The following is a 115,343-nucleotide window of genomic DNA, read 5'->3' as shown; positions in this document are numbered from 1 at the left end:
TTACCGAGCAGCCCATCGCTTTGTGGAAGCAGGAGACTGGATCGTACAGCAACTGACGGGGAAGCTAGTGAGAAGCAACTGCAGTGCGGGCTACAAGGCTTTTTGGCACAAGCAGGATGGCTATCCGTCCTCTCATTTTTTCAAGCAGCTGGATGAAAGACTGGTGGATTTGACCGAAACGAAGCTAGCAGGCGATATCCTTCCATTGGGCACCCGAGCAGGTGAACTGACTGTAGAGGCTGCTGAGATGATGGGATTGTGTTCGGGAACGGCTGTAGCGGTAGCGATTATCGACGCGCATGCAGGTGTCCCGGGTAGTGGTGCTGTTCGTTCCGGTCAAATGGTCATGGCGATGGGTACGTCTCTCTGCCATCTTGTCCTCAGCCATAAAGAAGTGACGGTGGAGGGCGTGAGCGGTGTCGTGGAAGACGGCATGATTACCGGCTTGTATGGGTATGAGGCGGGACAACCGGCTGTCGGTGATCTGTTTGGCTGGTATTGTGAGCAAGCCGTCCCCAGTTACGTGCAGGAGTCTGCTTCACAGGTGGGCATAAGTGTCCACTCTTGGCTGGAACGTCGAGCTGCCGAGCTCAGACAGGGCCAACACGGACTCTTGGCATTGGACTGGTGGAACGGCAATCGTTCCGTGCTAGAGGATACGGATTTGTCCGGTCTTATCATCGGCCTGACGCTCGCGACCAAGCCAGCGGAGATTTACCGTGCTCTTTTAGAATCTACTGCCTTTGGTACACGCAAGATTATGGAGGCGTTTGAGGAAGCGGGGGTTCAAGTAGAGGAGATCTTTGCCTGCGGTGGCTTGCCCCAGCGGAATCGCTTGTTTATGCAAATTTACGCGGATGTGACAGGACGAGAAATCAAAATAGCCGCTACAACGGAAACGTCGGCCCTCGGCGCAGCGATCCATGGCGCAGTAGCAGCAGGCCCTGAGCGTGGCGGCTACCCGGATCTCGCAACTGCCGCTGTCCGTATGGCGAGGGTAAGAGAGGAAATCTTCCGTCCCATACCCGAACACAAAGCTGTTTACGATGACCTCTATCGCCAGTACATCCGGCTGCATGATGTGTTCGGGCGCGGAGGACTCGTCATGAAAGAGCTCAAGCGAATCAAGCAAAAGCAGAACGAGTAACCACGGAATGAAAATCAGGAGGTAGTAGGATGAATCTCTTTACCGAGAAGAGCAAGCAGCTATTACACACACTGGTCCATAGAAATCGAGTAGCAAAGCTTGTGACGGGTCTGGCGGTTGTAGGTTTACTTGTGTCTGCGGTACCAAACGTACATGCGGAAAAATCGCCGTTAAAGTCCAAAGTGTTTGATCTTTCCGAGCCCGCGACGCAGCTGGTTCGGAATACAGAATTGCACAATGGGACGGTCATGCAATCCTTTGCCGTCGATGACGTGAACAAGAAAATGTACGTGCTGCAATTGATGGCAGGAGGTCAGCAGCTACCGGGAGAAAACGGCCCCGTCACAGGAGCGCAGCGCGATAAAAACGGGGACATGACGTTAACTCAGCTGGATCTGGAAGGAAATAAGCTGGGCTACATGTTCTTGAAAGGATTCGGTCATGGCGTCCAAATGGGTGTAGAAGCAGTAGGGGATACGACCTATTTATGGATAGAGACCGATTCCGTCACCGAAGGCAGCAGCGGGTGGGGAACACAGCTCGCGAGATTTCCTTTTGAAAACGGAAAGATTTTGACACCTGACTCCGATGAACTGGAAAAGCATCAACTGATCGAGGGCGTGGATCGAACCACCGTGAATATCGATCAGGCAAACGGACTGCTGACGATGCGTTATCGCCAGGACGGTGCTTTTCACTTCGGTGTATTCGAGCTGGATAAGGTAAAGCGCAAGCAATATACTCCGATTGCGGATGTGCCACAGCCTAGTGTAGGGACTTTTCAAGGGTTTGCATCTTATGGCGGCTACTTGTACTTGCTGGAAGGTAGCGCTTACGGAACAAGTGGCTCTGTGGAACCGACGGGCAGCACGTACATCACGGCAGTCAACCTGAACACAGGTGAAGTGGTAGACAAACAACTGATTACAGCGGGAGATGACATGAGCTTCCGTGAGCCAGAGGGGATGGCGGTTCGCATTCCTGATCCTAAGCACCCACAAAAAGCGGAGCTCTGCTTCGGCTTTGCCTCCAGCTTTACTCCGTTGCGATTGGCGAACGTGTTTTCCATCGATCGGTTACTGCCAGAACAGGCGATCAAAAACAAGGAATAATCAATTGCAAGCAGGGCGCTAAGCTGTATGGCCGTTCTCTTATCCTGATCATTTTCGGAGGGAGGACGGCTTTTTATATATAGAAGAGAGATAGTTATTTCGGACGTGGATATGTCATGTAAGAAAAGCTGACGCAATTTTATACAGAATATTTATTATAGATTGACAATTTAGAGTTTTGTGCATAACATTAATTTAAGTTGAATTACAGACATATTAGAGAACAATTTTAATGTGTTTGATTGGAAATTTAGTCTTATTTACTGGGTTTTTTTACCTTTTCTCTAGTTTTTTACGAATAACAGACTAATTAAAGACAAGTAGAAGGTGATTTGTTGCATTTGTCATTCGCAGTCATTGGACCCAAGCTTTTAGTTGATGACATCTGTGAAGTATTGGAGGAATTTCCGTATATCGAACCGACCAAGCTCATCTACGATTCGGAGAAACATGTGCGAGATTTGTTCCAAGAAACCATGGAGGTATTCGACGTTTACTTTTTCAGCGGAGACGTACCGTTTCTGATCACACAAGACCTGATCCCCACTCACGCGTGCTCCGTGTTCATTCCTTTTGACGGAGCCGAGCTGTACAAAGTAATTTTGCAAATTTATCGCCATTATCATTTCTTTCCCATCATTAGCTTTGATGGTGTGCCAGTAAAGAATTTGCATGAAGCCTTTGATGAAATCGAAGCACCTAATGCCAACTGGTACTACAAGAACATGGACGGCTTCCAAAACTCTGAGGAGCTGTACGAGCATCATATGGCTTTGTGGCAAGAGGGAAAAGCCCAGGTCGTCGCGACCAGCATTCATTCCGTCTACCAGCGGCTGAAGGCCAATCACCTTCCTGTCTTCTTCATTAAGAGCACGAAGCAGCTCATCCGCGATACGATCGACAAGGCACTGTGGATGGTGAAGGAGCAAAAGAAACAGCTGGCGCAAGTGACGGTTCTGCAATTCAAGATTGAACCAGCGGTGGATGGTAAGCAGGGTCGGGAAAAAGAGAAAGGTACCCTCGAGCGATTTCAAAAGAAAATTACCGATTTCAGCAAGCGATTGTTCGCCTCCACGACAAGTGCAGACCCTGGCGAGTACACGCTGTACACCACTCGTGGGATCGTGGAGAAAGTGACCAAGGACTTCAAGAGCTTTCCGATCCTGAAAAATGGGAGCGGGGAGCTGGGAACGATCAACCTGGGCATCGGGATGGGGGAAACGGTAGAACGAGCTTTGTACAACGCCAACCGAGCCGTCGACTTTGCTATTCGTAATTCAGGCAACAGCGCGTATCTCATCGATGATCAAATGAAAGTGCTCGGTCCGCTCGGGACGCGAAATACGCTGGATTACTCCCTCATTGACGAGCAACGGGGGGATTTCGTCTCCACTTCCATGCGCAAGCTGTTTTCATGGCTGCAGCTCATACAAAAGAATGAAGTGACGACGCGGGAAATCAGTGTCGGCATGAATACGGGGGAGCGAAATGCAGCCCGAATGGTTCAAAAAATGAAGGAAAAGGGAATTGCTGAAGCCATCGGCAGCGAATCAATGAGCCAAAGAGGCAGACCGCGACCCATTTACCGAATTGATCTGCAACGGTTGGCTCAGGAAGTAAAAGTCAGGAACAATTCGTAAACGCGTAAAAGGAGGTTCGGTTCGAGATGGCTGGTTATATCGTCAAACGTTTCTTTGCGAGTATTCTTACGATGTTTGTCCTCGTCACTATCACCTTTTTCCTGATGCACGCTGTACCAGGCGGCCCTTTCAGTCCAGCTGAGGAGAGGAAAGTACCCAAGAGCGTCATGGAGAAGATGGAGGAAAAATTTGGTTTGAATGAACCGCTGAGTGTTCAGTACGTGAACTACTTGAAAAGTATTTTGCAAGGAGATCTCGGCTTCTCCTTCAAGCAATCGGACGTCACGGTTAATGAGCTGATCTCACGAGGGTTCCCCGTCTCCGCAAAAGTCGGGCTGATCGCCATCATCATCGCGCTCATTATCGGCATGCTGCTCGGCATCACTTCTGCTATTAAAAGAGGGAAGTGGGCGGATTGGGCTTCGATGATCGTAGCCACCATCGGTATTTCCATTCCGAACTTCGTCATGACCGTTCTCATGCTGTTTTTGTTCGCTGTCGTTCTCAAGCTGCTGCCTACATACGGGCTCTCCAGTTGGAAGCATTATATTCTTCCTGTCATTGGCCTCGCTTTTGGCCCGATCGCCTACATCGCCCGACTCATGAGGTCCAGCATGCTGGAAGTGATGCGCCAGGACTACATCCTGACGGCCAGAGCCAAAGGGGTTCCCGAATATCGTGTCATTTTCAAGCACGCACTCAAAAATGCCATCATACCGATCGTTACTTATTTGGGGCCTCTCGTGGCTGCGCTCTTGACCGGAAGCTTCATCGTGGAGAGGGTATTCTCCATTCCGGGCATCGGCAGGGATTTCGTGACGGGGATTAGCGATCGCGATTATTCCGTCATCCTGGGGCTGACCGTCTTTCTCGGGCTGTTCATCATCATAGCAAACTTTATCGTAGACATTCTTTACGCCATTATCGACCGGCGGGTAAAAATTGAAGAGTAGGTGAAGCCAGGATGAATTATGCAGCGAAAAGGAACGACGGGGCTGTTTCTTTATCCGACATGGACCCGGCATGGGCGAATCTCCCTGATGAGGACTTTGTCAGGCTGGAGGATTCCACGAGGCAGAGTGAAGCGATAGCCCGACCGAGCAAGTCGTATTGGCAGGATGCATGGAGCCGGTTTCGCAAAGATCCACTGGCGATGATCGGATTGTTCATCATCTTGGTCATTGCCATCGCCGCCATACTGGGGCCGATATTTTCGCAGTACACATACGATGGACAGGACATCGCCAACCAAAATCAGGGCCCTTCGGGAGAGCACTGGTTTGGTACAGACAAATTCGGGCGCGATATTTTCGTCCGCGCTATGTACGGGGCGAGGATCAGCTTGACGATCGGTGTCGCGGTAGCAGCCATCAATCTGGTGATCGGCGTCATTTACGGTGGAATATCCGGGTACTTCGGCGGCAAAGTAGACATGGTGATGATGCGTATAGTCGATATCATGATCGGCGTTCCAGAATTGCTCTACATTATCCTTTTAATGATGTTTTTGGGGAATACGATCGAAAGCATATTGATCGCCATGTCGTTGACCTACTGGATCGGAACCGCGCGAATGGTACGTTCGCAGGTCATTTCACTCAAACACCAGGAGTACGTGCTGGCGGCGAGAGCCACAGGGTCGTCCAACATGCGGATTTTGTTTAAGCATCTCATCCCGAATAGTATGGGTCCGATTATCGTGACGGTCACTTTCCTGGTTCCTTCGGCGATTTTCACGGAGGCGTTCCTCAGCTTTTTAGGAATTGGCATTCAGGTACCGATGGCGAGCTGGGGCACTCTCGTCAATGATGCGGTCCCTACCTTGTTTACCCAGCCCTATCAAATGCTGTTCCCGGCTATCGCGATAAGTGTCACGATGTTTGCGCTGAACTTCATCGGGGATGGACTGCGGGATGCCTTGGATCCGAGGTTAAAGAAATAAAGGCGGGTGTTAACGTGAAATTACTCGATGTGCAGAATCTGAAGACGACCTTTCATATAGAAGCTGGGCAGGTACAGGCGGTCCGAGGTATTTCCTTTCACGTGAACAAAGGAGAATCAATCGGGATCGTAGGAGAGTCTGGTTCAGGTAAAAGCGTGTCCATGCTCTCTCTTTTGAAGCTGCTCCCGCAAAATGCCAAGCTCGAAGCGGACAGTGTCATGTTCGATGGGACGGAGCTCGTAAACACAGATCAAAAAGCGATGAGAAAAATGCTGGGGAACGACATCGGCATGATTTTTCAGGATCCGATGACATCCCTGAATCCGCTCTTTACGGTGGGCGAGCAGATCATGGAGCCGCTCAGAATTCACCAAAAGCTATCCAAGGAAGAAGCGCGAAAGAAAGCGATTGAGATTTTGAAGATGGTTGAAATCCCGAGTCCGGAGAGAAGGCTGAAGCAGTATCCTCATGAGTTTTCCGGGGGAATGAGGCAACGGGTGATGATCGCGATCGCTCTGTCCTGTTCTCCCAAGCTGCTGATTGCGGATGAGCCGACTACAGCGCTGGATGTGACTATTCAGGCGCAGATTCTCGACCTCATGCGCGATCTTCGAAACAAACTGAATGTCTCCATCGTGATGATTACCCATGACCTCGGTGTGATCGCCAATATGTGCAACCGAATCGTTGTCATGTACGGTGGCACGATCGTCGAGCAGGGGACGACGCGTGAAATCTTTTATGAGCCCAAGCACCCGTACACTTGGGGATTGCTCCGGTCGATTCCGCAATTTTCGGAGGGAGAAAAGCAAAAGCTCATTTCCATCCCGGGCAGTCCTCCAGATTTGCTGAGACCCCCGGCAGGCTGTGCATTTACCGCGAGATGTCCTTATGCCATGAAAATCTGTGAGAAGCTTCCTCCTCAGCAGGTATCTTTGTCTGAAACTCATCTGGCAGCGTGCTGGCTCATGCATCCGAAAGCTGCGCCACATGCGAAAGAGGTGATCAGTTAATGGGGGAAGCCAAGCAAGGACTGGTAGAGGTACGGAATGTAAAGAAGTACTTTGAAGTGCACAAAAGCTTTTTGGGCCGAAATTCCACGATGTTAAAAGCAGTAGACGACGTCAGCTTTAGCATCATGAAAGGGGAAACCTTTGGTCTCGTTGGGGAGTCCGGTTGTGGCAAAACGACCATCGGGAGAACGCTGTTGAAGCTGTATGAACCAACATCCGGTGACATTTTGTACGACGGGCAGTCGATCAGTGGACTGAACCACAAAGAGATGCTGCCCTATCGCAAGAAAATGCAGATGATTTTTCAAGACCCTTACGCATCGTTGGACCCTCGGATGACGATAGCAGAGATCGTGGGTGATCCGCTGGTGGTACATAACATTTACCAGGGGAAGGATCGAAGGGATCGCGTCAAAGAACTGATCGAGCTGGTAGGCCTAAAAGCAGATCACCTCAACCGCTACCCGCATGAATTTTCCGGTGGCCAGCGCCAGCGGATCGGGATTGCTCGAGCCTTGGCCGTCGAGCCCGAATTCATCGTTTGTGATGAGCCGATTTCCGCGCTGGACGTGTCCATCCAGGCGCAAGTGGTCAATATGCTTGAGGAGCTTCAGGAGCGCTTTGGCCTAACCTACTTATTTGTATCCCACGACTTATCGATGGTCAGACATATCTCTCACAAAGTAGGCGTCATGTACCTGGGGAGTCTGGTGGAGTATGCAGAGGTCAATGAGCTTTATACGAACATGCAGCATCCCTATACTCGAGCTCTGCTGTCTGCCGTGCCTATTGCTGATCCGGATACAGCCGAGCGAAGCGAACGGATTCACTTGCAGGGCGATGTGCCGAGTCCGTTGAATCCGCCGAGCGGCTGTGCATTTCGGACGCGCTGCGCCTATGCGATGAGCAAGTGTGCGGAGGAGAAGCCCGGCTTGCGGGATATGGGGAATGGACACGTCGTGGCGTGCCATTTGATCGATTGACCGTAACGCTGCCATTCCCAAAGATATGAATGCTGTCTCATTCCTGACAGCTCATATAATATGCAAAAAAACGGGGGGACGAGTATGAAAAAGAGGATGGGCTTGGTGCTCGCAGCACTCTTGGCGATCACATCCGTGACTGCTGGATGTAGCAGTTCCACAACGGCACCACAAGGTCAGCCGAACCAGGGACAGACCGCTCCAAAAGCTGAAGGGGAAAAGCCGGCAGTGGAGCAAAAGATCGTGTATGCATTAAGCAAGGAACCGGAGGAAATGGATCCAACGTTAAACGTGTATGCACGTTCCTCCATTGTGCTGCAAAACTTGTTCAGAGGCCTTTATAAAATCGATGAATCTGGGAAAAAGCCTGTTCCGTCCTTAGCAGAAAGCTCTGAATTGGATGCGACAGGAACCAAGTACACCTTTAAAATCAACAAAAACGCCAAGTGGTCCGATGGAAAGCCAGTAACTGCTCAAGACTTTGAGTACTCCTGGAAGCGCGTGTTGAACCCTGAAGTTGCTTCAGGTGCAGCTTTCTATCTGTACTACCTCAAAAACGGAAAAGCTTACAACGAGAAAAAAGCAAAAGCAGAAGACGTAGGCGTAAAAGCTGTAGACGAAAGCACACTCGAAGTGACGCTGGAGAATCCAACGCCATACTTCCTGGAGCTGCTGTGCGTCACGGCGTATTATCCTGTACGAAAAGATGCCGTGGAAAAAGAAGGCTGGACCAAATCTCCTGAGACCTATCTGACGACCGGTCCATTCATGCTCAGTGAATTGAAGCCAAAAGAAAAATATGTCCTGAAGAAAAATCCTAACTATTTGGAAGCGGACAAAGTGAAACTGGATACGCTGGAAATCGTGTTCATCGAATCCAGTGAGGCAGAGCTGGCGGCTTACACCAACGATGAAATTCAAGTTTCCGATAACATGACCCCTGAGGGAATGAAGCGATACGAGAGTACGCCAGAGTTCTTCTCGATTCCGCGTATCGGGATGCAGTATTTTGATTTCAACGCATCCAAAAAACCTTTTGACGATGCCAAAGTACGTAAGGCATTTAGCATGGCGATCAACCGTGAACAAATCATCAAGAGCATTGTCCAATCCGTAGAAAAACCTGCGTTTGGTATGGTCCCATATGGTATTCCAGATGGTGTGCAAAAAGACAAGGACTATCGCGATGTAGTCGGCAACCTGTTTACGGAAAACGTCGATGAAGCGAAAAAACTGTTAGCCGAAGCAGGCTATCCGGATGGCAAAGGAATTCCAGAGGTCACGATGATCGTCATGGCAAGCCAATCGGATAAAGATATCGCGCAAGCCCTGCAAAGTATGTGGAAACAAAATCTGGGTGTAGATGTGAACATTGAAACGTTTGAATCGAAAGTCTATTGGGATGAGATCGAGAATGGAAACTTTAACATCGCATCCGATGGTTGGACAGGTGACTATCCAGACCCAATGACGAACCTCGATATTTTTGAGGGTGTCAACACCTCTGATGACATGCGTTGGAGTAGTAAAGAGTACGATAGCTTGCTAGAGGAGAACCGCAAAATCTCCGATCAGGCGAAGCGTATGGAGAACTTTGTGAAGGCTGAGAAAATCTTGGTGGATGAAATGCCATTGATGCCACTGCGCTTCTACGAGGATCAATTCCTGGCGAAGCCAAATGTCAAAGGTGTTCTGAAAAACTACATCGGCCATACCATCTTTGAATACGCGCACGTAGAATAATCCATTTGAATGGGGAAGGGTCGGGGAGCATTCGCTTTTCGGCCCTGCCTCGTGAAGGAGAAACAACGATGAAACCGATTATTGGAGTGACCACATTCCTGTCCGAGTCGTCCAAGTACAGCTCGGTGAGCAAAAATTATACGGATTCGATCTACGCGGCAGGAGGACTGCCCGTCAACATTCCCATCGTTGCCAATGAAACGAATTACGAAGATTACATAGACATGGTAGACGGGATTCTCTTTACAGGTGGGAACGATATCGCCCCTTATTTTTATGGCGAGAATCCGGTAAAGGAACTGCATTCGATGTCCTCGATCCGGGATGAGTATGAATTGTCTCTGTTTAAAAATGCGTATGAGAAAAACGTGCCCATTTTTGGCATTTGCCGCGGAATCCAATTGATCAACGTCGCGCTGGAGGGAAGTCTCTATCAGGACATTTACAGTCAAGTTCCTGGCACACTGGGACACTATCCGGAGCACACCGCATCTGACGAATTCTATCATTCCGTGCAGATCAAGAAAGACACTCAACTCTATGAGATTTTTGGCACAGAGCGGATCTTCACGAATTCCTTTCACCACCAATCAGTCAAAGCTCTCGGGAAAAATCTCGTAGCGACAGCGTATTCCGAGGATGGTATCGTAGAGGCAGTAGAGAGCACAGAAGATCGATTCTTGCTGGGGGTCCAATGGCACCCGGAGTGTATGACCAAGCGTCATCCGATGTTCCTGAAGCTGTTTCATCAATTTGTTCAGGCATCACTTGCGTACAAACAAAGGGAGGTATCTGTATGAAATTGTTTATCAGCGCCGACATCGAGGGCGTAACCGGTATCGTCAACTGGAACGAAGCCGACATCGAAAAGTCTTTCAGCAAATATTTCACCGAGCAAATGACCAAAGAAGTAAATGCGGCATGCGAAGCGGCACTCGCTGCTGGTGTGGAAGACATTTTAGTGAAGGACGCGCACAGCACCGCGAGAAACCTGGATCCATCGAAGCTGCCGGAGCAGGTGAAAATCTTGCGTGGCTGGACGAATAACCCTTACATCATGATGGCGGGGCTAGATTCCAGCTTTGATGGCGTATTCTTTATCGGCTACCACTCGGCTGGTGGAAAGAACGGAAATCCATTGGCCCATACCATGAACATGCGAAATGAATACGTGAAGATAAACGGAGAAATTGCCAGTGAATTGACCATCAATGCCTACACCGCTGCTTATACAGGCGTTCCTGTTCTGCTGGCAACGGGTGACAAGATGATCTGCGAGGATGCCCAAAAGCTCAATCCCAACATCAAGACTGTATCGGTGAGCGAGGGGATCGGCAACGCATCGATTTCGATCCATCCGAATCTGGCACTTCAAAAGATTCAGGAGCAGGTGCAGGCTGTCCTGGCAGATGACCTTTCCAAATACATGGTTCAACTACCTGAAACGTTCCATGTCGAAATCGCGTTCCGTGAGCACTACCATGCCTATAGCGGTTCCTTTTATCCAGGTGCGAAACAAACGGGCCACAAAACGGTCGCATTTGAAACGAACGATTATATGGAAGTACTGCGTTTCTTGTTCTTCGTTTTGTGATCAATGGGCTGTCTCTCAGTCGACTGCGGCTAGGGGGACAGCTCTTTTTGTACAGCTCCGCCAAAGGCTTGGCGTAGCCAAGTTTTCTAATTGGGTAATCCTTGTCTGAAACAACGAGATGTTCTACTATGGACAAAAACCAACAGAAAGGGAATCGGAATCGTTTCCCAGGGGGGCCAAATGGAATTGCGCCATTTGAGGACATTCCATGTTGTTGCGGAGTGTCTCAATCTCACGAAAGCCGCAGAAATGCTGCGCTATACACAACCGACGATCAGCTTACAAATTCAGGCTTTGGAAAAGGACATCGGTCACACTCTGTTAAACAGGGTAGGAAAGAGGACCTTTTTGACGCCGACGGGTAAGCTGTTGAAAAAGCATACAGACAAGCTGTTTCAAGATTTGGAGGAGCTGGAGCAGGACTTGCGAAGACTGGAGAAGCCTTACGGAAATTTGAGTATTGCGGCTCCCGAGTTTTATTGCAGTTATTATTTGTCGCAGCTGTTGAGTATTTATATCAAGCTTCATCCGCAGGTTCAGATGAAGCTCCTCTGTTACAACAGCAAGGAAACGGTCAAGCTGGTAGATTCCAACAAAGCAGATCTCGGTATTATTGCGGGGACGTGCAATCGGCCGGGGATTGAGGAGATCTTGATTGATCAGGAGGATCTGGTGCTAGTCGCACATCCGTTGATGGTCAAATCACGAGGGAGTGCAGCGGAGCTTTTTGAAGAGTATCCCTTTATTACCTATGACATCGATGGCGTCATCAAAGAATGCCTGGATGAGATCAAGTGCAAGCCCACCTCCACGATTGAATGCGGGAGTGAGGAGGCGATTAAGCGAGCAGTGATGTCTCAAACGGGGATCGCTTTGATCAGTGACGTGATTATTGATAAAGAAGTGAAGCAGGGGAACTTGCAGGTACTGCATCGGTTTCCCAATCGACTATTGACCCATTTGATCTACCCAAAGGATCAGCGGGATGACAGCACGGTCAGCAGCTTTATCGATGTGGTGTTGGATGTGTGGCCTACGTTTCGTGCGTAAAGATAGGTGATGATGGGCGATTTTCGGAAGCAAATCCTTCCGAAGTCGCCTTTTTTTATCGCGACGAACGCAAGAGGAAGATGCGGTTTTCACCAATGTGTGGATTTATTTATCGTTATCATTGAACAACCTCATTTTTCAAGAATACTCAGATGGACTACTATAAAAAAACAGAAAAGTGCAAAAGGGGGAAGTCAAAGTGCCTCAAAACAACCAGGATCAATCAGCAAGACGCAAGAGAGGAATTAATGTTTTTGTGCTTTTGTTTGGCGTATTGCTCGTAGCGACGATTCTCACACACGTCGTACCGGCGGGAGAGTATGCGCGCGTCGAAGTAGATGGAAGAAGTGTCGTCGATCCACAATCCTTTCAACAACGGGAAGCGTCACCCGTAACGTTCTTTCAATTGTTTAGCGCGATCCACACTGGACTAGTGGATGCAGGTGAAATCATTTTCTTCGTATTAATCATCGGTGGTACGTTTGGAGTGTTGACGGCAACAGGCGCAGTGGATGCGTTCATCCGGTCCTTGTCGCGCAAGCTCGGGAACAAGGAAAAATGGCTCATTCCCATCATGATGCTGTTCTTTGCTTTTGCAGGAGCATTTACTGGCATGGCGGAGGAAACATTGGCGTACATCCCGATCCTGGTGCCTTTGGCGGTCTCCCTCGGATTTGATGTGATCACCGGAACGGCCATTGTCCTCGTGGGAGCGTCGATCGGTTTTACGACAGCAATCATGAATCCGTTTACAGTAGGAATCGCCCAAGGGATAGCGCAACTGCCCATTTTTTCAGGAATTGGCTATCGGATCGGCTTGTTTGTCATCATGTACCTTGTCTCGGTAGGGTTCATCTATCGGTATGCGATGAAGGTCAAAAAGAATCGCTCGCTCGGATTTTACGGGGAAGGCGCGGCGACAATCGAGACAACAGATACGGCGAAAGCACAGCCGTTATCTCGCACGCACAAACTCGTGCTGATCTGCTTCCTTCTCAATTTTGTCGCCCTGATCTACGGGGTGCTTGAATTTAAGTGGTACATTACCGAGATTTCTGCCCTGTTTGTCATATTGGCCATCGTCATTACGCTCATCTCCCGGATGTCCCCTGATCAGCTGATCGAGTCCTTCATGAAAGGGGCAGCGGGAATGCTCACGGGTGCGCTCATCATTGGGCTGTCGAGGGCTACGCTTGTCGTGTTGGGCGAAGGTCACATTATTGATACGCTGCTCTACCATGCTTCAGGGCTTTTGGATGAGATCCCGCCTGTCCTCAGTGCAGCGGGGATGTACATTTTGCAATTTTTGATCCACTTCGTCGTGCCGTCTGGAAGTGGACAAGCCGCGCTCACGATGCCGATTATGGCACCGCTGGCGGACCTCGTCGGGGTGACGAGGCAAACAGCGGTCTTATCCTTCTCACTGGCAGATGGTATCGGCAATATCATTTTCCCGACTTCCGGTTATTTCATGGCTGGATTGGCGCTCGCAGGCATCCCGTGGATTCGCTGGGCGAAGTGGATCTTGCCCCTGATTTTGACCCAGTTCGGGATCGGACTCGTGGCTGTCATCCTTGCCAATCTCATGCATTACGGACCATTTTGATCGTAGATAGAATAACGGAGGGGTTCCTATGAAAATCATTTCGATTGAAGTATTCGCGGCACAGCTACCTTTACTGCGACCGTTCATCGTCGCTTACGACGTGTACCACGAGCTGCCGAGTATTATCGTAAAGATCACCACAGATACTGGAATCACAGGCTATGGGGAGGGAATGCCAGACTCCCATGTGACGGGAGAAACCTTTTCCAGCACGTACGAAATGCTCGTAAAAGACATCGGACCCTTGTTAATTGGGGAGAATCCCTTTGACATTGAAAAGATTCATCGCATCATGTCCAGTGCTGTCTATCACGCGCCGACAGCCAAGGCAGCCATCGATATCGCGTGCTACGACGCCATGGGAAAAGCGACAAGCCAGCCCGTCTACAATCTGTTAGGTGGCAAGTCTCATGAAACGCTGACCGTTCCTTATGTTGTAAGCATTCTCGCGCCGGAAGAAATGGCTCGCCAAGCCGCGCAAGCCGTACAAGACGGATATACGAGTATCAAGATCAAGGTAGGCGACAATCCACTGGTCGATGTGAAGCGGATCCAGGCTGTCCGTGAAGCGATTGGCGCTGACATCCAGCTGCGTGTGGACGCGAACCAAGGCTGGTGCGATGCTGCCACGGCTATGCGGGTGCTCAAGCAAGTCGAGGACTGTCAGATGGAATGGATCGAACAGCCGGTTCTGGCAGACGATCTGATTGGGTTGGCGCAGGTGCGGCAGAAGACGTTCATTCCCGTCATGGTAGATGAGGGACTGCACGGCGACAAGGAAATGCGCGAGATCATCGACAGACAGGCTGCCGACTTTATCAATATCAAGCTGATGAAATGTGGCGGTCTGTACCCTGCATGCAAACTGGTAGCTCAAGCAGAAATGGCAGGAATGCGCTGCCAGGTCGGCTCGATGGTAGAATCTTCTGTTGCGACCGCAGCGGGCGCACATCTTTCTATCGCAAAAGAGATGATTTTCTCGAATGAGATGGTGGGACCTCTGATGTTCTCCCAAGACTTCGGCAAGCTGAACTACCAGAAGAATGAACTGATCCTGAGTGACCGCCCGGGATTAGGGGTGGAGGTAGACGAGGAAGTCGTGCGTCGCTTCAGTGTTCACTCAGCGGTAATAGAATAGGGATGAGGGATTTCACATGCAACCGGGGAGGGACTTCTCTGGTTGTTTTTTTTATGGGATCACGCGACGAGAATGCTCGTCCATAATTTGGATGATTTTTTTACCGGCAGGAGAAAATAAATGGAAAAAAGGGGGATGCCGATGAAGGGGAATCGGAAACATTCATTTTTGCTCGTGCTAGGGCTAAGTTTGCTGATCGTTAGTTGCAAGGCAAACCACAGGGAAGAACTACATCTGCAAAGTACCGCCACCTCTTCCAAGCCTGTTATCATGATACTCATCGATTCATTAATGGACAAACCCTTGCGTGAAGCTATCCAAAAGGGCAGCGTACCCGCTTTGCAGTATTTAATGGCACACGGACATTATTACCCGCAGATGGTCAGTTCCTTTCCCACTATGTCCGTGACGATAGACAGTACCTTGCTAACCGGAACCTATGCAGACCAGCATCATGTGCCAGGACTTGTTTGGTATAGTGGCAAAGAAAACCGCATGATCTTCTATGGAAACGGGCCAAAGGAAACATTGAAAATCGATCAACCACAAGTTCTCGTCGATGCTGTCTATCAGTTAAACCATGTTCAACTGAACAAGCAGATCAAGACGATTCATGAAGAACTCGCGGAAAAGGGCAAACAGTCCGCTTCCATTAATGGACTTGTCTTCCGAGGAAAGACAGAGCATACTCTGAAAGTACCACCCTTGCTCGCAAATACGACGTCATTGCCACAACAATGGAAAGTAACAGGACCCGCAATGCTCTCCTATGCGGCATTTGCACAACTAGACCCTGCCAATAGTAAGAATGCTCAATTGTGGGATAAATATGGGATGAACAACTTATTTTCCGCGCACGATACCGCCTTTCTGATCACGCAAAAGAAATTGCCGAGCGTAACGATCGCCTACTTCCCAGAGAATGATATGGCTGTGCATAAAAAGGGAGTCTCTCAATTGAAAGGCATTGAAAAGGCGGATCAAGCGTTGCAAGTCGTACTGAATGCGTATGGTTCGTGGGATCAGGCCATCAAAAAAGCCGTATGGATCGTTATGGGAGATAGTGCCCAGAGCGCTGTGCTGGATGATCGGCAAGTGGCTACTGTCGATCTAAGGACGCTTTTAAACCGATACCGCATAGCGAGATTGAACCAGCCAGTAGGGACTAATGAGCAGATCGTGATTAGTGCCAATGAACGGATGGCATATATCTACGTTAATGATGACAAGGTACCTTTATCAGACGTCGTGAAACGGTTGCAAAATGAGGGGAAGCTCGATCTCATAGCGATAAATGACGGAAAAAATGTGCAGGTCACAGCGGGCAAAAACAACCGTACGTTGACGTATCGCCCTGGCGGAGAAGATAAAGATGAATATGGGCAAACGTGGACAATATCGGGAGACCCGAGTCTGGCAGATATAACGATCACGAATCATCGAATCAAGTATGGGAAATATCCGGATGTATTGGCGAGGTTGTATGGGGCTATGCATTCTCATGAAGGTCGATACGTCGTAGTCACAATCCAACCCGGATATGAGCTCGTCACGGAAAGCTCCCCGACGCATGTCGGAGGAGGGGCTCATGGTTCCCTTCATGAATTAGATTCTCTGGTTCCATTCCTGATCGTTGGTACGGATACTCGGCCAAAAACGATGCGGATTGTAGACGTCAAAGACTGGATCATGCAGGTAGTGAATGAATAAGAGGTAGGGCACTTCTGGATAAAAAAAGAAACCCACCGAAGACAGGGTTTCTCTACACTTGGACGCGGGATCATCTTCCTGCGTCATTTTTATTGATGTGCATCTGAAGAACGGTATTGCTAAAGGAATCGACTACCCAAATCGCTCCGGAAGTATCGACCGCAACATCGACAGGAAGCTGGAAGGGTACAGAGGGTGAAGCAACGGCATCGGTAGTGCTGATTGTTTCGGGCTTGGAATCCTGGAGGGTCCCGGTTAATGTCGAGACCTTTCCATCGTGCAAGTAGCGGACGACGTGATTCATGCTGTCCGCAATGACCAGACCGCCATCAGCGGTCATCGCTATGCCCCGAGGAAACTGGAATTGAGCCATGGCTGCGTCACCATCTGCGTAGCTCCCCTCCATGTAGAGGCTGTTTGAAGCATACTTCGAGCTGGTTTGCCCTGCTACAGTAGTAACTGTCTTTCGTTGCAAGTCAATATAACGGATGCGTTGGTTGCCCGTGTCACTGACGTACAGATTTCCTGTGGCATCTAGGCAAATTCCACTTGGTTCATTGAATTTGGCCGTTTCCAGCGGACCGTCTTGAAAATCTCCTGCTGGTTCTGCATCCCCCGGGGACAGCTCCACGACTCGCTTGGACGGACTGTTTAGTGTTGTCACGGTACCATCGACAGCGATCTTACGGATGACGTGGTTCAAGGTATCCGCAACATAGACTGTACCATCGGGAGCGATAGCGAGATCCGCTGGCGAATGGAAGCGGGCGTCCTTTCCGTTCTTGCCATCGCGGTTGCCCATGACGCCATCTCCGCCAATCGTGCTTACCCCTAGAGAGGTAATCTTTCGAATGGAGTGGTTACCGGTATCCGCTACGTACAGATTACCTTGTGAATCCAGAGAGAGTCCCTGTGGGTTTTGGAAAACAGAGAGATTCGCAGCTCCGTCATACAGTGTTCCGATCGGAAAGCCCTTGGAATCCTCGGAAAAGGTAAAGCCAGCAAAGGTCGAAATATTTCCTTGGAAAAGCTTGCGGATCAGGTGGCTCTTGGTGTCAGCAATATATACCGTACCGTCCGGTTGCAAGGCGATGCTCATCGGCGTGCGAAACGATGCGGACAGGGCCGCACCGTTATCATCACCGAATAGTCCGTTGCCAGCAACGGTAACGACTGAGGGGGCAGTTTGTGCAGGCTGCCCGACATTCTCCTCGGCCAGAGCTGGAGTGACCGCGGCGGTAGGGAGTGCCAACAGCCCGATCATGAGGGTCGCCATCCGGATCGTCTGTTTGAGTGGTTTCATATCCGTTGCTCCTTTATTATTGTATCTTGCGAGTAAGAAGGATAAGGATTATAACTCGGCATATGGATCGGGGCTAAGCGATCGTTCCCTCTGGGTTACTCGGCTCATCTGGGTTGCTAGGTTCATCAGGGCTACTTGGCTCATCTGGGTTCCTAGGTTCATCTGGGTTACTAGGTTCATCAGGGCTACTTGGCTCATCTGGGTTACTAGGTTCATCCGGGTTACTCGGTTCCCGTGGTGTGAATAAAAGGGAGCCTTCTGCAATCAAAATATCTGACTCGTCGTAAATCTTGACTCTGATTTCATATTCAATACTTGTCGTAAGGCCATACAAAGCGGTACGCGAGAATCCTTCATCGTCTTCAACTGATGAATTCGGCTGTTCTTCGTTGTTTAGTGCAATGATATACGTGGTGGCGTGGGGGACAGTTACCCAATGAAACCCTTGTTTCCCGTCAATAAAGTCATCGTCTATGATGATAGTGAGCTCCTCGACAGATGGTGGAGGAGAGTCTTCTGATAACGTACGTACTGTTTTCTGACCTTGGGCAGATGGGGAATCTCCAGTAATTTCCTTCACGAGAAGGGTGTACTCTGTATCAGGTGTAAGCCCAGTAAACGTGTACTCATAGGGGCCAGAATTAAACCAAATTTGGACTTCCGAGTCTTCATCATTATCGAGGTAAAAACGGTAGTTACGATTAGGATGGCCTGGATCCCATGTAATCTTAATCCAATCCGAACCTCTTTCGATAACTCTGATGTTTAATCCAGGAAGAGGCTCCGTACTAAACGGCAATGTACCTTCTGCGATGGTTTTTCCCTGAGAGTCTAGCGCCTGGACCTTGAGCATATAGTCTTTGCCGGGCTTGAGGTCGTTTAAGTAAAGGTAGCTTCTCGAAATATCGGAATTATGCTCAAGGTATGGATCTGGAATCCGCTCACTATTTAAGTAAATGCGATAATCAGTCGCGTCTTCTACACGATCCCAACTAAAATCCCCAGATTCATTGAAAATGCCATCTAACTGAACCTCAATATCTTCGATCGATGGAGTTGGCGGCACCTTCCCTAATTGAAACGAATTGCTCTGCGCCACATAGCGGGAACCTTCAAAAAATTGCACAGAATAAGACTGTAGCGGCATTTCCGCTGTGTCCGTTGCTAGCGTAATGGTCAACCCGCTGTTTCCGGTACGCTCCACGGATGCAATAGGCAGTCCCGGTATGTCGATGTCATAAGATGAAACATCTATCGGCTGTGAAAAGCTGACACTAATGTGTTGACTGTCAATCACGCTAGCCTGAGCTGTGCTGTATACGAGACGGACAGTGTTGCTGTCGCGCATGTTGCGCTTTGCGGCGTAGGCTTCGATCGTTTCTCCGTCTCCTGGTACCGTCAGTCTGTCGCCAGCTGTATATTCCTTAAAGCGATCTCCGCGCTTCACGTAGATCGTAGCTCCCGGCGTCTGGGTCGATAATGAAATAGAAGTTCCGTTATCGACAAGCCCTTCTACTGGTGCAGCTGTAACGTCAGCGACCTGTTGCGCCTGTAGCACCCCGTAAGCCGAGAAGTGGCTAACGGTTGCTGTCGCTATCCCAGCGGAAACAGAGGTAGGGACGTATTCCCAGTCATCGCTGCCGTTCCAGTGGAAGATACCGACTTGCCCCTGACTAGCTTTTGCATCAACAGGGAAAGAAATGGTTACAGGCTCCTTGATTTCGATCCCACTAAATTGGAAATCGATGATCGGTCCAGCAGTTGAAAGAGTACGATCTGCTGGCAGTGTAGGGGAGACAGTTTGCAATGTTGCAGTTGCCTTACTCGGTAAATTCATTGCCCCAAAGTCAAGTACGATTCCCTTTTCAAAGAGAAGGCGTTGTTGCAGGAGCGGGACAGGAGAACCGAGTGGAGCGACGACCTTGAGCGTTGCTTGAATTTTTGGCTCATAGCCTTTCACTGTTCCTTCGAATGTAAAGATTCCAGTCAGGTTCGTGTCGGCTTTTTTGTTCCAGCTAACGGGAACGGCAGTTTTCGTCCCGGTACTCATGACAGCCTGAACGGTAGCTGGGAGCGTATACGATTTCAAGAGATAGGTCTCTAGGGAGAGCGGTTGAATTCTCTCAATGGTAGCATCTTCTTTGTCATCGCCACCCGAGCCTGATCCCCCTGAACCAGACCCTCCAGAACCTCCAGATCCACCACCCGACCCTGAACCGCCTGAGGATCCGGGAGTAGAGCCCGCAGCGTTTGGATTGTCTTTCTCCAATTGTTCTTGAGCTTTCCTCTGCGCTTCTTTTTGTGCCTCTTCGTTTAGCTTGGCTAATCGTTCCCTTTCCGCCTGTAGCTTGGCTATAAGATCAGCGTTGGCGGCTTGTTGCTCTTGTTTCTTCTTTTGTTCTTGTTCTGCTTGTTGTTTGCGTTTTTCTTGTGCTTCCAATTGCTTTTTGCGTTCTGCTTTTTGCGCAGAAGGTAAGTCAAGCGTAGAAGGAGAATCCAAATCAATTTTTCTAATTAAGTCTTGATTTGCATTTGCCTGTTGGATTAGATCCGCAATCTGTTCTTTTGAGATTTTATTTTCTTCCAGCGCTTTTACGATCAGGGAGTTAACTAAGTTATACAAGTTCTGCTCATACTTGCTAAGATCATCCTGAGATAGCAGTTGAAGCGACTGGGAGATATCTGCAGGCAGTTTTTGGCGCAGCTGGTTGATAAAATGATCTTGTTCTTCATCCATTGTCTGCTTACTGCGAATGATTGCCTCGATAATAGCAGGGCTAAGGGAGTTGATCAGATCCTCAGGCTGAATAACGGAAGCCGTAGAATCTGGAAGGGAGGCATCTTCTCCTGGTCTTTGCTGAAAGTAGGTTCCCATCATCCCCGGATAAACGTAATGGCTATCACGTTTATCGAGGGAATTGGTAGCGACTGTACCAGACCCCACAAAGACAGATGAACTGCCGGTAAAGGGATCTATGCCAACCAAAAGCTGCGTTCCCCGCACACCCATGACAGCCGTAGGCGTGGAAATCGTAAAGCTGTCTTGCTTTTTCGTTAACGGCTTGACTTTAAAATAGACCGAGCCAGACCATGCTTTTAGGTCGGTCTTTTTACCAGTCACGGCTTCTTGCAATTCGGATAGATAGACGACCGTATTTTCACTAACGGTTACTTCGGCTGTTTCCGCCATATTCAAAACAATGCTGGATTTTACCCCGGTCGTGATGAGATCGCCTTGGTTCAGACTCATGCTTTTAAATGCCTTGTACTCTTTGGTGCCACCGGCTTTCTTGATCTGGACAGTACCGGTGACTGACTCCACTTTGGCCGCGCGTGAGGTTTCCGCCGCGGCGACCGTTTTGACACCTCCAACAAGCAAGCAGCCGATGATGACAAACAAAAAGAGGCTTCGCCATCCTGCCAAGAAGCTTGTTTCTCGCCTTTTCATAAACATGTTCACTGTCGGAATCCCTCCACTTTCGCGGTCTTGCGGACAAATTTACTTGTCCGGTGATTTCACAAATTCAGTCACTTCGTACAGCTTGACGCCTGTCGCTTTTCCTTTCATCCATTTCTCGCCGATGTATTGATAAGCGAAATAATCTCGGGTACGTTCGTACGTTGCTTCTGATACTAATGTTTGATTGGCCGTTGCATTCGACTCGATCCGTGCCGCCGTATTCACGTGATCGCCGATGGCCGTATAGTCCACACGCAGGTAAGATCCGATGTTACCAACAACGACCTCGCCTGTGTTGATCCCGATGCCGATGCTCACTTCTACCTGGTGCTTTTCCCAGATCTCTTTACGCACCTGTTCCATGCCTTGTTGAATGTCATAAGCCGTTTTCACAGCGTAGTATTCGTGATCCGGAACATCCAGCGGGGCGTTAAAGAGGACCATCGCCGCATCGCCGATAAATTTGTCGATGGTTCCGTGATTCTTGAGTACCTGAGTCGTGATCATGTCGAACATCATGTTCAAAAAGTCGACGATCTCTTCCGGACGCAGTTTTTCCGAGAGAGGAGTAAAGCCGCGAATATCCAGGAACAGGATGGAAAGCTCCTTGTTTACACCGCCGAGCTGAAGCTCCACTTCGCCTTTGGCAATTTGCCGCACGAGCTCCGGTGAAATGTATCGCCCGAATTGACGGGTAATAAATTGCTTTTGTCTCGTTTCGATATACGTTTTGGCAGCGATATTCACAAAGAAGGTTGAGAACAAGGTAACGAACGGAAGCACGACTGACAAATAGATGAGCTTTTTGTCAAAGAAGAGCCATTGTCCATACAAGAGGATGAACGAAACCACAATCACGAGTCCGATGCTGTACAATGGCTTCAACCGCCACGTAAACCAGATCGTAAACAGGAACACGACTAGCATCAAAGCCAGTATCAGCAGATCGTCGACCATCGTAATCTTCTCGTCATGGAGCAATTGATTGACAATATTGGCGTGAGCGTAGACCAAATACATATGATTATCGATCGGCGTAGGCTGAGCATCGCTTCCTGCAGCAGCCATACCGATCAGGACAATACGATCTTTGAAAGTCTCGGGCGGAACTTCCCCATTCAGCACCTGGTAAAATGGGATGTTCATAAAGTCTTTGGTGGTCCCGTCATATTTGATAGGCAATTCCGCTTGGGGGTGGTCTGTCAGATAATGCTTCACATCTGCCCCGTACATCTCAGCGATCCGATAGGCCAGAGAAGGAATGTTACCTTCGGGAGTGTCGAGCATGAGCCATGTGCGCCGAATCACGCCATCCTCATCGAGTGCCGCATTGATGTGAGCCGTCTTCGCAGCGGATGCAATCTCGGGAATGGATTTGATCAGCGATTGCCCTTTGATGAGTTGCCCTTTGATGACCGTTGTTTCTGTGCGGAAAAAGCTTTCCAGCTCCACGATAGAAGGAATGATGACGTTGTCGTGCATGGCGAGCTCGGCAGCGAATGCTTCGTCGATACTGGGATCTTCACTTTTGGTATTAAAGGTGATGTCAAACCCGACGACCTTAGCTTCTGATACGGCTTCTAGCAGTGGAATATATGTGTCGCGAGACCAGGGGAACGTTCCTATCAAATCAAGTGATTCCTGATCGATGTCGATGACGATAATGTCTTCGTGGGGAGCGTGACTCATGCTCTGTTTCATGTCGTAATCATAGACAGCGTAATTTAATTTGTATAAGGCATCACCGAAAAAGAGAGCAGCGCCTATCAGGACGACTAATAGATTTCCGAATAAAGAGAGCTTCCAAATCGTTTTTTTCATCTACGTTTCGACCAACCGTTCAAATTCTGCTAGATTGCAGATGTATATTTTCTTTTTCTTCACTTCAATAGCTTGCTGATTTTGAAGATCCAGCAATACTTTCGTCACCGTTTCACGAACCGTTCCTGTCATGTCAGCGATTTGCTGATGTGTCAGCTTCAAATCGATTAGTACTCCCGATTTTTGCGAGACACCATGCTTTTCGATCAGGCGGTGCATCATTTTGATGATGCGGGTCCGCGCATCGCGCATGGTCAAGTCTGTGATCATTTCGTTTGTCTTGCGCAGGCGATCGAGGGCTGTTTCCAATATCCGCAACGAGATCTTCGGAGTGTCGTGAACCAAGGAGACAAAATCTTTTCGCTTCAGGACGTACAAAACGGTCTTCTCCATCGTTTTGGCAGAGGCCGAGCGTACTTGCTCATTCCCCAACAAGGCCATTTCGCCGAAAAAATCGTCATCCCGGAAAATGGCGAGAATGATATCTCGTACCTCGTCATCGCGATAAATTTTGACGATACCCGAATGAATAATGTATAGCTCATCGCCGGCTTCGCCTTCTCGAAAAACGTCGGTGTCCTTTTCATAGGTGCGAGTCAAAAATAGCGGACTCAACTTGTCCAGATCTTCTTTTTCCAAATCCTGAAAAAACGGAAAATTACGAAGGAAATGCGCTTTTTTCATGAGAAAGGGGACAACTCCTTTTCTTTTTAGCTGATCGCCAGTGCCACCCCCAGAATGATGAGATGGAAGACTTGATCGCTGATGATCATCAGCCACTTGCTTCTGTCATCCGTGACTTGCATGACCTTTCGATACCAAAAATAAACGAAGCTGCGACGATCCAGCATGATATGCGAGACAAAGATAAGCAAGATCGCCCAAAAAGAGAGTCCACCCGGTACAAATAGAAAAGCTAGTAAAGTGACTGTGAAAGTATATACGAGACAGTGAGTCAATAAAGGAATCCATCGTTCTGCCTTATACTTAGCCATCCACTCTGTCTGCAGCAAAAAATCTCCAATCAAGTGGGCGATCAAAAGAATATCAAAAGCGCTAAAATGATTCACGACTTACTGGATTCCTCCCGAGTGGATAGAGGTCCCTTCAAAATAGGAGAAGGGTACGTCTCGCATCCCAAAGTAGCATGACGTTTCAAGTCTACACCTTTTTTTACGAAAAAAATGTGGTGCAATTCACAAAATTTCAAAGAAAACAAAACTCAGGAGATGAGACCAATCCATTTCCAGTATGGGACGCTAATCGTGATCGCGAGTACGATTGCCAGCGCATACGCAAGAGCGATCTTCTGTCCTTGGCGATGGGTGAATGCCTTGCCATCGGAGCTATAATAAGCTGTCAGGTATGTAGGCGACTGATAGGTAAAAAAGAAAGGATCTGTTGCTAGCAAGATAACGAATACAAAAATCCAGGGATGAATGCCTGCCTTTTCGGCAAGTGGTAGTAGTGCTGTCACGAGGAGGATAACCGCGGGATCATCCCGGATGACTAGCGTGACGAGAAACGAGACGAGAATCACTACGGTTAATAACAAGCCCGGACTCGACAAGAACATGGCTAGATGATTCCCCAAAAAAGAGGATAGTGCGTCCGCGATGCCCAGCACTTGCGTAGCCGCTGCAAAGCTGAATGCCACACCGAGAAAAAGCAAAAACGTCCAATCGATCCCGGTCGAAACGGTTTGGCGGTCAAGAGCGCCAGTGATGACCAGAACGGCAAAGCCGGCAAGCATGATCCAGGCACTGTCGATTCCATGCAGCGGCTGGAGGATCAAGAAAGCAATACTACCGAGAGTCGTCATGACCGCGATGCGCTCCGCTCTCGTCCACGGTCCAAGTAAGCGCAGCTGTTCATCCAGCACATCGTCAGAGATGGGGCGGACTTGGCGAACGTCGCGGAACATGATGTGTAGAAGGATCAGCATCACCACAGCAAAGACGACAAAAGCCGGGAGGGCATAGAAAAACCATTGGAGCCAATTGATCGGCTCGGCGATGGAAGCGAGTCCATAGGCCATCATGTTCGTGTAGGAGCCTGTCAGTACGAAAGGTGCAGTAAAGCCGTAAAAAATCATAGAAGTTAATCCCAGTCCTGCAGCACCACGGCTATTGCTGGCAAAGCCCATCGACTCGGACAGCGTGCGGGCGAGGGGGACGCCTAGTGAAACTTTGGCAGAGGAGGAAGGGATGAGTGGATTGAGCAGGATACCGCCTGCGACCACTCCCCATAGCTGCCCCCTGTAATGTCGGGGAAAACGTTTCAGCGCATTTAGGGAGACGCGATACAGGATGCCGGAGCGGGTAATCGCCGCGATGAATGCCATGATGAAGATCATGTAGAGCCATGTTGTTGAAGCAAATCCGGACAAGGCAACCTCAGGCGTCACCAATCCACCTAGCACCCACGCCATCACCATGCCGAGTGATACGATGTAATCAGGAATGAGATTGACGATCCAGAGAATGACAGCGGCGATGCCAACTCCGATGAAGTCCATAGCTGTCCGGGACAATCCGCCAAATGGTTCCATATAATGAAAGAACACCAAACTGACCAGTACGAGGAAAGTCGCGATCCACCCGCCCAGACGGCTACGCTGAAAAAGTCCACCTGCACTGCCGGCCAGCCTGCGAATTTGTCCTCTCGCCAGTTGCTGCTGGACCAAATGAGATCCTGGACCTTTGTCCAGTCCGATGATTCCTGTAATCGATTTTCTGGCTTCTGCCAGTGTCAAGTATTCCATCGATTGCTGATGTCTGCCTAATTGAGCCTGGATGTGCGCGGCACATTCGTAGGTAGCGATCCATTGTTCATTCGTATAGTGCTCACCATGCTCACTCCACGCATGATCCAGAAGCGCGAGTCCAGCTTCCGGTTCCACATGTGCGAGACAGTGTGACAAACGCTCAAAGCTGCTGACGATGTATTCTGGTGGACAGGCATGTAGCAGCTTGTACAAACGTTTTTGGCGGTCAATATCAATTAATGACCTGACGCGATCGACGACCTCGAGAACTTCCGACCAACGTCCGGTGTGACCCAACAACTCGACTGCAGCTTCCCATTCTTCCGTTGCTTCATAGAACGAGAGCATATCCGCCATCCGCTTGCGTTTTTCCTCATGTCCAAATCGCACTGTAGCGATCTCCGCCATCACTTGACGGGTATCAGATACGAGCGTATACCACCCAGGTGACTGGTCTACCTCTTCAATGAAGCGCTTCAGTGCTGGCATACTCTCGAGCGCTTCTTCAAGGGCGATTCCAAATTGATTGGTTAGCCATTTACCACTGATTCTCGGAAAAGGGGAGCAGCACAGTAACAGGTGTACGAGCTGAGGAGGAAAGGCATCTAGTTCCTTTGCGATTGCCTGGGAGGTCAACTCCTTGGTCGTCATCAATTGTTCGTTGGTCGTGGTCAGTCGACGTGATAGAAGGCGGATGAAATAGGTAGAGATGGAGGGCTGTTCTTCCACGAGTCCCTGAAATGTCTCACGGTCAATGATGTACAGCTCCGCGTCCGTTGCTGCGATCGCTGTGGCGGAGCGAGCCTCCCCGGTCAGCATCGCCATTTCCCCGAGCGTGTCTCCTTCGGCTAGGACAGAGATCATTTGCGGCGATCTACCAGTCGTTGCCTCGACGTATAGCTCCAGCTTTCCACTCTTGATGACATAGAGACGGTCGCCGGGATCGCCTTGGCGAAACAACACCGTTCCCGCTGTTACGGTATGCAGTTCCAATTTTCCGAGCAGTTTGGCTAGTTCTATATTGGATAATTGCTTGAACATTCCGATCTTTTGCAACGTCGTCATGATTTGCCTCCTGCCCGTTGCCCGCTAGCCCGCTAGGAGCAGAGCCTCTTTCACTGGGTACTATTATAATTCGATCAAAGGGCATTCAGCTATTACTTTTGAACTAGGAGAAAGATGAACAGCACCTCAGTAAAATAGCATAGTTTTCCGTTTTTGTAAGCTAACTAAAGTTAGTAATGTAGGTGGACGTTACGAAAAAGAATGAAAACTTCGTATAGATCAAATCATGCTTGTCAAAAATTATAGAGGTAAATACGAAGTCTAAAAGGAGTGTTTGCGATGGAAGCTACTTTTGGCGCGGATGAGGTCATTAACAGAATCAGATCGATTCAGAGCAATGGAGGATCGGTCAGCAAAAAGCAAGTGAAGCAAACGGATCCCGAATTAATGAGAAATGCGCTCTTTTACTTTCCGAGTTGGGAGCATGCATTAAAGAGCGCTGAAAATCTGTAGGACAAAAAAGCCGGGAAGCGAACAGGATGAAATTACCTGCCGTTTCTCGGCTTTTTTATAGGCAAAGAAAGGTTTATGAGGAGATCCGAGGGGGTATAGAATAAAAAATCATTTTCGAATGAACGCTCATTCCATCAAAGAGAGGTGGCATCTGAATGCATAACTCCTTAATACAGACTGTACCTCCTCACCATTGCGAGACTTGTGGGAATCAAAAGTTTCATAAAACCGAGAAAAAAATCCAGTACTATCAGGCTTTGAGTGACGGCGAAGTTGTCTTTGTGGAAGTGAAGCGCAGACGATATCGCTGCACGGGATGCGGGAATAAAAAATGGGATCAGGTATCGGGGGCGTGCTCGTACAAAAAGAAAACGGATGGGCTCGTGTTATGGGAAAAAAACACACGAAATAGACATTGAGCAAAAAGGAAAGAGAAGATTACGAAAATAGGAAAGAGACTTGGCGTATGTGCCCGAGTCTCTTTTATTGCTTTTTATCAGTGATTAGCGAGCCTCTACAGTCTGGTACATGGTTGTCCTGTTTCTTCCATTCTCCTTGGAGTGATACAGAGCTTGATCAGCACAGGCTACGAGTTCGACTGGTAGTACTTCATCACGTTCCCTGACGTTATCCCCACTTCATCCTTTCCATAACGTTATAGAAAAGTTTATCCGCAGGGAGAAGATGATGCCTTCTCCCTGCTTCCATATTGCCAATCCTTTTTAATTCTAGCTCTCCCCATATGTTTTTGTATTCAACCAGTACTTGATTTCCACAGATTATCAATTGATCTTGATTAAAAGTTGATATACCATAAGATATACATTTATATACAATGTTTTCTGTATTTTCGTTTGTAGCCGATCAAGAAGGCAAGCTGGTAAGGAGGTACTTATAATGAAAGTTAGACCATCTGTAAAACATATATGTGAAAAATGTAAAACGATTAGAAGAAATAGAACTGTCATGGTGATCTGTGAGAATACGAAACACAAGCAAAGACAAGGTTAATTGAACCTTCAAGGAACACTGTAGAAAATCCTCAGTGTTCCTTTTTATTGTCATGCCATCGTTTGATTTTCAGCCTCATGTTTTTTAATGGCCAAATAGTATAATGGAGTATCTCTATCCAGCATATTCATCATTATCTTCAATGCCATACACTGCTTCAATATTATCTTGTTCTTCTATTTCATCTTGCTCTTCTATCCTGTTTGCTACGCCTTCGCCCCCTCCTGTTTTTTCATTCAGTTCTTTTCCTAATTGAGGCTGTCTCTTCATAAACGGCTCCTTTCCTCTCTAGTTATCCTTATTATTTCCTCTTTACGGTATCGTATTATAAAAGGTCGAATACAATTATGTTACTCTCTTTCTTTTTTAGCTAACGGGTTCTATAGTTCAATAAAACAGCGGCAGTCTAGGACTTTATTTTCTGGTCCATGGCTACGCTGTTTTAATTGTCAGGGTCAGTCTAATACTTTATTTTCTTCGAACAGTAGCTACGCATAAAGCATGCTCGTCTAGTTCACATGGAGGATTCCACGATAGAGAGGAGTATACTATAGAGAGACTATTTGCTGGAAAAGAGGAGATATCATGAACCCAATCCGCTACGAGCGTAGACGCTACACAACTGGGCAGACACCCATCGAAAAACTGGAGCGACTCTCTCAAGCTCTGGGAGGGCCTACGATCTCTATCAAACGAGATGACCAGTTGGGCCTGACGGTAGGAGGGAACAAGACGCGAAAGCTGGAATACCTCGTGGCCGACGCGCTGAAACAAGGAGCGGATACACTCATCACGTGCGGAGCAGTCCAATCGAATCACTGTCGCTTGACGTTGGCTGCGGCTGTGCGTGATGGTCTGAAATGCCAGCTGGTGTTGACAGAGCCTGCAACGGGCTACGAACCGCAAGCAAGTGGCAATCACTTGCTGTTCCACCTCCTGGGAGCGGAAAAAATCGAAGTTATCCCAGCTGATGGCGATATGCAGCCCGTGATGGAAAAGCTGGCGCAAGAGTTGGCGAGTGAAGGAAGAAAAGCGTATTTGATCCCCGTCGGTGGTTCCAATGAAATCGGTACGCTTGGCTATATGGCCTGCGCGGAAGAAATCGAACAGCAAGCGTGGGAGACAGGAACGCCGTATGATTATGTAGTAACCGCATCGGGCAGCGCCGGGACACAAGCAGGTCTGGTAGCCGGATTTTTGGCTCGTCATTCGAGTACACAGGTGATCGGTGTCAATGTCAGCCGCGATCGTACCACCCAAGAGGCAAAGGTACTGGACCTGTTGCGCAGTACGGCTGAGATGATCGGTTTGCAAAGTGAGATTGGGGCAGAGCTGATTTCTTGTGAAGATCGCTACGTGGGTCCGGGCTACGCGATTCCAACGGAGGAAATGGTGGAAGCAGTCAAACTCGTAGCACAGACGGAGGGCATTTTGCTCGATCCTGTCTATACCGGAAAGGCCATGGCCGGTCTCATCGGGATGATCCGCGAAGGACGATTTGCCAAGGAAGACCACGTGTTATTCTTGCATACAGGAGGCTCGCCTGCCCTGTATACCGTGCCAGAGTTGTTTATACCAAAGGAATCCTAAGAAGATTGGCAAGCTGAAAGAGGGCCTTTTCGGGGCTCTTTTTTTGTGTCGGCATAGAGGTGGATTTATGTCAGAAGGAATTTATAAAATAGTAGGATAAATAGAATGCAGAGGGAAGACGATACGATGTTTAAAACTGGAGTGGTTGGACCAAAGCAAACGGTAGAGAGAATCCTATCGATCGCAAAAGACTTTGATCAGGAAATGAACGTCATTCCATCTCCCTATACAGAGACCAAAGAGACGGAAAGAATCGTCATGGAAAATGACCAGTACGTCGATCACTGGCTTTTTTCCGGACCTATCCCGTATCTCATTGCCAAAAATGCATTGGGTACCGACAAACGCATGGAGCATATCTCACCCACTGAATCCAGCATCTATCAGGGATTTCTGGAGATGGTTTACTCCCAGCGAAAGCTGTTGGATCGCGTGAGTATTGATATGCTGATATCGACAGAGTATATCGATAGTTCTATGCAAAGTATAAGCATTTCCGTCCAAGAGCTGTATACAAAGACGTTCGAGGCAACCATCGATCCGAAAGAACTGCTCGACTTTCACCTTGGCCTTTAGAATGAAAAAAAGGAATACGCCATTTCCTGACGGATGCGGAATCGGCGTTTACGGACCTGCAATAGACAAGTATGGGAATAGTGTAGCGGGAGTTGGGCTGTTGAAGCAAAAAGAAGGGTGCCACGTTCAAGCGGGCACTCTTCTTTTTTTAAATAGATGGCCTGATAAATCAAGAATATTGACCAGGAAATAATAATAAATTATCATATAAATAAATTATTATTACGAGGTGAAAGAATGAAATCCCAGCTTATTAACTATGTTCCGCTGGTTGAATTTTTAGGAAGTGTATTAGGAAGTCACTGCGAAATCGTTCTTCACGACGTAAGTAATATTGAAAAATCAATAGTGGCGATCAAAAACAGCCATGTAAGCAACAGGAAAGTCGGCGGTTCTTTGACGGATCTGGCGCTGCAAATATTAAAGGAAAAATCCTATTTGGAGAAAGACTTTCTGATTAACTATTCCGGTAAAACGAAAGACGGAAAGATCGTTCGCTCATCGACTTTTTTCATTAAGGACGACATGGGGAACGTTGCCGGCATGCTCTGTATCAACATGGACATCAGCGCAATGGTTGAGACCAGAAACCTCCTGGATGAAATGATTCAGGGTGTGTTTTCCGTATCGCCAAACGGATTGAATTTGGAAGGGAAGAATTTGGAGAGTGCAAGCAGTCCGATTGAGGATCTGCATACGTCGATCGAGGATCTCACCACATCGATCATCTTGAAAGCGCTTTCTGAAATGGAAATCCCTCCGGATAGAATGTCTCCTGAGGAAAAAATGAAAGTGATCCAAAGGTTGTCAGAAAAAGGGGTCTTCTTAATCAAAGGATCTGTTTCGGAAGTCGCTAAGCATTTGAAGACGTCAGAAGCCACAGTCTACAGGTACATTAGTAAAATCGAATCTTAACAAGTTTTTAGCGGAAGTAGTCGGCTGAAGAAGAGCGAAGTCTTTTCTTTAGCCGTTTACCCATTAAAAAGTCAGAAAATATTGACTAATTGATAATAATAAATTATCATATGAATAAATTATTATTAAGGGTGTGGAGAGCATGCCGACTTGCATCCACGATACTTCGTCGTTAGCAGCATTTTTTACGGACATTTTTGGAGGTCAGTATGGAGTCACATTAATAACCGTAGGAGGTGGTTTTGTCTTGATTTTACTTTCCTGGTTGCTTCTGTCCCTTCGAAAGCAAGCTGGATAAAAAAGGAGGAGGTAACGTTATGCGCTACGACTTTGATAAGGTAATCAATCGATTCCAAACGGCTTCTATTAAATGGGATGAATCGGAGAATTTGTTTGGGGAAAAAGACCTAATCCCCATGTGGGTGGCAGATATGGATTTTATGGCTCCCGCCCCTGTCATTGAAGCGATGAAAGAAAGAGTCGAACATGGAATATTTGGCTACACATTGAGACCGGAGTCCTATTACGAAGCCGTGATTGGCTGGATGAAGAGAAGGCATCAGTGGTCCGTACAAAAAGAGTGGATTTGTCATTGCCCTGGAGTGGTCCCGGCGCTGAATTATATCGTGCAAGCCTTTACCCAACCAGGAGATAAAGTGGTGATTCAACCGCCCGTATACTATCCATTCACTAATGTCGTCGAAGGAAACGGACGGCAAGTCGTCCACAATCCGCTTCGCTATGAAAATGGCAGCTATATGATGGATTTCGACGACTTGCAAAGGAAAATGGACCCTGACGTCAAGCTGCTGATCCTGTGCAATCCGCATAATCCAGGGGGGAGGGTCTGGACGCGAGAAGAGCTTACCGAACTGGGGAACATCTGCATCCGGAACAATGTTCATATCGTTTCTGATGAAATTCACGGTGACCTTGTATTGAAAGGCCACACGCATACTCCATTTGCCGCCATCTCGAAGGAATTTGCCGAGAACAGCATCGTCTGTACAGCTCCCAGCAAAACGTTTAACCTGGCAGGTCTGCAAGCATCTAACATCATCATTCCGAATGAAACATACAGAGAAATATTTCAGGCGACCATGAACACGCTGGCTATACGTTTGACAAATACCTTTGGCGTAGTGGCAACTGAAAGCGCATACAGATACGGCGACGAATGGCTGGACCAGCTTTTGGAATACCTGCAGCAAAATCTTGATTTTCTGACCGAATATGTCGAGAAGAGGATTAACGGCATCAAGGTGATCAAACCGGAAGCCACCTACCTCGTCTGGCTGGATTGCCGAGAGCTAGGCATGGATACGGAGACCCTTCAGGAGTTTATTCTGAAGCAGGCCAAGGTAGCTGTAAATCAGGGCTTTACCTTCGGGTTGGGTGGAGAAGGATTTATCCGGATGAATATTGCCTGTCCTCGGTCCGTGTTGGAAGAGGGTCTTAGCAGAATTGAAAAGGCGGTCAACAGTTGCAGAGGCGCAATTAAATAAAACTGAGTATTCAAATAATTAACTTGAGACGGAAAGGTGGGAAGCATATGGCTAGTCAAGAAGCGAAGCTGAAGAAAGTGTTGGGACTGGGAGATACATTGGGCATCGCCGTAGGTCAAATCATCGGAGCGGGGATTATGTCCCTCACCGGGGTCGCCATCGGCATGACTGGAACCGGCGTGGTAATGGCATTTGTTCTTTCATCGATCTTTACGCTGTTTAAGGTGATGCCCACTGCAGTTATGGGCGCAACCATTCCAACTACAGGGGGATTTTATCGCTACTCCAGCCGTCTCTTATCTCCAAAACTTGGTTTCTTCTGGTTGTTGCTGTTTTTGGTAACAAACTTGACTGTTGCCCTGTATGCGCTCTCGTTTGCTGATTACTTGCAAAGCCTGTTCCCCACGGTCCCGATTAAGCCTGTCGCGTTTATCATGTTGACGGTGTTCTACGTCACTAACCTAGTCGGAGTAAAAGTTGCTGCGATCGCGGAAAAAATCATGGTGGTCATCTTGGTACTTTCTCTTGGGTTGTTCATTGCCTGGGGAGTACCGGAAGTCAATTATTCCGTGTTTAACACGAGGGAAATGTTCCCAGGGGGAATCAGCGGATTTCTCTCAGCGGTTGCCTTGCTGTCCTTTGCTACCGGCGGTGCCCAATATGTAGCCGAACTCGGCGGGGAGATGAAAAACCCGGGCAGGGATATCCCGTTGACGATCATCACGACGACGATTGGGGTCGGCATCTTGTACGCATTAATGGCGGCTGTAGCCTCAAGTGTATTACCGGTTGCGGAAGTAGCAAATAAGCCGTTGACCGATGTGGCCAGAACGATCCTGCCCGGACCGCTCTTCATCTTCTTTATCATCGGCGGAGCGATGTTTGCGCTGGCCACTACGTTAAATGCTCAACTGTCTTGGGCAACCAAAGGGATCCTGATTGCCTGTGAAGACGGCTGGTTACCGAAAAAATTGGGCACGGTCAGCAGCAAATTCGGCACACCCTTCTGGATCTTGACACTGTTTTATCTGATCGGAATCATCCCAATTGTTACTGGACTGTCCCTGAAGTCAATCGCATCATTGGGGAGCGGAATTGGTTTCTTTGCCAATCTCATCCCTTTGGTCGCTGCCACCCAAATGCCGAAAAAATACCCGGAATTATACAACAAATCCAAATTCAAATTCAAGCCAAAGACGTTAAATCTGATTGTCGTCATTGCTGTGATTTTGTCCTTGGTTCAAGGGTACCTGCTGCTTAAAAACTTGACAGCTGGTCTGCTTGTCGGGGTGTTTATCTACATCGTCTGCGCGGCCATTTACGTGATGATTGCGGGGAAAAACCAAAAAATGAAAACAAAAGAGTCTCTCGGTTTTTCTGCAGAGCAGGAACAAGAACCACCTGCTAACGTAAAGGCCTTATAAAGAAACAAACATTTTTTCAGCGAATTGCCTGGAAGGGAGACTCACTTCCACATCATGAGGTGAGTCTTCCTTTTCATAAAAACAATTTACATGTAATGGAGGGTAAACCATGAGCAATGACAGTTTGTACAAAAAATCGTATAGCGTGAGACTTTCGGAATTGGGAAAGCTGGCACCTGCAACCTTTAGAGCGTTTGGCGCTTTTAACCAACAGGCTTTGTCCGCAGGGGCACTGTCGGCGAAATTAAAAGAGTTGATCGCCGTGGCGGTAGCCCACGTAACGGGTTGCCCGTATTGTATCGAGGCTCATGTCAAGAAAATAAAAGAACTAGAGGCATCAAAAGAAGAGATGACGGAAGCGATCATGGTAGCGACGGCGCTTAAAGCGGGGTCTGCGATGGCTCACGGGGCAAATGCGCTGCAGGCGTACGACGAAACAGGGGAAGACGACCTTTACACGCTGTCGAGCATGAAGAGACTGAAGGAGTTTCGGGAGGAAAACGCTGAATTGTTCCGTTCCTATCTGGCATTCAGCCACCAGGCGATGAAGCCCGGTCTGTTAAGCCAAAAAGAGAAGGAATGCATTGCCGTGGCGATAGCCCATGTCACCGGATGCGCCTATTGCATCGATGGCCATACGAAGATGGCGAAAAAGCTGGGAGTAACGATGGAAGAACTGACCGAAGCCATTTTTGTCGCCACTGCGTTAAAGGCTGGTTCAGCACTCGCACATAGTATCAATGCCCTTAATGCCTACGACGAATAGACCCTTAAAGGGGACAACGAAATGAAGATTCCAAAAACCTTCGCTTCACTGGGGTTTCGAAACTACCGCTTTCTATGGTTTAGTACGGCCCTGGCCAATTCCGGACAATACGCTTTTACGGTTGCGGCCAGCTGGCTCATTTTTTCCCTTTCCAATTCAACGGCCTTGGTGGGAGCAGCCGTTTTCGCCACGATGATCCCGGGAGTCCTTTTTGGGCCTATCATCGGCGTATTGGTGGACCGCTTTGATCGCCGTCGTTTGTTGTCGATCGCATTATTTTTCAACGCATGCAACACCGGTTGTTTGGCGCTGCTCGGCAGCATGGGGGCAGTTGCTCCTGGGGGCGTGATTGCGAGCGCGTTTTTCTTGGGGATTTCCTTTAACCTGCAAATGACTTGCACGAATGCAATCATGCCTGACCTGATCCCGAAGACTGCTCTATTCAATGCGACGGCGCTGCAGGGAAGCGTACAGCATGGAGCAGGATTTCTCGGATCAGCGTTGGCCAGTCCGCTGCTCGTTTTAGTCGGGCCATTCGCCGTATTCTCTCTATGCTTTTTGTTGTACGCGGCAGCAGGTATGCAATCGCTCAGGATTCAAACAAATCAAACGCCGCACGCTCAGTCAGGGACTCTGCGCATCAGCAGCCTGTTTCGTCCTGTCATAGAGGGGATTGTTTACATGAGGAAGACACCGATACTTGCCCTCTTGATGGTGATGGTGGGATTGCATTGTTTATTAACAATGGCATATACCTCTCTATTGCCACAGTTTATTCGGGATGACCTGACCGCCGACAGCGGGATTTACGGGACCCTCATGATGTTTATCGGATTGGGGGCGATCGTCGGGAATCTGAGTACTGCATCGATCTCCACACCACGAGGGCAGGGTATCCTGTATATCGTCATGGCGATAGCAAGCGGACTCTCCTTGGTTGCCTTAGGACTTACCCATACACCGTTGTTTGCCTTCATTGTTGGACTTACCGTAGGCGGATCTCAGGCAGTATTCATGGCGATTAACCTGTCATTTGTCTTGCAACGGGCAAGTGACGAGTATCGAGGACGTGTGGCTAGCGTGAATTTCATTACAGCTTCCGGAGCCATGGCTGTCGGGAACTTTTTATACGGATCGCTTAGCCAGACCATTCCGCCGAAAATCAACATGTTCATCACTGGTGGCAGTTTCGTCGTTGCGGTCATTGTCCTGTTGCTTATTTCTCCCACATTGCGGTCCTTTTATCAGAAATCCGTTCTGGCCAAGAAAAAACAGGTTTCCAGCGCTGTTTGAAAAATAATCAGAATTGGAAAAGGAGCCATTCACATGAAGAGAATTTCAACAATGGAAGCACCAAAAGCAGTAGGACCTTACGCGCAGGCAGTTCTGGCGGAAGGGACATTCTTGTACATATCCGGCCAACTCCCCATTGATCCTCTAACCGATGAAATGGTTTCCGATGATATTTACGAGCAGGCTGCCCAGTCCTTGAAAAATGTTGGAGCCATTCTGCAAGAAGCGCATCTAGGTTTTCGTGATCTGGTCAAAACAACCATTTATGTTACAGATCTCGCATGTTTCGAAGGGATTAACAAAATTTATGCCTCCTATTTTCAAGGCGATGAGATCCCGGCCAGAGCGGTTGTCGAAGTCTCGAGGCTTCCAAAAGGCGCCAAGATAGAAATCGAAGCAATCGCGACTAGAAGGGAGGCGTGAAAATGGAAGAACAAGAATACGATTGGAAAAAAATCACGGACAGCCTGAATCATTTCTTGCGCTTGAAAACCACACCAATCGGGATGAAGATGTTCACTAGCAAAGAAGAGATGGAAGCTGTGCCAAAGATTCGCAGACCGAAAGCCATCCATACCGCTGATCAAATCGTAGCACAGGCGGCCAGACTTGGGTGGACAGTGGGGATTACGGCAGCCGACCTCGTATCTGCGCAATGCGGAGTCGTATTAGGCCTGCATCCGCGCAATGACGAATGGCTGTCAGGGAAAGAGATGACAGGAGTATGGTTTGAAAGCCAAGAAGATGCCGCCGCCCATCAGCAAGCCATGTCGGTAATCCCCTATGGAAAGTATGAAGCAATGGCTGTGTCACCCTTGACCTCGCAGCGGTTTATTCCAGACATTTGTTTGATATATGGAACTCCAGGTCAAATGATCCTGTTCATCAATGGCTTGCAATGGTCAGGGTATAAAAAAATGGAGTGGAGCATTGTCGGCGAATCTTCCTGTGCTGATTCCTGGGGGAGGGCCCTTACCACAAGAGAACCGAGTCTCTCCATTCCTTGTTTCGCGGAAAGAAGGTATGGAGGTGTCTTGGATGAGGAACTGCTGATGGCATTGCCGCCGGAGTATCTCCTGAAGGCAATCGATGGGCTTGAAAAGTTGTCCCGAAACGGTCTGCGTTACCCCATTCCTCAATACGGAGTGCAAATGGATGCAAGAGCCGGCCTTTCGCATAGCTATGGATAAAGACGTGAAAACGATTATGAATCAGCAGAAAAAAGGAGAGAGTAGAGATGAAAATGTTATCTATGAGATTCAAATCCAACAAATCGGCAGAAGAATTGAGGCAATTGTCCGAGGCCGGATTCGAGAAATTCCGCTCATTGAATGGTCTCATCCAGAAATACTACGTTAAAAATGAAGAAACAGGTGAGGTTGGCGGCGTCTATTTATGGGAAAGCGAACAAGCCCTTTCGGAATACCTGAATGGCCCAATTATTAAGTCTTTACCTGAACGATTCGAATTAAAAGAACCACTTTCGATTGAAATTGTGGATGTACAATATACGCTTCGCACGTAGCACCGACTGAGCGGGCGCAACTTGCAGAGTAAACAGCCCCCCATTGACCTCCCGAGGAGCCGGCAGACATGCCACTCCCCGATTTAAGACCACATTTCAGAGAAAAACTCGCCAACCAAGGCGGGTTTTTTTCGGTTTGCCTCTGCTATACTGTTCTTATCATTCATTTGATTCGGAAAGTGGGTATCGCGCATGATTTTCCTGCAAGTCATTTTGCCGGTCTTGCTGATCTTTCTTTCGGGGTATATTCTCCAACGCATCTTCAAGCTCGACCTCAAGCCGATCTCGACGCTCGCCATTTACGTCCTGACGACTGCCCTTGTGTTCCGTACCTTTTACAAGACGGAGCTGGATCTCCAGCTCTTTTACATCGTCGCCATCTCCATGCTGCTGCTGGGCGCGTTGATTCTCCTCACATGGTTGTCCGCCAAGCTATTCAAGTACGACAAGCAGCAGGAGAGCGCGATGATGCTGTCGACCGCCTTTATGAACAGCGGGAACTACGGAACACCGATTATTTTGTTTGCGTTTGGTGACGCCGGGTTTACGTATGCCGTGCAAATCATGGTCTTCCACTCGATCATCATGGGTGTGTTTGGTGTGTACTTTGCTTCGCGCGGCAAAGGCGGAGTAGGGACCGCGATTAAAGCGGTTTTCAAGCAGCCCTCCAACTACGCGGTGATCGTGGCGATCTTGTTCCAGCAATTTCAGATCGTGATCCCAGAGAGCTACTATCAGGCGATCGATCTGGTCGCACAGGCGGCAATACCCGTTATTATGCTGATCCTCGGGATGCAGCTGGCCAATGTCTCTTCCTCGACCTTTGAGTGGCAGGAGCTCAGCGTAGCTAGTGTGATTCGTCTCATCGCATCTCCTCTTTTGGCTTATGTGATCTGTCTCTTCTTTCCGATCGACCCGCTGCTGCAAAACGTGCTGGTCATTTTAGCCGCCATGCCTTCTGCCGCGACGACGGCGATCTATGCGATTCAGTTCAATATGCGACCGCAGTTTGTGTCCAGTAGCGTGCTGGTGACGACGGTGATTAGTGTAGGGACGTTGACGTTTTTATTGAATGTGCTGCATTGAGGGTAGGAAAACCTTGACAACGATTTCGTTAAGAAGCTAAACTACATGCATGAATGATAACAATAACAACCCTTCACACACGAATGAAATGTCGACAGGTAGCCATGCCATTGGACGTCTAATCCTGCAGCTGAGAAGACTGGAGCGCCAGCCACGTACGTTTGGGGAAGGCGGAGCGTTGACGCCAAGCGAGATCCATACGATTGATGCGATCGGAAGCGAAGGAAGTATGCTCATGAGCGAGCTGGCAAAGCGATTGGGCGTAACGAAGGGCGCCGTCACACAAGTCATCGCGCGATTGCATGAAAAAGAGCTGGTCGATCGTGTCCACGATCCAGACGACTTTCGCGTCATCCTCGTCTCACTGTCGGAGAAAGGAAAAAGTTCATTCCAAGCCCATCGAGAATTGCACGAGAAGTTTTACCAAGATCTGTATGCTCAATTTGATCCAAAGGAAATCGAGATTTTCGAAGCATGCGTCGATAAACTGGTTGCATATTTGCAACCTTAATTTTTTGGTTAGATAGTTTAGTTACTATACTACATGCAATTTGTGCCTTGGAGCTGACTGATCGTAGCCTTGAGGCAGTGCAGAGGGAGCGCGCAGAAATGAGAAAAGACTTTTTGGTAGTGGGCGGATATGGACATGTCGGAAGCACCATTTGCCGCGAGCTTTCACTAACCTATCCAGGGAATGTGATAGCAGCAGGTAGAAGCCATGAAAAAGCAGAGCGCTTTTGCCAAACCATGGGCGGGAAGGTTCGTCCTCTCGCGTTGGATACAGCGGAGCCGATTCATCCATCGGCACTTCAGGACGTAAAGGTTGTCGTCATGTGTCTGGATCAGACCAACACGGAATTTGTCCAGAGGTGTCTGCAACAGGGGATTCATTATCTCGATATTTCGGCGAGCCATACATTCTTGTCCGAAGTGGAACACTTACATTCCGATGCAAAGGATGGACATGCAACAGCTGTGCTCAGCGTCGGCTTGGCTCCGGGATTGACCAATTTGCTCGCAGCACGAGCCAAACGTGAAATAGGTCCGCTTAGAACCCTAGACATTTCGGTGATGCTGGGGCTCGGGGATCAGCATGGAAAGGGAGCGATCGAGTGGACAATCGATCAGCTGCAAACCACTTTTTCCGTAATGAATGCAGGACAGATTGTGCCAGTAGCAAGCTTTACTGACCCTAGAAAAGCGGATTTTGGCAAAGGACTGGGCAAAAGAACATCGTATCGTTTCCCCTTTTCTGACCAGCAAGTGATTCCGCATACGTTGGGAGTATCGTGTGTTTCCACGCGCTTATGCTTTGATTCGTCCATCGTTACTTTGTTTTTGGCTATTTTGAAAAGGGTAGGTTTTTTCCATTTATTGAGAGTGGAGTGGCTACGAGAGAGTGTCGTTCGGTTGTTTGGTGCGATTAGATTGGGAAAAGAATTGTTTGCGATCAAAGTAGATGCCAACGGAGATGGAGGAGAGGTAGAGTATCTGATCGCTGGGAAAAAAGAGGCAGAGATCACAGCCAAAGTCGCGGCATGGACAGCGGACGCGATCTACCGCAAGGATCTGCCAAAAGGCGTGTATCATATGGAGCAATTGTTCGAATTGGAAGATGTCTGGGAATATATCCAAGCCGCCTATACCTTCGATCATCAGATTACTGTTAACAAATCATCTATACCATATAGAAATGTCCAATAATCAATATTTTCAGAAAAATGATAATGTATTCATAAATCATTTTTCACACAAGCAAGGGGGGCGAAGATATGGGCACGACCGTATCTATCAAGAAAATAGTGGCGATTACAGCGATGGTGTCACTGGCAGCTACGTTGATGGCGGGGTGTGGAAATTCCACCACGACCTCAACTTCAACGCCAGCACCGGGTGGATCAACAACGGCACCGTCAGGAGAGCAGCCAGCTGCCTCCAACCTGCAACCGAAAAAAGGCGGAACCATCACCATCGGATTAAAGGATGAGCCCGATCAATTGGACATCCAAAAAACAGGGATGGCGGTAGCGAACCAGATCGCGGGAAATCTCGGTGGCGGCTTGGTTACGCAAGACCCTGAAACGCTGGAATTCAAGCCTTATTTGGCAGAGAGCTGGACGGTATCAGACGATGGGAAGACGTGGAACTTTGTCATTCGATCCGGAGTGAAGTTTCAGGATGGAACGCCTCTGACGGCAAAATCGTTTGCTGAAACGTATCAGCGTGCCCTCAACCCGGAGACGGCGGCAAAAGTGGCGGGGAGCAACCTGTCTGAGGTAGCCTCCGTAGAAGCGCCGGATGACAAGACGCTCGTCTTAAAGCTCAAGCAACCATTCGCGCCACTCCTCCAATATTTGAGTGATCCAGGCTGGCTGCAGCCCCTTTCCATTGCCGCTATCCAAAAAGCGGGAGACAAATACGGACGTCAACCAGTAGGGGTCGGCCCGTGGAAGTTTGACAGCTGGGTGAATGGCCAATCCATTTCTTTCGTTCGCAACGAAGACTTTACGTGGGCTGATCCGATCGCCAAAAACCAGGGCCCCGCCTATCCGGATAAACTCGTGTATAAATTCATTAATGAAAATCAGACGATGCTCGCAGCGTTAGAAAGTGGCTCAATCGATATTGCCTCCAAAATCGATGCCAAAGACGTGAAGAAGTATAAGGATAATCCGAAGTACGAGGTAAAGGAAATGCTCCGCAATGGTCTCGGTCTGTTTATCATGATGAACACGAGAAAGCCTGTATTCCAACAGCTTGAGGTCAGACAAGCGTTGAACAAGGCGATCAACAAAGAAGCGATCATGAAGGCGGTCATACAAGGTGAGGGTGTCGCTGCTTACGGTCCACTGCCTCCTTCCCTGTTTGGTTACGATGAAGCGGTAAAAGATTACGGGTATGCCTATAAGGTCGATGAAGCAAAAGGATTGCTAGAAACAGCCGGTTACAAGAAAAATGCCCAAGGAATCTATGAAAAGGATGGCAAGCCTTTGACGCTGGAGATCCTGGCGCAAACCGGAACATGGGCTCAAGCAGCGCAACTGATCCAGGCGATGCTAAAAGATATCGGGGTAGATGTGAAGATCGTAACGCTCGAGTGGGGAGCTCTAGTAGACACCGCAACAAAAGGCAATTTTGACATGACACTGATGGGCTACACGCTGAATGACCCGGATGTCCTCTACTTGTTCCTGCACTCCAGCCAAATCGCCAATGGGTTGAACTTCAGTGCCGTCAAAGACGACAAGCTGGATAGCCTGCTGATTAAAGGAAGAACGACCGTGGACAGTCAGGCTCGCAAGGAAGTCTACAAGGAAATTCAGAAGTACGTCGTGGAACAAGCGTGGTGGGTACCGATCTATACAGAAAAGCAATTCAACGTCGTGCGTAAGCCGGTGGAAGGAGTGCGTATGCATCCCCTGCGAGGCTTGATGTACCAAGACAGCTGGGTGAATCAATAATGAAACAGTTTATTTTACAACGCCTCGGATCTGGATTGATTGTACTTTTGGGGATCTCGATCTTTTCCTTTGCCTTGATTCATCTGATTCCGGGTGATCCGATTCGAATCATGCTAGGAGAGAATGCGACAGCGGAACAAGTCAATGCTCTACGAGAACAGCTGGGTCTGAATCAACCGCTTGTGACGCAGTACTTTCACTATTTGTCGAATGTTTTCCAAGGGGATTTGGGGACGTCCTTTAAGACTGGACGCCCCGTCCTGACGGAAATTTTGGAGCGCTTTCCAGCTACCGTCAAGCTGGCTGGCAGTGGGATGCTAATCGCCATTCTGATCGGGATTACGATGGGCATTCTCGCCGCTAGATTCAAAGATACGCTGCTAGACTTTTCCGCCATGAGCCTGGCGACGCTCGGTGTGTCGATCCCGAGCTTTTGGTTGGGGATACTCCTGATCATGTTTTTTACAGTCAAGCTCGGGTGGTTTCCCATCGCTGGTGGAACCGGGTTGATGGACCTCGTTTTACCAGCCGTTACGTTGGGCGTTTTGGCTTCCACCGTCATTAGCAGATTGACGAGAGCCGGAATGGTAGAGGTGCTTTCATTTGATTACATTCGCACCGCACGGGCAAAAGGGCTGGGAGAAGTGGCCGTGTTGTTCATCCATGCGTTTCGCAACGCGATGATTCCCGTCGTGACCATTGTCGGACTGCAGATTGCTTCTCTCTTGGGAGGCACGGTCATTATCGAGCGGGTGTTTGACTGGCCGGGACTCGGGTCGCTAGCGATCAGTGCGATTGCCTCCCGTGACTTCCCTTTGGTCCAAGGAATCATTTTGTTCATCGGGGTCATTTTTGTCCTGATCAACATTTTGGTCGACGTTTTGTACAGTGTGATCGATCCACGCATTGAGGTCGGACAGCTCAAGGAGGGAACATGACTATGAATCAAGCAAGTCCAGTTCTGCCTGCCCCTCCGCCTGTTCCTTCGCAAAAAGAAGCGAGCAAGATGACGTGGATCCGGGAAGACAGCTTTCTGGAAAAGCTGTGGCGCAATCCAAAGGCAAGGTACAGCTTAGGAATCCTGCTGGTCGTCATCGTGGTGGGGATTGTTGGGCCGTGGCTCGCTCCACACGACCCGACGCAGCCGTTCTATGAGGCATTGCTATCTGAGCCCTCTGCTGATCATGTGCTGGGCACGGATTCCATCGGAAGAGATGTCTTGTCCAGACTGCTGCATGGAGCCAGGGTGACACTGATGGTCGCTGTCATGGCGGTATCCATCACCTTTATTACGGGTACCTTTATTGGTGTGACGAGTGGCTTTCTCGGTGGAGTCGTCGATACCGTCTTGATGAGAGTCATGGATATTTTACTGGCTATCCCCAATATCATCATGGCGATGGCGATCGTAGCCATTCTCGGTCCAAGCCTGACCAACGCGATGATTGCGGTAGGGATCGCCGGCATTCCCAAATACGCCAGATTGACCCGCGGAGCTACTTTATCTGTCAAATCATCGGGTTACGTGGAGGCGAGCCGGGCAGTAGGGACCTCACATGCGAGGATCTTGCTCTATCAAATCATGCCGAACATCATGAGTCCCCTGCTCGTCTACACTACACTGCAGATCGGGATCGCCATCCTCGATACGGCAGCTTTGAGCTTTATTGGATTAGGTGCCCAACCACCTACTCCCGAATGGGGAACGATGCTCAGTGAAGGTAAGGAATACATCCACGATGCTTGGTGGCTGGCGACCTTCCCTGGAATATCGATCACGATTGTGGTGTTTACCGTCAATATTTTAGGAGATGCGCTGCGAGACATCTTTGATCCGAAATCCACCTAAATGGTCTTGCTCATAAGTGTTTTCCTGTCCAAGGCTTTGACCGCATGGATGAAAAACTCGACCAGATCACGATTGCCATCCCGCAAACAGATGATGTCAATCTTTCGCGTGAGCTGAGCAGCGGGCTGGGGCGAAATATGAAAAAGAAGGTGGTTTGCCAGTTCTTCGGCAATACACAGTTCGGGCAAGAAGCTGATGCCGACGCCGCGCATGACCATCTTTTTTGCCGCTTCAAAATTATCGACTTCCATCATGATATGCGGATTGATTTGATTCCGATGGTAGTGGCGCTGAACCATGAACCATTCGATCGTACCGTGAGCGAGAACGATGTGCGGCTCTTTGCCGACCATGTCCCACGTCAATTTCGAGCGGGGAATATCGCGAAACGGATGCTGCGGCGGAACAACCAAATGGAGCGTATCGGTGTGCAGATGAAAGGATTCGATCAAGGGATGGGATACGGTACGTACCAGTCCAAAATCGGCTTCCTTCTTCAATACCTTGTCCATGATATAGGCAGAGGAGCCTACGAGTATCCGGATATTGACTCCTGGGTATTTCTTGCGATAAATCGGGAGGATTTCCGGAAGAATATGGGTCGACATCAATAAGGTACAACCGATCGTCAGGCTTTTTTCCGTCAAGGGTTGCTCTCGCAAAGTACTGGAGATTTCTTGGTAAGCGTGCAATATTTTTTGAGCGTATGGGAGGAATTGCTTGCCGCGTTCCGTCAGGGCGATTTGCTTGCCGTCCCGGTGAAACAGAGGGCCTTCTAGTTCACGCTCCAGCGACTGAATCCTGGCAGTGATAGACGGCTGAGTCAAATAGAGAGCTTCTGCAGCCTTGTTGAAGCTACCAAGCTGAAACGCGTACAGGAATGCCTCAATATTGTCCATATTCATCATAAGTTCACCCTTTCAGAATATTTACACTTTTAAATATGAGCAGAAGTATAACATACAAAACGGTCAAGACCGTTTTGTTGGACCACAAGCGGTCACATCCACGTTTATGAAAAACGTCGAGATGTTTTAATCCCCCGATGAGAGGGGACGTTTTTCACAGAAAAAAGCAAGGGAACTTGCGGATCGGAGGTACCAGATGAATCGCCAACCGCCCGTGCTAGAAGTAAGAGGATTGACCACGGAGTTCAAGGGGCGTAAAACAGCGGTGACGGTCGTGGACGAGATCGATTTTACAGTGCATAAAGGGGAGACGTTAGGAATTGTGGGGGAATCAGGCTGCGGGAAAAGCGTGACTTCCTTATCGATCATGCGGCTTTTGGGGAAGAACGGAAAAGTGGTTGCGGGCAGTGTCCTTTTCGAAGGCAAAGAAACCCTCAAGCTGGAAGAAAAAGAAATGCGATCGATTCGCGGCAATCGACTTGCGATGATCTTTCAAGAGCCGATGACCTCTCTCAACCCCGTGCTTACGATCGGCAGGCAGATCGGAGAAGTACTGCAGCTCCATACGTCTCTGGGGCAAGAGGAGCGGAAGCGTCGTGCCATTGAGCTGATCGCGCAGGTGGGAATTCCGCGTGCTCATGAGATCTATGGGGAATACCCGCATCGCCTTTCCGGTGGAATGAGACAGCGCGTGATGATCGCGATGGCAATGGCTTGCCGACCGCAGCTGCTCATCGCTGATGAACCCACGACTGCCCTGGATGTGACGATTCAGGCGCAAATGCTGGGACTGATACGAGAAATGAAACAGGAGACGGGCATGTCCGTGATGCTGATCACCCATGACTTGGGAGTGGTAGCAGAGATGTGCGATCGCGTGCTTGTCATGTACGCCGGCCAAGTGATTGAATCGGCGGATGTCCGCACCTTGCTGCGCAGTCCCAAGCATCCGTATACGAAGGGCTTAATTCGCTCCGTTCCCCATCATTCACGCGGTGAAAAGCGGCTGTACGCGATTGCGGGAAATGTCCCTTCACCCGGAGAATGGCCAGTGGGATGCCGTTTTGCACCGAGATGCACGGAGGCGATGCCCGTTTGTTACCAGCAGAGCCCTGAGCTCAAGAATATGCCGGATGGCTCTTTGTGCAGATGTTGGTTGCATGATGCAGAGGGGAGGGACATACCTTGAACAAAACTCTCCTGGAAGTAAAAGGATTGAAGAAGCATTTTGCCTCCAAAAAAGGCTGGTTTCAACAAGCGGAGTACGTCCAAGCTGTCAACGGGATCAATCTGACTGTCCGTGAAGGGGAAACATTGAGTATCGTCGGGGAGTCGGGCTGTGGGAAATCGACGACAGGGCGCTGCCTTCTGCGATTGTTGGAGCCGACATCAGGAGAAATCTGGTACCGAGGCAAAGATTTGACGAAATTGACGGGCAAAGAAATGCGTGCCATGCGCAGCCAGCTACAAATGGTGTTTCAAGATCCATTTGCTACGTTGAACCCAAAGCTGACGATCCGCCGAATTCTGGAGGAGCCCCTCGTCGCCCAACAGGTGCCGAAGGAAAAGCGGGCAGGTCTAATCGAAGAGACGATCCGCATAGTCGGGCTGACTCCGTCTCATCTGGATCGCTATCCCCATCAATTTTCTGGGGGGCAACGACAACGCATCGGAATTGCCAGAGCGCTCATGCTGCGCCCCAATCTGATTGTCGCAGATGAACCGGTATCAGCACTGGATGTTTCGATTCAATCACAAATATTGAATCTTCTCCAAGACCTCCAAGAGCAATTCGGGATGACGTACATTTTTATCTCCCATGACTTAGGCGTAGTTGAACACATCTCCGATCGGGTAGCCGTGATGTATTTAGGAGAAATCGTCGAGCTTTCTGACAAGGTAGAGCTGTTCCAAAATCCGCTTCATCCGTATACCCGAGCGCTGATTTCAGCCATTCCGGTTTCCGACCCGGATGAAAAAAAGGAGCGCATCATTTTACAAGGCGATCTGCCATCTCCAGCGAATCCCCCTACTGGGTGCCGCTTTCATCCCCGTTGTCAATCGTGCATGGATATTTGCAAGACAGATATACCTGAGGAAACAATGGTGAACGGGCAGATGGTCAAGTGTCATCTGTATTCATGAGAAAAGGGAGAGAGCTCACATGTATGCACAAATAAACGGAACACGCATTTTCTTTGATGTGGAAGGGATGGGGTGGGTACCAGATGGCCCTGTTCTCCGGCAAAAACCGACCTGCTTTGTTCTGCATGGCGGGCCAGGAGGGGATCACACAGGCTACAAGCCAGGGTTAACTCCACTCACAGAAGAGATGCAGCTCGTCTACATCGACAATAGGGGAAGCGGGCATTCGGACAAAGGACCTCAGGAATCGTATTCGCTGGAAAACAATCTGGAGGATATCGAGGCATTGCGGCGGCATTTGGGTCTGGAAAAGATCGTCCTGCACGGGCACTCGTATGGTGGGATGGTCGCCCAGGCGTACGCCTTACGCTACCCGGAGCATGTGGCAGGCATGCTGCTGCTGACGACCTCACCTAGCTATGAGTTTTTGGACAAAGCGAAAAAGGTCGTCGAAGAAAAAGGAACGCCAGAGATGAAGGCAATCGCGCAAGTCCTGTGGGACGGAGCCTTTTCGTCCAAGGAGCAGCTCTCCACATTTTACGAGCTGATGGCTCCGCTGTACTCGGTCACTCACAATGCCGAACCAAGTGATGAGGAGCGTAAAGCTGGGATGGATGCCCGGGAGCGGTCGAATCGTTGCTATGAAGCCTTGAATGAAGGATTTGGTGGATTCATGAAAACCTTTGATCTCCGTGAACAGCTGCCGACCATTTCAGCCCCGACACTCGTCATGGGCGCACGACATGACTGGATTACCCCCGTAGAAGATTCCGAGGAAATCGCCCGCCTCATTCCCGAATGTGAGCTGGTTATTTTCGAGAATAGCAGCCACAGTGTCATCAAAGATGAGCATGCTCATTACGTGTCTACGGTGTTGGATTTCGTCAAAAGAAGAATCGTGTAACCAGTGGATGTATTGTCCCACTTTTCTGTACCTTATGATCGTTTTATGATCTCATCTCTCATCTAGCTGTGAGGCGTGTTCTATGGTTCTTCTCTCCTCATTTGCGTATCATTACGGTATACAAAAGAGGAGAGGGTCATCATGGAAAAAGTAAACATCACGCAACATTTTTCTCAGTTTCAAGAATCGTGGGGTCCAAAAATCGTTGGCGAAATGAATGGATCTGCTATCAAACTGGAAAAGCTGCGAGGAGAATTTGCTTGGCAGCAGCACGACGACAAAGACGAGCTCTTGTTTGTGGTCAAAGGCAGACTGCTCATGATGTACCATGAACGTAATATATGGGTAGAAGCTGGAGAGTTTATCGTGATCCCAAAAGGAGTCGCGTATAAGCTGTATGTTCCAAATGGAGAATGTCATGTCATCGCGATCGATCCAAACGTACATCAAGCGGGGCTTCAATGCTGTTCATAGATGAACGAAGCTGTCAGTGTCTGGTCAAACCATTGGCTGGATAGGAGACAGCTTTTTTAATACTAAAGGAATTTATAAGCTTTTTTGTTGCACAAACATGCAGTGGTGGTGGGGAGAAGCAGGTTTCCGATCTGCGCTCCGGTCTTTAACCACCGAACACAAGCTAACGCTCGTGTTCGGCGGGGCCCCGTTTACACCCCGCAAAGGAGTATAGACTTTCCGCTCCACAACGATTCACAGGGAAGCGGTAAAGTAGTAGCCGCTCCGCAGGGATGAGGGTGCACTTCCTGCGTTTTTCTTATGAAAATGAAAACTCCCGTGATCGAAAGAGGATCGACGGGAGTTTCTCATTTCTCGATTGTTTTATTTACTGGAGATTCACGGCTTCCTGCATATTCGTCATCGCAGGCTGGCTAATCAAACCAAGTCTCCACAACGCAAAGCCCTTGAGATCGTGGCGTTTCGCGAGACCGATCTTTTGATTGACGGACTGCTCGTTTTCACTGCCCATAGAGATGCCCAAGATCAGCTTTTCCTTAGGGACTTGAGCCAGCGCCAGCTTAATGGCTTGATCGACTCGGTTCATCGGCTCGGGTCCTTTTTCGTTTTCGTAAGCGTAGGCCATGATGACGAGATCATCAGCCATGCTGCCCAATGTGGCATAATCATAGCCTTGGTAGGCACCATTTAGCGGATGGAGCACCAGTGTCAGCTTGACGCCGAGATTTTTCGTCTGGGAGGAGAGGAGCTGGACAAACTCATTGTAATCCTGCTTGATCTCTGTCGCTTGACCATTCATGCCCAGACCTTCAAAATCTAGGACAATACCTTCGAGTCCTTTTTCCTGTACAATTGCGAGGATATTGGCGATTGCCTTTTCCCGCAAGCTTCTGTCTTTTAGCAAGGTTGTCAATTCGTTGTTGGCATCCCCTGCAAAGACCATGAGATAAGGAGTCGTCCCAGCGGATTTGGCTTCATCGATGATCATTTCCGGTGTAGTAGAGCCTGCTGCTTTTGGCCAGTAGAAATCATTGCCTACAAGCGTCAGGTTGCCGTCTTTGTCGATCCTGCTCCAGCCAAATGCGACAGAGTCAAAACGCGAAATCAAGTCCTTTTGAGCATAGGAAGAAATCGCGTAGAAAGCCAGACTGTAGAGGTCGCGTGCAGGTGACGTAATCGAGACGGTCTTGGTCGAATCATTCCAGCTCACTTGTGCTCCGAACTGCTCGCTGAAAAATCGGAGTGGGATGAGGGTGCTTCCCTTTGTCTCATACGGGGCAACCGCTAGCGTAACCAGCTGATCATTGACCGAGATCTGCGGGTTTTTCAGGGTCATTTTGACCGTTTTGTGTTCTTGTCCACCCGTCTGAACCGCGGTAATCGTCTGGGTCGCTCCGTCCCACTGTACATCGACGCCCATCGCTTCGGAGATGGCTCGGAAGGGTACCATCGTCGTGCCTTTTACGATCACAGGAGGTGTCGGAAAGGCGAGCGGATAGCCATCTAATAGAATCGTAGTGGAAGTAGGAGCGGCGGATGCCGGAACGGAAAGACCGACCATGCCACTTACGCAAATAGAAAGAGATAGCCACAGCTTCCAAAATCGTGTTTTCATTCGAATTCCTCACTTTTTGGGAGTGATTTTACATACCACTTATATCAGTTTTACGTAAATCATTGCAAGAGTTGATTCATTCAAGGAATGAAAAATAGACAGAAACTAGTAAATGGATGGAGGAACTATGAAACAAGTTGCTACCCTTTTCGTTCTTATCCTCACTCTCATGAGTACGGGCTGCTCGGAACAAGCAGTAACCCCTACAGGAGAATCGAAAACGCCAACAGAAACAGATGCAAAATCTGGAGAGAAAGGTCATACACCTGGTGAGCAGCCAGCTCCTTTGGAAGAAGAAAAGAGTAAAGAGTGGATTGTTAACCGATTAGTAGAGATATCTCGCCACTATTTTAGTCAGATGGAGGAGACTACCCATCAGGAACTTCCTTTTGAAGTGTTCCGAGAAAACCTGCAGCGGTACATGACCGACCGCTTTATCGATCAAGAACAGCTGGAGGAATTCTACAAAGGCGGTGTTGGTCAGAACAGGTTGTTTCTGTTTCACTATGAACCTGGAACCCTAAAGGCGCGTACAACCATCCTCGAGCATACGGAGGATCGCATCGTAGTGAAGACGATGTGGTTCGCCAATGAATTGAACAGTGGGTATTACGAGATCAGTACGTTGCGCAAAAGCGGGGGAGACTGGCTGCTGGATGAAAAGCGGCGTGAGGAAACGCCAAAGGGAGGGTTTCAGCTCACCCCTCAGGAAGCAGAAATCTACCTGAAAAACTTCCCGTACGCGGAAAAGCCAATCCAATCAGTCAAATACGTAGGGAATAAAACGCTGGATGCTCACAAAGATTTTGGGCTTTTTTACCAATTTGACGGCGACGGGGAAACGTATTACATATCTCCGTTTGATGGGTATGTGTTGTCAGGTGATCTGGAGCATTACTAGATCGTGATAGAATAGACATGACCAAAGTTGTAGTGTACCATGGGACTATTCTTCGTTTTGTTTGATTCACCCAAATAGTTGGTCAGAAATCAAGCATTGTGAATGAGCAAAATGATATGTTTACATGTGAGAAGCTCCCACTCGATTTGAGGTGATGCACGTTGGACGACAGTGTCTATATATTGATTAAAAAAGGCGATCCGGATCAACTACACAAGAGAAAGTTTATGACCAAAGATTCGTATACGATTGGGCGAAAAGGGACTCAATTTCAACCAGATATCCCGTTTTCCAGCCTGTACGTATCCCGAAAGCATGCGGTTCTGCAAAAAATGGGTGATCAATTTGCGATCGCCGATTTGCATAGCAAGCACGGTACGGAAGTCAATGGAACAGCTATTCACGATACACCGCACTTACTGCGGCACGGTGACCATATCAGTCTGGCCAAAGGAGCAGTTGAGCTGATCTTTTTCGCAGAAGCGAACGAGCTGGATGCTACCCGAGAATTTTCGATTCCCATTTCCACTACGTCCCCTGAGCTGCCGGGTTTGGTCATCAACCTGGAAAGAAGAGAAATTCGCCTGGACGGCAAGCGACTTCATTTGACCGGCAAAGATATGGACCTCCTGATGCTTTTATACCAAAGGTCGAATCAGGCAGTCAGCTACGAAGAAATCATGGTACTCATCTGGCCGGAACGATTGCTCGGCACAGAAAAAATCATCCCCGATGTCGGCAGGGCAGAAATCAATGCGCTGGTATACCGACTCCGCAAGCGCCTGGGACGGTACGGAGAAAAAGTAACGACGATCCCGCGCTACGGCTACATGTGGGAAATGGAAGAAGGAGGCTAGCAAAAAGCCTCTTTTTTTGGGGGCAAAAGAGGCTCGCGATCTGCTAGATTAGTTGGTATTCTTTGTAGCTGTGATCAGTAAGGAGATGGGTTTTCCGGTAGTCGGGTTTATGGGTTCCTGGCAATGAAGAAGCTTGAGGTGTCCATCTGCTTGCACTTCGTTCAGCCATGATCCCATCGTACGATAATACCAGGGCATAGAGGATTTGTACCCTTCTCCCATTCCGTTAAAGGATTCTTCTCTCCATCCATCTTCATAGCGATCGTGCTGAGCTGCTGAAAAAGGATGCAGGGTTTGGATGAGAATAACTCCATTCGCGGAGAGTAAGGATGCTAGCGATTGTAGAATGGTCCGGATATCTTCGGAGAGAAGGGAGAAATTGCAGACAATGACGTCATAATCGCTACCCAGTCGTGATGGATCTTTCGTCAGATCCGAGTAGTTGAGGTGAATAAAATGCGCTCCTCCTGCCGAATGAGCGATCTGGATGAGCTCCAGGCTTCCGTCCATACCCACGACATCAATTCCTTGTTCACTAACCGCGCGGGCAAGCCAGCCCTCACCACAGCCGACGTCCAGGACTTTTCTTGGCTGGAAGCGAGTGATTTCATCTAATATCGCCTGATCCGTTGCTATTTTCCTGCTTTCAATCCGATTTTCTCTGACAGATTGTGTCCACGCTTCGGCATTAGTTATCCAGCTTTGCTCTAATAGACGTTCACGATCATTCATCGCCACAACTCACCTCGTCATTGGTTTAGCCTTGCTGTTTCCCCTTGTTCTTGGAGCTCGCCAGCCGTTCATTTCCCCTTTTGAAATTCCCGGTGACTTTGGCCAGGATCAGTTGCACTTCTTTTTCGTCGCCTTCTGCTGACTTGATCTTCTCTAAAAACCGTTCAGCCTCTTTCCCGTTCAGGATTTTTACTTGCTGGCCCTGGTAGTCGAGAAATACCGTGTTGTTCTTCGTGACGCGATAGCTAAAGGGCTTCCCATCGAGTCGGTTTCTTTTATCAATCGGTTCCATTTGGCTACCTCTCTAGTGCCCGTCATCTTTTAACTAGTAATACTACGATTCAGCTGAAAATCCCTGTTTGTTTCTGTTCTCCCAAGAACCAGAGCTTTTTTCTTCCATTTCCTAAATATTCTGCATCATATCACATTTTTCTGATCATCCTTTCACGGTTGCGTGAGGATTGCTCCATATATTTTCCATTACGCCTATATTATCTTGGGGAATGGAAGGGAGAAGATCCTTGTGAAGAAAACATGGGTTTGGTTTTGGACGGTTTTTGTTGTCGTCCTGATGGGATTCGGCTTTGTCTATTGGAACATGTGGCAAGACAGCCCCCAGAGAGAAGGAGAAAAAGCACAGACTGCATTTTCGTCGTACACAGCTCTTTGGCAAAACGGACGGTTTGCCGACATGTACGAGCAGCTCTCTGCAAAGACAAAACAGCAAATAACAAAAGAACAGTTTGTTCAACGTTATCAAAATATTTATGAAGGCATTGAAGCCAAAAATATCACGGTCGAACCCGTGTACAACGGTCCCGTCGAGCCAGGCGAAGATGGGAATATCAAGCTGCATTACCGATTTAGCATGGATACATTTGTCGATCCAATTACGTTTACGGGCAAGGCTACGATGGTCAAAGAGAAGCAGGCAGAAGGAGAGGGATGGTACATCTCCTGGAACCCGACATTCCTCCTCCCTGACATGCAGGATGGAGACAAGGTTCGCGCTTCCACAGTGCCTCCGAAACGCGGAGAGATCGTAGACCGGGCAGGACGCCGTCTGGCAACCTGTCGCGTCGTGGTGGACGTCGGGGTCAATCCGGGAGAGTGGGGGCAGCTGCCTCGCACCGAACAAAAACAAGTGAGTGACCTCTTACATATTTCATCCGATGAATTGGCAGCAAACGTGCAAGCGAATACAACGAAAAAGACGACTTTTATCCGGATTGCGACGTTGCCGGAGGACGATGAACGCATTTTTCAATTAACGGGTACCAAAGGGATCGTGCTGCAAAAGAAGCAAGTGAGGTACTACCCGTATCAAGAAGCGCTGGCGCATCTCGTCGGCTATACAGGCTCCATCAGTGCAGAGGAATTGAAAAAGAAACAGGCACAGGGCTATCGGTCCTCGGACAAGATCGGAAAAGCCGGACTGGAGCAGATGTACGAGGAACGGCTCCGAGGATCAGCCGGAGGACGCATCACCATCGTGAATGCGGAGGGAATGGAAAAGAAAATCGTGGGCGAAAGGTTTGCGAAAAATGGGGATACCTTGAAGCTAACGATCGATGCAGAGCTGCAAAAAGAGATCTACGAGCAAATCAAACAGGAAGCGGGCACAGCGGCGGCTATTCAGCCCAAGACTGGTGAAATCGTCGCTTTGGTCAGCACGCCTGCCTATGACCCCAATGACTTTGTGCTCGGTTTGTCGACCAAGGAGTGGAACCAGTTAAACGGAAACCCCAAAAAGCCAATGCTCAATCGATTTGCCCACGGCTATGCGCCGGGTTCTACTTTTAAACCGATCACCGCAGCGATAGGATTGGACACAGGTGCAATCACGCCAGCAGAGGAGAAAACGATCAACGGCCTGCATTGGCAAAAAGATGCGTCCTGGGGGAAATACGAAGTCACACGCGTCAGCGATCACCGAGTGCCGGTAAATCTGCAGAAAGCCCTCGTCTACTCGGACAATATTTACTTCGCGCAAGCTGCCCTCTCCATCGGGGAAGACAGTTTCTTGCAAAAAGCAAAGGAATTTGGCTTTCACGAGTCCATCCCCATCCCGTTTGCATTGGAAAAATCAACGCTCACCAATGGGGAAATGCGAAATGAGATTCAACTGGCGGATTCGGGCTACGGTCAAGGAGAAGTGACGATGACACCCCTGCACTTGGCACTCGCCTACAGCGCTTTTGTCAACGATGGTAACATGATTTATCCCTCCTTAATTTTGGGGGAAAAGCATGAGACGTATTGGAAAACCGATGTCATGTCCAAAGAAAGCGCGCAAATCATTCAAAACGACCTGCTGCAAGTCATGGAAGATCCAAAGGGAACAGGGCGAGGAGCGCGTGTCACGGGACACAGTATTGCAGGAAAGACGGGCACAGCAGAGCTTAAGCAGAAAAAAGGGGAGCTCGGACAGGAAAACGGCTGGTACGCCGCCTTTAATCTCGATGATCCCAAATTGCTGCTCGTCATGATGGTCGAGGATGTTCGAGGACGAGGCGGGAGTCATGTGCTCGATTCCAAGGTCAAACGAATTTTTACAGAGGCGCTTCAGTAGAAAAGAATCGTGTGTATTTGATTGCGCGAGAAAGAAAGAAAAGCTTCTCGTAAACAAAATGATCGTAGTGCAAAGGCTAGCCAGACTTGGTCGTCATGACAAGGAGTGGCTAGCTCTTTTTACGTGAAGGAATATATAAGCGCAACGCTTATGAATTCTAGAACGCATGGAAATTTTCCGCTAAAACGTGGTCGCTCTTCCTTGAGAAGGCCACGATAGAGGATTTCTTTATCAGGCAAAACTTTAGCCTTTTTTTAGAATTGATTTAGAACGGGTTTAGACCTCGTGGCTATCCTTGAACTTGTGAGCGTATGAACCAAGGCGCCAACTAAACTGAGGTGGTGGATTGCAATGAAGAAAAAATGGTGGGTAATGGGAATGAGCGTAGGACTTGGAGTCGTTTTGTTGTGGGGAGCAGCAGGATTGCCTGTTCGCGCAGACAACTCAGGACTGGCAGCATATGAGGCCGCGATGAAGCATACGAAGACGGAAACAAGCTTGACCGCGCACGTCAAACTGGACATAACCGACAATGGAAAGCCGTTGTTCAAAGGGGCCGGGGAAGCAAAGGTGGATCGCGACAAACAAGAAGCGAGCGTATCCGGGACGTTGGAGGATGTGACTCGTGCGACGACGCAGAGCTTCCAAGCATTTCGGGAGGACGGGAAAGTGATCGTGAAAAAAGGCGATAGCGATGTCTATCGAGTGATCGAGCCTCAGGAGAGGAGAACCAAACACTTCAAAGCTCCAGCTAATCCCCCAGTAATCGTAGAGCAGGTAAGCAACATCGCACTGGGAAACATTCGAGAACTCTCGACCGTTGAAAATCTACCCGATGGAAGCAAACAAGTAAGCTTGCTGTTAAAGGAGAGAGACGTGCCCGTATTTGTAAACAAAGCTGCGACCATGATCTTCTCTAAACTAGCGGAACAAAAGCAGGACGCTGCATCAGTCAAAGACTTTCCTGTGAGACTTCCTGAGCTGCAAGAGGACATTCAAGTGGAGCAAGTGTCCCTGAATGCCACCATTGATGAGAACAATCGGATCGAACGTCAATCAGCCGAAATCCACGTATCGGGGCGCGATGTAGCAGGACAAGAGCATGAGATCACCGTGAAGATCGACGTGACGCTCAGCGACTTTTCCCAGACGAATGTAGAACATATGGATCTGACAGGAAAACAAGTGGAGCACATCGAAGGATGGCACGGCCCTTCTCAGAAATAACACACAGCCTCATCTTGTGAGTCCTGCGTACGTGTATAGTATAATGCTGGTACAACATCACACGGAAAAAAGTGGAAGAAGTGGATGCACCTTTTGACAAGGAGGAGAATGCCAATGTCCATCAAGACAAGACTCTTGCTTTCCTATATCGCCATGATTATTGTGCCAGTCTTCCTGTTCGGATTGACAGCATCTACTCTGGCTTCTGTCTTTTTTGGAGATATGGCGAGAGGTGGCAATGAGGGTGGCAGGCCTCCTTTCTGGAATATGTTCAACGAGCGCAACGAGGTGCTTGCAGGCGTGAAGTTCATGGCGAACCACGATCCCGACCGATTGCTGGATCAAAGCGTACTGACGAGCGTAGATAGTCAGTTGAATCCGTTGAAAGCAGCTGTGGTCCTCGAGAAAAATGGAGCAGTTGTATTTGCTTCTCCGGCGTTGCGGGAAGCCGATTTGGATCAGCTGTTAAAAGGCGCCGAGGGAGTGGAAAAGATGCGCTGGCCAGTGAAGCAAGGGTACATCGTGGAACCATTCGATTTTACCTTTCACGATCAGAGCGCAGGTAGGGTCTATTTTCTATCCGATCCGAAGCAATTGTTTGTTATCGGCAGAAATTTCGTGCTTTCGTTGGTTTTGTCGTTACTGGTGATTATCGGCCTCACCAATGGGGTGCTGACATATCTGGTCTCTCGCAGTATCATCAAGCCTTTGCATACATTGAAGCGAGTCGCAGAGGACATAAAGGAAGGGAATCTGGAGCGCCCTGTCAGACTGAATCGGAAGGATGAACTGGGAGAGCTGGGAGATGCCTTTGAGGAAATGCGAGGAAGACTGCACGATTCTATCCGTCTCCAGCTCCAGTACGAGGAAAATCGGAAAGAATTGATCGCCAGCATCTCCCATGATCTGAAGACGCCGATCACCGGAATACAGGCGTGTGTGCAAGCCATGACGGACGGCATTGCAGATACGGAGCTGAAGCGGGAAAAATACTTGAAAATGATCGCAATTAAATCCCAGCAAATGAATCAATTGATTGACGAGCTGTTCTTGTTCTCCAGATTGGATCAAAAGAAGCTTCCTTTTCATTGGGAAGAGGTGGATATGACGTCCTTCATGACTGATCTTGTGGAGGAGCTGCAGCTCGATCCACGAATGGAAGACGTCCATGTCACTCTTTCCTGTCCAGATCGTCAGCGGCTTCTGGTCATGGCCGATCGAGAAAAGCTGGGAAGGGTGTTCATGAACGTCATCGACAACAGCTTGAAGTACTTGGATAAGCAGGAAAAGCGAATCCGCTTCGAACTGACTCATGAAAACGAGTACGTGAACATCAGTATGGAGGACAACGGATCGGGGATCGATCAAGAGGCGCTCCCGTACATTTTCGATCGCTTTTATCGGGTAGATCCCTCGCGAAATGCGGCCACTGGAGGAAGTGGACTGGGTCTTGCGATCGTGAAACAAATAGTGGAAGGTCACGGAGGCAGTGTGATGGCGACGAGTCAGCTGGGAGCAGGCACGAGTATTCGCGTTACATTGCCGCGACGAAACGAGCTAGGTGGTGAACTCTCATCCGACACATTTTAATCATAGAAGATGATCCGGTCATTGCTGAGGTGGAAAAGGATTATCTGGAAGCGAGCGGATATGCAGTAGAGGTGGCACAGACTGGGGACATCGGACTCCAAAAGGCGCTGAACGAGGAGGTTGACCTGATCATTCTCGACTTGATGCTGCCAGCTGTAGATGGCTTCGAAATCTGCAAACGGGTACGCGAAGTCAAAAACATCCCCATCCTGCTCGTCTCCGCCAAAAAGGAAGATGTCGATAAAATCCGTGGCCTTGGACTGGGTGCAGACGATCATATCAGCAAGCCGTTCAGTTTGGGTGAGCTGGTTGCCAGAGTGAAAGCTCATCTTTCACGCTATGATCGTCTGCTTGCTGACAACACGCGGAAGCTGCCGACAGATGAAATCAAAATACGCGGAATCCGCATCGACAAGCTGGCGAGAAAAGTATTCGTGAATGGAGTAGAGACAACGCTGACGAGCAAGGAGTACGATCTGCTGTTGTTTCTGGCGATGCATCCCAATTGGGTATTTAGCAAGAATGAACTATTTGAAAAGATCTGGGGCTTGGATGCCTACGGGGATAACGCTACAGTGACGGTACATGTCAGCAAGATACGGGAAAAGATCGAGAGTGATCCGTCCAATCCGCAATATATCGAAACAATCTGGGGTGCAGGCTATCGTTTTCGGCTATAGCCGGATATCGTTTTCAAATGTAAGCAGCCTGCCACCTGTTCTGGAGGTGAACGATGTAAATGAGTAAGATCAGTATGACCTCAAGAAAGTGGCTACTGCTGCTTCACTTGATCTTTTCTGCCATCATGCTGGGGGGAGCGGTCATTTTTCTGGTATTGAGTATCGTCGCAGCGACCACCACGGATCCGAATGTATTCCAAGCATGTTATACCGTGATGCACGTGCTTTCCGAATCCTCCGTACGTGCTTCGACGATCGGTACGTTGGTCACGGGAATCATGCTATCGGCTTTGACGCATTGGGGCTTTCTACGCTATCACTGGATTATTGCAAAAGAGGGGCTGTCTGTCGTCACGATAGCACTTGGCCCGATTGGTATGTATGTGTGGACGGCGGGTGCATTGTCCGGAGAGAACCCCCTGATGCTGTGGATCGGGATTGTTTTGCAAATTCTTTCGTTAGTGGCTATTTTTCTGCTTTCCGTGTTTAAGCCGTGGGGGAAGAGAGTACCTGGGTAGCTTTTTCTTTCATGCTTCGTCTCCCGTCGAAATATCCATCAGGTATGATAAGGGAACAAAGGGTTGGAAAAGATGGGAGAGGAAAGTATGAATCCAGTATTATTCGCCATTTTAGTCGTCGTGACGACGTCATTGATGGGGTCGTCTTTTGCAGTCGGGAAGATGGGGCTGGCTTATTTTTCGCCGCTGCTGTTAGTTGGCTTTCGTTTTACCATAGCGGGACTGCTCATGGCCATATGGGTGCGGAAAAAACCACTGCCGTCGTCTCTTGGCGACTGGGGGAAAGTAGGTCTTATCGGCTTTTTGCAGACCGCTGCTGTCATGGGCTGCATTTTTCTTAGCTTGCGTACGATTACTGCAGGAGAGTCTTCAATTTTGACCTTTATGAATCCTTTGCTGGTCGTGGTCTGGGGAACGATTTTTCTCGGGATGAAATATCGCTTCACTCAATGGACAGGAGTCCTGATCGGCATAGCGGGGGTATTTATTACACTCGGGTTTCACCTTCAATGGGAAACGGGCACTCTCTTTGGGATCGGCTCAGCGGTCTCTTGGTCCATCGCGACGATCCTGGTGAAAAAATGGGGCATCCATTTTAATGTCTGGGTGATGACGGCCTATCAAATGCTGTTCGGGGGGCTGGTACTGCTGGTGATGGGGGTCACGCTGGAGACTCCGAAAATGATCGTCACCCCCACATCCGTGTTCATCGTTCTTTGGCTGGCAATCATGGCCTCGATCGTCCAGTTTGCCACATGGTTCTACCTGTTGAATCAGGGAGATCCAGGACGGACCAGCGCCTTCCTGTTCCTGGCACCGTTTTTTGGAGTCCTGTCAGGCTGGCTGCTTCTAGATGAGGTCGTCAAATGGCATGTGTACGTGGGGGGACTGCTCATCTTTGCAGGGATTTTCCTCGTGAACTGGACCTTTGCGGCTAAAAGACAGTCGCAAGTGCCGGTGACGCACAACTGACTAACGAAAGGAGCTGTTCGTTTAATGAACAGCTCCTTTTGATTGAGGAACTTCCACGCCAAACTGCTCGGTTAATCCGGTGACCCCTGCTTGCGTGAGACGAACCGCACGGCAATCAGGTAAGCGTTCGATCCAGCCCAGTTCAAACAGCCGCTTGGTCAGAGAAGCGCCAAGTACACCTGCGAGGTGGTGCCGGCGTTCACTCCAATCTAGACACGGACGGGCAAAGCGACGGCGACTTTTGGGACTAAAATTTACATCGACACCAAGACCACTCAGCTTTTGCCTTCCCGCATCAGTCAGCACAAAATCTTGATCAGCTTCTTCGATCAACTGCAAGGCGAGCAATTGATCTGTCAGCGCGACACCGACTTCTCCGGCCAAATGGTCGTAGCAGGTCCGGGCATAGCGCATGGCCCGTACTTGATCAGATTCCCGCAATGAGCGTATCGGTTTGGGAGTAGCAATGGCGAGTAGAGACTCCAGAGCGTGGGCAACCTCCGCGTTCGCCAGTCGATAGTATCTGTGGCGTCCATACGACTCGTTGACCAAAAGACCGCCTTCGACCAGTTTGGATAAATGGGCACTGGCGGTTTGAGGCGTTATGCGAGCAGCGCGGGCAAGTTCACTGGCGGGCAACGATTTGCCCCCCAAAAGGCTCAACAGCATCGCAACACGAGACGGTTCCCCGATTAGTGACGCGACTTCTCCGATATTGGGAGTAGAATTCATGACTGGACCTCCTCTTTACAACCATAATTCGATCATAAACGAATAGTAATTGTTGATCAAGTCGTTCGTTCCTTTTCCAAGAAAAATGGCTGCCGATACCGAATCTGCACGAATCGGTAGGGCAGGAGAGAAGCGATCAGCAGGTGGACATGGTATGATGGAGGAAAGACTGTTTTTGAATGGAGGCTAGTCCGATGAAATTTATTGACAATCAAGGGATTACCGATCCCCAAATCAATCTCGCCATTGAAGAATACGCACTGAAACAGCTTCCTGACAGCGATGACTACTTGTTGTTCTATATTAATGAACCATCCATCATCATCGGTAAAAATCAAAATACAATCGAAGAAATTAACGCAGATTATGTGGCCGAGAATAACATTCATATCGTTCGTAGATTGTCTGGAGGCGGAGCCGTTTATCACGATCTGGGCAATCTGAACTTCAGCTTCATTACAAATGACGACGGTCAGTCCTTTCACAATTTCCGCAAGTTTACGGAACCAGTGGTACAAGCACTAAAAGAGCTGGGAGTAGAAGCAGAGCTGACTGGCCGCAACGACATCCAGGTCGGCGAGCGGAAAATTTCCGGCAATGCCCAGTATTCGACCAAAGGGCGCATGTACAGCCATGGCACTCTGCTGTTTGCCTCCGAGATGGAGCATGTGGTGTCTGCTCTAAAGGTCAATGCAGAAAAGATCAAGTCCAAGGGTATCAAATCGATCCGCAGCCGTGTCGCCAACATCACGGAGTTTTTGGACAAGGACATGACCATCGAGGAGTTTCGGTTGGCCATTTTGCATTCGATTTTTGGCGGTGGAGAGGTAGAGGAGTACGAGCTTACAAAAGAGGATTGGGCAAAAATCAACGAGCTGTCCCGCGAACGCTACCAGAAATGGGACTGGAACTATGGAAAGTCACCGAAAAGTAATTTCCGTGCCTCCAAACGCTTTGAGAGCATCGGAACGATCGAGGTACAGTTGGATATTGAAAAGGGACGGATCAAGGAAGCCAAGATTTACGGTGACTTCTTTGGGGTGAGAGATGTTTCCGAGCTGGAGACCAAGCTGCACGATCTTCCGTATGATCGCCAAGAAGTGACCAACGACTTGGCAGATGTGCACATGCAGGAGTTCTTTGGCAATTTGGATCGTGAGGCATTCGTGTCTCTACTGTTCGGATAAGCGAAAGCAAGGAAAGGGGGATATCATGACAGCCTTGCTGGAAGTAAAAGGAATTACAGGTGGGTACTCGTCGAGCCATGCGGTCATCGAAGACGTTTCTTTTCACATTCAAGAGCGAGAAATTGTCGCGCTGATCGGCTTGAACGGTGCAGGAAAGAGTACGACGATCAAGCACATTCTGGGTCTGTTGGAACCGCGCGCAGGTGAGATCAGCATAGCTGGAAAGACATTTGCAGATGATCCTGATACATATCGACACGCCTATGGCTACATTCCGGAATCGCCGATTTATTACGAGGAGTTGACCTTGTGGGAGCATCTGGAGCTTGCGGCGATGAGTCACGGCCTTGCAAAAGAGGTTTTTGTAGAACGAGCGTATCCGCTGCTCAAAGAGTTCCGCATGGAAGAGGCCAAGGATCGATTCCCTCAGCAGTTTTCCAAAGGGATGAGACAAAAGCTCATGATTATGATGGCGCTGATGGTGCAGCCATCTCTGTACATCGTGGACGAGCCGATTCTGGGACTGGACCCGCTGGGAATCCGCACCTTGCTGACCTGGCTTGAGCGCTGCAAGGAGCAGGGAGCAGGTATTCTGATGTCGACGCACATCTTGGCTACAGCGGAAAAATATTGTGATCGGTTTATCATTTTGCACAAAGGCAGGATCAAAGCACAAGGGACGTTGGAAGAGCTGCGCCGCATCACGGGTATGCCGCACCATTCGCTGGACGATATTTACTTGCAGTTGGTTGAAGAAGAATGAAGATGGATGTAGATGCGCTCTTTCGTGAACGATTGCAACGGTTTTCCGCGGAGCTCGTCCGCTACGGGCAGTACATGGCCAACGGGGGCGTGCTCATGGTCGCCGTCTTCCTATGCGGATTGCTGGCCTACTACTACCCGAGTCTCGTCCAGACGATCCCGGCGTGGTTTCCTGTTCCGTACGTACTTGCTTTTGTGCTCGCGTTCTTTGTCACCAGGAGTCCCCATCGGACCTTTTTGCTGGAGGCGGACCTGCTGTTCCTGACGCCAGCCGAGACCCAGATGGCTCGCTACTTTCAAAAGGCACAGATCTACAATTTCGTCGTTCAGAGCATGGGGGTATTCCTCGTTCTTCTGTTGTTTCTACCCCTGTATCAAGGGACGATAGGGATTGGGGGAGCTCAGGTGTGGCTGTATTGGGGAGTTCCTTTTGTCTTGAAGGGCTGGAATGTATACAGCAGCTGGATTGTCATGCGCTTGCCTGACAAAAAACAGGATGCTGCTTATACGTTGGCGCGTTTTGGCTTCACGTATTTCGTCCTCGCCTGGATGCTGAGTAAGGGGGGCTTTCTTGCGTACCAGCAAGTGCCGTACGGAGCTATTCTCTGGATGGCTTTGTTGATCTGGTTCCACTTTCGCATGCAGCAAATTCCGAAAAAGCATGCGTATCAATGGTACCGACTATTGGAGATGGAAAATGGATTGCGTGCGAGGTTTTATCAGATCGCCAATCAATTTCGAGATGTTCCGTCCTTGCAGCAGCGGGTAAAGCCGCGCAAATGGATCGTTTGGGCTGCCAATTTGATTCCGTACCGCACATCCAATGCCGGACGTATCCTTTTCCTGAAATCGTTTCTCCGTTCTAGTGATCTGGCAGGGATGTACATGCGACTGATCGTCATCAGTTCGTTCCTGATCGCGATCCTGCCAGGGCCACTTGCCAAAGCAGCAGTCATCCTGCTTTTCCTTTTTATGGCAGCGAGTCAGTTGAAAGGAATCGGGAGTCAAGCTCGTCACCGAAGTCGATCATCCCTTCTTCCGATCAACGAACAGCAGCAAAAGAGTGCGGCTATATGGGTGCGCCGGGTGCTATTGTTGTCGCAAGTGGTTGTCAATGTGCTGTTTGCGCTGCTGTAAGATGACGCCCTTTTTAGGTGGACAAGCTGCGAAATAACTGTAGAAGACGTTTCTGATCGAGTAAATCAGTCAGCGCGGTAAAGCATTCTCTAGTCGGTGGTGCACACAAAATCTCCTGGCGCGCCCATAATTCACTGGCTAGAGAAGGCTCCAACCATGCGTCTGCAGCAACCTCCGTAGGGGACGGCAGCATTTGAGTCTGGGCTGGGATGGCGGTTACGTAAAAGGTCGTGTTGAACCGAATGGGGCTAAAAGGCGGTGTCAGTCTTCTGCCTGCGTAGGTCCAATTTGATCCGTAAGGCTTTGATCATATCCACAAAGGTCATTTCCTGATCGAGAAGGGCCTTGCGATAGGATATCAAGCGTTGGGGATCAACGTAAGGGGAGACAGAGCTCGTGTGTTGACCAATCAAAGCGCCCGTTTCTTCAAACACTTCCCGAATTGCTGTGATGACGGACTAGATGGTTCTTGTCATTTATTATAGTTAGAATTAATTTTATGTTTAAATAATTAACGAATAGAAGCGAGTTGATAGGGAATGGGGAAGGAAATAAAAGTCTTGGCTATATCGGGGAGCCTTCGTGAAAAATCCTCCAATACCGCTTTAATGAACGCCATCATCGGGTTAGCTCCGAAACACATGAAGTGGACGATCTTCAAAGGCTTGGGCGATCTGCCTCATTTTAATCCAGACATCGATAACGATGAAGGACCCGTGCCAGTTCGAGAGTTGCGTTCACAAATTCAGGAAGTAGATGCCGTGTTGATCTGTACGCCGGAGTATGGCAATGGTGTGCCAGGTGTGTTGAAAAATGCTTTGGACTGGCTCGTATCTACCAGTGTGTTTATGAACAAACCAACAGCTGTGATCAGTGCATCCCCTACGCCAATGGGCGGAGACAAGGCGCACGCTTCCTTGCTGCTGACACTTGGCATGATCAATGCTGCAATCATTGAAGGAGGGAATTTGATTATCCCGCACATCACCTTGAAAATGAGTAAAGAAGGTGCGATAACAGATGAAGGACTACAGGCAGAGATAGAAAAGGTCCTTCAGGCACTGGAACAGGCATGCTCCTGATTGTAAAAAACGAAACACCCTCCGTCCAGAAACGTAAGGACGAAGGGTGTTTTCATTTTAGCGGGTTAGATGTTCAGCCCACGGATTTGTTGTTCGATTTTTTCAAACCCGCCCGAGACTTTGACGACCTCGTCTTTTTGTTCGGAGACGAGAACGAGCACGTCTTCCAGGTTTTCCTTGTTTTGGTCCGTAATATCTGCGTTGAGCTCGACTTTCGCTCCGACCTCTTGCATCATGCTGTGCACGTGAACGATAAACTCCTGGAGGAACTTGGTTTTCTCCGCGAAATCCTGCATGTAGTTGTCAACGTTGGAGAACATCTCTTGAACCTCAAGAATGCCTTCGCTATTTTTTTCAAAGGAAACCTGCGATTCGGATATCATATTCGAGACCCGCTTCATTTTTTCGCGAATCGTCATCAAGAGTGTCGCAATCGATTCCGAAGACACCTTGGAGGATTCCGCCAGCTTGCGCACTTCATCGGCTACGACGGCAAACCCTCGGCCGTGCTCTCCAGCACGAGACGCTTCGATCGTAGCATTGAGCGCGAGAAGATTGGTTTGAGCGGATATTTCGGAAATCGTCTGAATGATTTTTTCGATGGATTCGGTTTCTTTGTACAGCTCTTGAATCAGGCTGTTTGTTCCTTGTATATCGGAGATAAAGCGTTCAAAATCATTGCCGATATTCCCGATGCGTTTGCCACTCTCTTGTGTCGCTTCTTTGGTCGATTCCACATAATCGTACATTTCGGTAACGGAGCGTGTCATATCTTCTACCTGGACATTGGTAGAAGCCATTTCATTCCGCAGCTCGTTTGTGTTCTCAGTCTGCACGCCAAACGACTGAATAATTTCTTGCAGGGAGGTGACGGTCTCAACAGCCCGAACATTGACTCCATCGGTCACCTTGTTGAGATTCTCTTGGTATTCTTGTACAGAATTCAGGGACCGATTGACTTGATCCAATACGCGTTGCAGCGATTCTTTGGATTCGATCGCTTCCTGCTTTTGCAACTCACTTTCTTGCTGTAGCTTGTTATTGAAAACAGCGTGCATCATGCTGGTAACAGAAATGAAGCAGAAGGTAAGCAAGTAGTACATCAAAAAAATAGGGCTAGTAGTATGGAAAATCACATCGCCTTGTGTGAAGAAATAATAGGAAACGATTCCGAGAGTCGCAAGAATGGTAAGCACGTTGATGACTTTGTCTTGGTAGATACCCATTACCGCAACAAAGAACATAATGGTCATGATATTAATCATATGGGGATCCAGATGCACTACTACGAACATGAAGATCCCGATCACGACAAAATTGAAAAACTTCATGAAAGGTGCCATTTTCTCGCGGAAGTTCGGGCGGTTGGAGATGTAAGTAAATGGAGCCAGTACGACATACAAAATGCCCAGTACCGTCAGAACAAAGGTAAGCGGAATGCCTACCAAAAAATTGACGATTTGGACGACCGTAATAATGCTTGCAAAGACGATGACGACCCAGTTGTTCCTTCTTCGTAAAAGATCCATATCAACGCATGACCTCGACTTTTCTTGGTATGTACCATGAATATTTGGGATTATCCTTGTCCGAATAAACTTCTTTTAGATGAAAAAGCGTCGGAATGGCATCGGCGCCTTTATAAAAGATCTTTTCATTGATTTGTGTAGCAAGAATGTTGTATTTCACGTTCATTGATCGAAAAAAAGTAGGATCCGCAATGCCTACAGCGTGCGTATATCCATGCTTCTCGGCGTAATCGATCATCAGGCAAATTCCTTTTCGACCGAGCTGTCCTCGATAGAAGGGCAGCACAGCAAGGCTGTCTACCTCCATCACCTTCATATCATCCTTGATGACTTCTTCAAACAACGAATGGATAAACGTATTTGATTTTAGGTAAGGCGTAAACTCAAAAGTTCCTCCAGCTTCACCATCTTCTGCTAGCAGTAAGTAAAGATCAGAGCCTTCTTTGGCAAACTCCATTTCGAAACCCATCGAACTCCATACGACTTCCTTAATTTTATGGAACAATGCCAAAGTCTCTTTAGAATCAACCTGTTTGTACATTTTCCCACTCCACTATTTTTCTTTCTCTCTCTCTTTTTTTTGTTACATCTGTTCCCCAATACTTATGAAATTCTCTCTGTTCTCTCCTTTAGACGGCGTCCTCCTATCAGATGAGCTAAAAAAAAAAAGAGTCATCCCAGAAATGGAATAACCCAAGTCACCAACATCAACACATTCGCCTCCGATGTATGGCAACCCGGCTATCATAGTCTACGACTTTAGACCCGTGGTTTTGCGTCACCACCTTTAGATGGTTTTGCCTTTGTCATCTTGTTTCGAAAAATGTAAAGAAATGTCGGATTCTGTAAAATATTATATCACGACATTTTACTTGTCAAGTTTTGGCAGGTACAATTAACCAATTTTTTATATCCCTTAAAGTATCGGCTAATTCTTTTTCGCTGTTTACTAGAACAGGTTATTTTTTTTCAATCGCTTCTTTCAACGCCTGCTCAACAAATTTACTTTCCAAGGTGTTGCTCATCGCCAAAGGGGCATTTTTCCCGCTCTATGTGAATACATTCCTGGGGATACGAAATGTCGATGCCAAGCACTGCCTGGTTGGGACTGGTCGTCGCAGAGCTGATGGGATCCAGTGAAGGGGTCACTGCTGGCGAAATAGAAAAGGAGAGAACAAGACATGGCCAAAATCGTAATTTTATCAGGTAGTCCGTATAAAGGCTCCAGACTGGATAGTGTACTCGCTCACGCAGATCGTTTGCTTCAGGAAGCAGGACAGCAGTCAGACTGGATTCATGTACGCGACTTACCCGCCGAAGATTTACTACACGTTCGTTTCGACAGTCCCGCTATCGTTCAGGCAAACGAACGGATTGCACAAGCAGATGCGGTTGTGATCGCAACTCCCATCTACAAAGCAGCGCATTCCGGTGTATTGAAAGCGTATTTGGACCTATTGCCGCAAAAGGGGCTGGAAAACAAGCTCGTATTGCCCGTAGCCATCGGAGGCACGATCGCACATTTGCTCGCAATCGATTATGCCCTCAAGCCCGTCTTGTCTGCCCTAGGAGCGAGACATGTGCTGGCAGGCGCCTTTATTCTCGATTCACTAGTAAAAAAGAAAGAGGACGGAACGAGCGAGCTGGAAGAGGAAGCTGCATTACGGTTGCAGGATTCTGTGGGCCAGCTGGTACGAGAACTTATTTGGCAGGTAGAGCGCAGCAAGGTCGCAAACGCTGCGAACTAAAACAGGCTTCTCCCACTCAAGTACAGTTACAGGGAAGGAATCGAGTCTTGGATGTGTAATTATTCCCTGTTGCCAAAATAGGCACGAAAAGAGGAGGGAAAGCTCATGCCTAACGAAAAGCAAATCACCTTTATCAACCCGGAGACGATGCCAAAGTCATTCGGTTATTCACATGTAGTGGAAGCGATTGGTGGTAGAACCATCTATATTTCTGGTCAAGTTCCTTTGAACAAGGAAGGGCAAATCGTAGGAGAGGGAGACCTTGCGGCACAGACGAAGCAAGTCTTTGAAAATATAAAAGCCGCATTGGATGCAGTGGGAGCGAGCTTTCACGATGTGGTGAAGCTAACGTTTTTTGTCACGGACATCACTCAGATGCAGACGGTGCGGGATATTCGCGATGCCTATGTGAATACTGAGAAGCCACCTGCCAGCTCGGCGGTAGAAATACGAAAGCTGATCAACGAAGCGTTTCTCATCGAGATTGAAGCCATTGCGGTAGCGAATGCACGATAAGCAATTGGGAAAAACTACCGAAATGACCTAGCAAGAAATAAAGGAAGCAAAGAAAGCAGGGAATACGAAATGTCTGCCACGTACAAGAAAGTATTTTGGGCATCTGGTTTCGGCTGGATGTTCGATGCGATGGATGTAGCACTTTTATCTTTTATCATGGTAGCACTCAGACAGGATTGGGGATTGACGGGAGAGCAGGCAGGCTTGCTCGGGACCAGCAATACGATCGGGATGGCGCTTGGAGCATTCGCAGGCGGATATTTAGCAGACCGGATCGGTCGCAAACCCGTCTTTATGCTGACGCTGGTATTGTTCGGAGCAGCAAGTCTGGCCAGTGCGTTTGCCACAGGATTTGCGATCATGCTTCTGTTTCGCTTCCTCATTGGTCTGGGTCTCGGAGCTGAATTGCCCGTCGCTTCCACATTGGTCAACGAGTTCGCACCTCCGGAAAAGCGGGGGAGAACCGTGGTTCTGCTGGAGAGCTTCTGGGCGGTGGGGTGGATTCTGGCTGCAGTTATCTCGTACTTTATCATCCCGGTCTACGGCTGGCGGATAGCGGTGGTGATTGGAGCATTGCCGATGGTGTACGCCTGGTTTATCCGTCGAAACATCCCCGAGTCACCAAAGTTTCAACAGCGTGACGAGCGTGTTCCGTTAAAAGAGCTATTAACGTCTCATAAACGAGAGACCATCACGCTCTGGGTTGTCTGGTTTGCCATTACCTTCTCCTATTACGGCATGTTTCTCTGGATGCCGTCCGTGTTGGTCGACAAAGGCTTTACGATGATCAAGAGCTTTCAGTATGTCTTGATCATGACGCTCGCCCAACTTCCGGGCTACTTCGCCGCAGCCTATCTGGTGGAAAAATGGGGGAGAAAGCAGACACTGGCGACGTTTTTATTCATGACAGGTGTGATGGCGTTCGCGTTTGGCAGCAGTACCGAGACGGCTGGTCTCCTAGTGACCGGAGCTTTGCTTTCCTTCTTTAATCTCGGAGCTTGGGGAGCGTTGTACGCATACACGCCGGAAAATTATCCAACTCCTCTGCGTGCCACCGGATCTGGTTTTGCCTCTGGTGTCGGCAGGATCGGCAGTATCATTGCCCCTTATCTAGTCGGGCATTACTCTGCGCTGCATTACAGCTATACGTTTATTTTCAGCATGTTTACTGCTGTGCTGTTGGTAGGCACGATTGTTTTGCTCGCAGTCGGAAAAGAGACGCGGGAAACGGCCACAAACCTCGGCTAAGTCGTTCTTCTCCTATTCATCGGCCGCATGGTAAAGACGAAGGATGGCTTTTGCTTCGGCCATTACTTTTAAGCGCAGCTCCTGAGGCTGTATCACCTGCATCAGGGAACCGTAGCCGAGCACCATTTCACAAGCGGATTCCAGCGTATGAAACTGCACATGAGCCTCCACCCATTCGCTATCTACGGGATGGGTGGATTTTATTTGAAGGTATCTCTCTAGCTGGAGTCGAGCAAGCAAGGTTTCTCTTACATGAATGTGAGCGGGATAGCGTGGCAGGCTCGATTGAAAATCGGCTGTCGACTGCTCCCAGTAGCTGGCGAGATCAAAACTCTTCGGGCGGACAAAGGTATCTTCCAGCAGCCGCGCCTCCGTCAAACGTGAAATCCGGTAGGTACGCATGTCATTCTCTACCTGCGCGACGAAGTACCACGTGCTACGCTTTGCCACCAGTCCCAGTGGATGAACAATTCTTTCGACCACATCTTCCCCTCTTTGATAGCGGATAAAGAGGGAGCGTTCCTGCCAGACGGCTTCCTGAACGATAGACAGACATGGAAACGATTCTGTGGACTGATGCCAGCCTGCACCGTCAATATGGATGCGCTGCCGGACGTGCTCCGCATTTTGTCTGGTCGTTTCAGGAGAGGCGGCCAAAAGCTTTTGCCATGCCGCATCAAAGCTATCGCGCATCCCGAGGTCGCTCAATTGTATCGTCGGAGATACAAGGAGCAATGACTGTAGCTCACTTACCTTCAAACCCGTCAGGTCAGTGCGGTACCCTTCTGTCAGAGCCCAGCCACCGTTCGTCCCGCGCTCTGCAAAGACCGGTATTCCCGCCATGCTAAGGGCCTCCATGTCGCGGTGAATCGTCCGTTCAGATACTTCCAGTTTTTCCGCCAGATCCTTTGCTGTCATCCGTCCGTGGTTTTGCAGCAGCAATAATATCGAGACCAATCGATCTGCCCGCATGAAAACACCTCTCTTTCTTTATCCTTCTCCATTGTATCTTAGCGAACATGACAGTTGTTGTCATATTAGGAGCGGTACACTATGGAAGTAATGTACCTTTCAGATTCAAAAGGAGTGACGGAGTATGATGAAGCCTTTACAAGGAAAAGTGGCAGTGGTAGCCGGCGGTACTCGAGGAGCGGGTCGGGGGATCGCCGTCATGCTCGGGGAAGCGGGAGCGACCGTTTACGTGACAGGGCGCAGCGTGAGGGGAAATCAATCTGACTTGGGCAGGCGCGAGACGATCGATGAAACGGCTGAAATGGTCACGGCAGCAGGTGGAGAAGGAATCGCGGTGCGTGTGGATCATACAGTGAAAGAAGAGGTAAAGGCATTGTTCGCGCGGATAGGCGCTGAACAAAACGGACAGCTGGATCTTTTGGTCAACGATATATGGGGAGGAGAATCATTGACGGAGTGGGGAAAGCCGTTCTGGGAGCATTCTCTGGAGAAAGGACTGCTCATGCAAGAGCGGGCCATTCATACCCATCTGATTACGAGTCACTATGCAGCACCGATTATGGTCGAACAAAAAAGTGGGTTAATCATTGAGATCACAGACGGGATTGACTATCGATATCGTGGCAATCTATATTACAGCCTCGCGAAAATCTCTGTCATCCATCTGGCACAGGCGATGGCCGAGGATTTGCGTCCACATGGGATTACCGCAGTTGCTTTGACACCGGGCTTTTTGCGCTCCGAAGAGATGCTGGATCACTTTGGTGTGACGGAAGAGACATGGAAAGAGGCAGCCAAAAAAGAACCGCATTTTATCATGTCGGAGACTCCTACCTATATTGGCCGAGCTGTAGTCGCGCTAGCAACCGACCCACAGATTGCGCAAAAGTCAGGGAAGGCGTTCAGCACATGGGGATTGTCTGAGGAGTATCCTTTTACCGACCGTGATGGCAGCCGCCCACACTGGGGGAACTACGCGAAGGAAAAGGGTCTCTAAGAAGTCCAACTCATGAGCCTTTCAGAAAGGCTGGAAGGTTCTTTTTCTTTTTTGGCCGAAATGAAGGGGGGAGTAAAGATAGCGGATTCACTGGTTGAGCGGGAAATGGTGCATCAAAAAAATGGGGAGTACATCGTAACGGACACCCGCTGTTTTCTCCAGCAAGAATGGATGTCCAGGGAAGTTAAATAGAGCGGTACGGCTTACCCCGAAAGGAATGGAAGGGGTGCAAGAGTGATTTGGTATTGAATAGAAACGCTCGTCTCAGCGGCGCACATCGGATGTGCTCTGAGCTTTTATTGCGGATTTCGAAAGGAAGGTGGCATGCCTCTTTCTGTTACGATTTGTTTAAGTCGCTCGGTCGCATTCGACGATAAAGTGTAAGCTGTGTGCGTATCGGATTGCTCCATAAGCTTCGCTTGTTGAGTATCCTTTTTTACCCAAAGGAAAAGGATATTCTCAACTCTATCGTTTTTCAAGATGGTTACTTGATAATCATGCGGTCGCATATCTACGATCCCGTGGATTTTGTTGGCTTTTTTTAAAATCGTTAATAACTCCTGACTGGATTGAGAGTCTATGGCGGTTCGAGGAGGTTCTAGCAGCAGCATTTTAGCCGCATCTTTCTTTTGGATTAGAATATGTAGTTCCTGTTGAGGTTTGGATACTGTTGAGAAGGAAAGGTGATGCCAGTTGGCTTGAAACAGAAGGAAACTCGCAAAGAATACGAAGCTAATGAAACCTGTTTTTCGCATGATCATGGTCACCTCCAGAAACGCAAGAAATCTAGGACCGAATAAAGAGCTCTGCGATTACAGAGCTCTTTTACTGTAATGGTCGAGGTAGCTACAGCTAACTTCTACTCTGCCCTTATGAAGCTTGCTTCCTTTTCCCAGCGACCCACCTCCGCACATCCCCTGTAAGAATCGCATTGGTAATTACCCCTGCGACGAGACCCCAAAATGCCGCGCCTACTCCACCAATGGATATGCCAGAAATCGTGACGAGAAAGGTGATGAGTGCACTCTCCCTTTTTGCAGCATCACTCATCGCCGACGCCAGACTGGAGCTGAGCGAAGCAAACAACGCGAGTCCTGCAATGACAGCGATCAGTTCCTTAGGGAAAGCAGAAAACACCGAAACGATGGTAGCGCCAAACATGCTAAACACGAGGTAGAAGGCACCGCAAGCGATCCCGGCGATATAACGCTTGGAAGGATCGGGATGGGCCTCCTTTCCGGTACAGATCGCAGCCGTAATCGCGGCCAGATTGATCCCGTGTGCGCCAAAAGGGGCGAGTAAAAGCGACGCGACCCCTGTCGTCGTGATCAACGGACTTGCTGGCGTATCGTAGCCATCTGCTTGGAGCACGCCGATGCCTGGCGCATTTTGAGAGGCCATCGTCACGATACACAGCGGAATACCCAGCCCGATGATGGCATCGAGAGAAAAGGTAGGTATGGTAAAGATCGGTTCGACGAGCGCGACCTGGATGCCACCGAGATCAAAACGATTCAGGAAAAAGGCGGCGAGCAACCCGACTAGTAAAGAAAATACGACAGCGTATCGCGGCGACCAACGCTTCGCCAGCAAATAACAGATGATCATCGGCAGAACCAGTGCCGGTAGCTGCTGCATGGATACAAAGACCTGCACACCAAAAGAAAGAAGGATTCCAGCCAGCATCGCCGTCGTGATCGAGGGGGGCACGTACCTCATGATCGTAGAAAAAAGTCCGGAAACGCCGAGCAGCGTAATCACTACCGCAGAAAAGAGATAGGCTCCGATCGCATCACCGAAAGGGTATACGGACAGACTCGTGACCAAAAGGACTGCACCTGGAGTCGACCACGCCGTTATGATCGGTGTTCGATAACGGATGCTGAGAACGATAGCCGTCAGACCGCTGCCGATGGAAATGGCCCAGATCCAGGAAGAGAGCAGGGCTTCACTCAAATTCGCTGCTTTGGCTGCCTGAAATACGATTAAGAGTGGCCCTGCGTAAGAAACCATGGTGGCAATCAAGCCCACGATGAGAGCAGATACAGAAAAGTCGGCCGGTATGTTTTTCAATGACGAAACAGACCAGCGTTGATTAGTAGAACTCACGAGAAAATGCCTCCTGGTGAGGATCAGCTAAAGCCGCTGCCAGATCCCTTTTCATTTAAAATGTAACGAATGGTACGTTTGGTAATATTCAGCTTTTTGCTTAGCAGCTGGCGGTCGCCTTTCGTTTCGGTCAAGCCTTTTTCGATGATGGTCCGACCGACCTCACCCTCTAACTGTTTGATTCGCTTGATCATGTAATCAAAATCGAAGCCATCGATAGACGTGACGTTTCGGGTGATTGCTTCGACAAAGCGTTCGCATTCGCGATCGATCTGCTGGGTGAGTGCCAGCTGGCTCGCAGGGATCGACGAAGTGGCGTTCTGTATCGCTTTTTCACGCAAGAGCGGTGGCAGATGCTCAGCTCGGACTCTCTCGCATTCGTGCAGGGCAAGGGTCTGATTCAGGATGTTGATCAGCTGACGGACGTTGCCAGGCCAGTCGTAATGCTGTAGAAGCTCCATCGCGTCCGGATCGATTTCGCAGACCGTTCCGTTCCTTTTGGTGAGATATGCCTGGGCAATCGTCGGGATGTCATGGATGCGCTCGCGTAGAGGCGGAATGGACAGCTTGATCCCTTCGAGTCGGTAGAGCAGGTCTCTACGAAAGCGATTCATCTCTACTTCATGCTCCAGATCGCGGTTGGTAGCGGAAATAAAGCGAATGTTGCTCTGGCCGACCTGCTCGGCGCCGATCCGCATGAACTCTCCTGTTTCCAGTGTGCGCAGCAGCTTCACTTGGATGGAGGAAGGGGCTTCCCCGATTTCATCGAGAAACAGGGTGCCATTGTGGGCGAGCTCGAAAAAGCCTTTGCGTGCCTTTAGCGCTCCAGTAAATGCCCCTTTTTCATAGCCAAACAGCTCGCTTTCCAGTAGCGACTCAGGAACGGCTCCGCAGTTAAAGGCGACAAAGGGTTGCTGCGATCGTGAACTGGCTCCGTGCAGGAAGCGGGCCATCAGTTCTTTGCCTGTCCCGGTTTCCCCTTCGATCAGAATATGGATTGCTTTTTTCGCCAGCTTTTTGGCGATGGTAACGACTTTGGCCATCGGACTATCAGGTGCGTACATGATCCCGTATTGGGCAGCCTCACGAGACAGCTCGTCATCCTCTTGGGGAGACGATTCCAGGACCGCATCGATGACGCGCTCCAGACTGTCCAGATCGTCAAAAGGCTTTTCCAGATAGTCCTTTGCCCCCCATTGCATGGCCGTTACCGCCGATTTGATTGTGCTATATCCTGTCATAATCAAGACCTCGCAGGAGGGAAACACGGCTTTGATCCGTTTGAGCAGATCCAAGCCATTGGCATCTGGTAGCTTCAAATCGACCAAGGCGGCATGGAAGCCTTCCGATTGGGAGAGGAGCAGGCGTTCCACGTCTTTCCCGGTATTGGCCACGACCACATCACAGTTCTTTTGCCTGAGTAAATAGGTGAAAAAAGAAGTGACCTCAACTTCATCATCCACAATCAGTATCCGTTTCTTCTCCATCTTGGACCTCCTCTCGTAACAGCGGCAACAGCAGAGTGAATCTGCTGTACTGGTTTTCTTCACTTTGGGCGAGCAGCCTCCCACCGTGCGCTTCTGCAATCCCTAGACTGACAGACAAGCCGAGTCCTGTCCCTTTTGTCCGCTCCTTGGTGGAATAAAAGGGGTGAAAGATCTGCTGTAGCTGCTCCGCTGCGATCCCTTCTCCGTTGTCATGTACGGTGAGCCCTACGTAGCAATGACCCTTGTCTTCCTCCACCAAAAAAGAACGAATCTCGATGCGGGGATCCACTCGACCGACCAGTGCGTCTCTCGCATTGAGCAGCAGGTTGATCACGACTTGCTCGATTTGATGACGGCTTCCGTGAAAGAGCAGCGGGGGCTGCGCCAGCTCCTTGGTAATCGTCAAACCGGAAACGGAGAGCTGATAGCCGATCAGATCGAGAGAGTTCTCCACGACCTCATTGATCGAAATGGTAGAGAACAAGTACTCCTCCTGCCGCGAAAAGGTAAGCAGGTTTTGAATAATTTTTTTGCAGCGCACTCCGCATTGGTAGATGTCATTCATCAAAGGAGCGGTCGGACTGGCTTTCATTTCTCTCAGGAGTAATTGGGAATTGCCGAGAATAGCAGTGAGCGGGCTGTTCAGCTCATGGGCAATCCCGGCCGCCATTTCACCGATTGCTGCCATTTTAGCTGATTGGACCAACTGGGCTTCGATCTTGATTTTTTCGCTGACGTCCTGAAAAAGCAGGATGTTTTCGACCGAGACAGCGACATGGCTGGCAATCAGTGAAAACAAGTCAGCGTCCTCGCTATCTGCCCTTTGCTCGCTCCTCTGTAGCAGCGTGAGGAAGCCGAATGTCTGGTTGAACTGACTGCGCAAGGGAACGGACAGCGCGTGATGGTCAGGAAACATCTCACTAAAGGAATGATGCAGGACGTCCTTTTGTGAGAGGGTCGGTTGATCAGGTGTGACAGCGCCTGCGAGCGTATGACACTGCCATTGATCACCATCCTGTCTCGTGAGATAGGAGGAGAGGTTGCTTCCCTTGATGAGCGTGAGAACAAAATGACCAAACGGGAGGATCTGCGAAAGCTGGCTCGCGATGTAGATGCTGGTTTCCGGCCAGGAGGCATTGATCTGGAGTTGTGTCAGCTGGTTGATGACGGCCAGTTGCCTGTTTTTCTTTTTCATCTCCTCCACGAGGTAGATCAGCTCGGTGTAATAGCTTTTCCGGGAGGATTGGATGCCGGTCAGCTTTTCGAGAATTTCCTGTTTGTTTTGCATAAAACGACCTCCTACAAGGCTTGACGGAAAAGGGTAGCAACGTCATGTGCGCTCATGTCGCGCGGATTTGTAGTCATGCAGACGTCGAGCAAGGCGAGCTCACTTATCAGCTCGATCTGCTCGGGCACGAGTCCGATGGCAGACAGCGACTCGGGACAATCGAGATCACGGGCCAGCTCCTTTACGGCTTTCAAGGCGAGTCGGGAAGACTCCCGGGAGCTGAGTCCTGCAGTGTTTTCCCCCAAGCATTCCGCGATCTGCCTGTATTTTTCAGGTGACGCAATATTGTTGTATTCCAGAACATAAGGGAGCAGGATGGCATTTACTTCGCCATGAGGCGCGTCCAGAAAGCCCCCCAGCTGGTGGGACATGGCATGGACAGCACCGAGAATGGCGTTGGAAAAGGCAATACCTGCCTGGAGGCTCGCCATCGCCATCGCTTGCTTGGCTTCTGCGTTGTACTGACTGGCTGCGGACGGTCGCAAATGCTTGGCGATCAGCCGCATCGCCTGCAGCGAATGCACCTCGGTCAAAGGCGTGGCGGCGAGAGAAATATACGATTCGATGGCATGGGTCAGGACGTCCATGCCCGTATTGGCGGTTAATTGTTTGTCTTTGGTCATCAAGGTCTGCGGGTCAATGATCGCGATGTCGGGAATCAGCGATTTGGAGATGATCGCCATTTTCACCTTTCTGGCACTATCGACGATAATGGAAAATTGCGAAACCTCCGAGCCGGAGCCAGCTGTGGTTGGGACCATGACCATAGGGGGAAGGGGATGCAGAATTTTGTCTACCCCTTCGTATTCGACGATACTGCCTTCATTTGTGCCCAAAAGCGCGATGGCTTTCGCCGCATCGATCGCGCTGCCACCGCCGACACCAAGGATCGCATTGCATTCGTGTGAGCGATACTCCGCCACACCTGCATGGATTTCATAGTCTTTGGGATTGGCAGTGACGTTGGTCCACAAGTGGTATTCGAGTCTTTGCTGAGCGAGATATTCCATGATTCTCTCTACCCAGCCAGCGTTGACTACTCCAGGATCACTGACGAGAAAGACGCGTGTCGCCCCGAGTCTGCGCAGGCTTTCCCCAATCTGGGCTATGGACTGGTTGCCAAAAATGATTTCCGGTGTCATGAATTTGGAAATTTGCATGCCGTCGTCCCCCTTTTTCCACTACCTAGTAATACCGCAACCAAAGAGTAAATCCCTCTTCTTGCCAAAAGGTTGGCAGGAGGGCCGTTTTTTTGGCTGACAGGGCCGAAATGACGGCTCGAATCGGAGCGATAGCCAGCCAAACAGTTGGTAAATAAAGCGCTTTCAGATTGGCATGCTGCTTGCTATAGATAACAGCATCACACAAATCCATACGGCAAGAGCCGAAAAGTGGACTAAGGGAGGAAAAAGAGATGAAGGCAGCGGTAGTCAATGAGTTCCTGAAAAAGTTGGAGGTAAAGGAAGTAGCGGTACCAGAAGTAGGATATGGAGAGGTACTGGTCAAAATTAAAACGTGTGGCGTGTGCCATACAGACTTGCATGCTGCCCATGGGGACTGGCCCGTCAAGCCAAAGCTTCCGCTGATTCCTGGACATGAAGGGGTAGGCGTAGTCGAAAAGCTGGGCGAGGGTGTAACTTCCTTGAAGCTGGGCGATCGGGTAGGGATTCCTTGGTTGTTCTCCGCATGCGGAGAGTGTGACTACTGCCTGTCCGGTTGGGAAACGCTCTGCCAAAAGCAAGTGAACGGAGGCTACTCGGCAGATGGCGCTTACGCTGAATACTGCGTGGCACCGGCTGCTTACGTAGCGCGCATCCCTGCTGAGCTGAACGATGTGGATGCCGCGCCGATTTTGTGCGCAGGAGTAACGACGTACAAAGCACTGAAGGTTGCCAACGTAAAACCAGGGGAATGGGTAGCGATCTACGGCATCGGCGGTTTGGGTCACGTTGCACTTCAATACGCAAAAGCAATGGGCTACAACGTGGTAGCTGTAGACATTCACAATGAAAAGCTGGAGCTGGCAAAAGAACTGGGTGCTGATATTACAGTAAACGGCAGCGAGGTTGACCCTGTGGCGGCCATTCAGGAGCAGGTCGGTGGCGTACACGGCGCGATCAGTGTGGCAGTGACCAAAAAAGCGTTTGAGCAAGCGTACAAATCAGTAAGACGTGGAGGCTCCCTCGTCGTCGTGGGCCTGCCGAATGCAGAGCTGCCTATTCCGATTTTCGATACGGTTCTCAATGGGGTGACAGTAAAAGGCTCGATCGTCGGTACACGAAAAGATATGCAGGAGGCTCTCGACTTCGCAGCTCGTGGCAAAGTGCGGGCGATCATCGAGACGCAACCGCTCGACAAGATCAATGAGATATTTGAGCGGATGGAAAAAGGACAAATTAACGGTCGCGTTGTTTTGACGATGGAGTAGGAAGAACTAGGGGAAAAGCGAAGCTGCTACTGGTCGAGTCTTTCTTATGAAAGACGGCAGTGGCAGCTTTTTTTGAACGAACTAACATGCTGTGGTGGAGGGGAGAAGCAGGTTTCCGATCTATGCTCCAGCCTACACCCTACGTAGAAGATTAGACTGTCCGCTCCACAACGATTTACGGGGAAGCGGACAACTAGCTACCTGGTATGAAGAGATTCAAGGGCAAAAAACCCTAGGAAAGCCCCCAGAATAAGATACGTGGAAGAGCCAAAGCTGGAGCGTGTTCCCCTTTTTCCTCTCCTCCACTACAGTCTAACCGAGAGGAAAAAGGAAGTGGTTGTAATTCCCGCGATTTGTGTAAGGAAGATCTTTACAAATAACCTAGCACACAGCAATGATAAAGAGAAGGTGGGGTGAACAAACCCACAAAAGGAGTGAGACTTCGTGACGAGTATGATTCATGCTTTCTTCCTTCTTCTCGTATTTCTATCTGAGGTAGCGGCAATCATTGCCTATGGTTATTGGGGGTTTCAATTTCATTCTTCTACCGTAATCAAATGGACTCTGGGCATCGGTATTCCAGTAGTGGTCATCGTTGTCTGGGGCCTTTTCCTTGCGCCGAAGGCAAGCATAGAGATTCCAAACGTGCTGCGAATCATCATGAAGGTGATGGTTTTTGGCTTCGCAGCTGCTGCCCTATACTCGGCAGGGCGCCCCAAACTGGCCATTTTGTTTGGGGTGTGTGTCCTCCTGTCACATGGAATGGATTACGCGCTAGCTGAAAAGTAATGGAAACGAAACAACCGTCCGGGTAGCTCTCCCGGGCGGTTTTTCTGTCAGAGCACGGCAAACGCACACAATAGGCATTTGTGCCATAGGCTGTTGATAGCTTTTTGAACGAAACGGAAGAGGTGATGAAGTGGTACGCCAGTTTAATCTGCCGGATCTGATCGGGGCACTCCTCTGCATAGCTCTGGGTTTCATCGTTAGTCTGGAGGCTTATCGACTGGAGATGTATGCCAGCTCGGCGTATGTCGGTGACCACACGTTGCCGTTTATACTGGGGATCGTGTTTGCCGTGTTGGGCGTAGCTTTGCTGTTCCAATCTTTTCGTACCAAAAAGGGAGAGGAAAATGCGGCAATCGGAGAATCAGGCTCGACGGCTTCCGGTGAGAGAACGCGTTTGATTCTTTGTTTCCTCTCACTCTTCCTCTACGTATGGCTGCTGAATTGGCTAGGATACGTGATGGCTACTCTACTCGCTTCCTTCGTACTGTTTCGTTTGATTGGTTTCTATCGATGGCTGACTTCCCTCTTCTTTTCCATTCTTCTCACTGGGTGCTTGTACGGTGTGTTCGTCTACTGGCTGCAAATTACATTTCCAAGTGGATTTTTGTTCTAGGTGCAAAAGCTTGGCGTAGCCAAGTTTTCTAAGAGTGAAAGGAGGGGGGAACCTTGGACACCATTTCGCTATTGATGGATGGATTTGGTTCCGCTTTGTCTCTGGAGAATGTGCTCATGGCTGCGGTGGGTGCCTTGGTCGGTACCTTTGTCGGAGTGCTGCCGGGTCTCGGTCCAACTTCGGCGATCGCGATTCTGCTGCCATTGACAGGCGTTCTCGAACCAACTCAGGGTATCATCATGCTGGCTGGCATTTACTACGGGGCGATGTACGGAGGGTCTACCACAGCCATTCTGCTCAACATCCCGGGGGAGCTATCATCTGTGCCGACTTGTCTGGATGGCTACCCTCTGGCCAAAAAAGGAAAAGGTGGTCCCGCGTTGGGGATTTCCGCGATTGCCTCTTTTGGCGCAGGCGTGCTGGGGGTCATTGGGCTGGTCTTTTTTGCTCCGATTCTGGCAGATCAAGCGCTGAAGTTTGGTCCTCCCGAGTATTTTGCACTCATGCTTCTCGCCCTCACTCTCATGGTTAGCCTGTCTGGAGGTTCTTTAATCAAGTCGTTTTTGATGGGGGCATTCGGCTATGCGTTGGCATTGGTTGGCTTGGGTCCCTCGTCAGGCATGCCCCGATTTGATTACGGCGTCTCCCAGTTGATGGGTGGATTTGACATGATCAGTATCATTATTGGCCTTTTTGCTGTGACAGAGGTGCTAAAGGGGATCGAGGAACGGCGAGCATCTGCTATGATCACCAAGCCAGGGAGTGTTTACCCGGGAAAGGAAGACTTGAAGAAGAGTGCCGCCCCGATGCTGAGAGGCGGACTGGTTGGCTTTTTTCTCGGGTTGCTTCCAGGCTGCTCTGCCGCCATCACTGCCTTTCTCGCCTATGATCTGGAGAAAAAAGTATCTCGACACCCCGAAACATTTGGGAAAGGTGCGATGGAAGGTGTGGCGGCACCCGAAGCTGCTAACAATGCGACGAGCAGCGCAGGCTTTATCCCGTTATTCTCACTGGGTATCCCATCCTCACCACCGCTGGCCATTCTACTCGCAGGGTTAATGATTTACGGCCTGACACCGGGACCCGTACTATTCGAGCAGCATGCTCCCTTCGTCTGGACGGTCATTGCCTCCATGTTCGTAGGGAATGCAATGCTCTTGATCCTGAACTTGCCGATGGTATGGGTCTGGGTCAAGCTCACGCGGGTTCCCTACGGCATCATGGCTCCGATTATCCTGATGTTTTGCACGATCGGGGCATACAGCGTGCGAAACAGCATGTTTGACGTACTGATCGCTTTTCTCTTTGGTGGGCTCGGTTTTCTGTTTCACAAATACAAATGGCCAGTCGTTCCCCTCGTCCTGTGCTTTATTTTAGGTCCGTTGCTGGAGGAATCCTTTATCCAGACGATGGCCATGGGGGCAGGAGATCTATCCATCGTATGGAATCGGCCGATTTCGCTGGTTCTTCTCATAGCGGCAGCTGCCCTATTGGTCATTTCCATCCTGCTGAACAGGCGTACGAATCAGCGGGTGAAGGAAGCACGGGCGCGGGGCATGGATGTTGCGTAGCTCGTATGTACAGGAGGAATAAAGGTTGAAAGGTTATAAGCAATGGTCAACAGTCGTGATGTCTTTTTTGATGGCTGTCTCCGTCAGTGCTTGCGGAGCGGATTCACCCCAGGCGGAGCAGAGCGCTCCCAAACCCGCGCAGACTTCGCCAGCCGAAGCGGCGGCACCCACTCCTGACTATCCGACCAAACAGATCGAGTATATCGTGCCGTATTCAGCAGGAGGCGGCGTAGATCTCGTTGCACGGGCTACCGCTGACTATTTGAGTAAGGAATGGGGACAGCCAATCGTCGTGGTCAACAAAGCGGGTGGCGGTGGCGCAGTAGGCGCGGAATACGCTTTGAAGCAAGCCAAACCGGACGGCTATACAGCTCTGGCCGTAAATGTTTCGAATACGACGATGCTCACCGCGGGTATGCTGAATTCCCCCGTGAAAAATGAGGATCAGATCTATACGACGCGAATCGGAAAAGGAACGCTGGCTTTTGCCGTCAAGGCTGACGCTCCGTGGAAGGATTTTGCCGAGTTCTCCCAGTGGGTAAAAGTGAATCCAGAGCAATTGACTTGGACGTCGGTCGGACCGGCAGGATTTTCCGCCTTTGGTGTAGCTGAATGGCTCGATGCGATTGGTGCAGATTTCTCCAAGACGAGAATGATTGTGACAAAAGGTGCTTCCGATTCCGTGCCAAAAGTAGCTGGGGGCCATGCGATTCTAGCTGTTCATACGGTCGGTGAAATCATGCCGATGCTACAAGCGGGCAAAGTCAAGATTCTCGCGGTATCAGGCAAGGAGCGTAGCCCATTTCTCCCAGACGTACCAACAGCGGAAGAGTCGGGAATGAAAGGACTGACCGTTTTCTGGTGGACGGGTGTTTCCTTTGCCAAAGGTACGCCAGACTATGTAGTGACAAAATGGCAGGACGCGATCGCCAAAATGGAGAAAGATCCTGCGTTTGCGAAGAAGTTGACGGATATTCAGGTGGAGTCGGCCTACGCAAATCGGGAAGATTTTAATCAAGACGTTATCCGTGAAACGGAATACTACACGGAATTGGCAACGAAAAAGAATATGCGGAAATAAAGGGAACAACCACAGGGCTACTGTTCGAAAGAATGGCAGCGTTGTGGTCTCTTTTATTGTTTAGGACTCGTTTACGGTGCACTTGGGTTAAGAGGATTTTTCCTCATTTTACAGAAGTCCAATATGAGGATTTGACAAGAAGACGATGGATGGAGTGTCGCGAAATTAGTGGGGGGAGAAAATGGCGCTGCTGTGAGCGTACTTCTTCCAGTAGAAGGCGTGTGAATTATCGGACTTTTCTGTTATGATTCAAAAAAGCATGCATAACGCTTCATGAAAAAGTCACATTGGTAGAAGGAAGGTGAAGACGTCCATGTTGATACGAGTAGCCGTTATTACTCCTGAGGATTTTGCCCCGCGTATTACGGCGCACGCGGAACATTTTGACCATATGAAGTTTTCGACGTACATCTATCGTAACCCGATAGAGTGCGATGCATTGGTAGAGCAAATTCAAGGGTGCGACGTCCTGCTGTTTGCCGGTCCGCTGCCCTATTTCTTTGCCAACAAACGATTTACCGAGAAACGCTTGCCATCGGTGTACATTCCTTCCGATGAATATACGCTTACACTCAATCTGGGGCATATTCTGCTAAACCGAAGTGAGGGTCTGCAAGCCTTGTCCGTAGATACCCCCAAAAGATCCTATCTGGAACAGGCAGTAGCGGAGTGGGAGCTCGACAGATCGAAGTGGTGTGTGACCGATTACAGTCAGATCATCGATGGAGAAGGAACGGCGTTTGATCCGGAGCAAATCATCCATTTTCATCGGGAAAACTATCGGAGCGGCCGGTGTAATTTCATTTTGACCAGTGTGGATTATGTTTATGAGCAATTAAAAATGCTGGAAGTTCCATGCATGAATATGATCGTACCCGAAAAGAGCATTCGCGAGACGGTCGCCCGAGCAGCTCATTTCGGTCAACTGATGATTAGTGAAAATGCACAAATTGCCGTAGGCTTGGCTGCAATTGACCAGCTTCATGAGGATGGGGAAGGGACCAAGCCTGATGCGGGAATCATGCTGCAGCAGATGTTGTTGGAATTGGGAAAAGAGACGGACGCGTCGATCCAGCAGCTCGGGTTGGACCAGTTCATTTTGTATGGGACGAGAGGAAGCATAGAACAGATGACCCATCATTTTACGCGGATGCCTGTGATGGGGAACATGGAGCATTTATTTGGTGTGACCATCAGTATGGGATTTGGCTTTGGCATGACAGCCAAGGAAGCGGAAGCTCATGCACGTATTGGTTTGTTTCAAGCGCGGAAGCAATCGGGTAGCAGTGCTTTTTTAGTTACGCATGAGAAAGAAGTGATCGGACCGCTCAGCACAGACAATAAAGCGTTCCACTTGAAAAGCGAGGATCGGGAGCTTTTGCAAGTAGCGGAGTTGACGGGGTTGAGTATCGCTACCGTCAGCAAGCTGTCTGGCTTTATCAAACTGCGACGGGAGAACCGTTTTACGGCAACAGATCTTTCTGAATATTTACAGCTGAGCAGGAGGAGTGCGGAGCGCATACTGAAAAAAATGATGGCCCATCGGTTTGTTCAATCGGTTGGTGAAGAGCAGCCGTACAAGCAAGGAAGGCCGAGAGCTGTCTATCGAATCAATTTTTAGAAAATTCCTTGACGCTTGTATGAATATTCCCTTATATTAATTTTTATAAATTAACGACAAGATAGCGACGTTTGTCGGTAATCTTTGACAAGGGAGGGTTCAGACATGGTTTCAAGAGTGCCTCACGTATTTGTCATTTTGTTTTCCGTCATTTTGCTCGCGGCTATTGCTACCTACGTGGTTACTCCTGGGGAGTATGATCGTGCAGAGGATGCCAATGGGCGCATGATCGCTGTGGATGGCAGCTACCATTCGGTTGAAGCGGAAAGAGCCGGTTTCATGGATGTGTTTCAATCCATTTACACAGGGATGAACGAAGCATCTGATATCATTTTTTATATTTTTATTGTTGGTGGCTCTTTCGGAATTTTGCGCTCGACGAATGTCATAGAAGGTGCGGTGGGAAGCATTTCCCAGCGGATGGCGGGTCGAGAAAAACTGATCATTCCGGTCTTGATGGTCTTCTTTGCATTAGGAGGAGCGATGCTCGGACTTGCAGAAGAGACGATTCCGTATATCACGATTCTCGTTCCTCTCATGCTGAGGCTAGGCTTTGACTCGATGACGGGTGCTGCGATCGTTTTGCTCGGGACATCGGCTGGTTTTGCTTCTGCTTTTATGAACCCATTTACGGTGGGTGTCGCACAAGGGATTGCGCAGATTCCGGTCTTCTCCGGTTTGGGGCTGCGTCTGGTCATGTGGGTCGTATTTGTCGGAGTCAGTATCTGGTTTGTCATGCGCTACGCAGATAAAGTGAAAAAGGATCCGAAGAGCAGCATTACCTACGATTCGGATCTGACGATGAAAGAAAAGCAACCGCAGACGGAGCAGTTTACCGGTTTGACGGGAAGACAAAAGCTGGTTTTGACGATCTTGCTGGCTACTCTGGTAGTACTGGCGATCGGCGTATCAAAGCTGGGCTGGTATTTGACTGAAATCGCTGGACTGTTCTTGTTGATGGGCATTCTGATGGGAATCGTTTCAAAGCTCTCACTAAACAACATCGCAGAAGCATTTATCGAAGGTTGCCGCACGTTGGTGATGGGGGCGCTGGTCGTTGGTGTCGCTCGTGGTATTCTGGTGATTTTGCAAGATGGCAAGATCATGGATACGATCCTGTACGGACTGGCAAACGCTGTCGGATCCCTTCCATCCGGCCTGACTGCGATCGGGATGTACATCGTCCAATGTCTGATTAGTTACATCATTCCGTCTGGTAGTGGACAAGCCGCAGTTACGATGCCGATCATGGCACCACTGGGAGACTTAGTCGGTGTGACTCGCCAAACAGCCGTACTCGCTTTCCAATTAGGGGACGGTATCTCCAATATTTTCACTCCGACCTCTGGGTATTTCATGGCTGGTCTCGCACTGGCAGGGGTCTCGTGGGTGAAATGGGCCAAGTGGATTTTGCCACTGATCATCGGTCACTATTTACTGGGCGCTCTCTTTGTGACGATTGCGCATTTGATTGGCTATCAATAATCTCTTTAACGTAAAAATAGAAGGGCGGATCTGCCGTGAAAATCACATCGATTACCGTCTCTGGTATCAAGCTTCCTCTGATTCGACCGTTTATTGTCGCGTATGAAACGTACTACGATATGCCGACTCTCCTGGTTAAGGTGGAAACAGATGCAGGCATCACAGGGTTTGGCGAGGCTACGCCGGATCAGCATGTCACCGGGGAGACGTGGGAGAGCACGTACAGCATGCTCGTTCATCATCTGGCTCCGCTCGTGATCGGGGAGGACCCTTTTGCGATCGAACGCATCCACGAGCGCATGGCGGAGACAGTCTACGGTTCTCCGTCTGCCAAAGCTGCGATTGACCTGGCGTGCTATGACATTATGGGCAAAGCAACAGGGCAGCCTGTCTACAACCTCTTGGGTGGACGCTACCATGAAGTCATGCCTGTACCGTATGTCGTCAGCATCTTGGAGCCCAGCGTCATGGCCGAAGAGGCTGCACAGGCTCTCAAAGACGGGTACAGCACGATCAAAATCAAGGTGGGGACGAACCCATCCATGGATGTGGAGCGAATCCGTGCCGTACGAAAAGCGATCGGGGATGGGGTCCAGCTACGGGTCGATGCGAATCAGGGATGGAAGAACAGAGCGCTTAGCGTGTGGGTGCTGGAGCAAGTGAAAGATTGCAACATCGATTGGATCGAACAGCCGGTCGTTGCGGATGATATTACCGCTTTGGCTGAAATCCGCAGGCAGATCCACATTCCTGTCATGATCGACGAAGGCGTGCATGGTGACCGCGAGATGCGGGAGACGATCGTCAAGCAGGCGGCAGACAAGCTGAATATCAAGCTGATGAAAGCCGGAGGAATTTACCCGGCGTTGAAGCTGGTCGCCCAAGCCGAGATGGCTGGAATGGAATGTCAGGTCGGCTCGATGGTCGAATCAGCAGTAGCGACTGCAGCTGGAGCGCATTTATCTGCAGCTAAGAAGACGATCATCTCCAACGAGCTGGTCGGCCCATTAATGTTCGCCCGTGATGTAGCGGAGTTTCCGTACGAGAACAAAACGATCAAGCTGACCGATCGACCTGGGCTTGGACTCGAAGTAAATGAGCAGGCGATAGCGGAGCTGACTCAGATGTCGACGGTCATTAATGAGAAATAATCATATTTGAGTCAGGAAAAAAGAGCAAGGTGGCACGATGCCCCTCGCTCTTTTTTAAAAGGGAGAAGCTGGGTTCCGAAGTCGCTCCGCCTGGAAACCTGCTCCTCCTGCGAGCTTTTGCAGTTTCTCCTTTTTCCTCTCCTCCACCACAGGCTCACCGACCATATAGCCAGAGGACGCGGGCGCACTTCCCGCGTTTTTCTTGTTCGATGCAAGTGGAGTTTATAGATCCTTCTTCAGATAGTAATGCGTAAACCCGCCAGCATTTTGAATCTCGCCATATACCTCAAAGCCGAGCTTGCGATAAAAATCCAGCGCTTGAAAGCTTAACGTATCCAGCTTGATGAAATCACACTTCTTTTCTCGCGCGATTTTTTCAGCTTCAGCCATGAGCTTGGTGCCATAGCCAGATGTGCGGAGCTCTTCACTCACATACAAATAGTGCACCTCCAGCCAGTTCCAGCAAATTTCACTGAGGATGCCTCCAAATACATTGCCCTGGGCATCTTTTACAAATAGATTTACTTCTTGATATCTCCCTTTTAATTCTGCGGGGAAATGGGCGGAGTTAAATTCGTACATCTTGTTTCGGACATAAGCTTTATCCGTTTGATTCGCTTCCGCTGAGATGTGCAATTCCATCGGGTGTTTCCTCCTTTTGATCGTATAGTAATCATAAGATTCAAATTCTTTATGCTCGTCTCGGAGGGCGTGCAGGGAGTAAGCGAGTGTCATGCCCACTTTGTCTAAGATTCGTTTGGAGGGATGATTCTGCGGGTGGACAGTCGTTATGATTTCATCGAGCTCGAGCACCTCAAAGCCGTAGGCCAAAACGGCGGTTGCCGCTTCTGTCGCTAGGCCACGACCTGTATAGTGTTCAGAGATTCCGTAATAGATTTCGATTTTGTGAGGGTCCAAATCATAAGGACCGTATCCGTAAACAGATGAGTCATGGCAGAACGCCCTTTCATTAGCTAGATTTAGAGTGTGGAAACTTTTACCTGAACTCTCGTTGTAAGAGAGACGAGACAAATCAACTGAGCGTCACTTGCTTTCGCCTAGTGTTTGCTCGACTTCCTCCAGAAACAGGGAAACGGAACGATTCGCTGTCTGTTCCTTCCATGATGCGACGACGTCCACCTCGTAATCGTCCCCTTCCAAATCGACGAGGCGCAGAGTAGGAGTGGCATACATTTGTACATGCCTGGACTGGATGGTGATCCCGATGCCTGCGTCAACGATGAGCATGACAGCATCGATCCGCGAAGCATGGCTGACGATAGTAGGGGAAAAGCCCTTCTTTGCACACAACGCCAGGATGTGATCATAGCCTTGGGGGGATTGTGCGCGATCCAGCATGACAAAAGGTTCTTGGGCCAGCTGCTCGAGACGTAGCAAAGTGTTCGCCGCGAGGGGATGATCATGCGGCATGATGACACAGTAGGGCTGGGACCACAGCTTCTTGCACGCGATACCGGGCATGCTACCTAGTCCGTGTGAGAGAGTGAAGGCAAGATCGATTTCGTCGTTCTCCAGCTTTTGGTTGATCTGCCCGACGTTATAAAAGGCGAAATGAATGTTGATGTTTGGGTATTTTTTGCGGAACGATCTCACGACCAGAGGGAGGAAGGTGCGTACAGAAACACTCAAGAGACCGATGTTGATCGTACCTACCAAGCCTTCCTCAGCCTGGCGAACGGTCTCTATAGATGCATCCAGGCGTTGGACGATCTCGCGGGCATCTTTCAGAAAGACGGTCCCAGCATGTGTCAGTTCAACGGAATGCTTGCTGCGAATAAACAGTTGGACGCCGAGCTTCTTTTCCAGATAAGCGATCTGCTGACTCACAGCAGGCTGAGCTACATAGAGTGTCTTGGCCGCTTCTGTAAAATTCAACTGTTCGGCGACGGCAATAAAATAGCGGAGCTGACGAACGTCCATGACGGCCTCCTGATCCTAGGCTTGGTAGAACTAATGATAATCCTCTCTATCATAACATACAAGTAATGCCAATTGATCTTGTCATAAGGAAAGCTTATTACCGACATAACTTCCTAGTATTTCAGTTCGATCGACCTCTGGGTGTACCATGAGCGATAAGACCAGAAGTCAGGGAGGAAAAAGTGATGCAGAGCATTCAACCACTAACACAGGAAATAGCGATGGAGCTCATCCGGGAAATGCTGCCGACGATTCAATCCCGAGCTACGCTTACGGAAGAACTCCGCTGTCAGCCAAAAGACACGATTCTAGCCTTCAAGGACGCTGGACTGATCCGAGCACTTATGCCCAAGCGTTGGGGAGGATCGGAGCTGGGTATCGATACGATGTACAGGACGACGGCTGAGCTGGCAAAAGCAGATCCATCAACGGGCTGGTGCTTTGGTTTGCTGGTCTTGCATTCGTGGATGCTCGCCTATTATTCCGAAGAAGCTCAGCAAGAGGTGTGGGGAGAAAATGCAGATGCGTGTATTGCCTCTTCCTTTGGTGGGTCTCCTGCCAATCGGGTCACGCGTGTAGAAGAGGGATATCTAGTCGAAGGGGAGTGGGGGTTCTCATCCGGGATTGACCATAGCGACTGGGCAATGATATTTGCCCATGCAGTTTCAGAGGATGCCAATGAAGCTCCAAAGGCGATGATGATGCTCATCCCAAAAAGAGATTTTACGATTCTCCCAACGTGGAAAACCATCGCACAGAGAGGGACAGGGAGTAATAATCTGCGAGTGGAGCAGGTATTTATACCTGAGCATCGGACGATTGATATGGTGGCATGGTGCCAGAAAGGCGAAGGACCTGGCAGCAGCATGTCAACGAATCCCTTGTACAAGTATCCTTTGTATGCCGTAATTCCCGTGAGCCTCGCTTCTGCCCTGCTCGGCGCAAGTCTCGGGGCGTATGAGCTGTGGAGAGATGGGATAAAAGGAAAGTCCACGGTACGAAATGCGCGGGTAGTTGATTTTACCCATCAGCAAATCCGAGTAGCCGAAGTATCTGCTACTTTGGATGCGGCACAAGCGTTGTTTGAAAAATCATTGGCGAGATTGACAGCAGCGGAGCCAATCGACACGTATGAACGGTTGCGCTTGCGCCGAAATTACGGATATACTGCCAGGCTGTGTAATCAAGCGGTCAAAACCATGATGGAGTCCAGTGGTGCGGGCAGCATGTTTGAGGCGAACCCGTTGCAGCGCTACTGGAGAGACGTACAGGCATCGGCCATGCACATTACGTTTAACATGGACCATCTGGGGGAAATGTTCGGCAAGCTAGAACTGGGATTGCCTTTGAATCAAAAGGATTCGTTGCTTTCCTAATAATCAACTCAATCTGCATACCAAATAGTAGCGTGCCAGTGGGTAGAACAGGTACTGTCGGATTAAACGAGATCCTCACAAAGCAAAAAGAGCCCTTGTTCTCTCCTCTCGGCAAGAACAGGACCCACATGAATTACCTTGGTTCACTTTTTACTATGTGACTCATCTTCAAATACGTCTTTCGTTGATTTCTTAAATTCCCGTATCGTATCGCCGAATGCTCGACCAATTTGCGGAAGTTTACTTGGTCCAAACATAACAAGCGCAATGACAAGTATCAATATCAACCCCGGTATTCCAATGCTCGATAACATGCCTTTCCCCCCTTAAAACTTCACTAGGAAAGCTGTTGCGTACATGATGACGATACCCACAAACATACTTGTGACATTCAACCAAGATACAGAAGGCAACTTCGACTCGTGACTTTCCTTAAGCAAATGACGTGTGATGACGTAGATGACTTGAATAATAGCCCCCGCCCCGATACCCAAAAACAATGTGGCCAGGATGGGGGAAAAGGCAAACCCACCAATCCATGTTCCAATTATGGCTGGTGCTCCGGCTATCACAGCAAGGGACAGGAAAGTGGGCGCCTTAGGTCTCTCGTTCAAGAGAGGGGCAGCAATTCCGATTCCTTCCGTAATGTTATGGAGTGTGAAGCCGATCACTAAAAAGGTACCAAGGGCACCTTCTCCTAACGCAAAGGCTGATCCGATCGCCAAACCTTCACCAAGGTTATGAAGTCCAATCCCACTGGCGAGAAGATATGATGTACGTAAACCTGAATGATTGCCGCGTTGCTTTCTCGCGTTATATTGATCAAAAGCAATTAGACCCAAAAAGCTGAGCAATGCACCTAAAAACAGTACGCTGACCCCCTGATAAACAGAGGCAGCTTCACCTGCTATTTCCAACCCTTCTTGAAACGTATCCACCACTAGGAACATCAACAGTCCAATGGTGAGTGCCAGCATGGCATGAATGCCTCTACGGGAAAAATTCTTCATGAAAGGATACCATAGCAGACCCAATCCGACCGGAACAACTCCGACATATAAACCAATAATCGCGTACTTGGCAAACAATCCTGCAGATGGCACTGGGCTTAATTGCGCAACAGGCACTTCCGTTTCGAATGCAACGGAGTTAGCAGTCATCAGCTTGATACTGTGAGGTTCTCCATATACCCACGGATAAGGGATGTAGATCTTCCCAGATTCAAACCGTCCCAATGTATCGGATGGTTGAAAGTTAGCATTCCAAATCGCATCATTAACCATTACCATCGCAATCGTCACATCTTCAGGTCCTACATTCTCTACATCTAAAACGAAACCGTCACTCACTACATCTACCCGTTTTATAGACACATTTTCGATGGGTGCTGCCGGGTCTTGTTCCACCCCGATACCCAGAGTAAAAAACATAGAAAGTGCGATAACTAATAACCCAACCGGCAGGATAGCCGTCAAAAACCATTTGCTAGCTCTCTTTTCTTTTCCTCGCATGTCCTTTTGACTCATCGTCTACCCTCCTCATTACTTGGCTTCAAAAAATCCCATCCAGCCCAATTCAGAAAACTCGCTTTGATGAGCATGGAACATATAACGTCCGGGCTGAGGAAACACGATCTCAAGAATTCCTCGTTCACCCTGGATCTGAGAGATGGTATCTGTGAAAATACGAGGATTAGACTCGTGTCCGTTTGCTGTGTAATGGAAAAAGTTTGCGTGAAGGTGAAACGAATTCAACAAGTCAAATTCGGTCATATTGCTGAGATAGAGCCGGACCAGTTCTCCTGCTTTCACTTGGATAGGATGATTGTGAAAGGCGAAAGCGTATCCATTGACGGTATAAATATCGTTTTCCCCATCCAAATCCAGATCGAAGCCATTCATCACCATGTTGAGTTCTAGCGCCTTTTCCCTCGGCTTTATCGGATCAACGATGAAATTCCCGTACATTCCTTTATGGATGTGGCGAGTCAACGGCATTACGTGGCAGTGATAAACATGTAAGCCGTACGGTTTGCAATCAAATTCATACACAAAGGTTTCTCCCGGTGGCACTGGCTCTAATCCATCCATATTGGTCGGATGAATCCCGTGGAAGTGAATGTTATGCGGATGACTGGATAGATTCTTGAATGTTACACGAATCTTGTCACCCTCTGTACAACGGATCGTTGGTCCAGGAATCCGGCCATTATATACCCATCCAGGAAACATCATCCCTTTGGCTACTTCAACCGTTTGTTCCGTGGAGGTGATTTCAAACTCCCTTAACGTCTGGCCGCTGGGTAGAACACTCACCTTGCCATAGTCAAAATCAGTGAGTACTTTCTGTGCCATCTTCAATCCTTCCGTAACCTCGTTACCCGGATCGTATCCGTGTCCCATTCGGACATGATCCATCTTTGTACTCGGCGTTGTGCTCGTGGTCGTACTCGTGTGCATGCCGGAACCAAAAACACGTTCAAACGGCGCTAGAACGGTAGCCCCTAATGCGCCCAATGTGCCGAACATCCCCATCTTTAATAATTGTCGTCTATCTACTTTATTCGACACGATACTTTCCCCTCCTCAAGAAATTTGTCCTAAGTTATAAAAGTTTGCCATATACAACTTTTTAAATAAAAAAAAGCATGTTTCCTATGGGACATTTTTTTGCCCTAGGCAAAAACCTTGACCTAATGATATGCTCACCGAGCTTATCTTGTAAACCATTATTTTATAAAAATAAAACCCATCCTCGAATAGGAAGTTTAATCAATTAAACAACAGCAAGCATTAACGAAAGATATCCTGAGACAACAAACATAACACCCATAAATACCCCTAGAAGTGGTGATATGAGGAATTACTTCTTAGAAATTCAATTAACTAGGCATGGGAGTTGGGGGAGGTTTTCCATACCCGTCTTTATAGGTATCATCAATAAAAGTCCTGATTTCTTTCACGCTCTTGCCCTCTTTTAGCATTTTGGCAGAAGTAAAAGCGATCTCCAAGCATGTTCCACATCGTGTTCCGTGGTCATCCCAAACAACAGAACCATCTTGCTCCACTTCTTTGATAAAACAGTTACCATTATGTTTGTGTCCAGCCTCTTCACCACACCCACAGTAGCAGGGAATCCATTGCAGCAATTCATTGCTGTAGCCTGCAATTTGATAAATCATTTTAATATTTGGATCTACTTTATCCAAAAAAGTTGGGAGTACTTTTGCGGAAGCTGTTGTTTCCTGGATATCACTCGGCATGTTGCTGTGTTGTTCTTCCGAGTGATTCGTATTTATTGTTGGTTCAGCAGTTTGTGTAGAACAACCCGTAATCAGAACAGTAGCTATGACACCTATTAACCATGAACGTGAAGACTTCAACTTCGCATCTTCCCCTGTTTTAATTCTTAATCAAACAATCTTTTAAACATTATAATAGTACATGAAGTCTTTATAGGACTCTACAAAGCCATCAAAATGTCATTTATTTGAATGTCTATAATGATAAGACATTGTTTCTCTGATGGAGTGATAATTGATGTCTCTAAAGATAACTGGCGACGTCTGCGAAGTGCAGTGCTTTGATGATGAAAAAGTGAAACGGTTAAAACCGCATGATTACCTTCCGAAGAAAGAAAAGAGTTTGGACTACTGGGTTCAGCGCATCAAAAGTTTAGGTTATAACGTGAATCTTCAAGTCGAAACTGCTTAAAAAATACCAAGCTACTCGATTATTCTCTCGAAATAGGAGAGCTTATTTGCTGTGCCTATTTCCGGATATTCATTTTCGTATAAAAAACATAATTTTCAACGAATACCTAAGGTCCAATGCAGGAGAGAGGCTGTCTTTTCATTCTGTTGAGCAAGAAGTTGTATTCTATATAGAGTCATTTGTATAATAAAATGAACGAAAAAGGAGGTGTCTTCTCTTCCGTGGATTCCATACATATTCGAATTGGACACAATTTACAACGCATTCGCAAGCAGCGCGGGCTCAGCCTGGATAAAGTAGCGATCAAGACGAAGGTCAGTAAAGGCATGCTGCATCAAATCGAACGAGGCGATGTCCAGCCAACGGTGACGACTGTGTGGAAAATCGCCACAGGACTCAACATTTCCTTTTCCTCTCTGCTAAAAGACGAGGATGCTGCTGTATCGGTCGTGACGCGAAAAGAACTCCCAGACATTACGGAGGACGACGGGAAATGCAAGGTGTACCTGCTGTTTCCTTTTGACCCACAGACGCTCATGGAGATTTTTACGATTGAGCTCGGTCCAGGTGGTAGTTACTGTTCGTCGCCGCACAATGAGGGAGTGCAGGAGTACATCACGGTGGTTACAGGGAGCTTTACGATAAAGCTAAAAGGTGAGGAATATGCGTTGGAGGAAGGACAGGCCATTCGGTTTGCGGGTAATGTTTCGCACTGCTACATGAATCCCTCAGACCAAGCAGCGAAGATCCAGGTCATCATGCATTACCCGGATGCCTAATGAGGCGAAAAGCTGAGACAAAGGGGGAATTGATCATGACAAATATGCTCAAGAAAAGTGCACAGCGTGTGCAAAATACGTTGCGTGATCTGGGATACGCCAATCAGGTAGTGGAATTGCCAGACAGCACGCGAACAGCCCAAGAGGCAGCGGATGCGATTGGATGCGAAGTCGCCCAAATTGCGAAGTCGATCCTTTTTCGTCAAATGAATTCGGGTCGTCCAATACTCGTTGTCGCCAGCGGAGTGAACCGTGTGAATGAAAAGCTCATTTCGTCAATGATTCAAGACGAGCTGGGAAAAGCCGACGCCGATTTTGTGCGTGAACAGACAGGCTTTGTCATTGGCGGTGTCGCTCCTCTCGGCCATCCGACGGCGATTGAGACGATTGTGGACGAGGATCTGTTACCCTTTACTACGATTTGGGCTGCAGCCGGACATCCAAAGGCTGTGTTTGAATTGACCCCGGATGAGCTGGTTCAGATGACAGCAGGGCAGGTTATGCCTGTAAAATAGCATACTGGAACGTATAATGAGGACCTTTCCGACACTAGTAGAGAGTTTGGAATGATATTTATATCGTATAAGAGAATATTTATATTCATTTATTTTTTCTTTTTTCCGATACCTCCATTAGAAGCATATTCAACTAAGGGATAACATGGAGGGATTCATCGTGAAAAGACTTCTATCAACCAGTCTTGTTCTAGCAATCTTGACAAGTGTGCCGATGGGAATTGTACAAGCAGAGAAAACGGTGAAAGAAGAAGGAAAAGATAAAGGCAGGGAAGGCAAAGGAGAAAGAAACGATCATGGCGACGACGACGACGATGACGATGATCATGACGATGACGATGACGATGATCATGACGATGACGATGATCATGACGATGACGATGATCATGACGATGACGACGATAATCATAAATCGGACGGCGATGGCCATGGCAAAGGCAAAGAAAAAGACAAAAATGGCAAGGGGAACGATAAAAAGAAAGATTCCGCTAATCAACCGAATCCAGGTACGGATGGTAGCCCAACTCCCACTTCTCAGCAACTGAACAAGAAGGAAGCCATCAAAGAGGCTGTCAAAACGAAAAAAGAACTCATCGAGCTTCGCCAGCAGTTAAAGCATGCGACTGAGATGACCGAAGAATTGAAAGCCAAATATGAAGAACTGACCGCGCAACTGGAGCAGCAAACAGAGCTTACGCAGGCATTGGAAGTTCAAAAGGAATTGCTCGATCGCTTTTACAAGCTAGGGGATACCAGCCAATACGAAAAGTTGGGCGAACTCTATGAAAAAGCTGGAGATCAATCCCTCAAGACATTCGTAAACGGAACAGAAGTAGAGATGGACGTTCTTCCTTTTATCGAAAAAGGTCGTGCCCTGGTCCCTGTTCGGGCGATCAGCGCTTCGCTCAAGGCGGACGTCAACTGGAACAATGAAAATCGCACGGTAGAAGTTGTGCGGGGAGAAACCAAGATCACGCTTTATCTGGATTCGAGCGAAGCAGACGTGAACGGTAACAAGGTAAAGCTGGAGACAGCTCCGGTCATGAAGAATGGTCGTGTCTTTCTACCCTTGCGCTTTATCGGCGAACAGTTGAATACAAAAGTCGGTTACCAGCAGCAGGGGGACCTCATTATTATCGAGGATGGTCTGCAAGAAGGGACCGCGAGCAGCGGGGCTACAGAGGAGCAGGCAACAAACAACGAACTGACAACACCATAAATCTCGCAATGCAAAAAAGAGAGCTTGCGTGAAAACAAGCTCTCTTTTTGTTTGAAAGAAAGGAGAGGGATCATCCTCCAAAGTAATCGGCTAATCCCTTTACGATCGCATCCGTCGAGCGCTGCTGATAATCAGCTGTCCTCACGAGAGCTTCATCCTTGGCATCCGTCAAAAAGCCGAGCTCGAGGAGGACGGATGGTTGGTCGTTTTCTCGTAGTACATGGTAGTCGCCAAAAGAAATGCCGTTGCTTTTGGTACCGTACACTTGACCGAGCCTAGCTTCAATAGCGTGGGCCAACGGCTTGTCTTTTTGATCGGAATAGAAAAACGTTAACGTACCGTTTACATTTTTCGGCGAGGAATTGTAATGGATGCTGATGAACGCGTCGGCACCCTTTGCTTCACTGATCTCCACCCGATCGTGCAAGGCTGGATTTTGATCAGCTCCCGTCCGCGTCATGACCACGACGGCTCCTTTTTGGCGGAGCTTTGCCGCCAGCTTGGAGGCGGTTTGCAGGTTGGCCGTCTTTTCCAGTGTTCCAAATTTCGTTCCGATCGCCCCGACATCACTCCCACCGTGCCCAGCATCGATGACGATGATCTTTCCTTTCAAGCCAGGCTTTCCTGCGTATTTGGAGCTAGTGGCTTGCGACGGGGAAGAGATTGAGCCCGTCTTTTGTTGCTTCCCAATATAACTGCCAGACACCCATCCGGTTTCTCCGGACGATGTTCGAATTTGAAACCAGTCACTTTGCTGCCCAATGATTTCGACAGACGTATTCATAGGAAGTACTCGAACAATTCCTTGGTCCAATCCTGGCCCTTTTCGCATGCGCAATGCATCCGCTTGAACGGTACCGATCGATTTTCCGCTGGTACCTCCCTGTTTATTGGAAGGGGAGACAGCCTTCGATATGGTTGTGGAATTGTCCGTCTGTTTTAAATAATGGCCTGCGACCCATCCGGACATCTTGCCCGAGCTAATTTTGGCCCATCCGTACGACTCACCGGTTACGGAAACAATGGTGCCATAGGAAAGTAACCCTACAATGCGTGACTGTTGGGCAGGCTCGATACGCACGTTCAGCGACGTAGCCAATACGACAGCATTGTCTGTTGAAATGGCATGGGCTTGCTCTGAGTAGGGGATAGAGGTGGACAGCAGCATGGCGACGATGATGGCTGCTTTGCGAGTAATCTTCTTCATGGCTTCTCCTCATGAGTCAGTGGTTATCGTGTTGCTGATCATTATAGGAAACCTGATTTGATTCTAGTAGGGTATTTTTTCCTGAATTTTGTTTAGGTCTAAAAGGGGAAGAAACTGGAAAGGGCAGCATCGAACTGATCACAGCAGGACTCAAATGAATGAATAGCGAATGTGAAGGAAAGAAACTCCAACATTTGTCTGATAAAGTAGGAGGAGTACAATGATTACAGTCGCATTTCACAAGCAAGATGGAATTGCTCTGGGAGTTAAGACAGAGAAAGGCATTCTGGACGTGCGAGCTGCAGCTGTGCAGCATCCTGCAGAGTGGAGCCATGTCCCTATGTCCGTCGAAGCACTCATTGCAGGGGGTGCTGAGGGTAAGCAGCTCTTGGCGAGATTGACCGATGCTGTCTATGAACAAGAGAGCTTGTTTTATCAGGAAGAGGGGCTGACGCTTGCTCCGACGGTTCCGGCTACTTCCAAGATCATTTGTGTCGGGCTGAATTATAAAAAGCACGCCGATGAGTGCAACATGGCGTATCCGGCTACCCCGGTCTTGTTTAGCAAGTTCACCAATTCGCTGGCGGGACATCAGGAAGACGTACCGCTGCCTGCTACTTCTGAGAAGGTTGACTACGAGGCAGAGCTCGTGATCGTCATCGGCAAGCAGGCGAGCAACGTCTCAAAGGAAGAGGCCTTATCGTACGTCTACGGCTATTGCAACGCGAATGATGTGTCCGCTCGTGATCTGCAATTTACGACCTCGCAGTGGTTATTGGGCAAGTCGTGCGACAAGTTTTGCCCAATCGGTCCTTACCTTGTTAGCGCAGATGAAGTAGGCGATCCAGACCAACTCCAGATCCGTACGTATGTCAACGGAGAGATGCGCCAAAATTCCAACACCTCGGACATGATCTTCTCGTGTCCGGAGATCATCAGCTATATCTCCCATCACATGACCCTCAATCCTGGTGACATCATCCTGACGGGAACACCAGAGGGAGTCATTACTGGCTACCCGGTCGATCAGCAGGTCTGGTTGAAGGACAGTGACGTGGTCACGGTGGAGATCGAGAAGCTGGGTCGGTTGACCAATACATTTCGGAATGCGTAAGTAGCTCCCGGAAGGCTGGGCTAAGCTAGTAAAGAAATAGGAAAAAAGGAACAAGATGCAAAAAGATTCGGTTTGTTTTATACTATCGGAGAGTATAAGCGCAACATAGCGAGACTTCGAATGAAGTGAGAAAGCGAAACTTGTGCCCTTTGGGTACTAAGGCTTCGCCTGCGCCAATGCTTGGTTAAGCCAAGTTTCCTAATACTAAAAAAGGTAGTTCCTTTTATGTAGCCTGGAGGTGAAAGGATGGCAAATTACGTTTGTTTGCCTGATACTGCAGCCACTCATGCAAAGCCTGGAATGACAGAGGCGATACTTTGCATGGGGCGGACAACCAGATAAACCATCGCCCATGAGCGTATTGCATGTCCATTCATTTTGGCTTTGCAGACCTTATTTGACCAATCAAAATAAGGGGCTGGCAGAAATGAAATATGTGAATGCAACCGCGATTTTACCGGAAAGACTGGTCGAAGAGATCCAGAAGTACGTGCAAGGCGAGACCATCTACATCCCCAAACCGGAAACCACCTACCAGAAGTGGGGGACGCGTTCTGGCGGGAGAAAGCTGATTGATGACCGTAATCGCTCCATTAAAGCTTCCTTTAAATGCGGCAGATCGATTGATCAGCTAGCGATGGAATATTGCCTTTCCGTAGAGACGATCAAAAAAATCGTGTATACAAAATGAAGCAAATCAGATAAAAGCACTGTTGGCGGTTGACGCTCACAGTGCTTTTTGCCCGTTTAGAGTACTTCTTCAAGAAAGCTCCGAACGACCCTGCGATAGCCCTCTGGATCCGTGGAATGAATATCATGCCCGCATTCGTCAAACAGTTCGCGCTTGGTGTTGGGTCTTCGTGATGCCATCAGCTCCGCTTGAGCTACGTCGATGACAAAGCTTTTCTTTCCATGAATCAGCAGAATCGGGCAAGTAGAAGCAAGCCAATCATCCCACCACGACCCATTGCAGTTTTGCTGAGAGAACGGCATTCCTTTTAGATCGGTACGGAACCCCCAGCCTTTTTCATCCTCAAACACGCTTTCCGAAAAATAATCAATGGCTCGCAGCCCTACGCGTACGAGTGATTCTCTCAGTTCCTGAAAAGAAGCAGAACGCGCGGGGAGCTTACCCGCAAAAGAAAGGTCTCCGTTAATTTCCACACCGACGTCTTCGACAATCACTGCCTTGACCAGCTCAGGGTAGCGAGCCGCAAACTGATAAGCGTTTATTCCACCTAGAGAATGTCCCAGGATTGTGACCGGTTGTCCGCCCAGTTCCCCTCGGATGAAAGCAAGAATATCGTTCACGTAGCTTTCTCGCGAGTAATCCTTGTCAGAAGGATGCTCACTCCACCCATGACCTCGTTGATCCAGACCAATCACACGATAATCTTGCATAGCAGCAGCAAATGTTGAAAAGGTCCGCGCATCATTCATATGACCATGCAACAGGAGCAAGACATCTTGGCTATCCCCTCCAAAATCGAGGTAGGAGAGCTTTAGATTACCCGAATGGAAATACTTTCTCGTTCCCAAATGATGATTCAAAGATGGATGCATGACAATTCCTCCTCTAACGAACTGGATTTCCTCTTAACCGTATCAGATAATAGTGACAGGAAATGTCATAATTAAAAAAGTGGAGAAAAGCCATGCCGAAATCGAAAAGATTGATGGAACTAATGATGACCGTCAACCGAAAGCGAAAGTTTACGGTCAAGGAGCTCGCACAAGAGTTTGGCGTCTCACAGCGTACGATCTTGCGGGACTTACAGGAGCTGAGTGAGCTAGGAGTCCCCTTGTATTCTGAAGTGGGGCCACATGGTGGATACCAGGTATTGAAGGAACGGATACTGCCGCCGATTGCCTTTTTAGAGGAAGAAGCCGTCGCCATCTTTTTTGCGATTCATGCCCTCCGTCACTACTCGTCTCTTCCTTTCGAGACGGAAGCTTCTTCGGCATTGCGGAAATTTTATCAGTACATGCCAAATGACATCCGGGATCGGATAGATCAGATGAAAAACCGGGTGGATTTCGTGACCCCTACCAGACAAGTCAGCTCTCCGCATTTGGCCATCCTGCTCGAAGCGGCCATCCAGCAAAAAGTCTTGCTCATCGACTACGAATCCCGCGACAAACCATCCAAGCGCGAGATCCAACCGATCGGGATCTATACAAGAAACGGTCTATGGTACTGCCCTGCGTATTGCTACCAGAGTGATGAAATCCGTGTATTTCGGTGTGACCGTATCCATGCGGCAGTTGATTCGGATTCGCAACCGATGGATCTACGGAATATTCATTTGGGGAATCGAGAATCGGATACGAAAGGAGTGCAAGTGGGTGGAACCCTTTTCGCCGAACTGACAAAAGAAGGTGTCCAGGCGTGCGAGGCTGAGCATTGGCTAGTACCCACGCTACATGTTCGACAGGATGGCACCGGATGGGTTGAGGGCTATCTGCCGAAGAGTGACATCCCGTTTTTTACAAAGTTCTTTATCGGACTTGGTAAGGAAGTGACGGTGAAGAGTCCGACTGAGCTATTGGATGAGATCAGGAGAAACTTGACGGAGCTCATGACGAAGTACATGTGACTGTCATGTATTACCAATCGTATTTATTGGTAAGAACACATGATCATTCAATCGTAAAGAAAGAGGAACTCCTATGAAATCTGCGAAACACCTCAAAACTGTACTTGCTTTGTGCCTCACTTTTTTACTCGTTCCACATGCTGTACAAGCTGAGCAGCCGAGCACCACGATAAGTGACGATGTCCCGACAGAAAGGGAGATTCAGGTACCCCCAGGTTTGACCGAACCATTCTTTGTTCCCTTTATGAGATCGTCTCAGGACTGGGATGATTATCGTAAACCGTTCCCCTCTTTCGCACTCGTATCCCCCGCTGGAAAAGTAATAGGCACGCAGGAATACACGTATTGGCCAGGCTACATCAGTCCCCTCAAAAATGGATATGGCTTCTTTAAGACGGGTAACATGTTCAAGTTCAGCGAGTATATCATTTACGACAAGCAAGGGAATATCCAAAAGACGGCTGCGTACGACCATTCCTTCACGCAAATGGATGGCGAATGGTTTTTATATCAGCCAGAAGCGGGACTGTCTTACTTTTACAATGCTCGCACCAAAGCCACCAAACTACTTACCGGTGATGAAAAATGGTGGAGTATCCCCGATCAATACACGGGTAAAGTAGCGTACGATATTCATCACTACCCTTTTGTGAAAAATCACGTGGTGAATGGCGCGCTAATCTCTTACAAAATTGGTTTGAAAGATATGAATGGAAACGTAACCTGCCAGCCCTTTTTCGATGAATATATGGGGTACAGCGAAGGATTACACCGCGTCAAAATAAATGGCATGACTCACTTCATTACGCACGAAGGAAAAGTCGTATTGAAGCCTTCACGCAATTACAAGGTGGAATCCAACTTTCATTCGGGCGTATTCATCGTATCCGGGAAAAAGGATCAGGACGAATTTTATTTGCTGATGGACAAAAAAGGAGCCTTCGTTTCCAAAAAGTACGCGTTTATTAGGGAGACGAGTGATGGTCAGTTTCTTGCTGTTTCGAAAACAAAAGATGGTTACTTCTTTCAGAAAATCAGTGCGATGGACAAGGCAACTACCACACTACCGTACAAGCTGGATCGACCAGAGGAACTGAAGCAGCTGAGTCAGACCGGCAAGCTGTTTCACACAGATGCCCATATCGTTACGGATATTGCAAATAAACAGCCATTTCCCTTTCCGCACAAACTGCTCACGCCACCGAGAAATGAGACTGTTGCGATGGAATACACCCTTGCTGGCATGAAACGAATGGGCGCGTTTTCTCATGAGGGAAGACAAATCTATTCGAGACCGGTGAAGTAGTTGCCCTCGTATGCCAAGATCATTTCCGAATCATCTTCTCCATTTGAACCAACCACCAAAACGTTTAGTCTGTAAGAGTAGAGACTAACACGCATGGCGGGTAATGGAGTGAGAATGATGAATCCCTTTATGAAAAGCTATCAATACAACTATATAAAAGCACAAACGAAAATCTTGCTGAATGGACTGTCTGCCAGCAGTGATGCGAGTGTTCACCGGGCGCGAAAAGATATCGCCAAAGAAAATGTAGCACGCCTGTTTCCTGCGATGAACGAGGAGCAGCAGCAATTGCTTCATCCGATTGTGGACATCGCTGAAAATGCCGATGTGAAGCGATATCTGACTCAGCTGCAACCGTATGTGGTCCCGTTTCCGGTAGTGACCGATCAGACACTCAAAAAGCTTTTTCCGAAAGCGAAAAAGCTGAAAGTCCCGTCTGTCAAAGACTTGAACCTGCAAGAGCATTCCTACGTTAGCTGGCAGGATGACGGGACGCAAAAAAAATACCTGATTGCCGAATACCAAGGAAAGCTGGTCGGCTTTCAAGGTGCGTTTACCCTCATGAATCAAAAAGGAATGTGCGCCTTGTGCAACCAGTTTGAAGAGGTAGGCATGTTTATTTCGGAAATCAAAAGCTCAGGTGACGGAGCATATCTCAAACGCGGAAACTACATTTGCCAAAACAGCCAGACTTGTAATCAAAACATCATTACGCTGGATAAGCTGGATGACTTTGTCGTGATGATGACACAATGAGAATAGCCTCTCTTGTTCGATATTGTCCATGCTTCAAAGAAACCCTGATTTTCTGCTAAGAAGAAAATCAGGGTTTTATTTATATCCTAAGTGACAGTTGTAGATGTTATCCCAATTGTTTTTCTTTCCAAAAGATTGTAATACCGAGTCCTATGACAATAATGACAGCAGAGAAAAGATACGGAAAGTTGATGTTTACATCAAATAAGATCCCGCCCAACGCTGGTCCCACGATATTGCCCAAGCTCGTATAGGTTGAGTTCATTCCGGCAACGAACCCTTGCTCGATCCCGGCAGCTCTGGATAAAAATGTCGTCAGTGCCGGACGAAGCAAGTCAAAGGCGAGGAAGATGAAGCACGTTACTGTCAGTACGGTCCAGAAACCGGAGATCATAGTGGAGACTGCAGCCAATATCGCACCTGCAATCAAACAGATTTGGATCAGCTTCTTTTCCCCGAGTCTGTCCACCATTTTTCCAAACAGAAAAATTTGCACAATCACTCCGAAGATGGAGCTGATCGTAATAATGACGGCAATGTCCTTGGGCGTGAAGCCGAATTTATGGTCGGAAAACAGGCTGAATACCGTTTCATAGGCCGATAAACCGAAAGCGAGCACAAACACAATGATAAAGGCAATGAAGTAAAGAGGCTGAAGCGATCTTTTAAAATCGCTGATAAAGTTGGCTTGCTTTGCATTCGCAGCAATTTCTGCAAGCTGTGTCTTTGTCAGCGGCTCTTTTAAAACGAAAATCGATGAAACACATGCAACAAAGGCAATGGCAGCCGCAAAAAGGAAGGGCATGCGTATACCGTATTCTGCTAGAAAGCCGCCGATGCCAGGCCCTATAATAAAGCCGGTGCTAATGGCAGCGGACATATACCCCATCGCTTGCGGCCGTTCCTCATCGGATGTAACATCCGCAATATAGGCAGTAACGCCCGGCATGATGAAGGCTGCGCTAATTCCCCCCAAAACCCGTGCGATATAAAGTACTGATACATTCGTGCCCAAACCGAAAATCAGCTCCGAAACAGCAAAAAGGAATAAGCCGATGATGATCATTTTCTTTCTGCCGTAACGGTCGACCCAACGTCCTGTGAACGGTGACATAATCAGCTGAGCCATCGCAAATACGGCTACCAGATAGCCCATCGTTTGTCCAGTCAAATGCATGAGATTCATAAAAGACGGCATGACGGGGATGACGAGTCCGATGCCTAGAAACGCGATGAAGATGTTGCTTAAAAGTATAATCAATACCATTTTTTGATCTTTCATTGTCTTCTTCATATCTATACCTCATTATTTTCAAGAATCAATGATGAGAAATTCCCCTCCAATATACCGTCCAAGAGGCTTCCAGTTTATCTTTTAGTCGTTTCTCATCATTGCCGTACACAAGCTCGAGCGTAAGAGAATCCACGATACCCAAGAAGGCGAGGGTCGTCGTTTTTGCCGAATCCCCAAAGATGGCTCCTGCATCGATCCAGTCCTGAAACTTCCTTTCCAGCACCACCTGTATCTTATCCTCGATATCGATCACTTCGAATTCAACCGCTTTTGCAAGGTGAGCCGGCGGAAAAAAAGACATGCGCAGCCAAAACTTTAATTGCACATTTTTTTGGAACAGATCAATCATCAGTTGCAGAAATCCGTATAAATCCTTCTCGGGATTTTGCGAGCCGTTGTTGCTGAAATAGTGAAGCTTGGAAGATAGCTCAACCTCTTTCGCATCGCGCAAGACCTGCAAAAAAAGATCATCCTTGCCTTTAAAGTGAGCGTAAAGCGATTGCTTTTTCATCCCGACTTCATCAGCTATTTGAGCAAGGGATGCTCCCTCATAACCATGAAGCGTGAAATATTTGAGACCAGCGGCCTTAATATCATCGAATTTCAATAAGATCACCTCAAAGTTGCCATTTAGTTAACGAACGTTCGTCAGTTATTGTATCAAATGAAATAAATTATAGCAATGCCGAGACAGCGAAATGGGTTTATTGATAGCGAAAAAAAGACCGAGCGCTGATGACAGCAAAGCTCGGTCTTGTTCTCTATCGGATGCTCTTCTCTAGTAAGGCTGAATTTCTTCCCCCGACTCAATATCGATTACCTTGGTATTGTCTTTAGGAGTTGGGATCTCTTTGCTCTCGGGAGCTTTGTCGTTTTCCTCCACCCATTTGATTAGCATGTCAAAGCTCTGATGAACGTATGGAAGAAGTGGCTGCAGCTCATGATCCGCATCCGACTTGCTCCATACGAGGCTGTCCACGTGGTTGCCTTTTTCCACCATGTAGAGGCGGTGCAAATCTCCTTTTCCTGCTTTCTTCACAAGCTCCGCGTACCCTTTTGCATGCACATCCGGGAAGATGAGGGTATCCCAGGAACCAGCGACAGTGATGAGTGGGACGTTAATGTTTCCAGTATTTTCGATGGCGGCGACGTTATTTTTCACGCTGCCAGGTCTTTTGAAATAATCGTAATCCGCAAACGCATCGTCGTTGCTGCGGTCGCGAAGGCCCTTTTCATCAAAATTCAAGTAGTCGCGCCAGTCGAGTCGTTGGGGGGCTTTGGGATCAAACTCATCCCGATAAAGATTCAGGCTAATGAACCAGTAGACTTGATCATGATACGCCCACAATTTTTCCGAGCCTTTCGGGACACCTGCATCATATAGAGCCTCTGCAGCTTTTTCTTTTTCCGCACCCGAACCAAAGACTGCTTGCTTTGCATGGTTAACGACTGGGGTCAAAGACGAGATCAGATTGGCCTCCTTGGCGCGCCACATGACGCCTTCCCAATCTACGCCGCCATCGTAGAGCTTGGGTTCTTTCGTCTTTTTGGGGTCGTCGTTTTCCAGCGCATAGCGGACAACGTATCCTCCATTGGAGATCCCCATCGCATAGGTAGGAACAGGGTGATTTTTGGATACCAGCTTGCTGGCTGGATTTTTCTTGTCTTTGCTAGCAATCAGCTGGTCAGAATAGTTGCTGGCCAAGTAAGCTTGAGCCGCTTTGGTCACCTGACGGTAGCGGAGGTTCCACTCGCTGATGGAATCATCCTCGGAAACGAGTGCATCTTTGGATTTGGCAAAGGGATCGTTTGGGTCGATTTCGCCCTGCGTCCCTTTGTCGATGGCAGCGAAAGCAAACCCTTTTTCCAATACGTAGTCGCTGAACAGCAAATCGGTAGAAGTCTCATTACGTGTGGCCGGGATGCCTGCAACCACCAGTTTCCCATTCCAGTCGGCAGGGACGCGGATGACGAACTTCGCATCTTCAAACATGCCATTGACTTGTATTCCAGCTACTTCGGCAGGCTGGTACATGCGATACCATCCGGTCTGATCGTCTTTGGAGCCCCAGACGCTGGGAGCCAGTCCGATGTTCCCAAATTGAGTCGCGGATGCGTATTGCCCAGGGTTTTTCGTGGTGAGCCCACCAGTCGATCCGTCGAATTTGGTTACGGTAACGCTGTGCGCACCCGGGATGACGGGAGAGTAGGCTGCGTGCACTTGGGTAACAGGGATAGACGTGACGGCGAGCGTGGAAAGCAAGAGTGCTGCCATCGAAAGTGACGTCCAATTTCTCATCAGTAAGTTCCTCCTTGATTTTGGAAGCGATTTCATCTATCTGCTAGGAAAAGCAAGTATCGTACCGAATGTAGAAGTGTAGGAATTATGCGAAAAATTCTAATAAACGTCGCGTAAATGCGACATAAAGTGCGTTTCTCTTTTGCGACATGATTCGATTCTGCGACAGCTAGATATACACATACACTTATAAAAGGGCCACAAAAGGAGGCACTGCCATGCTATCCCCCAAATTCCTTCACTTTCTCGATTCTTTGCAGATGGGCATGATGATTATTGATCGGGAGGGCATCATTCTTCATGTCAATCAAGTCGGGTGTCATCTGCTGGGCCTTAGGCTGTTGGAAGTCAAACAGCATCATGTCTCCAGAATTACGCCGGGCGCGGACATCATGCAGGTGATCAGGGATGGAAAAGCGAGCCTGCGAGTAGAGATTCGCTTCGGTGACAAGATGTTGCTCGTTGACCGAATTCCTTATGTAGAGGAAGGCAAGATCATTGGGGCGATATCCGTATTTCAGGACATCACGTCCTACGAGGCTGCGACGCAGAAAATATCCGAGCAGGAACGGGAGCTTCATCAGTTTCGGGAACTGGTCGAACAACTATATGATGGCATCGTGATGTGCGATCGGAATGGAATCGTGACGATGATCAATCAGGCATACTGCGATTTTCTGGAAACAACGATGGAAGAGGCAATTGGCAAACCAATCACTGAAGTTATCGAAAACACGCGGATGCCTCAAGTCATGGAAACGGGAAAGGCAGAGCTCGGTCACCTGATGCGAGTGGGAAACCGCGATATCATCGTGAGCCGCATGCCGATGCGCGAGGATGACAAGGTCATTGGAGCGATGGGAAAAGTCATTTTTAATGACCTTCGTGAGCTGCGAAATATGGTAGAGCGGTACAACATCATGGAGCGAAAGCTGGATTACTACCGACAAGAACTGAAGCGTGTGGTCGGGACCCGTTACTCCTTTGATTCCATTTTTGCCGATCACCACTTGTTGAAAGAGACGATCCATCTGGCGAAAAAAGTAGCATCCTCGCGATCCTCTATCCTGATTCTGGGAGAGAGCGGAACAGGTAAAGAATTGTTTGCTCAGGCCATCCACGGAGTCAGTGCGCGTGCGGAAGGTCCTTTTATCCGAGTCAATTGCGCAGCGATCCCCAAAGATCTCATGGAAGCGGAGCTGTTTGGATACGAGGACGGGGCGTTTACCGGGGCGAGAAAGGGCGGCAAGCCAGGCAAAGTCGAGCTGGCACATGGTGGAACTCTTTTTCTAGATGAAATCGGTGACATGCCGCTCGATATGCAAGTGAAAATGCTGCGGGTGCTGCAGGAAAAAGAAGTGGAGAGGATCGGAGCCACGCGTCCGACACAGGTCGATATTCGGGTGATTGCCGCTACCCATCGACCTTTGGAAAAGCTGATGGAGGAAGGCAAGTTCAGAGAAGATCTGTATTACCGACTGAATGTCTTCACGATCAATATCCCGCCGCTGCGTGTCCAGACCGGCTCCATCCTTTCCATGGCCCAGCATCTCATCCAAAAACTGAATCGTGAGCTGTACACGTCTGTCAATGGACTAAGTCCACGAGTCGAAGATGTGTTTCTCTCCCACAGCTGGCCGGGCAATGTCAGGGAGCTGCATAATGTTTTGGAGAGAGCCATTCAACTGGCGGACTACGGGAATCTGGAGCTGGAGCATTTGCCGACATACTTGCAGGAGAGAAAAGTCGTCGTGAATGGAGAAAGTGTGACGCTCGATTTAGACGCGGAGCTGGCGAAGACAGAGAAAAAGGTGCTCACCATGGCGTTGCAGAAAGCGGAAGGGAACAAAGTAAAGGCGGCGAGCTTGTTGGGGATACATCGGGCGAGCCTTTATCGGAAGCTGGAGAAGTTCGGGATGGATGTTACCTAAGCGAGGAGAGATCTCTCATGAACATCGTCGCATGGAACTGCAGGCAGGCCTTTCGTAAAAAGGTGGGAAAGCTTGTGCCCTTTTGTCCCAAGGTCGCGGTTATTTCCGAATGTGAATCGCTAGAAAAGCTGGCTGGGAGCCATGAATCTTTGTTCGCGTACTCGCTATGGGTTGGGGACAATCCCCATAAAGGACTTGGGGTGTTTAGTTCTTCCGAGCATCCGTTAACCGTCCATCCTGCCTACGACGACCGTTTCCACTGGATCGTTCCTATCCGGGTGACGGGCCCAGAGTCGTTTACCATGCTGGCTGTCTGGACCAAAGACCATAAGGACAGGAAGCAGAGCTACGTCGGGCAATTGTTTTTGGCTCTCCAAGAATACCAGTCGATTTTAAAGGAAGAGACCTGCCTCGTGGTGGGTGACCTCAACAGCAACGCTATCTGGGACAGCCTTCCCCGAGTAGGAAATCATACTGCCGTCGTCCACATGCTGAGGGAGCATGGGATGGAGAGTGCCTATCACTGGTTCTTTCAGGAGCAGCACGGATTAGAGTCTATTCCTACGTACTACTTTCATCATCATAGGGAGAAAGGGTACCACATTGATTATGGCTTCCTGCCTGTTGCTTGGATGGATCGTCTGGAGTCAGTGCGTGTGGGGGCATATGAGGAGTGGCGGGAGTGGAGTGATCATGTGCCGGTGGTGATTGGGATTAAGTGTTCAGAGATAATAAATTTTAGACTAGATAATAAAGTACTAGATTGAAAAATAAAGTTTTAGACTAGCAGGATCATTACGCTAAAGGGCAGTTTTGCGAAGTCAGATATTTGACATAATCAAGAGAAAACGGTCGCCTGTTTTCAGCCGACCGTTTTTCATTCTCATTTATTTGCTCCGTTTAAGATACTAAGCGAATCGTTAATTGCAGATTTGCACTGGCCTGCATCAGGATTTCCTGAACGAACTGCTGCTAATACAACGTCAATCGTTCCATCAATTTGGGTCCATGTATTACCATCTATTTTCCTAAGCTTAGGCTCAGATGTGTCCCATTGATGTTCCAAATTGTCAGCGCCTTTTTTCGCCGAAGCAAATTCATTTGCGTTTACATAGTTTAGCATATCACTTTCGATTTTAACAAAATCCGTTAATTGTGCAGCTAATTTATTTTGTGGAGAATCGGTTTGCGATGCTAATTTATTTGCTCCGTTTAAGATACTAAGCGAATCGTTAATTGCAGATTTGCACTGGCCTGCATCAGGATTTCCTGAACGAACTGCTGCTAATACAACGTCAATCGTTCCATCAATTTGGGTCCATGTATTACCATCTATTCTCCTAAGCTTAGGCTCAGATGTGTCCCATTGATGTTCCAAATTGTCAGCGCCTTTTTTCGCCGAAGCAAAGTCATTTGCGTTTACATAGTTTAGCATATCGCTTTCTATTTTAACAAAATCTGTTAATTGTCCAGCTAATGTAGCCTGTGGAGAATCGGTTTGCGATGCTAATTTATTTGCTCCGTTTAAGATACTAAGCGAATCGTTAATTGCAGATTTGCACTGGCTGCCATCAGGGTTTCCTGAACGAACTGCTGCTAATACAGCGTCAATAGTTGCATCAATTTGGGTCCATGTTGTGCCATCTATTTTTCTGAACTTTGGCTCCAATGTATCCCATTGGTGTTCTAAATCGTCAGCACCTTTTTCCGCTGAAGCAAAGTCATTTGCGTTTACATATTTTAGCATATCACTTTCGATTTTAACAAAAACTGTTAATTGTCCAGCTAATGTAGCTTGTGGAGAATCAGTTTGCGTTGCTATACTATTGCTTAACCTAACATAACCGCCTAAACCAACAACTAAGAAAATACACAGGACCACAACGGTTTGCGTCAAAATATTTTTCTTGCTTCCATTTGCTTGGTTTGTTTCTACTGTTTCACTTTTTGCTGTTGTATCAATTTTTGTAACAGCAAGAAAAATGATTATCGCTAAAATAGCTATAAGAAAAATTACACTAGTAACTGTTGTCCCCAAGCCTAACCCGCCATTAATTTTTGATTGAGATAAGTAATCTCCTAATGATGCTCCGAGTGGACGAGTAAGAATATACGCAACCCAAAACGCTAATATCCCATCAAGTTTCAAAAATTTCCATGCCAAGAATACGCAAGCTATTATAATAACGACTGTCATTCCTGTGTAAAGATAGCCAAGACCGAGTTGTTCGGAATATAAATCGCCGACTGCGGTTCCAAGTGCAAATGTGAAAAGGATGGTAAGCCAATAGAAAACTTCTCTTTTTCTTGTATGAATCGAGTGTATCGAGAGTGTTTTTTCACTAAGATACCAAAAAAGAAAAGTTAATCCTAGTAGCACGGAGAAAACTGTTGTACTAGTCTCAAGTGGTATTCCGACATTGTCTGTCAAATTATCAGTTACCAACGTCCCAAATACGCTAATAAGCACAACCGTTAGCCAATATATCCCTGGAACATAATTAGTTGTTCTGAATTGAAAATACAATACAATGAAAAACGCTATTCCCATGATTATTGTAGTGAGAGTTAAACCATATCCGAGACTGAAATTTAGGAAATCGGCAAATGTTTCACCGACAGTCGTGCATAAAACCTTAATTATCCAGAAGAAAATAGTAACTTCAGGTACCTTGCTAAGTAATATTTTCAATTTGTTTTGGTTCGCTTCCATACATAATCTCCTTTTTTAGCAGTGGTTTCCCACAACTTGATTTTTATTTCTCCCTCAATCTATAAAAGAAATCTGTTTTTCAAACACGTTATAGTGAGATTAAAATAACAGTAATATAGTAGGATGAAAATAACATGAAAAAACTATCAACAATTACACAAAAAAATCTACGTACTAGCTTAAACTCCGTCGCCATGGGTTTATTGCCGATGTATATGTGAAACTACAATTCAGAAGGCAAGGCATAGCCAGAAGATTGACAAATGCAACATTGGATTTGGTTTTCAGAAAATAATATCTGATTATTCAGACGTGTGACAAGTGATGAGGTTAGTCCTTTGTATGAATCAATAGGCTTTACAGCAACAAATGAAATGGGAATGTTCTGATAACTCAACTAAACTAATGGGTTCGATAGCTTAACAAAAACATCAGAGGCTGCTGGAGATATGATCCGGCAGCCTCGTTATGCTATTGGGCAGGATTATTGGGAAACGAACGTATTTAACACAAGCTCAATTATGTTAAGTAGAGACAATTATACAATCGAAAAATGGGACGCCACCTAATCTGGCGTCCAAACAGGGGAAAGGTCCTTGACGAAATTCCACTCAAACATATCGGTTGCCTATATTATTTCTCTTGCCTTAACATACCTTTTCAGCCAAAGCGGACTTCTCCATCTAGTAATTGTTACTCCGGGTGGTGATTTGTAGGTGTTCAACATTCTGCCATTTCCAATATCAATTCCAACGTGACCAATCCGATTGTCTGAGTAACGATTGCGCCTAAAAAAGATGAGATCACCAGGTTCAACATTTCTCTGTTGTATTGATCTACCACTGCTTGCTTGAGCTCTACTGGTCCTAGGTAGATGGATACCATTTTGTTTGAAGATATACTGGATATAAGATGAACAATCAAATCTTCTGCTAATGGGATAGGGACGCGCTCCGAATTTGTACTTGGTCCCTAGTAAGGATCTTCCTAAGGAAATTATGGGGCCAGCTAATTCTGTTTGCTGTTTGATTGTTAGAGTTTTATTCGTTTTCGTGGTTCTCTTTCGTGGAAGTGATCGAAAACCAACCGTAGGGATGATTACTTTTATTCCTGATGCTATCGGTTCCCTCAGCGTAGTATTCACTGCTAGAAGTTTTTTGACAGTTGTGTTCAATAATCTTGAGATACTTTGGAGCGTATCACCACGAAGTGTAACAAAAAAACGACCTGGCTGGCGAATGACTACGCGTTTCTTTGTTAAACAAAATTTTGCGTCTACATTAAATAGACGACTTATTGAACGAAGACTAACAAAACGTTCATTTTTGACTACTAGGAGGTGATCAATACGGAATGAGACACCCTCGCGTTTTGCAAATATTCCCATTTTAGGAATCGTTACGAGTTCCGATCCGTCAGTCACAACGAACGACTGCTGATGAACCCTAAAAAAGTCGTACTCGATGATTTCCAATAGACTTCTTAAAGCCAGATAATTTATCCCATTAACACGGATAAGGTGAATATTATTGAAGACTCTTCTGCGTTTTGTGAAATAGTCCCTTTGGAATAACAGTAGTTTTATCCTTGTCGATTTGAGAGACATCATCATCCTCCATTCACTCATATGAACAGCATTCGTAGAGAAGTAATGTAATGAAACTCGAATAGCGGAAATGGGTTAACTACTTACTTCATAGAAAAGAAATAAGTCCCTTCCTCACAGAAGGGACACGGGTAGGGTGAAATGGAACAGTAGTATAAATGTTCCATTTTCAAGATATGAAAAACGGTTTCTTGAGGAAACGGGTGGTTAGCCCCTTTTTCTTGTATTTAGCAATAATTGGACCTACCACAGAGTGAACCTGTTGTGCAGAGATAATAAAGTTTTAGACCGATTAATAAAGAATTAGACTGGCATTCAGCTATTCAAATAAACCAGCTAATAGGATGTCAACATTTTTCATTAAACGTGTTTATGTTTAATTGTTATACTGAAATTGAGCATGGCAAATAACCATCCGTCGCAATGATGGAAGGATTTATCTCTATTGTTGCTTATTGGTATTAAGCAAGATCAAGGAAAGTTTCTTTACGCTTTAAGAGGGTAAAAATCCAGTGGATCAGTTTGTTCGCACAAGCAACGACCGTGACTTTAAATGGCTTTCCTTCATCGCGTTTTCTGTCATAAAACTCTTTTAGTTTCTTATTGCGTGAACTCCTGATACCGCATAGGACAGCCATATATAAGGCATGTCGCAGCCTGCTGGAACCTCTTTTCGTGATTCGATTAATTGTTGCAGTGAACTTGCCAGAAGAATGCACGCTGGGATCGATTCCGGCAAAGGCAACAAGTTTTTTAGGGTGATTAAACCGCTCTATCTCACCAATTTCAGAGATAATCGTT

The 115,343-nt window shown here is 48.5% G+C and carries 107 protein-coding genes, 4 pseudogenes and 1 riboswitch (1 of these 112 only partly in view); of the genes and pseudogenes, 76 read left to right on the top strand and 35 right to left on the bottom strand.

Translation table 11 applies throughout. The features are described 5' to 3' along the window. The 14 genes from AN963_RS13730 to AN963_RS13665 all read left to right on the top strand — a co-directional run. Positions 1 to 1,147, top strand: partial view of a ribulokinase gene (locus tag AN963_RS13730; protein WP_055745136.1) — the 3' portion only. The gene continues 524 nt to the left of window position 1, outside the view; the window shows 1,147 of its 1,671 coding nt (coding positions 525–1,671); its start codon lies off the left edge, out of view; the stop codon is at positions 1,145 to 1,147. A gap of 29 nt (positions 1,148 to 1,176) precedes the next feature. Then, entirely contained in the window at positions 1,177 to 2,259 is a 1,083-nt protein-coding gene (locus AN963_RS13725) for a phage baseplate protein (protein WP_055745135.1), read from the top strand. A 335-nt stretch (positions 2,260 to 2,594) separates the two neighbouring features. Continuing rightward, the gene (locus tag AN963_RS13720) at positions 2,595 to 3,899 is read left to right on the top strand and encodes a hypothetical protein (protein ID WP_055745134.1); all 1,305 of its coding nucleotides are present in this window, start codon (positions 2,595 to 2,597) and stop codon (positions 3,897 to 3,899) included. A gap of 26 nt (positions 3,900 to 3,925) precedes the next feature. Beyond that, complete coding sequence (locus AN963_RS13715) at positions 3,926 to 4,852, top strand: ABC transporter permease (protein WP_055745133.1); 927 nt, start codon at positions 3,926 to 3,928, stop codon at positions 4,850 to 4,852. An 11-nt stretch (positions 4,853 to 4,863) separates the two neighbouring features. Continuing rightward, the gene (locus AN963_RS13710; RefSeq protein ID WP_330218838.1) at positions 4,864 to 5,841 is read left to right on the top strand and encodes an ABC transporter permease; all 978 of its coding nucleotides are present in this window, start codon (positions 4,864 to 4,866) and stop codon (positions 5,839 to 5,841) included. A gap of 14 nt (positions 5,842 to 5,855) precedes the next feature. Next, the gene (locus tag AN963_RS13705; RefSeq protein ID WP_055745132.1) at positions 5,856 to 6,854 is read left to right on the top strand and encodes an ABC transporter ATP-binding protein; all 999 of its coding nucleotides are present in this window, start codon (positions 5,856 to 5,858) and stop codon (positions 6,852 to 6,854) included. After that, entirely contained in the window at positions 6,854 to 7,837 is a 984-nt protein-coding gene (locus AN963_RS13700; protein WP_055745131.1) for an ABC transporter ATP-binding protein, read from the top strand. Before AN963_RS13705 ends, AN963_RS13700 begins: the two co-directional genes overlap by 1 nt. Before the next feature lie 84 nt (positions 7,838 to 7,921). After that, a complete protein-coding gene (locus AN963_RS13695; RefSeq protein WP_055745130.1) occupies positions 7,922 to 9,580 on the top strand; it encodes a peptide ABC transporter substrate-binding protein in 1,659 nt (552 codons plus the stop codon). Positions 9,581 to 9,648: 68 nt separating this feature from the next. Next, positions 9,649 to 10,380, top strand: coding sequence for a gamma-glutamyl-gamma-aminobutyrate hydrolase family protein (locus AN963_RS13690; RefSeq protein WP_055745129.1), 732 nt, complete (start codon positions 9,649 to 9,651; stop codon positions 10,378 to 10,380). Further along, positions 10,377 to 11,174: a M55 family metallopeptidase gene (locus tag AN963_RS13685; RefSeq protein ID WP_055745128.1), complete on the top strand. Its 798-nt coding sequence runs from the start codon at positions 10,377 to 10,379 to the stop codon at positions 11,172 to 11,174. Before AN963_RS13690 ends, AN963_RS13685 begins: the two co-directional genes overlap by 4 nt. A 180-nt stretch (positions 11,175 to 11,354) precedes the next feature. Continuing rightward, positions 11,355 to 12,224 carry a LysR family transcriptional regulator gene (locus AN963_RS13680; protein ID WP_055745127.1) on the top strand — a complete coding sequence of 290 codons (870 nt, stop codon included), beginning with the start codon at positions 11,355 to 11,357 and terminating at the stop codon, positions 12,222 to 12,224. 199 nt (positions 12,225 to 12,423) lie between these two features. Beyond that, on the top strand, positions 12,424 to 13,830 hold the full coding sequence (locus AN963_RS13675; protein ID WP_083496939.1) for a YfcC family protein: 1,407 nt from the start codon (positions 12,424 to 12,426) through the stop codon (positions 13,828 to 13,830). A gap of 28 nt (positions 13,831 to 13,858) precedes the next feature. Further along, positions 13,859 to 14,968: a mandelate racemase/muconate lactonizing enzyme family protein gene (locus AN963_RS13670; RefSeq protein ID WP_055745125.1), complete on the top strand. Its 1,110-nt coding sequence runs from the start codon at positions 13,859 to 13,861 to the stop codon at positions 14,966 to 14,968. Between the two features lie 141 nt (positions 14,969 to 15,109). Then, positions 15,110 to 16,678, top strand: a complete 1,569-nt coding sequence (locus AN963_RS13665; protein WP_055746293.1) for an alkaline phosphatase family protein — start codon at positions 15,110 to 15,112, stop codon at positions 16,676 to 16,678. 70 nt (positions 16,679 to 16,748) lie between these two features. On the opposite strand, the gene AN963_RS13660 is transcribed toward AN963_RS13665, so the two are convergent. The 6 genes from AN963_RS13660 to AN963_RS13635 all read right to left on the bottom strand — a co-directional run bounded on the left by AN963_RS13660 (position 16,749) and on the right by AN963_RS13635 (position 27,094). Continuing rightward, complete coding sequence (locus AN963_RS13660) at positions 16,749 to 17,981, bottom strand: NHL domain-containing protein (protein ID WP_055745124.1); 1,233 nt, start codon at positions 17,979 to 17,981, stop codon at positions 16,749 to 16,751. Between the two features lie 73 nt (positions 17,982 to 18,054). After that, positions 18,055 to 21,435 (bottom strand): Ig-like domain-containing protein, encoded by a 3,381-nt coding sequence (locus AN963_RS13655; protein WP_236708031.1) that lies wholly within the window; start codon positions 21,433 to 21,435, stop codon positions 18,055 to 18,057. 45 nt (positions 21,436 to 21,480) lie between these two features. After that, on the bottom strand, positions 21,481 to 23,262 hold the full coding sequence (locus AN963_RS13650; RefSeq protein WP_055745122.1) for a CHASE2 domain-containing protein: 1,782 nt from the start codon (positions 23,260 to 23,262) through the stop codon (positions 21,481 to 21,483). Continuing rightward, positions 23,263 to 23,946: a Crp/Fnr family transcriptional regulator gene (locus AN963_RS13645; RefSeq protein WP_055745121.1), complete on the bottom strand. Its 684-nt coding sequence runs from the start codon at positions 23,944 to 23,946 to the stop codon at positions 23,263 to 23,265. 26 nt (positions 23,947 to 23,972) lie between these two features. Next, positions 23,973 to 24,332 (bottom strand): DUF3307 domain-containing protein, encoded by a 360-nt coding sequence (locus AN963_RS13640; protein WP_055745120.1) that lies wholly within the window; start codon positions 24,330 to 24,332, stop codon positions 23,973 to 23,975. A 152-nt stretch (positions 24,333 to 24,484) separates the two neighbouring features. Further along, positions 24,485 to 27,094, bottom strand: a complete 2,610-nt coding sequence (locus AN963_RS13635; protein ID WP_055745119.1) for an SLC13 family permease — start codon at positions 27,092 to 27,094, stop codon at positions 24,485 to 24,487. 279 nt (positions 27,095 to 27,373) lie between these two features. Here AN963_RS13635 and AN963_RS31505 point away from each other — a divergent pair, with 279 nt between their 5' ends. The 3 genes from AN963_RS31505 to rpmJ all read left to right on the top strand — a co-directional run bounded on the left by AN963_RS31505 (position 27,374) and on the right by rpmJ (position 28,558). Continuing rightward, positions 27,374 to 27,547, top strand: a complete 174-nt coding sequence (locus AN963_RS31505; protein WP_169791923.1) for a hypothetical protein — start codon at positions 27,374 to 27,376, stop codon at positions 27,545 to 27,547. 155 nt (positions 27,548 to 27,702) lie between these two features. Beyond that, positions 27,703 to 27,966: a transposase family protein gene (locus AN963_RS13630; protein WP_055745118.1), complete on the top strand. Its 264-nt coding sequence runs from the start codon at positions 27,703 to 27,705 to the stop codon at positions 27,964 to 27,966. A gap of 478 nt (positions 27,967 to 28,444) precedes the next feature. Further along, a complete protein-coding gene (gene rpmJ / locus AN963_RS30345) occupies positions 28,445 to 28,558 on the top strand; it encodes a 50S ribosomal protein L36 (protein WP_083496938.1) in 114 nt (37 codons plus the stop codon). Positions 28,559 to 28,672: 114 nt separating this feature from the next. Here rpmJ and AN963_RS31185 read toward each other — a convergent pair whose 3' ends face one another. Beyond that, the gene (locus AN963_RS31185; RefSeq protein WP_161827282.1) at positions 28,673 to 28,828 is read right to left on the bottom strand and encodes a hypothetical protein; all 156 of its coding nucleotides are present in this window, start codon (positions 28,826 to 28,828) and stop codon (positions 28,673 to 28,675) included. 315 nt (positions 28,829 to 29,143) lie between these two features. Here AN963_RS31185 and cuyA point away from each other — a divergent pair, with 315 nt between their 5' ends. From cuyA to AN963_RS13550, 17 genes and pseudogenes are all read left to right on the top strand, one after another. Next, the gene (cuyA, locus tag AN963_RS13625; protein ID WP_055745117.1) at positions 29,144 to 30,148 is read left to right on the top strand and encodes a D-cysteate sulfo-lyase; all 1,005 of its coding nucleotides are present in this window, start codon (positions 29,144 to 29,146) and stop codon (positions 30,146 to 30,148) included. A gap of 126 nt (positions 30,149 to 30,274) precedes the next feature. Further along, entirely contained in the window at positions 30,275 to 30,724 is a 450-nt protein-coding gene (locus AN963_RS13620; protein WP_236707981.1) for a hypothetical protein, read from the top strand. A gap of 13 nt (positions 30,725 to 30,737) precedes the next feature. Further along, positions 30,738 to 30,917 (top strand): annotated as a pseudogene (locus AN963_RS30340) (hypothetical protein); the annotation flags it as partial. A 44-nt stretch (positions 30,918 to 30,961) separates the two neighbouring features. Beyond that, complete coding sequence (locus AN963_RS13615) at positions 30,962 to 31,639, top strand: helix-turn-helix transcriptional regulator (RefSeq protein WP_055745116.1); 678 nt, start codon at positions 30,962 to 30,964, stop codon at positions 31,637 to 31,639. A 317-nt stretch (positions 31,640 to 31,956) separates the two neighbouring features. Continuing rightward, positions 31,957 to 33,144: a MalY/PatB family protein gene (locus AN963_RS13610; RefSeq protein WP_055745115.1), complete on the top strand. Its 1,188-nt coding sequence runs from the start codon at positions 31,957 to 31,959 to the stop codon at positions 33,142 to 33,144. 47 nt (positions 33,145 to 33,191) lie between these two features. Continuing rightward, the gene (locus AN963_RS13605; protein ID WP_055745114.1) at positions 33,192 to 34,568 is read left to right on the top strand and encodes an APC family permease; all 1,377 of its coding nucleotides are present in this window, start codon (positions 33,192 to 33,194) and stop codon (positions 34,566 to 34,568) included. A gap of 109 nt (positions 34,569 to 34,677) precedes the next feature. Next, the gene (locus AN963_RS13600; RefSeq protein ID WP_055745113.1) at positions 34,678 to 35,334 is read left to right on the top strand and encodes a carboxymuconolactone decarboxylase family protein; all 657 of its coding nucleotides are present in this window, start codon (positions 34,678 to 34,680) and stop codon (positions 35,332 to 35,334) included. Between the two features lie 21 nt (positions 35,335 to 35,355). Continuing rightward, positions 35,356 to 36,627: an MFS transporter gene (locus AN963_RS13595; RefSeq protein WP_055745112.1), complete on the top strand. Its 1,272-nt coding sequence runs from the start codon at positions 35,356 to 35,358 to the stop codon at positions 36,625 to 36,627. 33 nt (positions 36,628 to 36,660) lie between these two features. After that, positions 36,661 to 37,050 carry a Rid family detoxifying hydrolase gene (locus AN963_RS13590; RefSeq protein ID WP_055745111.1) on the top strand — a complete coding sequence of 130 codons (390 nt, stop codon included), beginning with the start codon at positions 36,661 to 36,663 and terminating at the stop codon, positions 37,048 to 37,050. A 2-nt stretch (positions 37,051 to 37,052) separates the two neighbouring features. Beyond that, on the top strand, positions 37,053 to 37,817 hold the full coding sequence (locus tag AN963_RS13585) for a DUF169 domain-containing protein (RefSeq protein ID WP_055745110.1): 765 nt from the start codon (positions 37,053 to 37,055) through the stop codon (positions 37,815 to 37,817). A gap of 47 nt (positions 37,818 to 37,864) precedes the next feature. Then, positions 37,865 to 38,152 (top strand): YdhR family protein, encoded by a 288-nt coding sequence (locus AN963_RS13580; protein ID WP_055745109.1) that lies wholly within the window; start codon positions 37,865 to 37,867, stop codon positions 38,150 to 38,152. Positions 38,153 to 38,344: 192 nt separating this feature from the next. Then, positions 38,345 to 39,238: an AEC family transporter gene (locus AN963_RS13575; RefSeq protein WP_055745108.1), complete on the top strand. Its 894-nt coding sequence runs from the start codon at positions 38,345 to 38,347 to the stop codon at positions 39,236 to 39,238. Between the two features lie 49 nt (positions 39,239 to 39,287). Further along, positions 39,288 to 39,749: a MarR family winged helix-turn-helix transcriptional regulator gene (locus tag AN963_RS13570; RefSeq protein ID WP_083496935.1), complete on the top strand. Its 462-nt coding sequence runs from the start codon at positions 39,288 to 39,290 to the stop codon at positions 39,747 to 39,749. A gap of 98 nt (positions 39,750 to 39,847) precedes the next feature. Next, positions 39,848 to 40,942: a saccharopine dehydrogenase family protein gene (locus tag AN963_RS13565; protein ID WP_083496934.1), complete on the top strand. Its 1,095-nt coding sequence runs from the start codon at positions 39,848 to 39,850 to the stop codon at positions 40,940 to 40,942. A 68-nt stretch (positions 40,943 to 41,010) separates the two neighbouring features. Beyond that, positions 41,011 to 42,699 carry an ABC transporter substrate-binding protein gene (locus tag AN963_RS13560; protein ID WP_055745107.1) on the top strand — a complete coding sequence of 563 codons (1,689 nt, stop codon included), beginning with the start codon at positions 41,011 to 41,013 and terminating at the stop codon, positions 42,697 to 42,699. Next, the gene (gene nikB, locus AN963_RS13555) at positions 42,699 to 43,637 is read left to right on the top strand and encodes a nickel ABC transporter permease (RefSeq protein ID WP_055745106.1); all 939 of its coding nucleotides are present in this window, start codon (positions 42,699 to 42,701) and stop codon (positions 43,635 to 43,637) included. Before AN963_RS13560 ends, nikB begins: the two co-directional genes overlap by 1 nt. A 2-nt stretch (positions 43,638 to 43,639) precedes the next feature. Continuing rightward, the gene (locus AN963_RS13550; protein WP_330218836.1) at positions 43,640 to 44,548 is read left to right on the top strand and encodes an ABC transporter permease; all 909 of its coding nucleotides are present in this window, start codon (positions 43,640 to 43,642) and stop codon (positions 44,546 to 44,548) included. Here the strand turns inward: AN963_RS13550 and AN963_RS13545 are convergent. Next, positions 44,545 to 45,456 carry a LysR family transcriptional regulator gene (locus tag AN963_RS13545; protein WP_083496933.1) on the bottom strand — a complete coding sequence of 304 codons (912 nt, stop codon included), beginning with the start codon at positions 45,454 to 45,456 and terminating at the stop codon, positions 44,545 to 44,547. The two genes, AN963_RS13550 and AN963_RS13545, sit on opposite strands and share 4 nt — an antisense overlap. Positions 45,457 to 45,652: 196 nt before the next feature. On the opposite strand from AN963_RS13545, the gene AN963_RS13540 reads away from it, so the two are divergent. The 4 genes from AN963_RS13540 to AN963_RS13525 all read left to right on the top strand — a co-directional run bounded on the left by AN963_RS13540 (position 45,653) and on the right by AN963_RS13525 (position 48,979). After that, the gene (locus tag AN963_RS13540) at positions 45,653 to 46,645 is read left to right on the top strand and encodes an ABC transporter ATP-binding protein (protein ID WP_055745104.1); all 993 of its coding nucleotides are present in this window, start codon (positions 45,653 to 45,655) and stop codon (positions 46,643 to 46,645) included. Beyond that, on the top strand, positions 46,642 to 47,601 hold the full coding sequence (locus AN963_RS13535) for an ABC transporter ATP-binding protein (RefSeq protein ID WP_055745103.1): 960 nt from the start codon (positions 46,642 to 46,644) through the stop codon (positions 47,599 to 47,601). Before AN963_RS13540 ends, AN963_RS13535 begins: the two co-directional genes overlap by 4 nt. 19 nt (positions 47,602 to 47,620) lie before the next feature. Further along, positions 47,621 to 48,505, top strand: coding sequence for an alpha/beta hydrolase (locus AN963_RS13530; protein WP_055745102.1), 885 nt, complete (start codon positions 47,621 to 47,623; stop codon positions 48,503 to 48,505). A gap of 141 nt (positions 48,506 to 48,646) precedes the next feature. After that, positions 48,647 to 48,979 carry a cupin domain-containing protein gene (locus AN963_RS13525; RefSeq protein ID WP_055745101.1) on the top strand — a complete coding sequence of 111 codons (333 nt, stop codon included), beginning with the start codon at positions 48,647 to 48,649 and terminating at the stop codon, positions 48,977 to 48,979. A 367-nt stretch (positions 48,980 to 49,346) separates the two neighbouring features. Here AN963_RS13525 and AN963_RS13520 read toward each other — a convergent pair whose 3' ends face one another. Further along, positions 49,347 to 50,594 (bottom strand): stalk domain-containing protein, encoded by a 1,248-nt coding sequence (locus AN963_RS13520; RefSeq protein WP_055745100.1) that lies wholly within the window; start codon positions 50,592 to 50,594, stop codon positions 49,347 to 49,349. 127 nt (positions 50,595 to 50,721) lie between these two features. Between AN963_RS13520 and AN963_RS13515 the strand changes: the two genes are divergently transcribed. Both AN963_RS13515 and AN963_RS13510 read left to right on the top strand, forming a co-directional pair. Beyond that, complete coding sequence (locus AN963_RS13515) at positions 50,722 to 51,495, top strand: hypothetical protein (RefSeq protein ID WP_055745099.1); 774 nt, start codon at positions 50,722 to 50,724, stop codon at positions 51,493 to 51,495. Positions 51,496 to 51,656: 161 nt separating this feature from the next. Continuing rightward, positions 51,657 to 52,352 (top strand): FHA domain-containing protein, encoded by a 696-nt coding sequence (locus tag AN963_RS13510; protein ID WP_055745098.1) that lies wholly within the window; start codon positions 51,657 to 51,659, stop codon positions 52,350 to 52,352. A gap of 48 nt (positions 52,353 to 52,400) precedes the next feature. Here the strand turns inward: AN963_RS13510 and AN963_RS13505 are convergent, their stop codons facing one another. Further along, positions 52,401 to 53,084, bottom strand: a complete 684-nt coding sequence (locus AN963_RS13505) for a class I SAM-dependent methyltransferase (protein WP_055745097.1) — start codon at positions 53,082 to 53,084, stop codon at positions 52,401 to 52,403. A 25-nt stretch (positions 53,085 to 53,109) separates the two neighbouring features. Continuing rightward, positions 53,110 to 53,376 carry a hypothetical protein gene (locus AN963_RS13500; RefSeq protein ID WP_055745096.1) on the bottom strand — a complete coding sequence of 89 codons (267 nt, stop codon included), beginning with the start codon at positions 53,374 to 53,376 and terminating at the stop codon, positions 53,110 to 53,112. A 231-nt stretch (positions 53,377 to 53,607) separates the two neighbouring features. On the opposite strand from AN963_RS13500, the gene AN963_RS13495 reads away from it, so the two are divergent. The 6 genes from AN963_RS13495 to AN963_RS13470 all read left to right on the top strand — a co-directional run bounded on the left by AN963_RS13495 (position 53,608) and on the right by AN963_RS13470 (position 60,643). Next, positions 53,608 to 55,656 carry a penicillin-binding transpeptidase domain-containing protein gene (locus AN963_RS13495; protein WP_055745095.1) on the top strand — a complete coding sequence of 683 codons (2,049 nt, stop codon included), beginning with the start codon at positions 53,608 to 53,610 and terminating at the stop codon, positions 55,654 to 55,656. Between the two features lie 351 nt (positions 55,657 to 56,007). Beyond that, positions 56,008 to 56,883: a hypothetical protein gene (locus AN963_RS13490; protein ID WP_055745094.1), complete on the top strand. Its 876-nt coding sequence runs from the start codon at positions 56,008 to 56,010 to the stop codon at positions 56,881 to 56,883. A 114-nt stretch (positions 56,884 to 56,997) separates the two neighbouring features. Beyond that, positions 56,998 to 58,473, top strand: a complete 1,476-nt coding sequence (locus AN963_RS13485) for a sensor histidine kinase (protein WP_055745093.1) — start codon at positions 56,998 to 57,000, stop codon at positions 58,471 to 58,473. Further along, positions 58,458 to 59,153: a response regulator transcription factor gene (locus tag AN963_RS13480; protein ID WP_055745092.1), complete on the top strand. Its 696-nt coding sequence runs from the start codon at positions 58,458 to 58,460 to the stop codon at positions 59,151 to 59,153. The genes AN963_RS13485 and AN963_RS13480 overlap by 16 nt, the downstream gene beginning before the upstream one ends. Positions 59,154 to 59,212: 59 nt before the next feature. Continuing rightward, the gene (locus AN963_RS13475) at positions 59,213 to 59,671 is read left to right on the top strand and encodes a hypothetical protein (protein WP_055745091.1); all 459 of its coding nucleotides are present in this window, start codon (positions 59,213 to 59,215) and stop codon (positions 59,669 to 59,671) included. 87 nt (positions 59,672 to 59,758) lie between these two features. Further along, complete coding sequence (locus AN963_RS13470; RefSeq protein WP_055745090.1) at positions 59,759 to 60,643, top strand: DMT family transporter; 885 nt, start codon at positions 59,759 to 59,761, stop codon at positions 60,641 to 60,643. A gap of 21 nt (positions 60,644 to 60,664) precedes the next feature. Here AN963_RS13470 and AN963_RS13465 read toward each other — a convergent pair whose 3' ends face one another. Further along, positions 60,665 to 61,375: an ArsR/SmtB family transcription factor gene (locus tag AN963_RS13465; protein WP_055745089.1), complete on the bottom strand. Its 711-nt coding sequence runs from the start codon at positions 61,373 to 61,375 to the stop codon at positions 60,665 to 60,667. 194 nt (positions 61,376 to 61,569) lie between these two features. Here AN963_RS13465 and AN963_RS13460 point away from each other — a divergent pair, with 194 nt between their 5' ends. The 4 genes from AN963_RS13460 to AN963_RS13445 all read left to right on the top strand — a co-directional run bounded on the left by AN963_RS13460 (position 61,570) and on the right by AN963_RS13445 (position 65,543). Beyond that, complete coding sequence (locus AN963_RS13460; protein WP_055745088.1) at positions 61,570 to 62,562, top strand: lipoate--protein ligase; 993 nt, start codon at positions 61,570 to 61,572, stop codon at positions 62,560 to 62,562. A 25-nt stretch (positions 62,563 to 62,587) separates the two neighbouring features. Then, positions 62,588 to 63,325 (top strand): ABC transporter ATP-binding protein, encoded by a 738-nt coding sequence (locus AN963_RS13455; protein ID WP_055745087.1) that lies wholly within the window; start codon positions 62,588 to 62,590, stop codon positions 63,323 to 63,325. After that, positions 63,322 to 64,461 (top strand): ABC transporter permease, encoded by a 1,140-nt coding sequence (locus tag AN963_RS13450; RefSeq protein WP_055745086.1) that lies wholly within the window; start codon positions 63,322 to 63,324, stop codon positions 64,459 to 64,461. The genes AN963_RS13455 and AN963_RS13450 overlap by 4 nt, the downstream gene beginning before the upstream one ends. A gap of 539 nt (positions 64,462 to 65,000) precedes the next feature. Beyond that, positions 65,001 to 65,543, top strand: coding sequence for an NADPH-dependent FMN reductase (locus AN963_RS13445; RefSeq protein WP_055745085.1), 543 nt, complete (start codon positions 65,001 to 65,003; stop codon positions 65,541 to 65,543). Positions 65,544 to 65,608: 65 nt separating this feature from the next. Here AN963_RS13445 and AN963_RS13440 read toward each other — a convergent pair whose 3' ends face one another. Both AN963_RS13440 and AN963_RS13435 read right to left on the bottom strand, forming a co-directional pair. Next, complete coding sequence (locus AN963_RS13440; protein WP_055745084.1) at positions 65,609 to 67,072, bottom strand: methyl-accepting chemotaxis protein; 1,464 nt, start codon at positions 67,070 to 67,072, stop codon at positions 65,609 to 65,611. 1 nt (position 67,073) lies between these two features. Further along, on the bottom strand, positions 67,074 to 67,613 hold the full coding sequence (locus AN963_RS13435) for a GNAT family N-acetyltransferase (RefSeq protein ID WP_055745083.1): 540 nt from the start codon (positions 67,611 to 67,613) through the stop codon (positions 67,074 to 67,076). Between the two features lie 187 nt (positions 67,614 to 67,800). Next, positions 67,801 to 67,884, bottom strand: a riboswitch (cyclic di-GMP riboswitch). A 196-nt stretch (positions 67,885 to 68,080) separates the two neighbouring features. Between AN963_RS13435 and AN963_RS30880 the strand changes: the two are divergent. The 4 genes and pseudogenes from AN963_RS30880 to AN963_RS13420 form a co-directional block, all read left to right on the top strand. Next, positions 68,081 to 68,219: pseudogene (locus tag AN963_RS30880) on the top strand (ABC transporter permease); the annotation flags it as partial. A gap of 34 nt (positions 68,220 to 68,253) precedes the next feature. Then, positions 68,254 to 68,820 (top strand): NADPH-dependent FMN reductase, encoded by a 567-nt coding sequence (ssuE, locus tag AN963_RS13430; RefSeq protein ID WP_055745082.1) that lies wholly within the window; start codon positions 68,254 to 68,256, stop codon positions 68,818 to 68,820. 105 nt (positions 68,821 to 68,925) lie between these two features. After that, positions 68,926 to 69,336, top strand: coding sequence for a RidA family protein (locus tag AN963_RS13425; protein WP_055745081.1), 411 nt, complete (start codon positions 68,926 to 68,928; stop codon positions 69,334 to 69,336). A 69-nt stretch (positions 69,337 to 69,405) separates the two neighbouring features. Continuing rightward, complete coding sequence (locus tag AN963_RS13420; RefSeq protein WP_055745080.1) at positions 69,406 to 70,584, top strand: MFS transporter; 1,179 nt, start codon at positions 69,406 to 69,408, stop codon at positions 70,582 to 70,584. A 12-nt stretch (positions 70,585 to 70,596) separates the two neighbouring features. On the opposite strand, the gene AN963_RS13415 is transcribed toward AN963_RS13420, so the two are convergent. Then, the gene (locus AN963_RS13415; protein WP_055745079.1) at positions 70,597 to 71,556 is read right to left on the bottom strand and encodes a helix-turn-helix transcriptional regulator; all 960 of its coding nucleotides are present in this window, start codon (positions 71,554 to 71,556) and stop codon (positions 70,597 to 70,599) included. Between the two features lie 127 nt (positions 71,557 to 71,683). On the opposite strand from AN963_RS13415, the gene AN963_RS13410 reads away from it, so the two are divergent. Then, positions 71,684 to 72,553: an SDR family oxidoreductase gene (locus AN963_RS13410; protein ID WP_055746290.1), complete on the top strand. Its 870-nt coding sequence runs from the start codon at positions 71,684 to 71,686 to the stop codon at positions 72,551 to 72,553. A gap of 296 nt (positions 72,554 to 72,849) precedes the next feature. Here the strand turns inward: AN963_RS13410 and AN963_RS13400 are convergent, their stop codons facing one another. The 5 genes from AN963_RS13400 to AN963_RS13380 form a co-directional block, all read right to left on the bottom strand. Continuing rightward, positions 72,850 to 73,314: a hypothetical protein gene (locus AN963_RS13400; RefSeq protein WP_055745077.1), complete on the bottom strand. Its 465-nt coding sequence runs from the start codon at positions 73,312 to 73,314 to the stop codon at positions 72,850 to 72,852. Positions 73,315 to 73,423: 109 nt separating this feature from the next. Continuing rightward, entirely contained in the window at positions 73,424 to 74,662 is a 1,239-nt protein-coding gene (locus AN963_RS13395) for a benzoate/H(+) symporter BenE family transporter (protein WP_055745076.1), read from the bottom strand. Between the two features lie 23 nt (positions 74,663 to 74,685). Next, positions 74,686 to 76,149 carry a sigma-54-dependent transcriptional regulator gene (locus AN963_RS13390; protein ID WP_055745075.1) on the bottom strand — a complete coding sequence of 488 codons (1,464 nt, stop codon included), beginning with the start codon at positions 76,147 to 76,149 and terminating at the stop codon, positions 74,686 to 74,688. Beyond that, on the bottom strand, positions 76,118 to 77,437 hold the full coding sequence (locus AN963_RS13385) for a sensor histidine kinase (RefSeq protein WP_055745074.1): 1,320 nt from the start codon (positions 77,435 to 77,437) through the stop codon (positions 76,118 to 76,120). The genes AN963_RS13390 and AN963_RS13385 overlap by 32 nt, the downstream gene beginning before the upstream one ends. An 11-nt stretch (positions 77,438 to 77,448) precedes the next feature. Continuing rightward, positions 77,449 to 78,597, bottom strand: a complete 1,149-nt coding sequence (locus AN963_RS13380; RefSeq protein ID WP_055745073.1) for an iron-containing alcohol dehydrogenase — start codon at positions 78,595 to 78,597, stop codon at positions 77,449 to 77,451. 254 nt (positions 78,598 to 78,851) lie between these two features. Between AN963_RS13380 and adhP the strand changes: the two genes are divergently transcribed. The 8 genes from adhP (at position 78,852) to AN963_RS13340 (ending at position 88,176) form a co-directional block, all read left to right on the top strand. Continuing rightward, entirely contained in the window at positions 78,852 to 79,865 is a 1,014-nt protein-coding gene (adhP, locus tag AN963_RS13375) for an alcohol dehydrogenase AdhP (protein WP_055745072.1), read from the top strand. Positions 79,866 to 80,318: 453 nt separating this feature from the next. Beyond that, entirely contained in the window at positions 80,319 to 80,654 is a 336-nt protein-coding gene (locus tag AN963_RS13370) for a YrdB family protein (protein ID WP_236708030.1), read from the top strand. Positions 80,655 to 80,784: 130 nt separating this feature from the next. After that, a complete protein-coding gene (locus AN963_RS13365; protein WP_055745070.1) occupies positions 80,785 to 81,267 on the top strand; it encodes a tripartite tricarboxylate transporter TctB family protein in 483 nt (160 codons plus the stop codon). A gap of 74 nt (positions 81,268 to 81,341) precedes the next feature. After that, the gene (locus AN963_RS13360) at positions 81,342 to 82,838 is read left to right on the top strand and encodes a tripartite tricarboxylate transporter permease (RefSeq protein ID WP_083496991.1); all 1,497 of its coding nucleotides are present in this window, start codon (positions 81,342 to 81,344) and stop codon (positions 82,836 to 82,838) included. Positions 82,839 to 82,863: 25 nt separating this feature from the next. Then, positions 82,864 to 83,919, top strand: a complete 1,056-nt coding sequence (locus AN963_RS13355; protein WP_236707980.1) for a tripartite tricarboxylate transporter substrate binding protein — start codon at positions 82,864 to 82,866, stop codon at positions 83,917 to 83,919. A 313-nt stretch (positions 83,920 to 84,232) separates the two neighbouring features. Next, positions 84,233 to 85,540 (top strand): hypothetical protein, encoded by a 1,308-nt coding sequence (locus tag AN963_RS13350; RefSeq protein ID WP_055745068.1) that lies wholly within the window; start codon positions 84,233 to 84,235, stop codon positions 85,538 to 85,540. Between the two features lie 105 nt (positions 85,541 to 85,645). After that, positions 85,646 to 87,025 (top strand): YfcC family protein, encoded by a 1,380-nt coding sequence (locus AN963_RS13345; protein WP_055745067.1) that lies wholly within the window; start codon positions 85,646 to 85,648, stop codon positions 87,023 to 87,025. A gap of 35 nt (positions 87,026 to 87,060) precedes the next feature. Continuing rightward, positions 87,061 to 88,176: a mandelate racemase/muconate lactonizing enzyme family protein gene (locus AN963_RS13340; protein ID WP_055745066.1), complete on the top strand. Its 1,116-nt coding sequence runs from the start codon at positions 87,061 to 87,063 to the stop codon at positions 88,174 to 88,176. A gap of 222 nt (positions 88,177 to 88,398) precedes the next feature. Here AN963_RS13340 and AN963_RS31945 read toward each other — a convergent pair whose 3' ends face one another. From AN963_RS31945 to AN963_RS13330, 3 genes and pseudogenes are all read right to left on the bottom strand, one after another. Next, a complete protein-coding gene (locus AN963_RS31945) occupies positions 88,399 to 88,818 on the bottom strand; it encodes a GNAT family N-acetyltransferase (RefSeq protein WP_055746288.1) in 420 nt (139 codons plus the stop codon). Between the two features lie 99 nt (positions 88,819 to 88,917). After that, a pseudogene (locus AN963_RS32280) lies at positions 88,918 to 89,208 on the bottom strand (GNAT family N-acetyltransferase); the annotation flags it as partial. Positions 89,209 to 89,220: 12 nt separating this feature from the next. Next, positions 89,221 to 90,117: a LysR family transcriptional regulator gene (locus AN963_RS13330; protein WP_055745065.1), complete on the bottom strand. Its 897-nt coding sequence runs from the start codon at positions 90,115 to 90,117 to the stop codon at positions 89,221 to 89,223. Between the two features lie 185 nt (positions 90,118 to 90,302). On the opposite strand from AN963_RS13330, the gene AN963_RS13325 reads away from it, so the two are divergent. Further along, positions 90,303 to 91,493, top strand: coding sequence for an acyl-CoA dehydrogenase family protein (locus AN963_RS13325; RefSeq protein ID WP_055745064.1), 1,191 nt, complete (start codon positions 90,303 to 90,305; stop codon positions 91,491 to 91,493). 143 nt (positions 91,494 to 91,636) lie between these two features. Here the strand turns inward: AN963_RS13325 and AN963_RS30330 are convergent, their stop codons facing one another. From AN963_RS30330 to AN963_RS13310, 4 genes are all read right to left on the bottom strand, one after another. Continuing rightward, positions 91,637 to 91,807 (bottom strand): twin-arginine translocase TatA/TatE family subunit, encoded by a 171-nt coding sequence (locus tag AN963_RS30330; RefSeq protein ID WP_083496931.1) that lies wholly within the window; start codon positions 91,805 to 91,807, stop codon positions 91,637 to 91,639. 12 nt (positions 91,808 to 91,819) lie between these two features. Continuing rightward, on the bottom strand, positions 91,820 to 93,019 hold the full coding sequence (locus AN963_RS13320) for a ZIP family metal transporter (protein WP_055745063.1): 1,200 nt from the start codon (positions 93,017 to 93,019) through the stop codon (positions 91,820 to 91,822). Positions 93,020 to 93,034: 15 nt separating this feature from the next. Beyond that, the gene (locus tag AN963_RS13315) at positions 93,035 to 94,063 is read right to left on the bottom strand and encodes a multicopper oxidase domain-containing protein (RefSeq protein WP_330218835.1); all 1,029 of its coding nucleotides are present in this window, start codon (positions 94,061 to 94,063) and stop codon (positions 93,035 to 93,037) included. Positions 94,064 to 94,374: 311 nt separating this feature from the next. After that, the gene (locus AN963_RS13310; RefSeq protein WP_055745062.1) at positions 94,375 to 94,875 is read right to left on the bottom strand and encodes a PCYCGC motif-containing (lipo)protein; all 501 of its coding nucleotides are present in this window, start codon (positions 94,873 to 94,875) and stop codon (positions 94,375 to 94,377) included. A 157-nt stretch (positions 94,876 to 95,032) separates the two neighbouring features. Between AN963_RS13310 and AN963_RS31180 the strand changes: the two genes are divergently transcribed. The 4 genes from AN963_RS31180 to AN963_RS13295 all read left to right on the top strand — a co-directional run bounded on the left by AN963_RS31180 (position 95,033) and on the right by AN963_RS13295 (position 97,719). Next, on the top strand, positions 95,033 to 95,206 hold the full coding sequence (locus AN963_RS31180) for a hypothetical protein (protein ID WP_161827280.1): 174 nt from the start codon (positions 95,033 to 95,035) through the stop codon (positions 95,204 to 95,206). Positions 95,207 to 95,427: 221 nt separating this feature from the next. Next, complete coding sequence (locus tag AN963_RS13305; RefSeq protein ID WP_055745061.1) at positions 95,428 to 95,985, top strand: helix-turn-helix domain-containing protein; 558 nt, start codon at positions 95,428 to 95,430, stop codon at positions 95,983 to 95,985. A 35-nt stretch (positions 95,986 to 96,020) separates the two neighbouring features. After that, positions 96,021 to 96,500 (top strand): YbaK/EbsC family protein, encoded by a 480-nt coding sequence (locus AN963_RS13300; RefSeq protein WP_055745060.1) that lies wholly within the window; start codon positions 96,021 to 96,023, stop codon positions 96,498 to 96,500. A gap of 160 nt (positions 96,501 to 96,660) precedes the next feature. Continuing rightward, positions 96,661 to 97,719 carry a copper amine oxidase N-terminal domain-containing protein gene (locus tag AN963_RS13295; protein WP_055745059.1) on the top strand — a complete coding sequence of 353 codons (1,059 nt, stop codon included), beginning with the start codon at positions 96,661 to 96,663 and terminating at the stop codon, positions 97,717 to 97,719. Between the two features lie 70 nt (positions 97,720 to 97,789). Here the strand turns inward: AN963_RS13295 and AN963_RS13290 are convergent, their stop codons facing one another. Continuing rightward, positions 97,790 to 98,926 (bottom strand): N-acetylmuramoyl-L-alanine amidase, encoded by a 1,137-nt coding sequence (locus AN963_RS13290; protein ID WP_055745058.1) that lies wholly within the window; start codon positions 98,924 to 98,926, stop codon positions 97,790 to 97,792. 220 nt (positions 98,927 to 99,146) lie between these two features. Between AN963_RS13290 and AN963_RS13285 the strand changes: the two genes are divergently transcribed. Both AN963_RS13285 and AN963_RS13280 read left to right on the top strand, forming a co-directional pair. Continuing rightward, positions 99,147 to 100,040 (top strand): fumarylacetoacetate hydrolase family protein, encoded by an 894-nt coding sequence (locus AN963_RS13285; RefSeq protein ID WP_055745057.1) that lies wholly within the window; start codon positions 99,147 to 99,149, stop codon positions 100,038 to 100,040. Between the two features lie 427 nt (positions 100,041 to 100,467). Then, complete coding sequence (locus AN963_RS13280) at positions 100,468 to 100,731, top strand: CD3324 family protein (RefSeq protein WP_055745056.1); 264 nt, start codon at positions 100,468 to 100,470, stop codon at positions 100,729 to 100,731. Between the two features lie 56 nt (positions 100,732 to 100,787). Here the strand turns inward: AN963_RS13280 and AN963_RS13275 are convergent, their stop codons facing one another. Further along, on the bottom strand, positions 100,788 to 101,603 hold the full coding sequence (locus AN963_RS13275; RefSeq protein WP_055745055.1) for an alpha/beta fold hydrolase: 816 nt from the start codon (positions 101,601 to 101,603) through the stop codon (positions 100,788 to 100,790). Between the two features lie 92 nt (positions 101,604 to 101,695). On the opposite strand from AN963_RS13275, the gene AN963_RS13270 reads away from it, so the two are divergent. From AN963_RS13270 to AN963_RS13260, 3 genes are all read left to right on the top strand, one after another. Then, complete coding sequence (locus AN963_RS13270; RefSeq protein ID WP_055745054.1) at positions 101,696 to 102,637, top strand: helix-turn-helix transcriptional regulator; 942 nt, start codon at positions 101,696 to 101,698, stop codon at positions 102,635 to 102,637. 73 nt (positions 102,638 to 102,710) lie between these two features. After that, positions 102,711 to 103,943: a hypothetical protein gene (locus tag AN963_RS13265; protein WP_055745053.1), complete on the top strand. Its 1,233-nt coding sequence runs from the start codon at positions 102,711 to 102,713 to the stop codon at positions 103,941 to 103,943. 129 nt (positions 103,944 to 104,072) lie between these two features. Next, a complete protein-coding gene (locus AN963_RS13260; RefSeq protein ID WP_236707979.1) occupies positions 104,073 to 104,699 on the top strand; it encodes a FusB/FusC family EF-G-binding protein in 627 nt (208 codons plus the stop codon). Positions 104,700 to 104,805: 106 nt separating this feature from the next. Here the strand turns inward: AN963_RS13260 and AN963_RS13255 are convergent, their stop codons facing one another. The 3 genes from AN963_RS13255 to AN963_RS13245 all read right to left on the bottom strand — a co-directional run bounded on the left by AN963_RS13255 (position 104,806) and on the right by AN963_RS13245 (position 108,292). Beyond that, complete coding sequence (locus AN963_RS13255; protein WP_055745051.1) at positions 104,806 to 105,993, bottom strand: MFS transporter; 1,188 nt, start codon at positions 105,991 to 105,993, stop codon at positions 104,806 to 104,808. Positions 105,994 to 106,018: 25 nt separating this feature from the next. Then, positions 106,019 to 106,600, bottom strand: a complete 582-nt coding sequence (locus AN963_RS13250) for a TetR/AcrR family transcriptional regulator (RefSeq protein ID WP_055745050.1) — start codon at positions 106,598 to 106,600, stop codon at positions 106,019 to 106,021. 171 nt (positions 106,601 to 106,771) lie between these two features. Beyond that, positions 106,772 to 108,292, bottom strand: coding sequence for an alpha/beta hydrolase (locus AN963_RS13245; protein ID WP_236707978.1), 1,521 nt, complete (start codon positions 108,290 to 108,292; stop codon positions 106,772 to 106,774). 218 nt (positions 108,293 to 108,510) lie between these two features. Here AN963_RS13245 and AN963_RS13240 point away from each other — a divergent pair, with 218 nt between their 5' ends. Then, positions 108,511 to 110,223, top strand: coding sequence for a sigma 54-interacting transcriptional regulator (locus AN963_RS13240; protein ID WP_055745049.1), 1,713 nt, complete (start codon positions 108,511 to 108,513; stop codon positions 110,221 to 110,223). A gap of 17 nt (positions 110,224 to 110,240) precedes the next feature. After that, entirely contained in the window at positions 110,241 to 110,990 is a 750-nt protein-coding gene (locus tag AN963_RS13235) for an endonuclease/exonuclease/phosphatase family protein (RefSeq protein ID WP_055745048.1), read from the top strand. A 1,190-nt stretch (positions 110,991 to 112,180) separates the two neighbouring features. On the opposite strand, the pseudogene AN963_RS31705 reads toward AN963_RS13235, so the two are convergent. Next, positions 112,181 to 112,936, bottom strand: a pseudogene (locus AN963_RS31705) (COG4705 family protein); the annotation flags it as partial. Positions 112,937 to 113,138: 202 nt separating this feature from the next. Between AN963_RS31705 and AN963_RS32555 the strand changes: the two are divergent. Next, positions 113,139 to 113,231: a hypothetical protein gene (locus tag AN963_RS32555; protein WP_152985694.1), complete on the top strand. Its 93-nt coding sequence runs from the start codon at positions 113,139 to 113,141 to the stop codon at positions 113,229 to 113,231. Between the two features lie 333 nt (positions 113,232 to 113,564). On the opposite strand, the gene AN963_RS13225 is transcribed toward AN963_RS32555, so the two are convergent. Both AN963_RS13225 and AN963_RS13220 read right to left on the bottom strand, forming a co-directional pair. Then, a complete protein-coding gene (locus tag AN963_RS13225; protein ID WP_236708029.1) occupies positions 113,565 to 114,323 on the bottom strand; it encodes an NlpC/P60 family protein in 759 nt (252 codons plus the stop codon). Between the two features lie 680 nt (positions 114,324 to 115,003). Then, positions 115,004 to 115,343 (bottom strand): transposase (locus AN963_RS13220; protein WP_152985658.1); only part of this gene is annotated, 340 nt, incomplete at its 5' end.

This window comes from Brevibacillus choshinensis, assembly GCF_001420695.1.
GTDB classification, from domain to species: domain Bacteria; phylum Bacillota; class Bacilli; order Brevibacillales; family Brevibacillaceae; genus Brevibacillus; species Brevibacillus choshinensis.
This window is presented reverse-complemented; position numbering and strand designations above follow the sequence as displayed.

Excerpts from the sequence above, each read along its gene's own strand:
- AN963_RS13550 (WP_330218836.1), top strand. The coding sequence starts at position 43,640 with ATGAATCAAGCAAGTCCAGTTCTGCCTGCCCCTCCGCCTGTTCCTTCG.
- AN963_RS31945 (WP_055746288.1), bottom strand. The coding sequence starts at position 88,818 with ATGGAATTGCACATCTCAGCGGAAGCGAATCAAACGGATAAAGCTTAT.
- AN963_RS13435 (WP_055745083.1), bottom strand. The coding sequence starts at position 67,613 with ATGTACAAACAGGTTGATTCTAAAGAGACTTTGGCATTGTTCCATAAA.
- AN963_RS13400 (WP_055745077.1), bottom strand. The coding sequence starts at position 73,314 with ATGATCATGCGAAAAACAGGTTTCATTAGCTTCGTATTCTTTGCGAGT.
- AN963_RS13670 (WP_055745125.1), top strand. The coding sequence starts at position 13,859 with ATGAAAATCATTTCGATTGAAGTATTCGCGGCACAGCTACCTTTACTG.
- AN963_RS31180 (WP_161827280.1), top strand. The coding sequence starts at position 95,033 with ATGTCTCTAAAGATAACTGGCGACGTCTGCGAAGTGCAGTGCTTTGAT.
- AN963_RS13580 (WP_055745109.1), top strand. The coding sequence starts at position 37,865 with ATGAAAATGTTATCTATGAGATTCAAATCCAACAAATCGGCAGAAGAA.
- AN963_RS13660 (WP_055745124.1), bottom strand. The coding sequence starts at position 17,981 with ATGAAACCACTCAAACAGACGATCCGGATGGCGACCCTCATGATCGGG.
- AN963_RS13280 (WP_055745056.1), top strand. The coding sequence starts at position 100,468 with ATGAAATATGTGAATGCAACCGCGATTTTACCGGAAAGACTGGTCGAA.
- AN963_RS13565 (WP_083496934.1), top strand. The coding sequence starts at position 39,848 with ATGAGAAAAGACTTTTTGGTAGTGGGCGGATATGGACATGTCGGAAGC.
- AN963_RS13685 (WP_055745128.1), top strand. The coding sequence starts at position 10,377 with ATGAAATTGTTTATCAGCGCCGACATCGAGGGCGTAACCGGTATCGTC.
- AN963_RS13285 (WP_055745057.1), top strand. The coding sequence starts at position 99,147 with ATGATTACAGTCGCATTTCACAAGCAAGATGGAATTGCTCTGGGAGTT.
- AN963_RS13460 (WP_055745088.1), top strand. The coding sequence starts at position 61,570 with ATGAAATTTATTGACAATCAAGGGATTACCGATCCCCAAATCAATCTC.
- AN963_RS13470 (WP_055745090.1), top strand. The coding sequence starts at position 59,759 with ATGAATCCAGTATTATTCGCCATTTTAGTCGTCGTGACGACGTCATTG.
- AN963_RS13695 (WP_055745130.1), top strand. The coding sequence starts at position 7,922 with ATGAAAAAGAGGATGGGCTTGGTGCTCGCAGCACTCTTGGCGATCACA.
- AN963_RS13290 (WP_055745058.1), bottom strand. The coding sequence starts at position 98,926 with ATGAAGAAGATTACTCGCAAAGCAGCCATCATCGTCGCCATGCTGCTG.
- AN963_RS13570 (WP_083496935.1), top strand. The coding sequence starts at position 39,288 with ATGAATGATAACAATAACAACCCTTCACACACGAATGAAATGTCGACA.
- AN963_RS13725 (WP_055745135.1), top strand. The coding sequence starts at position 1,177 with ATGAATCTCTTTACCGAGAAGAGCAAGCAGCTATTACACACACTGGTC.
- AN963_RS13440 (WP_055745084.1), bottom strand. The coding sequence starts at position 67,072 with ATGGATCTTTTACGAAGAAGGAACAACTGGGTCGTCATCGTCTTTGCA.
- AN963_RS13520 (WP_055745100.1), bottom strand. The coding sequence starts at position 50,594 with ATGAAAACACGATTTTGGAAGCTGTGGCTATCTCTTTCTATTTGCGTA.
- AN963_RS13680 (WP_055745127.1), top strand. The coding sequence starts at position 11,355 with ATGGAATTGCGCCATTTGAGGACATTCCATGTTGTTGCGGAGTGTCTC.
- AN963_RS13560 (WP_055745107.1), top strand. The coding sequence starts at position 41,011 with ATGGGCACGACCGTATCTATCAAGAAAATAGTGGCGATTACAGCGATG.
- AN963_RS13350 (WP_055745068.1), top strand. The coding sequence starts at position 84,233 with ATGTTGATACGAGTAGCCGTTATTACTCCTGAGGATTTTGCCCCGCGT.
- AN963_RS13500 (WP_055745096.1), bottom strand. The coding sequence starts at position 53,376 with ATGGAACCGATTGATAAAAGAAACCGACTCGATGGGAAGCCCTTTAGC.
- nikB (WP_055745106.1), top strand. The coding sequence starts at position 42,699 with ATGAAACAGTTTATTTTACAACGCCTCGGATCTGGATTGATTGTACTT.
- AN963_RS13450 (WP_055745086.1), top strand. The coding sequence starts at position 63,322 with ATGAAGATGGATGTAGATGCGCTCTTTCGTGAACGATTGCAACGGTTT.
- AN963_RS13490 (WP_055745094.1), top strand. The coding sequence starts at position 56,008 with ATGAAGAAAAAATGGTGGGTAATGGGAATGAGCGTAGGACTTGGAGTC.
- AN963_RS13620 (WP_236707981.1), top strand. The coding sequence starts at position 30,275 with ATGTTTAAAACTGGAGTGGTTGGACCAAAGCAAACGGTAGAGAGAATC.
- AN963_RS13235 (WP_055745048.1), top strand. The coding sequence starts at position 110,241 with ATGAACATCGTCGCATGGAACTGCAGGCAGGCCTTTCGTAAAAAGGTG.
- AN963_RS13390 (WP_055745075.1), bottom strand. The coding sequence starts at position 76,149 with ATGGAGAAGAAACGGATACTGATTGTGGATGATGAAGTTGAGGTCACT.
- AN963_RS31185 (WP_161827282.1), bottom strand. The coding sequence starts at position 28,828 with ATGAAGAGACAGCCTCAATTAGGAAAAGAACTGAATGAAAAAACAGGA.
- adhP (WP_055745072.1), top strand. The coding sequence starts at position 78,852 with ATGAAGGCAGCGGTAGTCAATGAGTTCCTGAAAAAGTTGGAGGTAAAG.
- AN963_RS13505 (WP_055745097.1), bottom strand. The coding sequence starts at position 53,084 with ATGAATGATCGTGAACGTCTATTAGAGCAAAGCTGGATAACTAATGCC.
- AN963_RS13700 (WP_055745131.1), top strand. The coding sequence starts at position 6,854 with ATGGGGGAAGCCAAGCAAGGACTGGTAGAGGTACGGAATGTAAAGAAG.
- AN963_RS13515 (WP_055745099.1), top strand. The coding sequence starts at position 50,722 with ATGAAACAAGTTGCTACCCTTTTCGTTCTTATCCTCACTCTCATGAGT.
- AN963_RS13320 (WP_055745063.1), bottom strand. The coding sequence starts at position 93,019 with ATGAGTCAAAAGGACATGCGAGGAAAAGAAAAGAGAGCTAGCAAATGG.
- AN963_RS13655 (WP_236708031.1), bottom strand. The coding sequence starts at position 21,435 with ATGTTTATGAAAAGGCGAGAAACAAGCTTCTTGGCAGGATGGCGAAGC.
- AN963_RS13300 (WP_055745060.1), top strand. The coding sequence starts at position 96,021 with ATGACAAATATGCTCAAGAAAAGTGCACAGCGTGTGCAAAATACGTTG.
- AN963_RS13590 (WP_055745111.1), top strand. The coding sequence starts at position 36,661 with ATGAAGAGAATTTCAACAATGGAAGCACCAAAAGCAGTAGGACCTTAC.
- AN963_RS13330 (WP_055745065.1), bottom strand. The coding sequence starts at position 90,117 with ATGGACGTTCGTCAGCTCCGCTATTTTATTGCCGTCGCCGAACAGTTG.
- AN963_RS13710 (WP_330218838.1), top strand. The coding sequence starts at position 4,864 with ATGAATTATGCAGCGAAAAGGAACGACGGGGCTGTTTCTTTATCCGAC.
- AN963_RS13530 (WP_055745102.1), top strand. The coding sequence starts at position 47,621 with ATGTATGCACAAATAAACGGAACACGCATTTTCTTTGATGTGGAAGGG.
- AN963_RS13445 (WP_055745085.1), top strand. The coding sequence starts at position 65,001 with ATGGGGAAGGAAATAAAAGTCTTGGCTATATCGGGGAGCCTTCGTGAA.
- AN963_RS13630 (WP_055745118.1), top strand. The coding sequence starts at position 27,703 with ATGCATAACTCCTTAATACAGACTGTACCTCCTCACCATTGCGAGACT.
- AN963_RS13270 (WP_055745054.1), top strand. The coding sequence starts at position 101,696 with ATGCCGAAATCGAAAAGATTGATGGAACTAATGATGACCGTCAACCGA.
- AN963_RS13410 (WP_055746290.1), top strand. The coding sequence starts at position 71,684 with ATGAAGCCTTTACAAGGAAAAGTGGCAGTGGTAGCCGGCGGTACTCGA.
- AN963_RS13380 (WP_055745073.1), bottom strand. The coding sequence starts at position 78,597 with ATGCAAATTTCCAAATTCATGACACCGGAAATCATTTTTGGCAACCAG.
- AN963_RS13425 (WP_055745081.1), top strand. The coding sequence starts at position 68,926 with ATGCCTAACGAAAAGCAAATCACCTTTATCAACCCGGAGACGATGCCA.
- AN963_RS13245 (WP_236707978.1), bottom strand. The coding sequence starts at position 108,292 with ATGAGAAATTGGACGTCACTTTCGATGGCAGCACTCTTGCTTTCCACG.
- AN963_RS13370 (WP_236708030.1), top strand. The coding sequence starts at position 80,319 with ATGATTCATGCTTTCTTCCTTCTTCTCGTATTTCTATCTGAGGTAGCG.
- AN963_RS13260 (WP_236707979.1), top strand. The coding sequence starts at position 104,073 with ATGAAAAGCTATCAATACAACTATATAAAAGCACAAACGAAAATCTTG.
- AN963_RS13525 (WP_055745101.1), top strand. The coding sequence starts at position 48,647 with ATGGAAAAAGTAAACATCACGCAACATTTTTCTCAGTTTCAAGAATCG.
- AN963_RS13360 (WP_083496991.1), top strand. The coding sequence starts at position 81,342 with ATGGATGGATTTGGTTCCGCTTTGTCTCTGGAGAATGTGCTCATGGCT.
- rpmJ (WP_083496938.1), top strand. The coding sequence starts at position 28,445 with ATGAAAGTTAGACCATCTGTAAAACATATATGTGAAAAATGTAAAACG.
- cuyA (WP_055745117.1), top strand. The coding sequence starts at position 29,144 with ATGAACCCAATCCGCTACGAGCGTAGACGCTACACAACTGGGCAGACA.
- AN963_RS13690 (WP_055745129.1), top strand. The coding sequence starts at position 9,649 with ATGAAACCGATTATTGGAGTGACCACATTCCTGTCCGAGTCGTCCAAG.
- AN963_RS13605 (WP_055745114.1), top strand. The coding sequence starts at position 33,192 with ATGGCTAGTCAAGAAGCGAAGCTGAAGAAAGTGTTGGGACTGGGAGAT.
- AN963_RS13275 (WP_055745055.1), bottom strand. The coding sequence starts at position 101,603 with ATGCATCCATCTTTGAATCATCATTTGGGAACGAGAAAGTATTTCCAT.
- AN963_RS13650 (WP_055745122.1), bottom strand. The coding sequence starts at position 23,262 with ATGAAAAAAACGATTTGGAAGCTCTCTTTATTCGGAAATCTATTAGTC.
- AN963_RS13255 (WP_055745051.1), bottom strand. The coding sequence starts at position 105,993 with ATGAAGAAGACAATGAAAGATCAAAAAATGGTATTGATTATACTTTTA.
- AN963_RS13545 (WP_083496933.1), bottom strand. The coding sequence starts at position 45,456 with ATGATGAATATGGACAATATTGAGGCATTCCTGTACGCGTTTCAGCTT.
- AN963_RS13585 (WP_055745110.1), top strand. The coding sequence starts at position 37,053 with ATGGAAGAACAAGAATACGATTGGAAAAAAATCACGGACAGCCTGAAT.
- AN963_RS13420 (WP_055745080.1), top strand. The coding sequence starts at position 69,406 with ATGTCTGCCACGTACAAGAAAGTATTTTGGGCATCTGGTTTCGGCTGG.
- AN963_RS13600 (WP_055745113.1), top strand. The coding sequence starts at position 34,678 with ATGAGCAATGACAGTTTGTACAAAAAATCGTATAGCGTGAGACTTTCG.
- AN963_RS13385 (WP_055745074.1), bottom strand. The coding sequence starts at position 77,437 with ATGCAAAACAAACAGGAAATTCTCGAAAAGCTGACCGGCATCCAATCC.
- AN963_RS13665 (WP_055746293.1), top strand. The coding sequence starts at position 15,110 with ATGAAGGGGAATCGGAAACATTCATTTTTGCTCGTGCTAGGGCTAAGT.
- AN963_RS13485 (WP_055745093.1), top strand. The coding sequence starts at position 56,998 with ATGTCCATCAAGACAAGACTCTTGCTTTCCTATATCGCCATGATTATT.
- AN963_RS13455 (WP_055745087.1), top strand. The coding sequence starts at position 62,588 with ATGACAGCCTTGCTGGAAGTAAAAGGAATTACAGGTGGGTACTCGTCG.
- AN963_RS31505 (WP_169791923.1), top strand. The coding sequence starts at position 27,374 with ATGGAAGCTACTTTTGGCGCGGATGAGGTCATTAACAGAATCAGATCG.
- AN963_RS13610 (WP_055745115.1), top strand. The coding sequence starts at position 31,957 with ATGCGCTACGACTTTGATAAGGTAATCAATCGATTCCAAACGGCTTCT.
- AN963_RS13325 (WP_055745064.1), top strand. The coding sequence starts at position 90,303 with ATGCAGAGCATTCAACCACTAACACAGGAAATAGCGATGGAGCTCATC.
- AN963_RS13715 (WP_055745133.1), top strand. The coding sequence starts at position 3,926 with ATGGCTGGTTATATCGTCAAACGTTTCTTTGCGAGTATTCTTACGATG.
- AN963_RS13240 (WP_055745049.1), top strand. The coding sequence starts at position 108,511 with ATGCTATCCCCCAAATTCCTTCACTTTCTCGATTCTTTGCAGATGGGC.
- AN963_RS13635 (WP_055745119.1), bottom strand. The coding sequence starts at position 27,094 with ATGACGACGTTGCAAAAGATCGGAATGTTCAAGCAATTATCCAATATA.
- AN963_RS13595 (WP_055745112.1), top strand. The coding sequence starts at position 35,356 with ATGAAGATTCCAAAAACCTTCGCTTCACTGGGGTTTCGAAACTACCGC.
- AN963_RS13540 (WP_055745104.1), top strand. The coding sequence starts at position 45,653 with ATGAATCGCCAACCGCCCGTGCTAGAAGTAAGAGGATTGACCACGGAG.
- ssuE (WP_055745082.1), top strand. The coding sequence starts at position 68,254 with ATGGCCAAAATCGTAATTTTATCAGGTAGTCCGTATAAAGGCTCCAGA.
- AN963_RS13645 (WP_055745121.1), bottom strand. The coding sequence starts at position 23,946 with ATGAAAAAAGCGCATTTCCTTCGTAATTTTCCGTTTTTTCAGGATTTG.
- AN963_RS13465 (WP_055745089.1), bottom strand. The coding sequence starts at position 61,375 with ATGAATTCTACTCCCAATATCGGAGAAGTCGCGTCACTAATCGGGGAA.
- AN963_RS13225 (WP_236708029.1), bottom strand. The coding sequence starts at position 114,323 with ATGGGAATATTTGCAAAACGCGAGGGTGTCTCATTCCGTATTGATCAC.
- AN963_RS13575 (WP_055745108.1), top strand. The coding sequence starts at position 38,345 with ATGATTTTCCTGCAAGTCATTTTGCCGGTCTTGCTGATCTTTCTTTCG.
- AN963_RS30330 (WP_083496931.1), bottom strand. The coding sequence starts at position 91,807 with ATGTTATCGAGCATTGGAATACCGGGGTTGATATTGATACTTGTCATT.
- AN963_RS13415 (WP_055745079.1), bottom strand. The coding sequence starts at position 71,556 with ATGCGGGCAGATCGATTGGTCTCGATATTATTGCTGCTGCAAAACCAC.
- AN963_RS13265 (WP_055745053.1), top strand. The coding sequence starts at position 102,711 with ATGAAATCTGCGAAACACCTCAAAACTGTACTTGCTTTGTGCCTCACT.
- AN963_RS13615 (WP_055745116.1), top strand. The coding sequence starts at position 30,962 with ATGAAATCCCAGCTTATTAACTATGTTCCGCTGGTTGAATTTTTAGGA.
- AN963_RS13345 (WP_055745067.1), top strand. The coding sequence starts at position 85,646 with ATGGTTTCAAGAGTGCCTCACGTATTTGTCATTTTGTTTTCCGTCATT.
- AN963_RS13475 (WP_055745091.1), top strand. The coding sequence starts at position 59,213 with ATGAGTAAGATCAGTATGACCTCAAGAAAGTGGCTACTGCTGCTTCAC.